The sequence below is a fragment of the Bacillus infantis genome (assembly GCF_008180445.1).
Lineage (GTDB): Bacteria > Bacillota > Bacilli > Bacillales > Cytobacillaceae > Bacillus_AB > Bacillus_AB infantis_B.
The window spans coordinates 1-112,838 of the sequence record NZ_VTER01000003.1; the positions used below are offsets into that span (position 1 = coordinate 1).

Below are 112,838 nucleotides of genomic sequence, written 5' to 3' on the forward strand. Positions count from 1 at the left end.
AAGGAGCCACAACCATATTCGCAGTCAATCTCAAACGAATTATCAAACTTCTTAAAGATAAGAAGTAAGGAAAAAGGAAGGAAATAAGCAACTTTTCGTCTATTTTCCGAAGGAAAGCTGCTTTTTCGCATTTGATCCCCCCTTTTCCGAAATAAGTTTTGCTATTTTTCCTTTGACCATCTTTAGAATGAAAAAAGCATAAGTTTTTCAGTGCCCTCAGCGGCAGCGACGAGGAGGCTTAGCGCCGCCCCGCGGAAAGCGAAGTGCCTGGAACGGAAATCAACAGCCCCATTCAGGAGTAAAAAATATGTACGAAACTAAATGCTAATCGTAATCATGGTCCCTTGAGTTCCCTCAATAAAAAGTCATATAGGGTTTTTCCTTGCGGTAATATTCAAGACGATCCTGCAGGGTTCCGGTGTGATATTCGAATTTATGCCCATCCGGATCCTCAAAATAGATGGACCGGCCGTCTTTTTCATGCCTGCTTCTGCCTGAAAGAATGACAGCCCCGGCTTTTATAAGCCTTTTTTCCAGCTCTGCCAATTCTCCTTCTTCTGCCTGAAATGCAATATGAGTATAAGAATCCTTTATTTCTCCTCTCGGGATATCTTTTTCTTCATTTAAAGCAATCCACAGCCCTTCTAAATCAAAGTAGGCAGTTGTCCTGCCGGAAACAAGCAATTTTGCATGGAATGCTTCCTGATAGAAAGAAATGGATCTTTCAAGATTAGAAACAGAAAAACAAAAATGGTTAATAAGCTGCATTTTTTTCCCCTCATTCTGGTCTATACAGTCAAATTTATCTGCAAAATAAAAAGAATTTTGTCGAAACAATATATTTCGGATTGTGAAAGAACATTTTTTCTTGAAGAATTTGTCTAATATTGCGAATCTATTTACTTTTATAGAAATTCTTGTAATAATGCTTCAAGTGGCCTATTATTCCTTGGTATTCCGCAGATGATATCAAATAGAGAAGGGATGACTGGGGAAATTGCCTCTGTTTTTATTATTATATAAAGAGAGACATAATTAAAGAGGGAAGATAGAATGATCGGATTATAAAAAAAGGAATGGGACACGGATTAGGAGGAAAAGAAAGTTGTGCCAGTCAAATGAATATTTAATGAAAGAAATTCAGGTAAAAAGGGAAGCGATGATTAAGATTGCAGAGAGAGAAGGAATTTCCAGTGCTGCGACGATCCGCTGCAGCCAGGAGCTTGACAAGCTGATTCTGGAGTTTCAGCAAAGCATGAAGAAAGAAAGCAGAAATCATGAAATTGTAAAAGGACCCTATAAAGAGATGATCCTTTGGCCGAGGGAGCTTGCTAAAGTCTAAGCGGCAGATTTGACAGTTGTCAGCTCTAAAAAGGATTATCCGGGTTCCGCCCAAACATTATTGCGTATTTATTACTTCAGCCAAAATACTCGCAAATTACACTTCACAGCTATTCTCCTCATAGAAGAAAACAGCACAGCATCAACATTTGGAAAAGCATAGGTTCTGCGGCGGGATTTCCCGGGGCTGAACAAAATCCGTTGAAGAGGGGCCTGTTTTATAAGGGCCCTTCTTCATTACTATCCTGCCGGTTAAAAAATATTGATCAGAAAAATCATGAAGAGCAAGCCTATGATGAAGGAATAAGTGGCAGTGCGTTCGTTTCCGTCCCCATGGCTCTCAGGGATCAGCTCTTTATAGATAATGAACAGCATGGCGCCTGCGGCGAAAGCAAGGCCATAGGGAACAAGAATGCTGATAAATGATGTGAGATAGAATCCGAGAAGCCCGGTGACGATCTCTATCGCACCTGTCAGGGTAGCAATAATAAATGCCTTGAATTTGTGTATTTTCTGGTTCACCAGAAATAATGCCACAAGGAATCCTTCAGGGGCATTTTGCAATCCAATGGCAAAGGCGATCAAATTGCCTGTATCTTCTGTGCTCGAAGCGTAGCTGACCCCTACTGATAACCCCTCAGGAATATTATGCAGTGTGATGGCTGCGATGATCAGCATTGCCTTTTCATCAAATTCGAGCCCTTTCTTCGAATGCTGAAGATCGATATGAGGGATATTCTTCTCCAGCAGCGTCAAGGAGAGTACACCGAGGAAAACACCAGCAGCCAGCGGCAGAAATCCACCTGCAGCCAGCGCTTCCGGAATAAGCCCCATCATGGAGGCTGCCATCATGATGCCTGCTGTGAAAGCCAATAGGATGTCTCTCCAGCTGTGGGTGATGCTTCCGTGCATAAACAGTATGATCAAAGCCCCAAGTCCTGTTGAAAGGGCAGACAGTACGCTCCCGATAATTACCTCGCTCATGGTATAAAGCTCCCCGCCTTTCCTTTGAAACATGATGAGCACCATGCAATCTGGCCTAACCGTGTTTATGGGCTTAACGCGCAATACTAATATATACAGCAGAAAGAAAAAAGTTCCCCGTAAAATGATTGTGCAGCTGAAAAGAATATAAAAAAGGCTGTCCAAACCGGTACCAGGGTTCGGACAGCCCGCATAAAAGCTGATCTTATATATCTTCGGCCTGCATTTCTGCAAGCTGGCGGTCTGATGGCAGAACAGCCGACAAAAGGCCCAATAGAGGAAGGAAGCCGGTGACAGCCAAAGTCAGGGGAAGGCCGATCATATCTGCGAGCCATCCGAGCGCTACCGATCCGATTGCTCCCATGCCGAAGGCCAGGCCCACTGTGAGACCGGACATGGTGCCGATTTTTCCAGGCACCAGCTCCTGCGCATACACTACAGTTACCGAAAAGCTTGCCATCAGAATAAAGCCGGTTAACAGCAAAAAAATAAAAGCAAGTTCTTTTGGCATATAAGGCAGCAGAATTGAAAATGGTGCAGATGCAGCCATTGAGACAAAAATGATTCTTTTTTTTCCAAAGCGGTCAGATAATGGTCCGCCAAAGAAAGTCCCTGCAGCGCCTGCTGCCAGGAATGCAAATAAAAATACTTGTGCCTGCGTGATCGTGAAGGAATACTCTGATATCGCGTAAAAAGCATAGAAATTGGTGATAGCTGATATATACCAGGAGCGGGCAAAAATCAGGAAAAGGATGACGGCCAGTGAAAGTACTATTTTGTTTTTTAAGGCAGTTTTCCTTTTTTTGCCGGCCCTGGATTTTTTCAGCCCCAGCTGCTTTTCCTCCTTCAGTTTTCCGGAATACCAGAAGGCGATATAAACAAGAAGGCCGGAAGCGAGGGCTGCAGCCAATGTAAAACAGGAAGCTCCTCTTTGCCCGAGGGGCACAAGTATGAGGGCTGTAATGAGCGGTGCAAGCGCCTGTCCTGTATTGCCCCCCACCTGGTAAATCGATTGTGCCAGTCCCCTTTTTGTCCCGGCAGCCATATAGGCGACGCGCGACCCTTCAGGATGGAAAATGGCTGAACCCAGGCCAATCAGCACAACAGATAATACTATTGAAAGAAAATTCCCGGCCAAGGCGAGGCCTAGCACTCCGGCAAGTGAAATGGCCAGCCCGATTGGAAGAGCAAATGGCATCGGCTTACGGTCAGTCAGTATGCCGGTAACCGGCTGCAGGACCGAAGACACGATGTTAAGGGAAAAAGCAATGAAGCCCAGCTCAGTATAAGTCAGCCCCATAGACTTCTCGAGGATGGGAAACATGGCAGGCACTACAGCCTGGATCGTATCGTTCAACAGATGGCAGAGCCCGATGATGAATAAAACTTTATAGGCTGTACCTTCGTTGTATTTTTGCTTTTGGACTGCTGCAGGGTGTCCCATTGATTTCCCTCCTGGTGTTTATTTGCCGATAGAGTTCTTGATTGAAATAACACATAATAAAATAGCATAATATATTTTAGTAGATTTATCCATGATTCATTTACAATGGATCTGGGAGGAAGTCACTTCTGGAGGCAAATATGGAAAAATATATTCAGGAATTGCTGGACGGCAGTTCCATCCTTAAAGACATGAAGAATACTTTTGGACTTGAAGAGGATTGCAGACTTCTGGGCGATTTTGAGAATTTTGTTTATGAAGTAAGAAAGGGTGGAACGCCCTATATTCTCAGGCTGACTCATCAATCGCATCGGTCTTTTCACGATATTGCAGCCGAGATTGATTGGCTCAATCATTTATTCTCTGAGGGGATTCAAGTACCTGAGGTGATTATGGCTTCAGGAGAAAGGATCATAACCGCTGGGTGCAGGGATGGCAGCAGTTTCTACGCCTGTCTGTTTTCGAAAGCTCCGGGCAGGCCAATAAAAGTAACTGACAGAGAGTTTGACAAAGATCTTTTCAGGTCATGGGGCAGGATCATTGCCCAGATGCATGAAGCAACAGCCACTTATAAGGCAAATGCTGAAATTGGAATAAGGCCGGGCTGGGATGAAGAAGATGTCCTTTTCCCTGAAAGGTATGTTCCCGCAGAAGGGCATGCAAGAATCATTGCAAACAGCAGGGAGCTCATCAGCAGGATTAAAGGGCTGCCTGCTGGAAGTGACAGCTTTGGGTTAGTGCATACAGATCTTCATTCAGGCAACTTCTTTTTTGATGGAAAAAAGGTCTATCCGTTTGACTTTGATGACTGTGCCTATCACTGGTTTGCCTCAGATATGGCCATCCCGGTGTATTACTCGGTCCTTTACCGCTTCAAAAACGGAACACAGCAGGAGAAAAATGCTTTTGCAGCAGCATTTCTGAAAGAATTTGCTTCAGGTTATGAGGAAATCAGGCAGCTTCCCCCCGGGTGGCTTGATCAGCTCCCGCTGTTCCTGAAACTCAGGGATGTTGTCCTCTATACTGTCCTCCATAAAAAGATTGCGCCTGAGGACAGAAGCACAGGAATTCTTTCAATGATGGCTGATTTGAAGGGCAGGATCGAGGAGGAACAGCCGATTTTCACCCTTGAATGATTAAAGCAGAGCACCGGATGGTGCTCTGCTTTACACGTGTTGCTAAGTTGGGCCTGGCACCTTACTCTTTTACAGGCAGCAGGATCTCAGCTTTTGTGCCTTCATTCACTCTGCTTGAGATGGTGATGCTGCCACCAAAGGACTCAATGATCCTTTGGCATACAACAAGGCCAAGCCCAGTTCCCATATCCTTTGAAGTGAAAAATGGCGTGAATACCTTCTCAAGGTCTTCCTCACGGATGCCTGAGCCTGTGTCTTCCAGTATGATGCTGTGCCATTTGCCGCCGGTATGCAGGGAGATGGAGAGCCGCCCCCCGTCCGGCATTGCTTCAAAAGCGTTCTTTGCAAGGTTGAGAAGTACCTGCTTCAGCTGATCCTGGGTACCCTCGGCAATTGCCGGGTTATCCGGCAGATGATAGGTGCACTGTACATTTGCCAGGGACGCTTCTGATTCGAAAAGGGGAATCAGGTCAGAAATGATTTCTTTCAGGTTGATTCTCTCCAATTTCAGGGCAGCAGGCTTTCCCAGGATCAGGAACTCACTTACAATTTCATTGATTCTGCTTATCTCTGTGTCAATCACTTTAAAGAAGTACTGATCGTCGGAATGTGTGTATTTTTCACTGAGAAGCTGGACAAGCCCTTTTATTCCGGTCAAAGGATTCCGGATTTCGTGGGCTGTACTTGCTGCAAGGGTGCCGACCAGCTCGAGCTTCTGCAATTCGTTTTTCTTCTTTTCCTCTGCCGCCTGCTTTTTAAGCATGAAATATTTGATAAAAAAGAAGATGATATGGAAGATGATCAGCAGTCTTGCAATAAATCCCGCAGCCTCTTTAAAAATTGCTGCGTTATCTCTGTCAGGGACGGCTGTTTTAATTGTCCAGGGAAGCCTCTCGATCGGGATCATGACTGTCTGCTTATTGCCAAATGAACCGGAACCGGCCATATTAAAGCTCATGATCGGCGCATCCTCCTGGTTGTAGACGACCAGCCTGGCATCCGGCGTCAGCATGGTCAATATATTTTCAATATGGTCTACCCTGATCTGTGCTATGGCAATTCCGGCAATCTCCCGGTTCTCTTTAAGCACCGGCGCTGCCAGGCCAATAACCTTCTGGCCGTTTTCGAGTGTTTCCTGCCTGGAGGAAATGACGATATCCTTAGCGGCCATCGCTTCCTGTATATAATTTTTTTCAAGCATATTTTTGTTGTCAAACAGAGAGTTTGATCCTGCGATGACTTCTCCGCCGGCATTGGCTACATATAATCCCCCATAGCGTGAATCCATCAGATGGATGCGCTGAAGCAGCGGGGAGATTTTAGCAGGATCCTGCATTTCCGCAGAGGCAGCAATAGAAAGGACCTCAAGGGTAGAAACGGTTTCCGAAATAAAGTCATCCCAATGCCGCTGGTGGATGGCTGCCGTCCACCTGGCAGCTTCCTGGCGGTCGCTGATATTCTGATCCAGCAGCTTGTTCATATAAAAGAGGCTGGAAATGACAGCAGGGATCATAACGGCTGCGAGATACAAAATATAGTTCTTTGATTTTTTCATTTGTATGTACCTCAATAAATATTTGTATAATTGAGAAGAGCGCCTCCTATCCGGGCGGGCTCATTTGTTATTATACCACTTATGAACAATTCAAGTTTAACAGCAGCCGAGAATGATAAATAGGTACTAAAGGGAGGAGTTAGATGAAAAATAAAGAGATAGTATCGTTCCTGATTACATCTGATTTGCATGGCAGCATCTATCCTTATGATTACAGCACGGGAAAAGAACAAGAGGCGGGGCTTGCCAAACTGGCGTCTGTGATCAGGCAGGAGAAAGCGAAGACAGAACATACACTCCTTCTTGATAATGGCGACCTCATCCAGGGCACGCCGCTTATGTACCATTATTCCCGGTTCTTAAAGCACCGTGTCAATCCCATGGTCCAGGTCCTGAATAAGCTGGAGTATGACGCTGCTGTAATCGGCAACCATGAATTCAATTATGGCATCGAAATGATCAAGAGTGCAGCCAGCGAATCCAATTTCCCCTGGCTGAGCGCCAATGTGCTGCATCGGACAACGAAGGAGCCGTATTTCGGAGTGCCCTATATGATTAAAGAAATGAATGAGCTTAAGATCGCGGTCCTCGGGATTACAACAAGCCATATCCCGAATTGGGAAAGGCCCGACTATATCCAGGAACTTTTCTTTGATTCTGCAATTGAGACCCTTGCACGCTGGATTCCTTATATAGAAGAAACTGAAAAGCCCGACTTCCTGGCGGTCGCTTATCATGGAGGCTTTGAACGCGATTTGGAAACAGGCGCCAAAGCGGAAGAGGAAACAGGAGAAAATGAGGCTTACAGGATCTGCATGGATTTCCCGGAAATCGACCTGCTGATCACCGGGCATCAGCATAGGAGGCTTTCAGGCAAAAAGGTGAACGGGGTGCCGGTCATCATGCCGGGAGCCCATGGAAGCCATTTGGGCAAAGTAGAAGTGACTTTTGAAAAGATCCGCCATGAATGGACGATCGCCGGCCTCGATTCATCTTTGATCAGCAATGAAGGTGAGTGTGATAAGGAAATCATCCATGATGCAAGCTTTTACGAAAATGAAACGCAAAAGTGGCTTGATGAAGAAATAGGATCTCTGACAGAAAGTATGCTGATCACAGATCCGCTGGAAGCCAGGATCAGGGAGCATCCATTGATTGAACTGGTCAACCGCGTCCAGATGGATGCCTCCGGGGCAAAGATTTCCTGTACAGCACTGTTCAATGAGGGAGCACCGGGATTCAGCAGCACGGTGAACATGAGAGCTATCATGACCAATTATATTTATCCAAACACACTTGCGGTATTGCAGATAACAGGCCAGGACATTAAAGATGCACTGGAAAGGTCTGCTTCCTACTTCAGGGTCCGTGAAGATGGGGGAATTGTGGTCAATCCGTCATTTTCAAAGCCTAAGCCACAGCATTATAATTATGATATGTGGGAAGGGATCGAATATGAACTGAATCTATCCCAGCCAGAAGGAAGCCGTGTCACTGTTTTGGAGCACAGAGGAGAGGCCGTGAAAATGGATGAAGTGTATGAGGTGGTCATGAACCATTACCGTGCAGGTGGAGGAGGCGGCTACTGGATGTTTAAGAACAAACCTGTTATCCGGGAAATCCATAAAGACATGACAGAACTGCTGGCTGAATATATCATGAGGGAACAGCCTGTGAAGGCAGAAGTGAATGAAAATTGGAAGGTTACAGCCAATTCTCCATCATTGCAGCCCAAAAATTGACACAAGAGGCAAGCTTCCTTATAATAATGCTGAATTTGAGATAAAATAATGTGTTAAAGGATCTGTTTAAAAATGGGGAATGAACAGGTAAATCAATCATTAAAGCTTTTTATCGTTTTATCAAGGGCCTGCAGGGCTGTTAATGAGAATGTCAATAAGCTGATTCAGACATACGGATTGAATCCGACTGAATTTGCGGTGCTTGAGCTGCTCTATCACAAAGGAGACCAGCCGCTGCAGCAAATCGGCGGGAAAATCCTTCTCGCAAGCGGCAGTATTACTTATGTTGTGGACAAGCTTGAGGAAAAAGGGTACCTCCGCCGTGTGGCCTGCCCGACAGACCGGCGCGTGACATTTGCCCAGATTACAGAAAAAGGCAAAGCGTTCATTGAGGAGATCTTTCCGTCTCATGAGCAGTTCATCCATGAACTGATGTCAGAGCTCTCTAATGAAGAAAAGCAGACAGCGATCGATCTTTTAAAGAAGCTCGGCTTATCTGTCGGAAGATTTTAAAGCAAAGCACAGTGATCTTGCTGTGTTTTTTGTTTTTTTAGGAGGATTTTCCTGCTGGATGTCGAATCTTTAGTATGGTTTTTGAAAATAAAGCTATTCGGGGGGAAAATAATGAATTTCAGTGAATATACATATGTCCGTCCAGACATGGACGAAGCAGGCAGGAAATTTGAAGCTGCACTGGAGAGGTTCAGGGGGGCAGCAAGTGCCGATGAACAAAATGAAGCGATGAAAGAGTTCAATCAGATTCGCAATGATATCGGGACAATGTTCAACTTATGCTATATCCGCCATTCAATTGACACAAACGACGAATTTTATAAAAACGAACAGGATTATATGGATGAAGTACAGCCGCAGCTGGAAGGGTTTGTAACGGATTATTATAAAGAGCTGGTAGATTCCAAGTTTCGTTCTGAGCTTGAAGAAAAATGGGGAAAGCAGCTTTTTGCACTGGCTGATGCCCAGCTGAAGGTGTTCAAGCCTGAAATCCTTCCCCTCATGCAGAAGGAGAATAAGCTGTCTTCTGAATATACGAAGCTGATGGCCTCCGCCAAGATAGATTTTGAAGGTGAGGAGCGTACGCTGGCCCAAATGGAGCCTTTTACTGAATCAACCGACAGGGAAATGAGAAAAAGAGCACAGGAGGCACGTTTCGGATTTCTTGCTGACAATGAAGAGGAACTTGACCGGATCTATGACGATCTTGTAAAAGTCAGGACAGAAATTGCGCAGAAGCTTGGGTACAATAACTTTGTAGAGCTTGCTTACTACAGAATGTACCGGACTGATTATAATGCAGAAATGGTCGCCAAATTCCGCAGCCAGGTCAAAGAGCATATCGTCCCGATCGCAACAAAGCTAAAGCAGCGCCAGCAGGAAAGGATCGGCCTTGATGAATTGAAATACTATGATGAGCCTTTCCAATATAAGACCGGCAATGCAGTACCTAAGGGAAGCCCTGAGTGGATCATTGAAAACGGCCAGAAAATGTATGACGAACTCTCAAAAGAAACAGGCAGATTCTTTTCTTTTATGAATGAAAATCAGCTGATGGATCTTGTGGCGAAAAAGGGGAAAGCAGGAGGCGGCTACTGCACCTATATTGAGAACCATAAAGCACCGTTCATCTTCTCTAATTTCAATGGAACTTCAGGTGATATCGATGTGCTCACACATGAAGCCGGCCATGCTTTCCAGGTATATTCCAGCAGCCATTTTGAAATTCCTGAATACAACTGGCCGACTTATGAAGCAGCGGAAATCCATTCTATGAGCATGGAGTTCTTCACATGGCCATGGATGGAAAATTTCTTTAAGGAAGATACAGACAAGTACAAGTTTTCCCATCTGAGCTCTGCATTGCTTTTCCTTCCTTATGGCGTAAGCGTAGACGAATTCCAGCATTGGGTATACGAAAACCACACTGCTGCTCCACAGGAACGTAAGCAGGCCTGGAGGGAAATTGAGAGGAAATACCAGCCGCATAAAGACTATGAAGGAAATGAGTATTTGGAGAATGGCGGTTTCTGGCAGCGCCAGGGTCATATCTTTAATTCGCCTTTCTATTATATCGACTATACACTTGCACAGATTTGCGCTTTCCAGTTCTGGAAGCGTTCAAGGGAAAACCAGGAAGAGGCATGGAGTGATTATGTCAAGCTGTGCGGATTGGGCGGAAGCCTTCCTTTCACAGAGCTGGTCAAGGAAGCCAATCTTCTTTCGCCATTTGAGGAAGGCTGTGTAGAATCCGTAATCGGTGAAATTGAAAGCTGGCTGAATTCTGTAGATGACAAAAGCCTGTAAAATAAGAAGAGCCGGGGATTCCCCGGCTCTTTTTTGTGCAGATTATGCTACTTTTCCTGATTGCCGTCCAGCTCTTCTATTAAAAGGGGGAGATGGATTTCGGCTGTTGTGCCTGCCCCTGCCCTGCTGGTAATCGAGAGCCTGCCTTTATGCTGCTGGATAATCTGCTCTGTAATCATCAGCCCTAAGCCAGTGCCTGACTCCTTTGTGGTAAAGAAAGGTTTTTTGATATTTTGCAAAAGTTCCTCGGGCATGCCGCATCCGCTGTCTTGGATTAGAATCCTTGCTTCACCGCTGCTGGTCTGTCTGCATGAGATCTTTACAACACCGCCCTCCGGCATAGAGTCAATGCTGTTTTGAATAAGATTGATGCATGCCTGTTTCAGCTTGCCGGTGTCGCAAAGGACAGTTCCGCATCCGGGAAGAATATCCTTCAAAAGGTGCACATTTTTATAATGTGCCTCAGATTCAAACAGGAGCGCTGTTTCATTTAGCAGCGGTTCCAGCGGCTGAGGCTTCATATTTGGCATGTGCGGTTTGGACAGATACAGAAATTCGTTAATGATTCCGTTCATCCGCTCCAGTTCTGAATGGATGATTGAAATATATTGCTTATAGTCGTTCTCCTTTTCACCAATCATTTGTATAAATCCTGATATGACGGTTAATGGATTTTTAATTTCATGGGCGACGCTCGCTGCCATTTCACCGGTGACCTTCAGTTTTTCAGAATTCCGCAGATACTCTTCCAGCTTTTTCTTCTCAGTAACATCCCTTATGACCATCGATACTGCAAAAATTTTATGCTGAGCATTATAGACAGGGGATACGGTCGCCTCCAGCACGCTCGGCTCATCACTGACACCCGGAAAGGAAAGTTCAGCTCCGGAAATACTGCGGCCAAGAAGTGCCGAATCGAGCATAGCGGAAATTTCACCATTTTCATCCGCTATGATCGTTTCAAGGCAGTCCCCAAGCCCTGGGGCTGCGGAGTGAAACAGCAGGGAGAAACTGTCATTCATTCTTAGAATCCTTTTATCTTCATCTGCGATTACAATGGAATCGCTGGTATTGTCAAAAAAAGCGTCGATATAGGACCTGGTCGATTCAAGGTCTTTCCTTGCAGCCATTTCGCTTCTCTCCGCTCTTTCCCACAGCCTGTTCGCGTGTTTGATCATGAAAAACAGCAGAATGCCTGTGAGCAGGGCAAAAAGGAGGATATAAGGCAGGTCCTCAGGGCCGGACATTTCTGCAATTATATGTCCATTGGCTGCATTCAGGATTATAAGGGCTGCAGCAGCCAGCGAGGTGGAAATGCCAAGCGCAAGATAACTCTGATAAAAGGCTGATAAAATGATCCCGAACACCAGAAAAATATAATTGACCAGATAAGGAAGCTGCAGATTCAGGTAAAACAGATAACTGTATATACTGGCCAGGATTACAATCATCATGAAGTGAGGCTTCGGCTTAAGATAATAGAGGCCGGTGAGCAGCAGGCAAAAGCCAAGGCCGACAGGCGGCCACAGCAAATCATAGCGCTGATCGACCAATGTGTAAAAAGCTGTATCGATTATGTAAAACAGCCAGAGCAGCTGTATCAAAAGCAGATTCCGGCTTTCTATCAGTCTTGTTTTGTTCATGCTTAGGGTGCCTTTCGGTTAGTATATTAACCAATTTTATCACAATTTGTCAGAATTTGTTGAGCGACTTTAATGTCTAACAGAAAAAGACATACAGTAAGCCTGTATTAAGCTTCTGTATGCCTTTCGCAATTGATTTGTATCTTTATTTTCCAGTAACCACAATATTTCCATCCAAAAGGTCTGCATGCAGTTGTGTGCATGATGGATCTTCCAGAATAAAGTCCGCAATTTTGTCTTCCAGCTGCTCCTGGATTGCCCTTCTGAGCGGACGGGCTCCAAACGCCGGATGATAGCCAAGCTTGGCCAGTTTTTCAACTGCTTCATCAGTGAAAGTCAGCAGCATATCCTGTTCTTTGAGTGCTGTATTCAGCTCTTCCAGCATCAGCTGCACAATTTTCAGCAGGCTGTCTTTTTCAAGCTGTTTGAACTCTATGATGCTGTCGAATCTGTTCAGGAACTCAGGCTTGAAGAAACTGCCCAGAGAATCAAGGATGCCTGATTCCTTCACTGCCCCGCTGCTGCCGAAACCGACCTTGATTTCCCTGTGGCCTGCACCGGCGTTGCTTGTCATGATGATAACAGAATCTTTAAAGCTGACGGTCCTGCCCTGGCTGTCTGTCAGGCGGCCGTCTTCAAGAATCTGGAGGAACATATGCTGTACGTCAGGATGGGCTTTTTCTATCTCATCCAGCAGGATGATGCTGTATGGATTTCTCCGCACCTTCTCAGTCAGCTGGCCTGCTTCATCATGGCCGATGTATCCAGGAGGGGAACCGATGATTTTTGATATGCTGTGTTTTTCCATATATTCACTCATATCAAGCCTGATCATGCTGTCTTTAGAGCCGAAGAGCTCTTCAGCAAGCGTTTTTGTCAGTTCGGTTTTACCAACACCGGTTGGACCGACAAATAAGAAAGAGCCGATTGGGCGGTTTTTGGATTTTAATCCAGCCCTGCTTCTGCGTACTGCCTTGGCAACCTTTTTAACAGCTTCTTCCTGGCCGATCACTTTTTCGGAAAGGGATTTTTCCAGGTTCTTCATCTTGGATTGTTCGTCCTGCTGGATTTTGCCGACTGGGATGCCGGTTTTTCTTTCAATGATATCCTGGATATGTCCCGCTTCCACAACCGGCCTCTTTGCCGAATCATTATTCAGTGCTTTTTCAAGTTTGATTTCCTGTTCTCGCAGCTTGGCCGCTTTCTCATAGTCTTCTTTCTTCAAGACTTCTTCTTTGGCTGCTGCTATTTCAGCCAGCCTGCGCTCAATTTCTTCTCCAGGTGTATATTCTGCTGTCAGATTGATTTTTGATCCTGCTTCATCCAGCAGATCTATGGCTTTGTCAGGAAGAAATCTGTCCTGGATATATCTGCTTGATAGAGTGACGCATGCCGACAGCGCCTCTTCCGAATATGTGACTTCATGGAAGTCCTCATATTTGGACTGGAGGCCTTTCAGGATTTCTAAGGCCTGTTCCTGTGTCGGCTCCTGAATGTGAACAGGCTGGAAACGCCTTTCAAGTGCAGGGTCTTTTTCAATCTGGCGATATTCTTTTAAAGTGGTCGCACCGATTACCTGAAGTTCGCCGCGTGCAAGAGCAGGCTTCAGGATGTTGCCTGCGTCCATGGAGCCTTCAGCGGATCCTGCTCCGACAAGAAGATGAATTTCATCAATGAACAGGATAATATTCTTTCTTTCCTGCAGCTCTGTGATAAGCTGTTTCATCCGTTCTTCAAACTGTCCGCGAATGCCGGTATTGGCAACAAGCGAAGCGACATCAAGAAGATAAACTTCTTTATTCAGCAGTTTGCGGGGGGCTTTCTTTTCAGATATTTTCAGTGCCAATCCTTCTGCAATGGCCGTTTTCCCGACACCGGGCTCTCCGATCAGTACTGGATTATTTTTATTTCTCCGATTGAGTATTTCAATGACACGGTCAATTTCTTCATCCCTGCCGATGACAGGATCTATTAAGCCTGCATTGGCTGCATTGCTCAAGTTCTTGCCAAACTGGTCAATAAAGCCGTTTGGCTTTTTGCCTGGCTGCTGTTTCATGCCCTTGCCGGCACCAGCTTCACCGGCGCCCATTTGTTTGAACAGGTCTTCCATGCCGGAAGCCTCGAAGGGATCCTGGTAACCGAAGGAAGCGTTCATTTTTTGCTTTTCGGTCTGATAGCAGCTGCTGCAGAGATGTGATTCTATTCTATTCCCATTTATATTAAACCTTAATTGGATCGTTGCCTGGTTTTGCTGACATTTTTCACAGTTCATCAATCAATGCCTCCTATATGTTGACTTTGACTATCTTTGACTAACTTTGATCATATTATACTTTGACCTTATTTGACTTTCAAGCAATAAGACTTGGCAATTTCAGCCAAAGGAATGAATTGTTTTGAAAAGCTCGTCTTTGTTGGAAAAGCCGGTCATATACATGAAGTGGAGGAGGCGGTTTCGTGAAAAGTTGGACTGGAGCCTTGCAGATTGCCGCTGTCTATGTTGGTACAGTAGTGGGGGCGGGTTTTGCAACAGGCAAGGAAATAGTAGAGTTTTTTACCCGGTTCGGGTTTATCGGGCTGATCGGAATTCTGATGAGCGGATATATATTTATCATGCTGGGAACAAAGCTGATGAGGATCTCAGCCCGGATACATGCAAAGTCATACCAGGAGCTGAATGATTATCTGTTCGGCAGATATTTCGGAAAAGTGATCAATGTACTGACATTAATTATGCTCCTTGGCGTATGTGCGGTCATGCTGTCAGGCGCAGGAGCTGTATTTCAGGAGCAGCTTGGATTGTCCAAGCTCTCAGGGGTGCTTGCAACAATCATTTTATCGGTGGTTGTAATGATTCTCGGCATAAAAGGGCTGTTTGCTGTGAATTTGTTTGTAGTGCCTATGATGATTGCCTTCAGTTTTATCTTAATGTTCATTTCTATAAAGCTCCCGGGCTTTCAGGAGCAGATGCTGTTCATTCCGTTTGCGGAGGATGGGTGGAAAGCTGTGGCAGCGCCATTTTCCTATACCGCCCTCAATCTGGCCCTGGCACAGGCGGTGCTGGTGCCTGTTGCAGCTGAAATAAAGGATGACCGGACCATCAGGATGGGAGGGTATATCGGTGGGGCGGCATTGACCATCATCCTATTATCAAGCCATCTGACTCTTGTAATGCTCCCTAACCTGGAAGTATATGAAATACCCATGGCAGTTATCATGAAAAATCTTGCATCCGGCTTTTACGGCCTGTTTGTTCTGGTCATTTATGGAGAAATATTTACTTCAATAATAGGAAATATTTTCGGGCTGGAGAGGCAGATAAGGCAGTATATTTCGATCCCGGCGATCTGGTCGGTCGGGGGAATTTATCTAATTACCTGTTTGATCAGCATGATAGAATACAGTACACTGCTTTCCTATCTTTATCCGATATTCGGATATGTCAGCATTCTATTTATTGTCCTGCTCTGGATAAAACCTGCAGAAGAAAAAGAAGCATGAAAAAAACAGGCCGATGAGGTGTTTCATCGGCCTGTTTTCCTTATTTCTCTGCTGAAATGGTTTTTGCCATTTGAATAAATGCATCAGTGTGATCTGCATCATTTTTTGTGTAGATGCTCAGCTTAAGGGGCTGTCCACCGTTTTTAATCAGGTATACCGCTGCTTTATCTTCTTCTGAAGCAGCTTCGTAAATGATCGCATCCTGCAGGAATTCATCATCAGAAGCCTCCGCAGATTGCACCTCACTGCTTACCGCTGTCAGCTGGGATTTTGCGTTCTCTTCAGCCATTTCCCAGTCTGTATCTTCCGGCAGCAGCTCAATCCTCATGAATACTTGATCATTTTCTGTCAGATATAGTACATCTTTATTAGGCTCTTCAGCTGTCAGTTCGTATGAAGGAAGGACATACATGGAATAATTCTGGTTGTTGCTTTTTTCAAGGACTGCAGTTTCTTCCATCGTTTCTCCATTCACCTGGTATGACAGGGATTTTTCCTGCTCCATTTCAGAGCTGCCTGTTTCCGCGTTTTCTTCTCCTTCAGACTGATCATCCGTCTGATCATCCGTCTGCTCTATGTCTTCACCGTTTGAATTGTCACCGGTTTCCTGGGTGCCTTCTGTTGTGCCCGCTGTTTCTTCTGTATTGGTTCCATTGTCTTCATTTCCTGTGTCCTCTGCAGTTCCGCACCCGGCAAGTGCGAGTGAAAGGATCCCTGTAGCCAGCAATAGTTTTTGAAGTGTGTTCATTTTGGCATTCCTCCTGTTTGTCATGCAGTTTTATAATAGAGTAGACGATGATTATCGGCAGGAAGTTACAAATTTTGCTGATATCATCAAAATGGCAAGATAATGAAAATCAATAGATCGAATATGAGATGAGAGGCAATGACCAGGGGCAGGCTTTTCTTCCAGGCATACAGATATCCCCAGAACAGCCCGGCTGCAAGTGCTGCAAAGGCAAGGACCGGATAGCCGGAATAGAAATGGACGGAGGCGTAAAGCAAAGCAGCCAAAGGCACTGCCCATCGTTGTTTTATGTAGCTTTGCAGGCGTTTTTGCACAAAACCCCGCCAAAAAATTTCTTCGCCCGGAATGATGACAAGGATCAGGACGATATAATGCCAGATCACTTCCGGGGAAAGCCGGCTGTACAATCTCCCGATCTGGCTTGCGAATGGCAGGTTCAAAATCTCTATCAGGAAATGGCCTGTCCAGAATAATCCATATAGGAGTATCCCGGAAACTGCTCCAAAGAAAAGGTAAGATCGGAAAGAAGCCTCATCCTCCACTTCTTCTGCCATAATTGAATAGCTGATCAGAAACAGCATGGAAGCGGTGAATATATACCAGAATACTGCCCTGTCCTGAAAAGTGAAAAACAGTAACAAGTGGGCAATCATGATCCCCAGGATCAGTTTTATATCAATTGAGCCAATTTTCATTCATGATCTCCTTTCAGCCAGGTGGAAAATATAAATGCGGGTTTACGGTGAAATGCTTCTTATGCTGTATAATCAGTAAGTAAGCTGTTGGCTCGTACAATTTATTGGTGTTCTAACAAACCAATCACTATTTTATCAAAAAATGAAAGGACTCTGCTACTACTTTTGTGCAAACAACTGTTTTGGAAGAGCATTCAGGAGGGAAAAAGATGCGAAAAGCATTAATTTTAGGCGCTACCGGCCTGACAGGGGGCCATCTTTTGGAGCTGCTCCTGGGCAGCGGCCAGTACTCACAAATAAAAGTGATCAGCAGGCGCCCCCTCAGCATGGACCATACTAAACTGACGGTATACATTGGGGGCTTCAGCAGTCTGGAAGAGATGGGGGATGCCTTCAAGGCTGACGATATATTCTGCTGCATTGGCACAACGATTAAGAAGGCGGGAAGTAAAGACGCTTTTCGGGAAATCGATTTAGCGTATCCCTTAAAGGCAGCACATCTTGCACAAGAAGCAGGTGCAGCCAGATTCCTTATCATATCTTCAATGGGGGCGGACCCGGATTCTAAGTTTTTTTATAATAAGGTAAAAGGACTGATGGAAGAACAGCTTAAGACACTGAATGCTTTCAGCCTCCACATTTTCCCGGCCGTCCCTTCTTGTCGGCGATAGGGCGGAGTTCAGGCTGGGGGAAAAGGCCGGCGAGGTTTTCCTGAGGGCTGCAGGGCCGTTTATGAAGGGAAAGCTTCAAAAGTATAAATCCATTCAGGCATTCGATGTGGCAAAAGGGATGGCAACGGCCGCAATCCGTGATAAGGAAGCCAACAAGGCTGCAATGATATATGAATCGGATGAAATAGCCCGCCTTGCAGGCAAGTAAAAAAACCTCCGCCTGACAGCTGAGGTTTTTTACATTTTATTATAGCAGCGCTTACATTTTACGATTAGAATACCGATTCTTTAATGACTTTATAGTTTTTATGGTTAACAACAGTCCTTTGTTCCAACTCAAGATCACGATAGTCATCCATGTATGTAAGATCGACAATCACCGAATTTTCGTTCACTTTTTCAACTATGCCCTTCAGGCCTTCCCTGAATTCAATCACGTTTCCGACTTCTGCTTTCTTCATACATCCTCTCCCTCTCCCGTGTTTGTTTCTTCTCTAAAAGCTTATTAACATTTTGCACTAATTTTTGAATTTCGTAAAGAATTTTGAACATTTTTAACTAAAATTTCCATTTTGCGCATTGAAATTTAAGGGTATGGCATAACTGCGATTCTGCAAGTATTTCCGTGGAAATTCTTATAGTAATTTGGTATACAGTAAGTATGCGAAAAGGAGGTATTGTCTTGGAACAAAACTTGGTGAATGAATTGCTTGATAAGCTTAAAAACGGTGAGCTTGCGGAGTACTATGTAAAAAAGGAAGATTTCCTGGAGTTCCGCAGGGTGCTTGTCAGCCGCCCGGACTTTAAGCATTTCCGCGGCATAGGCCAGCGCGGCGGAGATGCATTGTATCAGTATCTAGCTGAGCCCCGCAGCTGAAGGCTCATTATAAACTCATTATAAATAGGAAGGGAGTCGATGAGGCTTTGAAGTTTAAAGACAAGACAGTATTCATAACCGGTGGTGCAAATGGGATTGGCAAGGGCATTGCCAAGTCATTTGCTGAAGAAGGTGCAAAGGTAGTTATTGCAGATATAGCCGAAAAGGAAGGGGCTGAGCTTCAGGAGAAGCTGGTATCCGAAGGCAGGGAAGCCTTTTTTGTGTATACGGATGTGAGAGATGAAGGAAGCGTTATAACTGCCATGGAAAAGACAGCCGCTCAGTTTGGAACGATAGACATCCTTATCAATAATGCCGGGATTTCAAAGTTCATTTCATTTACGGAAATGACATTGGAGGAATGGGATGAGATCCTCCAGACTAATTTGCGGAGCGTTTTCCTCTGCAGCAGGGAAGCCGTGAAGCTGATGAAAAGTGGAGGCTCAATCGTAAATATGGCTTCGACCCGGGCGTCCATGTCTGAGCCTGACACAGAGGCTTATTCTGCTTCCAAGGGAGGGATCACAAGCATGACCCATGCTTTGGCAAGAACCTTGGCAGGCAAGGGAATCAGGGTTAACTCCATCAGCCCGGGCTGGATTGAAACAAAGCATTATGATGAATTGCGGGAAAAGGACCATAAGCAGCATCTTTCGGGAAGAGTAGGTAAACCGTCTGATATAGCACGATGCTGCCTCTACCTTTGTGATCCGGAAAACGATTTTGTAACGGGCGAAAACATCGTGGTCGATGGGGGAATGACCAGGAAAATGATGTACGAGGAATAGCAGGATTCCTTCTAGTTTTTCCGCAGCAGCAGGATGCTGAAAATGAAAACAGTCCCTACGAAAATCAGGCAGCTTAAGAGATGGGAAAACATATGAAGCCTCCTCAAATGGTTTATTCCATCATATAGGTGATTCATAATGTTTCCGTTGCATGAACGTAAAGTTCCAGTAAAAAAACTCCAGCATAATGCGGCTGGAGTTTTTTATCTTGATTTGTAGGAGCCGGCAGCCTTTCTGGCATACTCTTTAAGCTGCTGGATAATCTCAAGGCTTTTTTCGCTGCCTTCTGCAGATACAAAGCCATAGGTGCTGCTATTCCATTCGTGCTTTTGCCATACCGGTTCACCGGTCATGGTGACAAGAGAATCATTAATGATGAAAGACATTTCCATCAGCAGCTTTTTTTCTCTTACCGGAAGGTCCATGGAAGCCTTGAACCGCAGTCCGTTCGGGCTCAAATCCATAATCTCCGCTGTGCCAGGCCTTGCCTCAACCGGTTTATCGTCCATTTTTATAATCCTGAAGGACCCATGGAGCGGCTTAGGGAATTGAAAACGGAACGGCTCACCCCGTTTATATCTCATATGATCACCTTCATATATTTTTTTGTTAAATCTTGTAAGTTTATTGAATCACCAGACCGCCTTTTTTGCAACCATTTTCTCTGCTGAGGCTATTTCTTTCAATCACTTGCTATGCTTATATAATTTCATGTTATATTAAAAAAGACAAAATATTAGAATAATAGAGGTGCGCAAATGCTTGATCAAATAGAAAAACTGAAAAGAGAAATAGGAAAGGTGATTGTCGGCCGGGATAAAGAAGCAGAATTGCTGGTGATTTCGCTCATCTTCAATGGACATGTGCTTCTTGAGAGTGTGCCTGGAACAGGCAAGACACTTATGGCAAAAACATTTGCTGAAACATTTGGCGGAAAGTTCTCGCGGATTCAATTTACACCGGACGTACTTCCGAGTGATATAACAGGAATCCAATTTTTCAATCCGAAAAACCATGAATTTGAGTTCCGCCCAGGGCCCATCCTTGCCAATATTGTACTTGCTGATGAAATAAACAGAGCTACCCCGCGGACACAGTCAAGCCTGCTTGAGGCCATGGAGGAACGCCAGGTAACAATTGACGGACATACATTCAGGGCGGAAGAACCTTTTATGGTCATCGCGACGCAGAATCCGGCAGAGTCGCAGCAAGGGACCTTCCCGCTGCCGGCTGCGCAGCTTGACCGCTTTTTCATGAGGGTTAAACTGGGCTATCCCAGCCTTGAAGAAGAAAGAATGATTTTAAAGGGAAAAAGGAGGCAGTCAGATCCAGTAACACAGGCTGTAAGCAGTCAGGAACTCGCTGTATTGAGGGAGGCAGCAGCACAGATACATATATCGGAAGAGCTTGAAGGCTATCTGCTCGAAATTGTCAGGCTGACGAGGGAAACCCCTGCCATCGAACTTGGGGTCAGCCCAAGGGGATCGCTTGCCCTGCTGAGGGCTGCAATCGGTGCTGCACTGATAAAAGGCAGAAAATATGCCGTCCCGGAGGATATCAAGGAAATGGCTCCATATGTGCTGGCACATAGAATCTATCTTACCGCCGAAGCATCCCTTACAAGCACAGAGGAAGAAGTGATCAAAAAAATTATAGATTCTGTTGAAGTCCCTGTAGAAGCAGGTGCCCGCTAGAATGGAGTGGAAAAAGTATACGGTCGAAAACAGGTCCTTGCAGATTATGTCTGCACTTGCCCTGCTGCTGGTTTTGCTTAGCCTTTATTTAACCTCGGCAATTTTGTTCCTGATGTCCAGTTTGTTTTTTTGTGTTCTCCTTGCCAATAACTATTATTTGAAGAAAATGGGGGAAGGAGTTGAATTTGAAAATAAAGCTGTCAGGAAACGTATGTTTATTGATGAGCATCATGAATGGGAGCTGGATTTTGTAAATAACGGGCTTCCCATATTGAATGCACGGCTCTATGTATTTTTCAATGATATTGTAATCCCCCTGAAAGGTGCGCATCCTCCGAGATTTTCAAAATACGAGCTGTCCATCCCGTTCACTCTGCCAAGGAAAGGGGAATTTTCAGTCCGGATTCCATTTTCAGCCGGCAGGAGGGGGCTTGCGAAAATCCGCAGCATGGAGCTGCGGATTCCCCATTTCTTCGGTTTTGGCGAGACAGTGCTGGAATACAGGGCAATGATCGCTCAGGAAGCACTCATCTACCCGAAGAGGCTGCCTGTTGAAAACAAGGAAGACTTTGTTTCAGCAAAACCGGGAAATGAAGCTGCCAAACATTCACTTTTTCAGGATGTGATGTCTCCTGCCGGCACCAGAGATTATGTGCCGACTGACAGCTTTAATCAAATACATTGGAAAGCAACTGCAAGGAGCCAGAGAATCCAGACGAAGGTATATGAAACGGTTTCTGAAAAAGGACTGCTGCTTTCTCTGAATCTCTCTGAGGGGTATTCCATAACTCCGAAGCTGGAGGAGCTTCTGAGCTGTTCGGCCGAGCTTGCATACACAGCTGCAAAAGAAGGCATTCCCTTTGCGGTCTGCATGAATATCCGGACAGCTGGACCCGTCCCTTTTCAATATATCCCCGCCGGGACCGGAAAGGCGCATCTGCAGAAGGTGCTGGAAAGCTTTGCGGTTGCAGGCTATCATTCTGTCCTGTATCCATATGACAAGATGGCTGCCCATTATACAAGGCATTTTGCCCTGCAACCTTATATAATCCATGGAGGCTTCAAGCCGCAGGCTGCAAATAAGTATTTTAAAGAATTGGAACAGAAAGGTTTTACAGTGCTGGAATTGCAGCTGCTGGAGCAAAAAGCCTGCATAAAGCCGATGTCGAAACCGATTCAAAAAGAGGTGGTTTAAATGGCGGGAAACAAATGGCAGCCCTATATGACGCTTATTTCGGAGGCAGCTCTTGCAAGCATGCTGCTCTGCCCTGTGTTTATGCCCTCAGGCGATATGCTGCCGGTGGTATATTCGTTTTCTATCCTGGCAGCATCAGCCGTGCTGTATTTCTTCCTGCTCAATGCCGGCAGCAGCAGAGGGAGCCTGCTGTTTTTTGCCGCTGTACTGCCTTTCATCTTCATTGCTGGAACCCTTCTGGGCTTCTCGTGGTTCGCACTGCTATGTTTCGGGGTACTTGTATTCTGGAGAACAGAAGCTGCCTATAAAGACCCTGAGGGGAGTTCTGGCAGCAATCTCTTCCTGCTGGTTTTCTCTGGAGGCTTTGCCGTTATCCTGGCGGCTGTTTTCCTGGATCGCACATGGATTGGCAAGCTGGTTTGGATGGTCGTCCTGCAGGAAGCCTTTATTATCACAGCAGGATTTTTTTCAAGATTGGCCGCCTCCGGAACTTCCCGGAAAAACAAAGGGCTTCTGATTCGTGATTTTGTACTTGCCATGCTGGGGATTTTTGCAATTGGTGCCGCGGCTGTGGCTGCTATTCCCGCTGTCAGCGGGCTGTTCTTTTCTATGATGAGGGGCGTTGCTTACCTTTTTGGCGCAGCTGCATCCCCATTTTTCCAATGGGCTGAAAAACGCGACTGGAGCGTTTCTTTAAATGAAGAGCCTGAAAGCCAGGATCAGCAGCTGGATGCGAGCAGGGAACAGCCCTTAATGGAAGAACAGGGCCAGGGATTTGAAATGGTGCTGGCAGCAGCTGCTGCAGCCGGTCTTATTTTCATCATGTACTATCTATATAAAAAAAGAAAGAAAACTTCCGGTAATGCGATGCAGGATAAGGAGAAATCATATATCACCGCCGAGCGGGAGCCTGGCGGCGATGGAGGCATGGACCGCGGAAAAAAACGGACAGAGGCGCCTTTAGACCCTGTCAGGAGGGAGATATACCAGCTCGAATCATACAGTGGTAAACTGCAGCTCGGCAGAAGGCAGTCCGAAAGTTTTCCGGAGTGGATGAACAGGATCGGCCTGCACGTTGACCCCATTACCAGCAGTATATATGAAAAAGTTAGATACGGAGAAAAGCTGGCTGATGCCGCTGAAGCTGCTGCTTTCCTAAAAGAGATTGCCTTATTGAAAAAGGATCTGAAGCGGGTCCATTTGCATCTTGTTAAGGAAGGGGAACTATCTTCAGGCAGGTTTCTTGGCATTTTCCAAAAAAAGCAGCTGAAAGGACGCAAATCCTAACATCTAAAGAAGCCTCCGGCATATAAATCTAAAAAGCACGGAGGAGGCGGCGGATTGGAATTATCAAAACAAGAACGCCTAAAGAGGATCATGGACCTTTCAGATTCAATACTGGAGCAGCTGGTCGAAGACCGGACTGAATTCAGGGCGAAGGATTTGAAGCAGGCAGCCGAACTGCTTGCAAGATGCGTAAAAGAAATCGCGAAGCTGCAGTCACATGGGTCAGGGAACACCCCATATGAATATGAGGCTGCCATTAATAAGCTGAGAGTAAGTTATAATATCCTCTTTTTGGGTAAAGAAAAGAAAACAATGGCAAATGAAAGCGTTTCATAAAAAAAATACCCCCAAATCCTTAAAAAATAAGGCATTAACGTTGTCTAAGACGGGAGGAAATGCTATTCTTTTTTTTGAGATGTTGGTTGTCTGATGACTTGAAAAAAAGGCGACTAAACTATACTTAATTTCATACATGAATAAACCATAGATGGAAAAAATACTATTGCGTGGATAAATAAATGCAATATGTACTGGCGCTTCTGGCCTGTTCCATTTAGAACGGGATGCGGCTTTTATGGGCGTTTCCGGCAACTGCTTAGTCGTTTTGGCATAAATCGGTTAGATTAAGTTAGTAGGCAACAAACTCATATACATCTTGCTATAATTAATTAATTCTAAAGGAGACTGATCTCAATGGTTGAAAAACAATTCAAAGTAACGGCTGAAACTGGAATCCATGCTCGTCCAGCTACATTATTGGTTCAAACTGCAAGCAAATTCGATTCTGATGTGCATTTAGAATATAAAGAAAAAAAGGTTAACCTAAAGTCAATCATGGGTGTTATGTCTCTTGGTGTCGGCCAGGGCGCTGATATTAAAATCATTGCTGAAGGAAACGACGAAGCTGAGGCTGTAAAAGCACTTGAAGATACTCTAACAAAAGAAGGACTTGCTGAATAATGAGCTTTCTACAGGGAATTGCAGCTTCAAGCGGCATTGCGATTGCTAAAGCATACCGTTTGGTAGAACCTGATCTGTCTTTCAGCAAAAAGACGGTTGAGGATGCAGACAATGAAGTTGGCCGCTTTCAGCAGGCTTTGGCCACTTCCAAATCAGAGCTTGAGGCCATCAGGGAGAAAGCGGAAAAAGACCTGGGCGCAGATAAAGCGGCCATCTTTGATGCACATCTCCTGGTACTCAGCGATCCGGAATTAATATCACCCATCGAAGACAAGATCAAGACAGAAAAAGTGAATGCTGAACAGGCATTGAAGGAAACAGCTGATATGTTCGTCAGCATGTTCGAACAAATGGACAATGAGTATATGAAGGAACGCGCAGCTGACATCCGCGATGTCACCAAGCGTGTGCTTTCCCATTTGCTTGGAGTCCAGGTTGTCAACCCCAGCATGATTGCCGAAGAAGTGATCATCATTGCAGAAGACTTGACGCCATCTGATACTGCGCAGTTGAACAGGCAGTTTGTTAAAGGATTTACAACTGATATCGGCGGAAGGACCTCCCATTCAGCCATCATGGCCCGTTCAATGGAAATACCTGCGGTTGTCGGCACTAAGACAGCTACAGAGGAAATCCAGAATGGCGATATGGTGATTGTTGATGGTCTTACCGGCCAGGTTCATGTAAACCCTACACCTGAAGCGATTGAAAGCTACAAAGAGCAAAACGCTGCCTTTGAAGCACAGAAAGCTGAATGGGCTAAGCTTGTCAACGAAAAGACGGTTTCTGCAGACGGCCATCATGTGGAACTGGCAGCCAATATCGGAACGCCTAAGGACCTTAAAGGAGTCATCAATAATGGCGGTGAGGCTGTAGGCCTCTACCGTACAGAATTCCTTTATATGGGCAGGGACCAGCTTCCGACAGAGGAAGAGCAGTTTGAAGCCTATAAAGCTGTCCTTGAAGGGATGGAAGGAAATCCTGTTGTTGTCCGTACACTGGATATCGGCGGGGATAAAGAGCTTCCTTACCTGAACCTGCCGAAGGAAATGAACCCTTTCCTTGGCTTCCGTGCGATCCGCCTTTGCCTCGAAGAACAGGATATCTTCCGTACGCAGCTTAGAGCCTTGCTGAGAGCGAGCTCTTACGGCAATCTGAAGATCATGTTCCCAATGATCGCCACTCTGGATGAATTCCGCCAGGGAAAAGCAATCCTTGAAGAGGAAAAGCAAAAGCTTTCATCTGAAGGCGTGAAAACAGCTGACAAGATTGAGCTTGGCATCATGGTCGAAATTCCATCGACTGCGGTCCTTGCCGATCAGTTTGCCAAAGAGGTTGACTTCTTCAGCATCGGCACGAACGATCTGATTCAGTATACAATGGCAGCGGACAGGATGAATGAAAGGGTATCTTATTTATACCAGCCATATAATCCGGCTATTCTGCGCCTTGTAAAAATGGTGATCGATGCAGCTCATAAAGAAGGCAAATGGGCTGGCATGTGCGGTGAGATGGCAGGGGACGAGACTGCCATTCCGCTTCTGCTCGGCCTCGGTTTGGACGAGTTCTCCATGAGTGCCACTTCCATACTGAAAGCACGCTCGCAAATTCTTCGCCTGTCAAGGGAAGAAATGAAAGAGCTTGCCGAAAAGGCGCTTCAGATGGGGACTGCAGAGGAAGTAGTGGCGGCTGTTAAGCAGGCCACACAAAAATAAAAACTTTTTTTGAAAAAAGGTTTTAACGAGATAATCACGGGGTATATGCAGAGTAAGCACTTAAGCAAGATGTAAGCTGATCATTCTCATTTTCCCCCCTTACTGACCGACTGGCAATGCCAGTCGGTATTTTTTTGTCCATAAACCTCCGCCATAGGAGGAGAAAGCATTCAGACCAGAGGATGAGAAAAATCCATCCTCTTGATTGTTACTGATCCGTTTCCAGGTTTTTATAATTAAAACATAAGAAACGGAAGGATGCTGATAAAAATGATTAGCATGATCATCAGCTTTTTTATTCAAGATAGATATCGCCAATTGAAAGAAAAACAGAGGAATGAACTGTATATTTCACAAAGCCCTTTTTTAAGCAGGGTCCTCCATTGAGCCGGACAGAGTGCCGGCAGGATGCCTGATGCACCATCTGTGTAATTTGCCTGTATATTCTGTATAATGTTGCTATAACTAAATGTACAGGAGGCTGACTAATGGAATTGAATCTAAAAGGAAAAACGGCGCTTGTCGCTGCTTCCAGCCAGGGGCTGGGAAAGGCAATCGCAGAGGCGCTTCTGCAAGAAGGCGCGAATGTTATGCTGGCAAGCAGGGATGAGGCAAAGCTGAAGGAAGTTAAGTCAGAGCTTGAGAATCTGGGCGGTGAGGTAGAGTTCATACGTGCAGACGTCACTTCTGAAAACGATATAAAGAATATGGTGAAAGCTGCAGCTGAACGTTTTGGAGGAATCGATATCCTGGTTAATAATGCAGGAGGCCCACCTTCCGGCTCTTTTGAAACTCTTTCAGATGAAGAATGGTTTCAATCTTTCGAACTGAACCTCCTCTCATATGTGCGAAATATAAGGGAAGCACTGCCGTACTTGAAGAAGAACGGCGGAAAAATCATCAATATTGCCTCTTCCTCCATTAAAGAGCCGATTCCTGGCCTTGTGCTTTCCAATACATTCAGGACAGGGATAGTCGGGCTTTCCAAGACTTTGGCCCAGGAATTTGCCCCATACGGCATCCTTGTGAATACACTGGCACCGGGCAGGATCGACACGGACAGGGTGAAGCATCTCGATCAGGTGAATGGGGAAAAAGCAGGTGTCTCACCTGAGGAGATGAAGGAGAAATCAGAAAAATCCATCCCGCTCAATCGCTATGGGACACCTGAAGAGTTTGCAAAAGTTGCCGTTTTTCTGGCTTCGGATGCAAATAGCTATATGACAGGAAGTTCCTTTCTTGTGGATGGGGGCATGGTTAAATCAATCTAAAGAAAAGGCCGGGAGAGGATCCCGGCTTTTTCTTTGGTCTGAAATGACGGAATTTCCCTTTTTTTGAAATTTGCGTTTAAGACAGAGGAGTATAGGAAATGGTAATGGCAAGGAGGTGTGTTTATGAAACTATTGATGCCGCTCCTCTTCCTATTGTCTGCGGCCATCTTGCCAGGCTGCATGCCTGCAGACGACAAGGCGATTGTAAACAAGCATGCAGAAGCTTATTTGACGAACCAGAATGAGCTTCAGTTCCGCTTTAAGCTTAACAGCCAGATTTTAAGCGGGGAAGAGCTGTTCAAGGTAAAGGTATTAATACATAACCAAAAGCTTGCAAAGGCGCTCGGTACAAAAGAAATCATTTACGGCTCAGAATCTGTTTATGATGGAGAGTATATGGAAGCCGAAGAAAATGGAGAAGAGAAAATGGTTTATATGGAGCCAATCCCCCTTCAGCAAGATTTGCTCTCCTCGGATATTGAGAGGATGATCTCCATGGATCAGGCTGTATCAGTCGAAGTGTATAATGATCAAAAAGTCATTGCGGAAGCATATCTGACTAACTTTTCAACTCAATTTTAGGGTTTGCTGTCCCGTATAGCGGGTAAAGAGCTTTACGCGCATAAAATTGGGGATAGGCCGGGCAGGAATTGCCCGGTCTTTTGTCATTTAACAGAACAGATTGTGTCAGGGCTTCTGCAAAGCTGATTTTATGCCAATATGCTACAATCTAAATGCAGATATAAGCAGAGAGGGGAATGAAAATGGTGTCACCTGAAAAAACTGCCATCGGCTTCATTGGTACAGGGGTTATGGGGAATAGCATGGCTAAGAACCTGATTGCGGCAGGCTATACACTGGCTGTGTATACCAGAACAAAGTCCAAGGCGGAAGAGCTTTTGGAACTGGGGGCCAAATGGGCAGATTCCCCCCGGAAGATAGCCGAAACGTCTGATATCATCATTACAATGGTCGGTTACCCGAAGGACGTGGAAGAGATTTTTCTTGGGGAAGATGGCTTGATTGCTCATGGGAAAAAACATACATATTTGATTGATATGACAACATCTACACCCACTTTAGCCAAAGAAATCTTTGAAAGAGCCCGTCAGAAGGGGCTGAGAGCCATTGATGCACCTGTATCAGGCGGCGATATCGGCGCGCGGGAAGGCAGGCTGTCCATCATGGCAGGCGGGGAAAAGGATGACTTTGACACTTTGCTTCCTTTGCTGGAGGTGCTTGGAAGCAATATTGTCCACCAGGGACCGGCTGGAGCGGGCCAGCATACGAAGATGTGCAATCAAATTGCCATTGCATCCAATATGATCGGTGTCAGTGAAGCGATTGTCTATGCAGAAAAGGCAGGGCTTGATCCAGAGACAGTGCTGAAAAGCATTTCTGCAGGGGCAGCCGGCAGCTGGTCGTTGTCCAATCTGGCACCAAGAATGATTGCTGGAAACTTCGAGCCGGGATTTTACATAAAGCATTTTCTGAAAGATATGAATATCGCCCTGGAAGAAGCAAGGCAAATGGGCATGGATACTCCCGGACTTGCTCTCTCGGAATCGCTCTACAGGGAGCTTGCTGAAAAAGGGGAAGAAGACAGCGGAACACAGGCCTTGTACAAGCATTGGAACAAATAAAGAAACTTAAGGCCGGGATGGGTCAACAAGGAACCCGCAGTCAAAGGACTGCGGGTTTTCTCGATTTCTACCTGTCCAGCCTGCCAAGATAGGCTTCAAGCCTATCCAGCCCTTCTTTAAGTGTATCCTTCGAATAGGCAAAGGAAAGGCGGAAATAACCTTCTCCTAACTCCGAAAAAGAACTTCCGGGAACGAAAGCGACTCCTGCCTCGTTTACAAGCTTCAGGCAAAAATCAAAAGAAGCAATATTTTTCTCCGGAATTTTGACGAACATGTAGAAGGCGCCGTCCGGTTTGACAACGTCCAGCCCCATGTCTACCAGGCGGCCGTACACATAATCCCTTCTTGACAGATATTCTTCCCTCATGGGAACAGCATCATCGATTCCCTCTGTCAGAGCCTCCAGGGCGGCCATCTGGGAGATGGAAGAAGCACAGGTAACATTATACTGATGCACCTTGAGGATATGCTTTGCTATGGCTTCCGGCGCAAACAGCAGGCCGATTCTCCAGCCTGTCATGGAGTGGGATTTAGAGAGTCCGTTAATGACGATCGTCTGCTCCCGAAGCAGGGAGGAAATTGATGTATGAGGCCTGCCGTAGTTCAGCTCGCTGTATATTTCGTCGGCCAGTATAAAAATGTCCCTGCCTTTTACAAGGTCCGCTATTTCTGCCAATTCTTCATCGGTGAGGCTGACGCCGGTCGGGTTCGAAGGATAAGGCAAAACGATGCAGCGGGTCTTCGGGCTGAGATGCCTGCGGATGACTTCTGCAGTAAACCTGAACCGGCTGTCCCTTATATCGGCGTGTACCGGCACAGCACCGCACAGCCTTATAATCGGTTCGTACCCAGGATAGACCGGCCCGGGAAGGATCACTTCGGCTCCTTCCTCGAGAATGGTTCGGAACGCAATGTCGATCGCTTCGCTGGCGCCCGTTGTCACAATCACTTCATTTTCCGCATTATAATCCATCTTGTATTTTTGCCGGACAAAAGAGGCAGCCGCTTCTCTCAGCCTAATATCACCGGCATTATGGGTATAGGATGTAAAGCCGCTGTCAATCGCTTTTTTTGCAGCATCCCTGACATGGAGAGGGGTAGGGAAATCAGGCTGTCCAATCGTGAGGGAAATCATGTCCTTCGTCCCTGCAACCATATTAAAGAATCTCCTGATCCCTGATATTTCAATTTGCTGCACGTTTTTATTGATCAAATGTTCCAAAATATGTACCTCCTACAGAAAGTGCTGGAGAGAATATTAGCCCAGCTGTGGTATTCAATAGCAATATTTTATCAGATTTAACGAATAGTAACCATGCAAGCTGTTTCAGATATTGAGCTACGGGGTAAAAAGTGGTGGTTCGATATTCCAATTATGGCTTTTTTAAGGAAAAAACAGCTATTGAATATCGGCAGGGAAACCTTTAACATGGAATTGATAATGGTAAGGGAGGTATTTTGGTGGAGGCAGCATTTGAAAAACAAAATCATTCAGAAACAAAGGAGTATGGGGGCTTTTGGCTCAGATTCGGGGCCTACCTGATTGACGGCATCATAGTGGGAATTCCAATCGGCATTATAACAACTATCATCTTTGTCGTCTTACTCGGCACCTCAGATTCAGTCATGTCCTCATTCACTGACCCGGCCTATATGGAATCCGGAGAGATGACAGAGGCAGAGACCATAGACTTTATCAGCCGCTACTTCGGGGCGCTGCTGCTGACATTACTGATCGGCACTGTAATCGCGGTAGCATATTTTGCAGGAATGCACGCATCTAAATGGCAGGCGACTTTAGGGAAGAAGCTTGTCGGCCTGAAAGTAACGGACCTTCAAGGGAACAGGATTACTTTCTGGAGAGCGCTTGGCAGATATATGGCACAAGCCTTTTTATCGCAAATTTTGCTGATTGGCTATATTTTGGCAGCTTTTACGGAAAGAAAGCAGGCTCTGCATGATATGATTGCCGGCACGGTTGTTGTAAGAAACTGAAAAATGATAATGTTGGGGGAAAAGGTGGCGCAAGCAATTGCGGCTGCCTTTTTTTATAGGAAAAAAGGATTTTATGAGTAAACTGATGAATGTATTAACTAGTAAGGGGAGGTGCATCTCAGGTGAAGAAACAAGATTTGATAGAACATAATGAAAGTATTTTAGAATGGGTTCTTTCTCTGGAGGAAGCGGGTGATGAGGCATGGCTTGCACCGGCAGCCGTGGGTAAATGGCCGCCGGCTGCTATTGTCAGCCATATGCTGTTCTGGGATCAATATTCCTTAACTGAAAGGTTTCCGTACTTTGCAGAAGGGGCTAAGCTTCCCGGCTTTCCTGATTTTCAAAAGATCAATGATGAAGCAGAGGCTTACGCCCTGAGCGGGACCGCCAAAGAGGAGATTCTCCGCCGGTTTACCGAAACGAGGGCGAGATTCATTCAATTGCTTGCAGGCCTGGAAGACAGCGACCTGGATAAGGAATTCTTCATTGGCGGCAATAAACTTTCGGCAAGAGAATATTTCATTGATTTTGCTGAACATGATCTGCACCATAAAGAGCAGGTGGAGCAGTTCTTGAATGCCCGGAGCAGCTGAGCCCTCCCAATAGCCAAAGAAGATCAGCCCCTTTGCTAGTGATGAGAGCTCTTCAATCTGAAAAGATAAAGCCCAGCCATGCCGGCCAGCAGTTCTTCCAGTGATTCCTGCTCATAATGATGGACCCAATGAAAAAGGGTTCCGAAGAAAGAGTTCACAATCATCTGCGCAAAGGGGTCCGCATCTATGGAGCTGGAAAACTCGCTGGATTCCTGGCCTTCCTTAATCATGCTGGCCAGGAACTCTTTGAAAAATCCGGTCATTTTGAGCTCAGAATGCTGAAAGTCTTTCTGAACCGTCATTATATGAAAAATAGATAGCAGCAGATTCGGGCCGTATTCTTCATTGACGGCTGCCATTTTGCTGAAGAGCGCCATAAACGCAGCCTCGATGCTTGTACAGGATTCGTATTCCGATTTAAAATCCTTCAGCACAGCTATTTGGTGAGAGCCAATTGCGTGCAGCGCCGCTTCTTTGGATGTGAAATAATTAAAGAATGTCCCCTTGGCAACCCCTGCATGATTGCTGATTTGCTGAACGGTCGTATTTTGAAATCCCTGCTTTTTGAATAATTCGATTGCACTGTCAAATAACAGCTGTTTTGTCTGTTCTTTTTGTTCCTTCCTCCTCATCGTTCCCCACCTTTAAATTAATTCCTGTCATTATACCATATTCGACCTGAATAATTATTGAAAAATTTAAATTAATATGAGCTGAATTACCTTGTAAATTAATTGTAAAAAGAAAGGTATTTTGTACTGAGAGATTGAATATATGATGGGTGGAGAGAGGGGGATAAAAGAGAAAGAGGCTCTGCAGCCTGTTTACCAGCAAGTCAAGAAGGTATACAATGAAACTGGGAAAAGAAAAAGAGAAATTGAAAAAAGAAAAAAGGGGTTGTAAGGATGCCTGCACTGGAAAAGAAGCAGACAGCTAAGGCAGGAAGCGGCTTAAGCCCATGGAAGCTGTATTTCACACTTCCTGTTATATCCTGGGCTTTATACGATTTTGCCAATACGATATTTTCATCCAATATCAATACTATTTTCTTTCCGTTTTATCTGGATGAAGTGGTCGGAACGAGCGAAGTGCTCGATCAGATTGCCAGCACTTTTATCTCTTATTCAAACGCAGTAGCAAGTTTCTTTTTAGTTTTATTTTCACCGCTGTTCGGTGTCATGATCGATAGGACCGGAAGAAAGAAGAAATACATTGTCATATTTACGCTCATTTCCGTGGCGGCCATCATCCTGATGGGGCTTTTTGCAGGAAGCAGCATGGAGAGTACCATATTCGGGCTGCCAATGTCCCTGGCGCTTGTAGTGGTTTCCTTCGTGATAGCCAAGTTCTTCTTCCATTCCAGCCTGGTTTTCTATGATTCTATGATTACGGATATAGGGACCAAGGAGAATATCCCTCTCATTTCCGGCTTTGGGGTTGCTGTCGGCTATATCGGTACACTAGTGGGGCTCACTGTCTATCCTTTCATAGGAGATGACAATTTTCATGAAGCCTTCATTCCTACCGGGATTTTATTCCTTGTATTTTCCCTGCCGCTTTTCTTTTTTGTAAAAGATAATCCGAAGCCTGCGGCAAAATTAAAGAAAGAATCTTTTTTGTCGGGATACAGGGAAATCTATCAGACTTTTAAAGAGATGAAGCTGTATAAACCGGTCTTTACCTTCATGATTGCTTATTTCTTTTTGAATGATGCGATAGCTACAACCATTGCCATGATGGCTATCTATGCAAAGGCAATCATTGGCTTTTCCACCGGCCAATTCATCCTGCTATATCTGGTGTCCACCTTATCAAGCATCATCGGTTCATTTGTTTTCGGGTATATAACGAAAGCAAAGGGAGCGAACAAGGCTGTCAAATATGTCGGCATATTGCTTCTGGCAGCACTTATCATAGCCACTTTTGCTGTCAACGAAGCGATGTTCTGGGCAGCAGGAAGCATGTTTGGCATTTCCCTGGGAGCCATGTGGGTGACAACGAGGACCTATATTGTTGAGCTGACACCCGAGGACAAAAGAGGCCAGTTCTTTGGGCTGTTTGCCTTTTCCGGTAAGGTCTCATCCATCATCGGCCCTTTCCTGTACGGCAGCATCACACTCATTTTCGCGGACTGGGGAGATACTGCCAGCCGTATGGCTCTTGGATCACTCATGATTCTTACTGTCATCGGCCTTATAGTCCATTCAAAGATCCAGCATCCAGATGATATGCAGCAGGGTTGATATCCGGAATGCTAAACTGAGACGGTTTCTTGCCGATATAAAGAATGAGATCAGTTTTTTTGAAGAGGGCAGGAGATTAAAATGGAATCTAACAACGGTATTTTGCTGGAAAGCGGAACAAATGAACTTGAAATCGTCGAGTTTACAGTTGGCGGCAATCAATTCGGAATCAATGTCATCAAGGTGAAGGAAATCATCAATCCTCTTCCTGTTGTGCAAATTCCGCGTTCACACAAAAATGTAGAGGGAATCATTGAGCTGCGCGGAGAGGTGCTGCCAGTCATCAATGTAGCGGAGGCTCTCGGGCTTGCCGCGGGCGGGAGTCCGGAAACCGATAAATATATCGTGGCAGAATTCAACCAGCAGAAGGTTGTATTCCATGTCCAGAATGTTACCCAGATCCATCGGATATCATGGGATAAAATTGAGAAGCCATCAGAGCTGTACCAGGGAGCAGAGAGCCAGATCATTGGGGTCGTTAAGATAAATGGCGGCATGGTATTATTGCTCGACTTTGAAAAAATAGTAGTCGATATCAACCCTGAATCAGGAATCAATGTCCAAATGGTGCAAAAGCTTGGTGAAAGGGAGCGCAGCACGAAGAAGCTTATTGTTGCCGAAGATTCTCCCCTTCTCCGGAAGCTTCTGCATGATACCCTGGCTGAAGCAGGTTTTCAATACGTGGAATTCTTCGAAAATGGGCGGGATGTACTCGAATATCTCCAGAAGCTGGAAAGTGATGGCAAGAATCTGAAAGAAGAAGTCCAGCTGGTCATAACGGATATAGAGATGCCGCAGATGGACGGCCATCATTTAACAAAGCGGATCAAATCAAGCCAGTCTTTCGGGGAGCTGCCTGTGATTATATTCTCTTCGCTGATCACAGATGATCTGCGCCATAAAGGGCAAATGGTAGGGGCAGATGCCCAGGTGAGCAAGCCGGAGATTGCTGAGCTCGTTTTATTGATCGATAAGCATGCATTATGAATGGGAAACAAAAAAGACATCTGCGGATGTCTTTTTTGTTTGCGCGGGACTTCGTGCTTTAGGTCCGTGCATTAATTGAGCGAGGCTTTTCCGCTTTTCTGCATTGTCCAGCTCCGGGCGCTAGCCCCTCGAGTCATAAGCCACTCCAGGATTGAAGGCAAAGAACGCCTTCTATCCTGGAGCGTCTTATGCTTATCGGAGCTGAGCAAGCGCCCTCCGCTTTTCTTAGTAGCTTTCTCCCAGTTTCTTGAATACCGGTTTTTGGTATTTCTTCTTTTTATCATGCTGCTGATTTTCCGATTCTTCCTTTAATCCTGTATAAGAAGACAGGAGTTTTTTTGCTTGTCCTAGGGGAAGCCGGGTTTTTGGATTGCGCACGGCGGAATCAAGCTTCCCGAGGTGGGGAAGGTCCTCGAAATCCTTTTTGGCAGGAGGGATGTGGAAGGTATAGCTCCCGCACTCCACCAGGACGTCTGATTGCTGCTGGCTGTATCTTGGATTGCCGGAATAGTGAAGGCCGATTTTTCGGGCATCTCCGTTTTTAATCAGCTTCAGGATTGCTTCGTGCTTCAGTTTATATAAAAATTTAGGATTTGTCGCTGTTTTCGCATGGCGGTTCACAGTGAAGATGGCTTGAGAGAGGTTTTCAACCGTTGAATGCAGCCGGGGGGTCTGACTCTTGTCCGAATTCAATGTTTTGGCTCCTTTCTAATCTTTAAACATAATAGAAAATATTGTACCAGCTTTTTCCGCAGATTAAAAGTCATGTCTTCCATAAAACTGCCAGAGGAAGAGATATAATTTATTATACCTCTTCCTTCTGGTTTTTGGAAAGATTATGATATATCGCTTTTTACTCAGACGGAGTGGCTGATTGATTTCTCCGGAGCTGACGCTTTAAGCTTCTTAAGAACGTAGAGCAGCACTAGAGCCCCCATTAGGCAAGTGGCGCTCCCGGCACCAGCCATAACATAAGATACACCCCATAATTTGGCCAGAAGGGCACCTGCAGCCGGTGCAATCAGCATTGCGAAGGTCTGAAGGCCCATGGCTGCAGCAGATACCCTGCCCATCATTTTCTGCGGTGTTTCTGACTGCAGCACATAACCATATGGAACAGCTTCTCCTGCTCCGAAGAAGCCGAGCAGGAAGGCACCTGCAAGCCAGACTATCTGGGGGAGATCAAGGATGCCGAAGCTGCCCAATCCGACCAGGATAATAAAGAGTCCGCTGATAAATGCTGAAGCAGACATTAAATGGATCGGACCCTTTTTCCAGAAAGTCCATTTTCCGAGCGCCAGTGACCCGGCAACACTCCCAAGGCCCACAGCACTGATCAGGAAGGTGAAACTTTCTTGCGTGAAGCCGAGATTTTTTGCAACAAAGATAAACAGTCCATCATATAGGAAGATGATGAAAAATGCGGCAGAAGACAGCAGAATAGAAATCTTCAATAAGCGTGTGCCGGCAATATGCCTGATGCCAGCTGCGAAATCTGACCAATAGCCTTGCTCTTTCTCACCGGTCCTTTTTGCAGTTTCAGCATCAGCAGGCAATCCTTTGGATGCCGGCAGCGAGGCCAAAAAGAGGATGCTGACCAGAAAACCAGCCGCTTCAAACAGAAACGGGCTCTTAGTTCCGAATACGGCCATGAGGAGGCCCCCAAGCGCAGGACCGGCAATTTTCATGGTATTTACTGACAGCTGGCTCAGCGTCACAGCCTCAGGCAGCTTATCTTCGGCCACAATTGCCCGGATCATGCTTTGCCTTGCCGGGTCATAAAGAGCAGCCGCAGTCCCTTTTAAAAAGACAAACAGCAGGAGTACATACAAATTAGGCGACCAGAAAAGTCCTGCGACAAATACAATTTTGCAAAACATGCAAACCATCATCAAAGTTTTCTTTGGCAGTCTGTCAACAAACACACTTGCAAACGGCCCGATTAAGACCCAAGGGATACCAAGAGTAATGATAACGGCAGCAATGGCAGATTCGCCAAGCCCCCAATAATAGACAACAATGACCTGCAATGCAACAAAATCAAGCCAATTACCTAAATCAGAAAAGACCTGCGCCCCAAAAAGGGAACGGAAGGCTTTATCTTTCAATGGGGAGAAAATGCCGTTTTTCATTTATTCTTCCTCCGATTTCAGCCCGAGCGATTCCCTGCGCCTGGACAGCAATTTTTTCTCCGCCCCGGTTGGATCCTGGCCTTCCGGCAATTCCCCGGCTTTTAATATTGATATGCTTTCGTCTATCCATTTCAGCTCCGTCTCCAGCCGCATCTCTGCATAGCGGATCGTCAGCATGCCTATACTGCTGACATAGGAAATCCCATTTCTTGGCCATGCTTTCACGAAACCCAGGATATCTTCGGATTCGCGTTTTCTTTTCTCGAGATGGCTGATTAAATGGCGGGTATCCATATCCTTGTGCCAGGTGCTCATTTTCATGAACAGTTCATCTTTGACTGCCGGGTATGCCGGCGGGGTGCACAGCCACTCTTCAAACTCCTGCCACCCTTTTTCCGTCAGTTCATACAATTTTTTATTCCGTCCATTTTCCTCTTTTTCCATTGAATATACATAGCCCTCTTCCTCCAGCTTTTTCAGCTTCGGATAAATGCTTCCATAGCTCATGCCCCAATAAAGGCCTGCAGCTTTATGCTCAAATTCTGATTTAATATCGTAGCCGGAGCTGGGCCAAAAGCTTAGTACTGCAAGTAAGCTGTGTTCAGTTGACAAGATAATCCCTCCATGTATCATATTGATATATCAAAATGATACATCAGATGGAAGAAAATCACAATAGACTTTTTGTTTTTTTTTGCTGTGCTGAAAAGCGGGTGAACAATTTTTCTAATTAAAATAGAAAACCCCATCCTGCAAATCTTTGCAGGATGGGGTTCTTTCAATTTCTAATCATAACCCGTGTTCCATTTGGTACAATTCCGGAAAGTTCCAGTACATCCTGGTTATTCATCCGCACACAGCCTTTGGAGACTGCCTTGCCGATGGAAGCAGGGTTATTGGTGCCATGTATCCCGTAGCCTGCTTTTGATAAAGAAAGCCACATGATGCCAAAAGGACCGCCAGGATTGGGTTCGCGATTAACAATTACATAATCGCCTGGCGGTGTTTGGGTCAGCATCTTCCCGATGCCGACAGGATAGGTTTTCTGCAGGATTCCATTTTTAAGGAGAGACAAGCGGCGGGTGGATAACGTAATACTTATTGAATACGGGATTGCTGAAGGCTCAGGAAGTCCGGGAATCATCACTCTTTGCCCTTGGTAAATCTGATTGGGGTTGCTGATTTGCGGGTTTGCGGCCAATAACTGGGCAATCGGGCGGCGGTAGTCCATTGAGATGCCTGCCAGGGTTTCGCCTAGCCTTACTGTATGGTAGATAAGCAGCCACTCCATTCACAGGTTTATTACAGCATATGCTCCAGCGGCTGTATTTTTCCTCCTGCGTGCAGATGTCTGCTCTCATGAGGAATGGAAGGTGAAAAGTGTCAGCTCAGGCTTGGATAAAAATCTGAATGGAAGCCTTGTAGTGCCGAGCCCTCGATTGACATAAAGAGTCAAAGGGTCCTCGTCACCGATTGTATAAAAGCCTTCATAGTATTTTTGTCCATAAGGCGGGGTGACCAGTGCCCCAAAAAACGGAATCTTAACTTGTCCTCCGTGGCTGTGGCCGCTCAGCTGAAAGTGGAAGGAATTTTCATATGCCTTGTCTGCCAGGTCTGGAGCGTGTGACAGGAGGATGCTGTAGTGTCCTTCCGGAATGCTTCCTGCCGTTTTTTTCAAATCAGGCCTTCCGAGCATGGCATCATCAACTCCCGCTATATAAATGCTGTTCTCTCCAAGCTTCACTTGATGAGACTCATTGAGGAGAAGTCTGAAGCCGCTTTTTTCAATGATTTTTTTATAAATATCGGACCCGTAACCGCCGTGATCGTGGTTGCCGTATACGGCATATTTGCCGAAAGGGGCATTCAGCCTCTTGAGGATTGAGACAATCTGCTCTGCCTGCATGAATTTATTAGGCTCATCCATCAGGTCCCCTGTAAAGAAGATGATATCAGGCTCCAGGCTGTTTATTTTGCCGGCGAGCTTTTCAAGCTGGCCGAGCGTGTACTGGAAGCCTATATGGGTATCGCTGAATTGCACAGCCCTGAAATTATTGAAGGCCTGCGGGATGGATGAATCTATTATCTTATGGACGGCCGTGTCCAGTAACTTCGGTTCAATCTCCCGCGCATAGTAATAGCTTCCGGAGCCTGCCGCCAATGCTGTCAAAAGAGACCCGGCAGCTGTTTTCAGAAATGATCTTCGTGATATTTTTTTAGTCATATATCTACCAGCCTATCTATATATGAATATACGTATTTATACTATCAGACAATAGCAGGGAAAAGAAGGCGGCAATTCGCAGCAAATAGAAGAACAAGATGACAATACAGAAAATAATTGGCATAGATTCTGTCCAAATCTCTTTCTAATAATTTTACATTAAAAATATTAGAAAATTCTCTATTTATGTTAAAATAGAATAATGAACGACTATTCATTTTTTTGAGGAGGATTTTCATGGAAGGCAAAACAGTCATAGTGACCGGCGGATCAAGCGGGATGGGCAAATATATGGCAAAAAGATTCTCGGAAGCTGGAGCAAATGTCATGATTACCGGCCGCAATATGGAAAAGCTGGAGGAAGCTAAAAAGGATATTGAAACGAAGGGATCAGTGCTTCCTTTTCAGATGGACGTCAGGGAGCCTGAGCATGTTAAAGCGATGGCGGAAAAAGCACATGATACTTTTGGCAGCATTGATTTTCTTGTCAATAATGCTGCTGGAAACTTCATTTGCCCGGCAGAGAGCCTGAGCGCCAATGGCTGGAATTCCGTCATAAATATCGTTTTAAATGGCACATTTTACTGCAGCAGCGAAATCGGAAAGTATTGGATTGAAAAGGGCATTAAAGGCAGCATCATCAACATGGTTGCCACTTATGCCTGGGATGCCGGGCCTGGGGTGATTCACTCGGCGGCTGCTAAGGCGGGAGTTCTTTCAATGACAAGGACGCTTGCTGTTGAGTGGGGCAGGAAGTATGGCATCCGTGTTAATGCAATAGCGCCAGGGCCCATTGAAAGGACAGGCGGTGCAGAAAAGCTTTGGGAGTCAGAGGAAGCAGCGAAAAGAACATTGAACAGTGTCCCTTTAGGGCGGCTTGGAAAGCCGGAGGAAATAGCTGAGCTTGCGTTGTTCCTCTTTTCGGATCATGCTGCCTATATTAATGGCGAATGCATTTCGATGGATGGGGGCCAGTGGCTCAACCAGCATCCTTTTTAACTGCTATGAGAACAGCGGCCCATGAGGCCGCTGCTCTTTCTTATTTATAGCTTATTGCCCTGGATTTCAATGCAAGCCATGAGGATTTGAATTTTTCTTTTTCGATGCGCACCTTTTTTTTGCCTGACAGCGGGTCATTTATATAAACAAATCGGGCGTCATAGCCGACAAGGGTTACCGCATGCAAATCGAGCGGCGTTTTAATTAACTCTCCTTCATGCGTCCAGGATTCCCATCGGTCAGGCAGCCTGTAATCACCTGTTGTCCACACTACTGCAGGATAGCCCCGGCTTACGTGGGACAGAATGTCCTCAAAGGATTTCCCCGTCAGATTCACTGCTCTTCCAGGAAGGTACTGCAGGGCCAATTCAAAGATCGGCTTATCAAAGGCTGCATAGCCGGCTTGCTTTCCGGTCATGTCCCCGACAAACCCGTGGGCAGGATTTCCCCATTGAACAATATCCCTGTTTGATTTTATAATTGGATCAGGATCTTTTTTTATTTGGTGATAAAGGTCCATTTTATCAGCCTGGACTCCTGCGTATTGGAGCATCATGGCAAGGCTCGTCACTTCACAGCCATATTTCAGCTCAGGATTCTGCTTTATCAGCGGAACATCCAATATAACCTTCTCCCTGCCGCCAGCATTTTCAGGCTGCCCGGCAGTCTCCTTGCCTGCTGACAGGTTTCCTTGTATCTCACCCGAAGACTGGATCTTCATGGCAGACTCCTGTTTGTCGAGGTGGCTGCTGCAGCCCAGCAGCGGAAGCATTAAGATGATCATATACATATTTTTCAAGGCTGGCCCTTCCTTCTATCCGGCGTTCCGAAAACAGGCCATGCCAGATCAAGAAACGGCTCCAGTTTTATTTTTGTCATGGCTGGCCAAAGTTATTCCGGCGGTATTGAACTTGGCCATATGCCTGCTGAGGGAAGTGCTTTCATCCTGTTGGCAGGCTCCACTATTTTAAATGAAAGGCGGGGAAAATCGATGGATGCATTGGATATATTAACAGAACTTGACTGCGTCATACCGTATTTCCAGGCCATATTCAGTGCTGACGAACATAAGGTTATCGGTTATGAGGTATTGGGGAGATTTAATGCCGGCGGCTCGGCCGAAAGCCTTGGCCCGTTTTTTCTGGATGACAGCATCCCCGAAGAATACAGGCTTGAAGTGGATAACACGGTCCTGATGAAAGCACTCGATCATTTTGCCGGCAGGAAAGGGGAAGAACTCATTTTCATCAACCGGGACGCCGGTCTTCTCATGCACGATTCCGGAGAGCATTTCCTGCAGCTCCTTTTGCAATACCAGGATAAAGGCATCAGCCCCGAAAGAATTGTACTCGAGATTACCGAAAGAAATTACAAGGGAGATCTTGAACACCTCGACCACCTCCTTAATTACTACAGGACGTACGGAATCAAGATAGCCGTTGACAATATGGGGAATGACAGCAGCAGGCTTGACAGAATCGGCCAGCTTTCCCCTGATATCATAAAAGCGGACCTAAAGGGCCTCAGGTCGAATGCGTCAGCTGCATCCTACCGCGATATTTTGTATTCCCTTTCCCTCCTGGCAAGAAGAATCGGGGCGACTCTCCTGTTTGAAAATATTGAAATGGTGTACCAGCTGCAGTTCGCTTGGAAAAATGGCGGAAGATACTACCAGGGGTTTTATTTATCCACACCCAAGGCTGCTACTATCGAGAAAGATTGCCTGAAGGAAAAGCTGAAAACTGAATTCCATCGTTTTATCCTCCATGAAACAAAGAAGCTGGAAAAGATCCATGCAGCTGCAGGAGGATTTCAGACTAAAATCCAGGAGCTTTTGTCCAAATACAAGAAAATTCAGGATTATGAAGAGCTCCTGCTGGCATTGTCCGGGGAAATGGATGGAGTTGCTTTCAGGATGTACGTATGCGATGTAGAAGGGTTCCAGCAGTCCCCCAATATCTTCAAAAAGGGTGAGGACTGGATCATCCAGCATAAATATTACAGGAAGAACTGGAGCTGGCGCCCATACTTCCTTGAAAATATAGTGAGGATGAGAAATGACCAAAAAGGAATTCTGTCTGATCTGTACAGTGATATTGAAACAGGGGAAACCATCAGAACTTTTTCTTTCCCTTTGCATTCAAAGGATTACCTTTTCATAGATATTGCTTATTCTTTTTTGTATGACCAGGAAGGCCTGTTATAAGATTTTTCCTGTATAATCCCTGAAGGTAAGTGGCACATTAGGAATACTACTTTCCCGGGGGGAATTCAAATGAGCGCTTTTATGACCATCCTTCTGATCATTGCTGCGGGCATTCTGCTGACCGGCTTATTTTATACGATGTCCATCGCACGAAATCAGAGAGCGGTAAAGGGAGATATGGATTCAAGCATTTCCCGGCAGGTGCAGGATCATCCTTACATCCGCAATCCTGTCATTCTCACATATGCCATCTGCTTCATTCTTTTAGTCATCTTTATTGCCTACTACACAACTACAGTCAGCTGGTAGCTGATATAAAATGAGGGACTGCTGTTCAGGCAGTCTCTTTTTATTATTTGGCTGTGTTAGTTGCCTTGTTGATTTTGGGCTCATGCGTGTGAAACTCTGTTTCACACGCATGAGCCCAAAATCAACAATCATGTTCAATAAAGCCTATGATTTAAGAAATTACAAAACGTATGTCTTGTGAATGATCTGCAATATTTTATCAACATCCAGCAGCTGCACCGAGATCACAAGCTTTTGTTATTTCCAATAAATGCACAGGTGAAATTCCTTGAAAACTGTTAGTCCTTCCTCAAATCGGGTAATTTCTTTAATAAATATAAGAATTGTTCTAAAAATTGATCATTTTGTTCATTTGCCGGACTATGACAAATAAACCAATGAGGAGGAAGGATTAGTGTATATAAAAAGGATGATCATCATGCCTGCTGCAGCCATTCTGGCGTTTATGCTTCCGCTGGCAGGTGCAGAAGCTGCTGAAGACCAAGCTCTGGAAAACAGGGAAGAGGTGCTGCAGTTCCTGGAAAGTGCTTTTGAAGCGCAGACATCTCTGAGTGAGGAGCCAAGATCACTGGAGGAGATAGAAGCTGTTCTTGACCCTTATTTTACAGACAGCTATGCACGCCTCTTCCTTCAGGAGAACCTGTCAGAGGAAGGGGACGGGAATATTATTTACGGAACTGACTTTGGTTTGTATTATATACCGTTCTTTGAGTTTACGGAGGAGACGAAAGTGGTCATTGATCCTGAAAAAATTCTAGTGTTTGAATATTTTCCAGCAATGAACGAAGGACCAACTGCTTATGCAGGACATTATGAAGGCATCCGGATTGAAGAAACTGATTCAGGCTGGAAAGTGGCAGAATGGCTTTATGATGAGGCGCCCCTGAATATATTATCAAGTGCGACTTCTGATTTAGTATATAAAGGATTCAATGACAGGACCGGATTCTCAAGGGATGCGGATAATCTTAAGCCGATGGCCGGGAGCGTTTTGCCGGTTCCCGGCCTGGCCCTAAGCGCCAGTGATAAATGGCTGCTGCTGATGGAGGCATAAAGAAAAGAGCAGGCTGCAGCCTGCTCTTCTTCCTATTCGATATTCAGCTCCGCTTTTAACTTTTCCAGGTCAAAACCAGTTATGACGGTTTGATCGATCACAAAGGTTGGAGTGGAATAGGAATTATATCTTCCGGTTAATTCGTCCCTGGCTTTTTTATCCGTGCTGATATCCTTCACTTCATATGAAAAGCCGTATTCCTGAAGGAAGCGCTTGGAGATCTCGCATGGAGGGCAGTCTGGCTGAGAATATAGGGTAATTTGCTTCATTTGAATTTGCTCCTTAATTTTCATTGCACATCCAATATACCATATTTTAATGATATGCTCTTTAACGCAGTTTTTCAGTTCTTTTGTCCCTTTTTGCCAAATAATCCGCAAGCCCCATTGCTGACACTTCTAAATCAAGTGACAGCAGGCTGTATATGGGATGGTCCTCCGCAATGCCCTTTTGGCTTAAATGGGCAATGACCCTCTTTTTGAGGCGCGAGGCTATTTGGCCAGGTGCCTCATTTAGTGAAGTGGCGTGAAAGGCTGCTTCTGCTTCTTCAATGAATATTTCAAGCCAGCTCCTGACCTGAAAATATGCTTCTGCAGGATTTCGCGATGTGCCATAGTGCCCGAAGAAAAGGCAGTCAAGTTTTCTTGATTCATACAAAGAGATGGAAGCCAGCATCTTTTCAGGACTGAATTGATTTGGCGAAGTGGAAGGCAAGTAAAATTCAACGCCCTCCCTATAAAGCTGAGGATAGAAGATGCCAGCCGTGTCGCCTGTAAACATTCCGTTCTCAGGGGGATAATAGACACTGAAGTGATGGTTTGCATGACCTGGTGTATCAAAAAAGGCTAATGTACATGTATCGCTAAGCATCAGCTCCCTTCCATCCTCCATTGCTTCCAGCCTGTCTGGCGGGATAGGGAGTATCGGATCAAACAGAGCTTCAAATTGATCGCCGTATACGGCTTTTGCTCCTGCAATCAGGCGGGATGGATCTGCCAGATGTTTTTTGCCCTTTGGATGGACCATCACTTTTGCCTGCGGGCATGATTCGAGCAAAAGTCCAGCTCCCCCGGCATGATCAAGATGAATGTGGGTGAGGATGATATATTTCACTTCTTTGGCAGAGAGGTTTAACGCTTCGAGCCCATCGAGGATTCTTGTGACTGAAGGGCTTGCTGAGGTTTCAATGATGGCAAGGCTGTCTTCAGCCAATATGTAAGTTCCTGTCCGCTCTTCCATATTCAGGTCGTAACCATCGATTAAAAAAAGCTTTTCGGCTAACTTTGCCGGCTTTTGCAAAAAAATCACGTCCTTTTCCGAAGCTTTTGCTTGTACAAAGCATGTCATTATTTTATGCTGTTAATATTGGCATGTAAAGAATTACGGTTCGAATATTCTGATTTTAATTCTTTGGGATAGAAACATGCTGAAAGTGAAACCTAAGAGCAAGATGAGGGTTTGTATGAAGGAAAAGGAACGGAGCTTTCCCGTTTGCAGGTTCGCCGGCTTCAGGATGGAGCAGCTCCGCCGATGCTGCCGATTGGAATTTGGTTTCCAATGTCCTTCATATATAATGGCGGCATATATTTGATTTGGTTTTGTTCGAAAGGAGAGGGAGCATGTCACAGCTTCAAGGTATATTAACACGTCTAAAGAATTTACAGGAACAGTCAAGCAGCGGGGAACCCGCCCAGCGTTTCTTTGAGGTGAATGGCGAAAGAAAATGCCAGGTTACGTATCATCCAAAAACAGAGACATACGAGCTGGAAGTATATAATGACAAAGAAAAGCCAAAAAGATACCAGTTTGACAACATGGATATGATTACAATTGAAATCTTTGATCTCATCCAATAATGCAATTCCTTTAAAGGAACCCTCGAGGTTCCTTTTTTGCGTTTTCCATGACTATGCCTGCCTATGCAATCAGGATAAACTTTGAAAATCAGCCTATCCTAATAGATAAAAAGGGTGAAGCCATGTTTCCGACAGTTGAATGTCCGAAATGCCATGAGGATGAAAGCATGGAACGGGTATTAACGGCACAATCCAACCAGAATGTTATTTATAGATGCCCAAAATGCCGTTTTACCAAAAAAGATATTCCTACCAGCAAAGGGTAAGAAGGCCAGCGCCGAGAAAATATGATAAAATGAAAAAGTAAACACTTTCATTTGAGGAGTTTCGGCTATGATAAGTCTTCACAGTAGTGAGTATCTGGAAATAAGCATCAGGGACCTTATGATCCCTTCTGAAAGGGTCGCGCATGTACAGATTGGCAATACCTTGGAGCATGCCGTACTTGTGCTGACAAAAAGCGGCTATACAGCGATTCCTGTGCTGGATCCAAGCTATAAGCTCCACGGCCTCATAGGCACTCCTTCCATCATGGATTCCATCCTCGGGATCGAAAGGATCGAGTTTGAAAAATTGGAGGAAAAACGCGTGGAGGCATGCATGAATCAAAATATTCCCCGCCTAAAAGCAGATTCGGATATGAAGCTGGCAATTGAGCTTTTGGTTGATCATCCCTTTGTCTGTGTCGAAAATGATGACGGCTTCTTTGAGGGGATATTAACAAGGAGAGCACTCCTTGACCGGCTGAACAAGCATGTGCGCAGATTGAACAGGAAATAATTTCAGCAGCTCCTGAGGGGGCTGTTTTTTGTTTACAAAGAGCTTCGCTGCATCATTGCAGCAGTTTTGCTGACAGCTGGATGATCAGGAGAATGGTGATGCCATAAAGCAGCCTTTTCAGGCAGCGGGGATTGATTTTACCAGCTGCCCTGACAGCCAGATGGGCACCGAGGAGAGATCCTGTAAGCAGACAGAGGGAAGGCTTGAGCTGGAAGTTTCCTGCTGCAAGATAGATTGTGAACGATGCAAAGCAGCTGATGAATGTCTGGAATCGGCTGAAAGCCACTGCCCGGATATAATTGAATCCCTTATTCAAAAAGGTATACATAAGGAGGGTTCCCTGGCCAGGTCCAAAAAGGCCGTCATATGCCCCTATAAGATAGATGGACGGAAATATTCGGGGTGTGATGCCTGGCTCGCCGGCAGTTTCCGCCGGCTTCTTCAGCATTGTGATGACAAGCGCAAAAACCAGCAGGGAAGCTGCAAGCATCGTCATGGCTTTTTCCGGGATGCTGCTGGCCAGGAGAGCACCTGTGGCTCCTCCCGCAAGCCCGAAAGGCAGAGTCTGTAAACAGTCTTTCAAACCAATCTCCCTTTTCCGCAGAAGATAGAAAAAGCTGGAGAAAGAACTGAAGATATTTGAAAATTTAGCCGCCGCAACTGCAGTGTGGACAGGAATGCCGAGCAGGAGCATGGAGGGCATCCCGATAAGTCCGCCGCTCCCGGCAAGTGTTCCGATAAAAGCAGACAAAAAACCTATAAATATTAAAAGAGTATATTCCATTTCATCCCTCCTTCGCTATCATTGTATTCATTTCCTGTTCATAATGAAAATCGGAAATTTTTAAGATATAATATAAGAAAAAGTTATAAAGTGAATAAGGGGAAGATTATATGTCGGCACTTTCTGAATTTCATCTATTATCAGTCCTGGCCCAGGAAATGAATATGAGAAAGGCGGCGGAACGGCTCTTTGTCTCACAGCCTGCCCTGTCGCAAAGGCTGCAGTCGATTGAAAAAGAATGGGAGACCAAATTGTTTGTGCGCTCTCAGAAGGGCCTTACCCTGACCCCTGCCGGAGAGCTGGTGATTCAGTTTGCCAATGAGGTCATTGGAAGAGAAGAAAAGGTAAAAGAATCCATCGGGGCCCTTAACTCAGAGGTGCATGGGACTTTAAAGCTGGCCGTCGCTTCCATTGTCGGGCAGAACTGGCTTCCCCAGGTGCTGAAAAAGTATATCAGCCGGTATCCGCAGGCTAAAATATCCCTTATGACAGGCTGGAGCAGCGAAATTTCCAAATCTCTGTATGAGGATCAGGTACATATCGGCATCATCCGCGGAACTCCGGACTGGAAGGGAGTCAAAATCCATCTGTTCAAGGACAGCCTCTACCTTGTTGACAAGGAGATTACCCGGCCGGAGCAGGTGCTTGAAACAGACCGGCCATTTATCCAGTTCAAAAGCGACTCTAATTATTATCAGGAAATCCAGGACTGGTGGATGAGGCAATTCAAGACCCCGCCTAAAAGGACTGTTGTTGTAGATCAGATTGAAACATGCAAACAAATGGCCTTTAATGGCATCGGCTATGCCATCCTTCCGGCGATCACGCTTAATGGAGCAGAAAAGGATATATTTAAGATTCCTTTATTGGATGAGAACAATGAACCAATAGAGCGGGATACTTGGCTGCTGGGCTATGAGTCTGCCTTCCGTCTGAAGCAGGTAAGAGCTTTTGCGGAATTGATAAGAGAGCATGTAGAAGAGGGGGAAAATTAGGTTTTTTTCTTGTTTTCGGTGCTTTTGTTTGTTAAAGTAATGCTAGTTACATACATAGGAGGCCTGTCACATGAAAATGATGGACGCAAATGAGATTATTTCATTCATACAAAATAGCACAAAATCAACACCGGTTAAATTATACGTAAAGGGCGATTTGCAAGGATTGGATTTCGGTCCGTCTGCTAAAACCTTCTTAACCGGCAATACTGCAGTAGTGTTTGGAGAGTGGGCTGAAATCAGCCAGGCGCTTGAAGCAAATGCTTCACAGATTGAAGACTATGTTGTGGAAAATGACCGCCGCAACTCAGCAATCCCTTTGCTTGATATGAAAAACATCAAGGCAAGGATCGAGCCGGGTGCCATCATCAGGGATCAGGTTGAAATCGGGGACAATGCAGTAATCATGATGGGTGCTTCCATCAATATCGGAGCGGTTGTAGGCGAAGGCACGATGATTGATATGAATGTGGTCCTTGGAGGCCGTGCGACTGTCGGGAAGAATTGCCACATCGGGGCGGGATCTGTTCTTGCAGGCGTCATCGAGCCGCCTTCAGCCAAGCCTGTCATTGTGGAAGATGATGTAGTCATCGGTGCAAATGCCGTTGTTCTTGAGGGCGTAACAGTAGGCAAGGGCGCTGTTGTTGCAGCGGGCGCCATTGTCATCGATGATGTTCCTCCTTACACAGTAGTGGCTGGTACTCCGGCACGCGTCATAAAGGAAATTGATGAAAAGACAAAATCAAAGACTGAAATCAAGCAGGAGCTTCGCCAGCTGTAAAGGCAGGATAGAGGACCGTGCCTTCCAAAAGGGAGGCCGGTCTTTTTTTTATCTTTACAAGCGCACTATTTTCCCCCATAAAGGAGAGAGTTTAATGAATCAGTTCATTCAGATAAGAAGGGATCTGCACCAGATTCCGGAGCTGGGATATAAAGAATACAAAACACAGCAGTATCTGCTTGATTATTTGGGCACACTTGATCAGACCAATATGGAGATCAAAACGTGGAAAACAGGGATTTTTGTGAAACTGAACGGCACAATGCCTGGCAAGCTGATCGGCTATAGAGCTGATATCGACGGCCTTCCGATCACTGAGGAAACGGACTTCGAATTTTCTTCCATCCATGAAGGCAATATGCATGCCTGCGGCCATGATTTCCACATGAGCATTGCCCTTGGCCTTATAGCCCATTTTTCGGAAAACCGTGTAAAAGATGATCTTTTGTTTATCTTCCAGCCTGCAGAGGAGGGACCTGGCGGTGCTGAGCTGATGCTGAAAACGGATATTATGAAAGAATGGCGCCCTGATATGATTGCGGCACTCCATATCGCTCCAGAATACCCGGCAGGGGCGGTTGCCGTTAAAGAAGGGCTGCTCTTTGCGAATACTTCAGAGCTTTTTATTGATTTAAAGGGAAAAGGGGGACATGCCGCCTATCCTCATCAAACAAATGACATGATAGTCGCAGCATGCTCACTTGTCTCACAGCTTCAAACGGTCATAGCAAGAAATGTTGATCCGCTGGACAGTGCGGTCATTACGATTGGAAAAATAACCGGCGGGACGGTCCAGAATATCATTGCCGAGAAAGCAAGGCTTGAAGGGACAATCAGGACCCTTTCTGTGGAATCCATGGCAAGGGTGAAGAAAAGGATAGAGGCTCTGGTCAAAGGCACCGAAGCCGGCTTTGAATGCGAAGCGACGATAGATTATGGTGCCATGTACCATCAGGTCTATAATGACGAAGTGCTCACGAGGGAGTTCATGGATTTTTTGCGCACCGGCACTGACGCAGATGTGATTGAATGCAAGGAAGCGATGACTGGCGAAGATTTTGGCTATATGCTGAGCGAAATTCCTGGGTTCATGTTCTGGCTGGGTGCAGATTCGGAATTCGGCTTGCATCATTCCCGGCTGCAGCCAAAGGAAGAGGCAATAGAAAAAGCAATCTCTTATATGACAGCTTACCTGGAATATAAAGGGAATCAATAAAGCTGAAAGAAAGATAAAAGGATGATCCGGTGAGGATCATCCTTTTATTATAAAAATTTTTGCAGCCCGATGAACATCTGCCCGGCCTTCTTTCATATCAATTACTGCTGTTTTTTTCAATATAAACCTGATGGGGATACGGGATTTCGATGCCGTTGGCGTCGAGCGCTTCTTTCAGCGCTTTACGCAATTCCCGTTCAACGCCCCACTGCTCCATATTCTGCGTTTTGGCTATAATGCGCAGAACCACGTCCGAGGAGCCAAGGGACTGTATGCCAATCACATTCGGTCCGTCCATGATGCTCTCGTTACCCGCTTTCACCTTGTCGCATGCTTCCTGGAGAACCATAATTGCTTTATCGATGTCATCGTCATAGGAAATACCAATATCGACGAGTGCTCTCATGTTTCCGCGGGAATGATTGCTCAGGCTCGTGATCTCCCTGTTGGGCACAAAATGGAGCGTCCCATCAAACCCCCTGATTTGTGTTGTCCTGAGTCCCACCTGCTCGACAATGCCGGAAAAGCTGGCAGCTGTGACATAATCGCCTACATCTATCTGTTTTTCAAGAAGCAGGAAGAAGCCTGTAACCACATCGCTCACAAGGCCCTGGGCGCCGAAGCCGATAGCAAGACCCACAACACCGGCGCCGGCCAGGATAGCAGTTGCCTGGATCCCAAATATCTGCAGGACGGTGACGGTAACAATAAATATCAGTACATAAGAAAAAACATTGCTTGTCAGGCTTTTAAGCGTCTGGGACCGTGCCGAAGAAATATTCTCCCGCTGTTCAAAAGTGTCAAAGCTCTTTGAAATAAGCCTGCCGCCTGCAGCTCTGACAATCAAAAAAATGATGAAGATGGCTGCAAGTTTTAGAATGGCCGCTCCTGCCGAGAAAGCGAGGGCTCCCCAATCAATATTTCCAAAATACTCTTCAGCTTCTCTTAAATTCAAAAAATCAATCCTTTCATATGTATGCATTTTTTCATTCTAACAAACATACAGCGGGCTGAACAACAAATCCCCTTCCCGGCAGAAAAGAAAATCAGATTTTAAATAATCAAAAAAACTGGAAAATTCAGATTGAAAACTATAGATAATTATTTCGATAACCGTTATATTTAGTATTACGGTCTTTTATTTTTCAATTCTTAACAACGAGAGAGGGGGAAATGGAATTGGAAATATTTAAGAAACTTAAGGAATACTACTGGCCCTATAAGAAATATTTTATTTGGTCGATGGTATTCCTGCTGGCTGTGACAGGCATTACGGTGGTTTATCCGATGATTCTGCAGGTGACCATTGATGAGGTGGTGCTGGGAGGGAAATATGAATGGATTCCCTATTTAGCTTTCGGCTTCATCGGCATCATGTTCGTTAAAGGAATTGCAACTTATATTCATCAATATACTGGAGATTTATTTGGCATCACATCCGTATATAAACTGAGAAACTCACTGTATGAAAAACTGCAGTTCCTTCCATTCAAGTATTACGATAATGCAAAAACAGGGGATATCATGTCAAGGCTGACAGCAGATGTCGAGGGGTTCAGGTTTTTCCTGTCCTTCGGATTTTCAGAGCTGATCCGTTTCATCCTGCTTATCGGCATCAGTTTCTCTGTTATGTTTTATTACTCAGTGCCGCTAACCTTAGTGACACTTGCCACCCTGCCGTTTCTTGCTGTGGTAACCTTTAAATTTGATAAAGCTGTCCATCCTGCCTTCAGGGGCATCAGGAAGTCGTTCGGAAAGCTGAATACAAAGGTGCAGGAAAATATCAGCGGCATCAATACGGTGAAATCCCTTTCAAGGGAAGACTTTGAAATAGGGAAGTTCAACCGGTCCAATGAGGACTATAAAGACAATTATTTATTCACTTCTGATATCTGGGCAAAATATTTCCCGCTTATGGAGTTCCTGGGAAATCTCAGTGTCGTTCTCCTGCTTTCTTATGGCGGGTATCTCGTAATAGACGGATCCCTGCAGCCAGGGGAGCTTGTAGCATTCTACAGTCTTGTATGGTATATAATGTGGCCGATTATGAACCTCGGATTTGTCATCAATCTATTCTCCCAGGCCAAGGCTTCGGGCGAGAGGCTGCTGGAGATACTGGAAGCAGAAAATGAAATCAAAGAGACTGACCATGCTGCCGAACCCGACAGGATCCATGGGGAGGTAGACTTCAAGTCTGTATCCCTACAGTACACAAAGGAAGATAAAGAGGCGCTCCATGATGTTTCATTCAAGGCGCATCCTGGCAAGACAATCGGGCTCATCGGTGCAACCGGTTCAGGCAAAACAAGCGTAACCCAGCTGATGACGCGCTTTTACGAAGCATCTTCAGGGGAAGTGCTGATTGATGGAAGAAATGTCAGGGACTATTCACTTGAAGCGCTGAGAAGCGGAATAGGCTTTGTCCTTCAGGAATCTTTCCTGTTTTCTTCTTCCATTAAAGCGAATATTTCTTATGGAAGACCTGAAGCTTCCATAGAAGAAATCATGGATGCTGCCAAACGGGCACAGGCGCATGAGTTCATCATGGAACTGCCTGAAGGGTATGATACCATGCTCGGGGAAAGAGGAATGGGCCTGTCCGGCGGCCAGAAACAGAGGATCGCAATAGCCAGGGCGATCTGCACAGACCCCGGCATCCTTATCCTGGATGATGCTACCTCTGCAGTGGATATGACGACAGAATTCAATATCCAGCAGGCACTAAAGGAAGTCATGAAGGGGAGGACGACCTTCATTATCGCTCACAGGATTTCTTCCTTGAAGCATGCTGATGAAATCCTTGTTTTTAAAGACGGCCGCATTGCTGAAAGGGGCCGGCATGAAGATCTGCTGAAGAATAACGGCCCTTATCAGCGGATTTACGATATTCAATACAAGGACCATCAAAAGGTTCTCCAATCTCAAATAAGCTAAGGAGGGGTGAGCTTGAAGGAGACAGCAAAAGAAACAGTATTGAAAAGATTCCATTATTCAACAGATGATGTCATTGAAAAACCGTTTAACTGGAAGCAGATGTTCCGGCTGTTCAGCTATATGAAGCCGTACCGCAAGAAGCTGCTCCCTTTGTCGATCCTTATGGTACTGATCACGACTGCAGTAAGATTGATCATCCCGATTATGATCGGGGTTTATACACTGGATAAGGCGCTGAAGGACAAAGACACAGGGCTGCTCACTACCCTCGTCATTATCATTGCTGCCTTATATACGAGTTCTTATATAGCTAATATTTTCAGGATCAAATGGATGAATGCCCTTGGCCAGAATGTCATCTATGATTTAAGGAAGCATTTATTCGCCCATGTCCAGACCCTGTCACACCGTTTCTTTGATCAGCGGTCTGCAGGATCCATCCTTGTGAGGATCATGAATGATATCAACTCCCTGCAGGAGCTGTTCACAAACGGTGTCATTAACCTGCTGATGGACCTTATATTGCTTTGCGGCATTTTTGTCATCCTGTTCACGTTAAGCCCGCAGCTGACATTGGCCATCATGGTCATTCTGCCGATCATGTTTTTTATCTCGACGAGCCTGCGCAGGAATATCAGGAGGTCCTGGCAGACGGTAAGGCTGAAGCAGTCAAAGCTCAACTCCCATTTGAATGAGAGTCTGCAGGGGATCAGGGTTACCCAGGCGTTTACACAGGAAAAAGAAAATATGATGTTCTTTGATGGTGTGAACAACGAGAATTTCGAGAGCTGGAGGCAGGCTTCACAAAAAAATGCCATGTTCAGGCCGCTTGTTGAATTGACCAATGCTTTCGGTACTGCAGCACTGATCTGGTATGGAGCCCACTTGATACAGAATGGCAGCATCACCATCGGTGTGTTCGTATCATTTGCCTTCTATCTGGGAATGTTCTGGGAGCCGATTTCAAGGCTGGGCATGGTCTATAACCAGCTTCTGATGGGGATGGCCTCATCTGAGCGGATCTTCGAATTCCTTGATGAAAAACCAATCGTGTCAGAATCTGAAAATGCGATTGTCATGGATGATATGAAGGGCCAGATTCAATTTAAGGATGCAGAGTTCTCCTATGATTCCAAGAGAATCGCATTAAACAAGATCAATCTGGAAATAAAAGCAGGCCAGACTGCTGCCCTGGTCGGCCATACCGGGTCAGGAAAAACAACCATTGCGAATCTGATCAGCCGTTTCTATGATCCTACCGAAGGAGCTGTCCTGATTGACGGGCATAATTTAAGAGATGTTTCTTTAAAGAGCCTGCGGGCCAAAATCAGCGTAGTGCTGCAGGATACATTTATTTTTTCCGGTACAATTGCTGAGAATATCCGCTTCGGCAGGCCGGATGCCTCTGAGGAAGAAGTAATCCGTGCGGCCGAGGCAGTCGGAGCAGCTGATTTCATCCGCAATCTCCCTAAAGGCTATGAGACAGAAGTTGAGGAAAGGGGAAATATTCTTTCAGTCGGAGAAAGGCAGCTTCTATCCTTTGCAAGGGCACTGCTCGCCGATCCGCGCATCCTGATTCTTGATGAAGCCACTGCCAGCATTGATACCGAAACGGAAATGAGGATACAGGAAGCCCTTAAAACCCTGCTAAAGGGAAGGACAGCCATCATCATTGCCCATAGATTGTCAACCATACGCGACGCCGACAAAATCTTCGTACTGGACCATGGCAGCATCCTTGAAGAAGGAAGCCACGAAGAACTCATGGACAAAAAAGGCCAATACTTCCAGCTGGTAAAAGCACAATTTACAATGCTGGATGCTATATAGAAAAGCGGAGGCGGCTTGCCCAGAGCCGACAAGCATAAGACGCGGCAGAATAAAAGGCGTACTTTGCCTTTAATTCTGGCGTGGCTTATGACTCGAGGCTCTAGCCGCCGTAGCTGGACAGAAAGAAAAGCGGAAAAGCCTCGATCACTAAGGAACGCAGACTAAGAACGCCACGTCCTGTGGCAGTGCCTGCATAATTCGCTATATTTATTTGAAAAAAAGTCACCATCTGGTGGCTTTTTCTTTTACTTGTAATAATCTTCATGAAATTGTAACTTTTCTGCAATCTTTGCGTCTGCTAATAAAAGAGCCGATTTTAAGGGGGATATGTTATGAAGTGGAAAGTGGCGCTATTTATATGTTTAAGCTCGATGATTCTCTTCGGCTGCAGCAGCGGAGAAAGCAAAAGTGAACAAGCTTCCGATTCAGCTGGCAAATCTGAGAGTTCATATGAAAAAGCTGAGTCTGCCGCTGAGTCAGCTGAACAGGATGCTGAGTCAGAGATAAGCAGCGGCGGGAACGAAGCAAAGGGGACGGATCAGAGTACAGCGGCTGATAGGATGGTTATTTACAACGCAGAATTGGATCTTAGGGTAAAGGACTTCATGAAAGCACAAACAGCACTCGAGTCAAAAGCGGCCCAATACGGCGGGTTTATTGTGGAATCAAGCAGTTATCGGGATGATGAGAGACAGCTTAGCGGTACACTGGTGATCAGAATCCCCCAGAAGAACTTTAATCAATTCTTGAATGATGCTGAAGGCACAGCCTCAAAAGTGGATAACAGACATGTAAGCGGCCAGGACGTGACAGAAGAATATGTGGATTTGGAGTCCCGCCTGCGGTCCAAAAGAGTTGTTGAAGAGCGGCTGATCTCTTTTATGGAAAAAGCTGAAAAAACTGAAGATCTGCTTAAGATTTCACAGGACCTTGCCGGAATTCAGGAGGAAATCGAACAGCTGGCCGGAAGAATCAACTATTTGAAGAACCAGACTGATTTTTCGACTGTAACGGTCAGCCTCTATGAGGATCGGGCGCCTTCAATCGATAAAACCGATTTGAATACGTGGGAGAGAACGAAAGAGCAGTTTACAGAAAGTCTTAGCTTCCTGCTTTCTGCATTTTCCGGGCTGTTTGTGTTCTTAGCCGGGAACCTTCCTGTGCTAATGCTCCTTGGAGTTATTGGAGTCATTTGCTATATAGCTTACAGGAAATATAGACAGAAAAAGGATTCATGAACCGAAAGACGCCGGAATGGGGGACATTCCGGCTTTTTCTTTTGAATTTGCACTAAGCATCTGGGAAATTTTCAGGCTTTCTTTACATTTGAATAAGATTGCATCCATATGAATTAGGGTAAAAGACAGTCTGAAGCAGCTCATGATAATGGACATACATACGGAATGAAAATGCTCTTATGGAGCCAAAGAAGCAAAAAATGAAAATATAGATGTCTGGAGGCTGGAAGATGGAATTGGATAGTGTCACATTGAGCAGGATGCTCACTTCTTTAACTCTTGCTTTTCATATTATTTTTGCCACCATCGGCGTTGGTGTGCCTGTGCTGATATCAGCAGCTGAATTCATTGGGATCAGGAAAAAGGATGATCATTATATCCTCCTGGCACGCAGATGGGCAAGGGGCTTCACCATCACAGTGGCGGTCGGGGTAGTAACCGGGACCTGCATCGGCTTACAGCTTTCTCTTTTATGGCCGAGCTTTATGCAGATTGCAGGACATGTAATCAGCCTGCCGCTCTTCATGGAAACTTTTGCTTTCTTTTTTGAAGCCATTTTCCTGGGCATCTACCTTTATACATGGGACCGGTTCAAAAAGCCGCTCCATCATTGGCTGCTTTCAATACCCGTCATAATCGGCTCTTCTGCTTCTGCATTTTTCATTACTACGGTTAATGCATTTATGAATACTCCGCAAGGATTCAAGCTTGAAGGCAGGACCATCACGGAGATTGACCCGCTCGCTGCTATGTTCAATCCGGCAACCCCGTCAAAGGTGCTGCATGTCCTTACATCGTCTTATATGACAGCTGCTTTCATACTGGCGAGCCTCGCTGCCTTTGCCATTCTGAGGGGCAGGGGGTCTGAATATCACCGGAAAGCTCTGAAGCTTACAATGATTTGCGGTCTGCTTTTTTCTCTGGCAACAGCCATTGCAGGTGATATTTCAGCAAAATTCCTTGCAAAAGAGCAGCCGGAAAAATTGGCTGCAGCTGAATGGCATTTCGAAACAGAAAAAGGCGCTGATTTGATCGTCTTTGGGACGATTGATGAAAACAATGAAATAAGGAATGAAATCCGTATACCAAATGCACTGAGCTTTCTTGCAGGCAGCTCCTTTGATACAGAAGTGATTGGCCTGAATGAATTTCCGGAAGATGAGCGGCCACCGCTTTGGATCCACTATCTGTTTGATTCGATGGTTTCAATCGGCTTCTTTGCTCTCGGCATCTCTGCGCTGTTTGTCTTTCTGTCATATTGGAAAAAGGCTAACCCTTTGAAAAAGTGGCTGCTGTTCCTCATTGTCTGCTCAGGGCCTCTATCCATGCTCGCAATTGAATTCGGCTGGATTTATGCCGAGGTCGGCAGGCAGCCTTGGATATTAAGAGGCTATATGAAGGTGGCGGAGGGGGCTACACAGGCAGATAATGTGGGCGTGACCTTCTTGATGTTTTTAGCTCTGTACATTGTATTGGGGATCATCACAGTCACTGTGCTGCTTAAAATGTTCAGAAATAAGCCGGCTCAAGCCGAATTTAATGACCGTTTCCCGGACTCTCCGGGCATAAGCCAATAAACTGGGAAAGGGGTGGAAGACATGAGCATTGAGATCCTGGGCATAACGGTTCTCTGGGTGTTTCTCTATGGATATGTTATTGTGGCATCAATCGATTTTGGAGCCGGTTTTTTTGCTTATTATGGACGGGTCACAGGAAAGGAGCATGTGATCAGCCACATTATCAGCAGATATCTATCTCCTGTATGGGAAGTGACCAATGTCTTTTTTGTTTTCTTCTTTGTCGGGCTGGTCGGCTTTTTTCCGGATGCAGCCTATTACTATGGAACAGCTTTACTGATACCCGGAAGCATTGCCCTGATCCTCCTTGCCATTAGAGGATCATTCTATGCATTCGGCAATTATGGCTCAAAGGACAATTCGTTTTATTTATTTCTCTATGGCGCAACGGGCCTGCTGATACCCGCAGCACTGTCGACAGCATTGACGATTTCTGAAGGGGGATTTATTGAAGAACAGGGAAATAAGGTCATTTTCCTTGCCGGAGAGCTTGTAAGCTCCCCTTATTCCTGGTCTGTCGTCATCCTTGCCATTGTATCGGTGCTCTTTATCAGTGCTGTATTTCTTACTTATTATGCAGACAGGGCCGGAGATACTCCGGCAAGGGAGCTGCTGAGGACGTTTGCCCTGTTCTGGAGTCCGCCGACCATCCTTGCCAGCTTCCTTGTCTTTGCTTCTTTAAGGGAGCATAATGAGCGCCATTTCAATAATGCTTTAGAGATTTGGTGGATGTTTGGCTTATCGCTTCTCTGTTTTCTGGCAGCTGTGCTGCTGGTTTATAAGAAAAAGAGATTTGGGACCAGTTTTATCCTGGTGATGCTTCAATTCTTTTTCGCCTTTTTCGGATATGGCGCTTCCCATCTCCCTTACATCCTTGACCCGTTCATAACGATCTATTCAGGCTATACAAATCCTGAAATGGGGATGGCGCTGGTTGCGGCATTTATAGCAGGGCTGCTGCTCCTCATCCCGTCACTGATCCTTTTGATGAGGCTGTTCCTGTTTAATGCCGATTATGTTAAGGGTGAAAAGTGAATGCTACTAAGAGTTAAGCTATGATAAAATAGAGACGAACTTTGAAACTGCTGGAGGAATATCCGTGAAAAAAGAATTTGCCGTAATAGGTTTAGGACGGTTTGGAGGAAGTATTTGCAGGGCGCTCGCAGAAGAGGGCATGGAGGTAATGGCCATCGACAATGATGAAGACAGGGTGAACGAATTTGCACTGATTGCATCTCATGCCGTTGTCGGGGATACCACCGATGAAAATGTTCTGAAAAGTCTGGGCATCAGGAATTTCGATCATGTCATTGTCGCCATTGGCGACAATATTCAGGCCAGCATCCTTACAACGTTGATTCTGAAGGAAATCGGTGTGAACAAGATTACTGTAAAAGCGCAAAATGATTATCATGAGAAAGTCCTGCGCAAAATTGGAGCAGACCATGTTGTCCATCCTGAAAGGGATATGGGCAGAAGAATAGCCCATAATATTGTCTCCAACAATGTACTGGATTATCTTGAACTTTCAGATGAACACAGCATCGTGGAGATTGTGGCCAGCGATAAGCTTGGCGGAAATTCGATTATCGATTTGGATGTCCGTGCCAATTATGGCATCAATATTGTTGCGATAAAAAGAAAAAATGAAATCATCGTATCCCCGCAGGCAAATGAAGTGATACGTGAAGATGATATCCTCATCGTTATTGGAGCAGATGTTGATATCAACCGCTTTGAGAAGAAGCTGATGGCTTAAGCCCCGGCAGGACCTGCAAAAACGGCAGATGTCCATGGACTGCTTGTAAAATGGAAAAAGCACTCACGAATATTTGTGAGTGCTTTTTAATATGATTTATTATACTTCCATAATGATCGGAAGGATCATTGGACGGCGCTTTGTTTTTTCATAAAGGAAAGGTGATAGTGTGTCAGTAATTTCATTTTTAATTTCAGACCACTGTGTCGTTTTTCTTTCCATGACCTTGTTCAGATGCTTAGAGATCAAGGATTGGGCATCGCTGATCAAGTCGCCTGATTCACGCATATACACGAAGCCGCGGGAAATGATATCAGGACCTGCGGAAATCTTAAAGTCTTTCATGTTGATGCTGACTACGACAACGACCAGACCTTCCTCAGAAAGGATCCTGCGGTCTCTGAGGACGATATTTCCGATGTCACCCACACCGCTTCCGTCGATATAAACAGAACCTGAAGGAATCTTTCCTGCCACCTGAGCGGTATCCTCGCTCAGGGCCAGAACTTCTCCGTTGTCCATTATAAAGCAGTTTTCTTCAGGAATGCCGCAATCTATCGCAAGTTTAGAGTGCATTTTCTGCATTCTGTACTCGCCGTGGATCGGCATGAAGAATTTTGGCTTGATCAGACGGAGCATCAATTTTTGCTCCTGCTGGCCGCCATGCCCGGAAGTATGGATGTCGTTCAGCGGACCGTGGATAACTTCTGCACCTGCACGGGACAGCATGTTGATTGTTCTGCTGACACTGATCGTATTTCCCGGAATAGGAGAAGATGAGAACACTACTGTATCACCTGGGTGGATCTGGATCTGGCGGTGTGTTCCATTGGCAATCCGTGATAGGGCTGCCATTGGCTCTCCCTGGCTTCCTGTGCAAAGGATGGTAACCTGGTTGGCTGGGAGCCTGTTGATCTGCTGTGCGTCTATGAATACATCCTTAGGAGCGCTTATATAGCCAAGCTCCCGCCCGATGTTGATCGCAGCTTCCATGCTCCGGCCAAAAACAGCCACTTTTCTGCCATTGGTCACAGCAGCCTCGATAACCTGCTGAAGGCGGTGGATATTAGAAGCGAATGTCGCAAAAATAATCCGTCCATCCACTTTGCGGAAAATGTCATGAATGCTTTCTCCGACACGGCGTTCAGACATAGTGAAATTAGGAATTTCACTGTTGGTGCTGTCAGAAAGGAGGCATAGGACACCATCCTTGCCGATCTCTGCCATTTTTGTAAGGTTCGCAGGCTCCCCGACAGGAGTGAAGTCGAACTTGAAATCTCCGGTATGGACTACCTGCCCCGGCGGAGTTTTCACTACGACCCCATATGAATCAGGGATGCTGTGTGTAGTCCGGAAGAAAGTGACAGAAGTTTTTCGGAATTTGATAATATCATCTTCCTTGATTTCAATCATTCTTGTCTTTCTCAAGAGGCCATGCTCTTCCAGCTTATTGCGAAGAAGGCCAAGGGCAAGCTTACCGCCGTACACAGGAATATTCACCTGTCTTAAAAGATAAGGAATGCCGCCGATATGGTCTTCATGTCCGTGCGTAATGAAGAGGCCTTTGATTTTGTCTTCGTTTTTAACTAAATACGTATAATCAGGAATTACATAATCTATTCCCAGAAGCTCATCCTCAGGGAATTTAATGCCAGCATCGATCAGGATGATTTCATCCTGGAACTGGACTGCATAAGTGTTTTTGCCGATTTCCCCAAGTCCTCCAAGGGCAAATACAGCTGTTTGATCGTTCTTGACAAATTTCATAAATTATCAGTTCTCCAATACTTTAAAGTCTTCGTTTCTTTTTTCATATTCCAGGTAATCGCCTTCAACCGGGACTACGATTTCAATGTTATAATGTTTGTCCGCCAGCTTTGTACGTACATCTTTCGGGGAATCTCCATCAACATAAACGGTTTTCGTTTTTTCCCTCACTGGGACTTCTTTAATGGATTCCTGGTAATAAACTTTAAAAATCATCATAAATCGCTCCTTAATCCGATATAACTTTTTCTATTATATAAAAAAATAACATGTTTTTCATGTTTTTTCTTTTAAAAGAACATAAAGCACAGTTTTTCCTTATATTTCCAGGGGATAACGAACGCCCCAAAAAGGAATTTTCAGTTTGTTGATTTACACTGTCCACTGCCCTGGCGTGTTATCTTCAGAGGTCGGTGGAGAGGCTTTTCCGCATTTCTCATTGTCCAGCTCCGGCTCCTAGGTGCTCGAGTCATAAGTCACTTTGGAACCGAAGGCAAAGAACGCCTTCAATTCCAAAGCGCCTTATGCTTGTCGCACCTGAACAGTCGCCTCCGCTTTTCTCATTGTCCAGCTCCAGTGGCTAGAGCCTCGAGTCATAAGCCACCCAAGAATTAAAGGCAAAGAACGCCTTTTATTCTTGCGCGTCTTATGCTGGGCCCACAGGATGTGGGTCATGCAGGCGTTGCCACAGGACGTGGCGTATTTAGCCTGCGTTCCTTTACCTGAGCAAGCCACTTCCGCATTTCTCATTGTCCAGCTCCAAAGCCTAGCCCCTCGAGTCATAAGCCAATCAGGCCAGAAGGTTAAAGAACAACCTTCCGTCCTGCTCGTCTTATGCTTGAGGCCCGCAGGACGCGGGTCATGCAGACGTTGCCACAGGACGTGGCGTTCTTAGTCTGCGTTCCTTTGTGACCAAGGCTTTTCCGCTTTTCTCGTTGTCCAGCTCCGGCGGCTAGAGCCTCGAGTCATAAGCCACTTCAGGATTGAAGGCAAAGAACGCCTTCTATCCTGAAGCGTCTTATGCCTGTCGGCTCTGAGCAAGCCACTTCCGCATTTCTATGTAACCTTTATACAATTTACCTTAAAGAAGGAGCCCTTCGCAAGTTTGAAGGGCTCGGGGGTTATGCGATCGATTTTTTGCGAAGCATGTCTTTCCACTGTTTCAGGAGCTTTTTGCGCAGCTTCTTTAACATAGTGGATCATCTCCTTACTTCCTATTTTAACCCAACCTTGTCCAATGTAAAGGATTACAATCACTGCTGCCGAACACAACCGTTTTTTGGGGGCTTTAAGAAAGCCGCCTTTTCTTCTATTATATGATGAAAAGGCCAAAAATCTCATGGATAATGATGGAATAATGTTAAATATGCTGGATTGACATTTAGCATTTCAAGGGTTAGTTTTTAACAGAGTGAAAGTTATCTTGGAAAGAAGAGTGGATAAATGGGTAAGCTTTATAGTGCACTGATCGCTCTAAGTCTGATTTGGGGCACATCATTCCTTTTTATTAAAATTCTGCTCCATGATCTGGGCCCGGAGGCGGTTGTCTTCGGCAGATGCCTGTTTGGTGCAGCAGCATTGTGGGGGATCAGCTTTTTTAAAAGAGAAAAGATTCAGTGGAAACGCCTGCCTTTCAGGATGCTGTTCCTGGTCGGGCTCATCAATAATGCACTTCCCTGGTATTTTATTTCTAAAAGTGAGACGGCCATTTCATCGAGTATGGCCTCCGTCATTAATGCCACTACACCGATCTGGACGATTATCATTGGGTGGCTTTTCTTCGGTTCAAAGCTCCGGAAAAGCCAATGGGCCGGAATATTGATCGGATTTTTCGGCATTTTTATTCTCAGCGGTTTCCGCACTGGTGATTTGGCAGAGGGAAACACGGCAGGAATTGTATTCATGTCTATGGCAGCATTCTGCTATGGATTAGGGACCCATCTGTCCAAAAAACATCTTGAGGGTGTTTCCGTCCTTCAGATTTCCCTTTTTACGCTTACATCAGCCGCCCTGGCAAGCGGCCTGTATACCGGGATTGCATCTCCTTCCAGCATCCCGCTTCTTTTTGCGCCGGAAAGACTCGGTTCTCTGATTATACTCGGAGCCCTGGGCTCGGGGGCTGCCTATCTGCTATACTATTTCCTTGTACAGAAGGGAAGCCCGGAGTTTGCCTCCCTCGTCACCTATATCGTCCCCGTATCGGCAATCGCATGGGGGTACTTTCTCCTTAGTGAGCATATCAAGCCAGGGATGGCTGTTGGCCTGGCTGTCATCTTTCTGGGAATATATATTTCCTCCTATAAAGTCAAGCGGGAAAAGAAACAAGATCTGGCTGCTTAGGAATGCAGTCCATGCAAATGGAAAGGAAGTAAAAAATGAAGAAAATAGTTTTTTTTGATATTGATGGAACACTGCTGGACCACGGCAAAAACCTGCCGGTAAAAACGAAGGAAGCAATCAGGCACCTTCAGGAAAAGGGGGTATTTACGGCAATCGCGACCGGCCGTGCTCCTTTTATGTATGAAAGTCTCCGGGAGGAGCTGGGCATTGATTCTTATGTCAGCTTTAATGGCCAGTACGTGGTGTTCGAGAATGAACCGATCTATGCCAATCCTTTGGACACAAAAGAGCTGGAAAGGCTTTTAGAACATGGAAAAAGGAATGGGCATCCGCTCGTTTTTATGAACGAATCAACCATGAAATCAAGTGTGCCGCACCATCCCCATATTGAGGAAAGCCTTGGCACACTTAAGTTCCCGCATCCTGAGAAAGATGAAAGCTTTTATAATGGGCGGGAAATCTACCAGTCCCTTATTTTTATGGATGACAGTCTCGAACAGGAGTATCGCGAAGGATACGGGAAATTCCATTTCATCAGATGGCATCCCCATTCCGTCGATGTCCTTCCTGCCGGGGGCTCAAAAGCGGAGGGCATAAAGAAAATGATCAGCCGTCTCGGCTTTGCAATTGAGGATGTATATGCTTTTGGAGACGGATTGAATGACATTGAAATGCTCCAGGCGGTCGGCACGGGGGTCGCCATGGGCAATGCTGATGAAGAAGTGAAGCGCCATGCGGACCATATCACCTCAGATGTCGGGGAAGATGGAATCTGGAACGGTTTGAAAAAGCTTGGTTTGATATAAAAGAAAAAAGAAGCAGGCAAAGGGGCCTGCTTCTCCTTTAGGATTACCTTTCAATCGGGAGGGCACCCTTCATAATTTCAAACGGGTTTTCCTTATTGATGTGGTCATAGAACATGACTCCGTTCAAATGATCGATTTCATGCTGAAAAACGATTGCCGGGAGGCCTCTCAGCCTCAGTTTCACTTCTCTGCCGTCTATATCAAAGGCTTTGAGGGTTATCCTTGCATAGCGAGGAACAAACCCGGGAAAAGGCTCATCGACTGAGAGACATCCTTCACCGGACGTTAAAAAGGCTTTCTCGACCGAATGGCTGATGATTTTCGGGTTGAAAAGTGCAAAGCTGTACAGCTTCCCATCTGTATCAGTCACATGGGCTGCAATCATTCTCTTCAGGCAGTCAATCTGCGGGGCGGCAAGGCCGATTCCTGGCCTCAGCCCATACTTTTCAGCAAGGGCAGGATTTTGGCTGTTCCTTACATATTCCATCATTTCGGAAAGAGTCTGCTTATCTTCGGCAGAAGGGGGCATAGGCACCTCTTCGGCCGTTTTCCTGAGGGATGGGTGGCCATCCCGGATAATATCCGCCACTGTTATCATTAAAAATCCACTCCTGTGCATGCCTTTTTCGGCAGAAATTTATTATAATATGTTTAACCGCTGTGCTGGCGGGTAAGTGATTAAAGTTCAGGGAGCTGTATGTACGTCAATAGTCTAACAGACATAAAGAAAAAAGTTAATAAAGAAAAGGTGCTCTGTCGAAGCACCTTTTCGGCTTGTATTAGAATTTCCAGCAGGAACAGCCTACAATAATAAGAAGAATGAAGAGAACGACAATTAAAGCAAATCCTCTTCCGTAGCCAGCTCCGCCTACAGGGTAGCCGCAGCCGTAACCGTATCCACCATAACCATACATAAGGATAACCTCCCTGAAATAAAGTATCGTCCCCTACATATTTATAAGTTTTATGGACGATTTACTCTAGCCTATGAAAGAAGGAAAAAATGGTGTAGGCCGCTGCCCAGTCATAAATGAAAAGAATGAAGAATATGTATCTTTATGGCATTATCCTGCTGAATTCTAATTAAATGGCTGGACAAGCTTTTTCATAATATTAATGAAAATCCTGGACCATGCCTATATGCAGCTTATATGCAACAGCTATTTCCATTTAGGGGGTTTAATGATGTCCATTATCAGAAAGAAAAAAGTACTGGCTGTATTATTTTTAAGTTTGTTTGTGCTCGGGGGATGCATGAACAAGGAGACACCAGGTGAAAAAGCCTACAGCATTCTGGAAAAAACTGCAGAAGCAGAAGACGGGTTTGAAAAGCAGCAGGACCCGCTTGTGAAACTGGAAAAGCAGGAAAAAGAACTTTATGATCAGATCATTGCGCTGGGCATGAAGGAATTTGACCAAATTAAAAAGCTGTCAGATGAAGCCCTTGAAGCCGTGGGGAAGAGGGAAGAGCTCATGAATAAAGAGCAGGAGAGCATTGAAGCCTCCAAAGAAGAATTTGCACCTCTTGATGATATCATCCCTGACATTGAAGATAAGCAGGCAAAAGAAAGTGCTGAGGAACTGTACAAAGTGATGATGGACCGCTACAGCGTCCATGATGAACTTTACAGTGAATATAAGGCCGGCCTTGAACTGGACAAAGAGCTGTATTCGCTGTTCAAGAAGGAAGACCTGACAATGGAGCAGCTGGAAGCTCAGATTGAAAAAATCAATCAATCTTATGAGCAGCTGACGGTCCATAATAAAGAATTTAATGAGCTGACAAAAAAATATAATGAAATAAAATTATCCTTTTATAAGCAGGCTGGTGTAGAGGTTGCTGCTGAGTAAACATAAGTTTAGAGGCACCGCCTGGTAAAAGGGATATATTCGAAAAGTCTTTCGGTCAGATGATGCCGAAAGACTTTTTGTGCTGGACACAAAGTACTTTTTTAAAATAATTCTTCCTAAATAATTCTTCTCTTGTTATAACACATCCTGTTAAAAAGCTGCTTTTTTATAGTACAGTTAATAAGGACTTATTAATACAGTTTTTTAAAATACTCGAAATAATTTTTGAAAAATAGGTTTAAATAATTGACTGTAACGGATTTCTTATAATAAAATGAGTAAGGTGATTTCATTGCTTGTATCAGTGAGACATACAAAATTCAATGATACAGAAAATGATTGTAAAGAAATATCAGAATAGACGTTTTTTCCGGAGGCATCTGTGGAAAACTAAGTAAAACTATGTTTTGCAGCTGTCAAAGGATGAGCCGGACAGTTTTTTTGCATGTACGGCTAAATTTAATAGGGAAAAAACAAAAGCAGATTTCTAAGATGAATTCATTTTGGGTATTCTAAGCTTTGTGTATTTATCTCTTAAAATAATGTCTTTTTAATGAAAGGAAAGGGTGACAAAGATGGCTTCTAAAACGAAGAAAGCACAATTGGATGCTACTAAAGCGCTTGAGGCGGTAGAAGAGCAGTTTGAAATGTTTCAAATATTGAATGAAGAAGGCGAAGTCGTAAATGAAGCGGCAATGCCTGAATTAAGCGATGAGCAGCTTCAGGAATTGATGCGCCGCATGGTATACACTCGTATTCTTGATCAGCGTTCCATCTCTCTAAACAGACAGGGGCGCCTTGGATTCTATGCGCCGACAGCAGGACAGGAAGCTTCCCAGCTTGCTTCACAATTTGCTCTTGAAAAGGAAGACTTCATCCTTCCTGGATACCGCGATGTGCCTCAAATGATCTGGCATGGCCTGCCGCTGTATCAGGCATTCTTGTTCTCACGCGGACATTTCCACGGCAACCAGATGCCAGAAGGTGTGAACACAATCTCACCTCAAATCATCATCGGCGCTCAGATCATCCAGGCTGCAGGTGTGGCTCTTGGGATGAAAAAGCGCGGTGCCGGTTCAGTAGCTATTACATACACTGGCGACGGCGGAGCTTCACAAGGTGATTTCTACGAAGGTCTTAACTTTGCAGGGGCATTTAAGGCTCCAGCGATCTTTGTTGTGCAGAACAACCGCTTTGCGATTTCCACTCCGGTAGAAAAGCAATCAGCGGCTAAGACTGTAGCTCAAAAAGCAGTCGCGGCAGGTATCCCTGGGATTCAGGTAGACGGAATGGATCCGCTTGCTGTATATGCAGCAGTCAGCGATGCCCGCAAGCGAGCAGTAAACGGCGAAGGCCCGACTCTGATTGAAACGATGACATACCGCTATGGCCCGCATACAATGGCTGGCGATGATCCGACTCGTTACCGTACAACGGACCTTGACAACGAATGGGAAAAGAAGGATCCTTTAGTCCGTTTCCGCAAATTCCTTGAAAACAAGGGCATCTGGAACGAAGAAAAGGAAAACGAAGTGATCGACCAGGCTAAAGAAGATATCAAAGAAGCAATCAAGAAAGCTGACGGTTATCCGAAGCAGAAAGTAACAGACTTCATGGAGAACATGTATGAAGAAATGCCTCGTAACCTTAAAGAACAATATGAAATTTACCAAGCAAAGGAGTCGAAGTAAGCGATGGCGCAAATGACAATGATCCAGGCAATCACCGATGCGTTGCGCACAGAAATGCGCAATGATCCGAACGTACTTGTGTTCGGTGAAGACGTAGGCGTTAACGGCGGTGTATTCCGTGCTACGGAAGGTCTTCAGAAAGAGTTCGGCGAAGACCGCGTATTCGATACTCCACTTGCTGAATCTGGAATTGGCGGTTTAGCAATTGGTCTTGGCCTTCAAGGCTTCCGTCCAGTGCCGGAAATCCAATTCTTCGGATTTGTGTTTGAAGTAATGGATTCAATCGCTGGCCAAATGGCGCGTATGCGCTACCGTTCAGGCGGCAGATACAATTCTCCTGTCACTGTGCGTTCTCCTTTCGGGGGCGGAGTACATACTCCGGAACTTCACTCTGACAGCCTTGAAGGGCTGATGACTCAATCACCAGGTTTAAAGGTTGTTGTGCCTTCAACTCCTTACGATGCAAAAGGACTTCTTATTTCATCTATCCGTGACAATGATCCGGTTATTTTCCTTGAGCATCTTAAGCTCTACCGTGCATTCCGTGAAGAAGTGCCTGAAGAAGAATACACAATTCCTCTTGGCAAGGCTGATGTGAAGCGCGAAGGTTCAGACCTTTCCATCATCACATACGGAGCAATGGTTCATGAATCATTAAAAGCAGCAGAAGAACTTGAAAAAGAAGGCTATTCTGTAGAAGTAGTAGACCTTCGTACAATCGCACCGCTGGACCTTGAAACAATCATTGCCTCTGTAGAGAAAACAGGCCGTGCCATTGTGGTCCAGGAAGCACAGAAGCAGGCAGGCGTAGCTGCTCAGGTTGTTGCTGAAATCAATGAAAGAGCGATTCTCAGCCTGGAAGCTCCAGTTCTCCGCGTAGCAGCACCTGATACTGTCTATGCTTTCTCTCAAGCAGAAACAATCTGGCTGCCAAACTACAAAGATGTACTGGAAACAGCTAAAAAAGTACTTACTTTCTAATAGAACAATTTTTTAATGGGAGAGGGCAGTTTTTCTCCCTTTCCTGCATCATCACTCAATTTACTAACAGGAAGGTGAACCCATTGTCATTCCAATTCAGATTGCCTGATATCGGTGAAGGTATCCACGAAGGTGAAATCGTAAAATGGTTTATTAAACCAGGCGATAAAGTTCAAGAAGATGACGTATTGTGCGAAGTGCAGAACGATAAATCAGTAGTAGAAATTCCATCCCCAGTTGAAGGGACTGTTGAAGAGGTCCACATCGGCGAAGGAACAGTTGCTACTGTCGGACAAGTGCTCGTATCTTTTGACGCACCGGGGTATGAGGATTTACAATTTAAAGGTGAACACGGTGATGAAGCGCCGGCAGAAAAAACGGAAGCACAGGTTCAATCAACAATGGAAGCTGGCCAGGATGTGAAGAAGGAAGAAGCTCCTGGACAGGAAGACTCCGGTAAAGGCACAGTTATTTCCCAGCCCGATGTTGATCCTGACCGCAGAATTATCGCTATGCCATCAGTGCGCAAGTTCGCACGCGACAAAGGCGTTGACATCCGCCAGGTAGCAGGCAGCGGTAAAAACGGACGTGTGCTGAAGGAAGATATTGAATCATTCTTGAACGGAGGCTCTCAAGCACCTGCTCAGGAAGCACCACAGGCAGAGGCAGCTAAGGAAGAAGCAGCAGCACCAGCGGCAGCGGCAGCAGCTCCTCAAGGCCAATATCCGGAAACCCGCGAGAAAATGAGCGGAATCCGCAAAGCGATTGCAAAAGCTATGGTTAACTCCAAGCAGACTGCACCGCATGTTACATTAATGGATGAAATCGATGTAACAAAACTGGTAGCACACCGTAAGAAATTCAAGGAAGTTGCAGCAAACAAAGGCATCAAGCTTACATTCCTGCCTTATGTGGTGAAGGCATTGACTAGTGCATTGCGTGAATTCCCGGCGCTCAACACGTCAATTGACGATGCTGCTGGCGAAATCATCCACAAGCATTACTACAACATCGGAATTGCTGCTGATACAGAGAAAGGCCTGCTTGTTCCTGTTGTTAAGGATGCAGACCGCAAATCTACATTTGCCATCTCTGATGAAATCAACAGCCTGGCAGGCAAAGCCCGTGACGGCAAGCTTGCTGCGGATGAAATGAAAGGCGCTTCTTGCACAATTACCAATATCGGCTCTGCGGGCGGACAATGGTTTACACCTGTCATCAATCATCCTGAAGTAGCGATCCTGGGAATCGGCCGCATCGCTGAAAAGCCTGTAGTGAAAGATGGAGAAATCGTTGCAGCACCAGTTCTTGCACTTTCTTTAAGCTTTGACCACAGAATCATCGATGGCGCAACAGCACAAAATGCATTAAATCACATCAAGCGTTTACTCAACGATCCAGAACTATTGTTAATGGAGGCGTAATTAAATGGTAGTTGGAGATTTCCCTATTGAAACAGATACTATAGTAATCGGTGCAGGTCCTGGAGGCTATGTTGCCGCTATCCGCGCAGCACAGCTTGGACAAAAAGTAACAATCGTTGAAAGAGGAACTCTTGGAGGCGTCTGCCTGAATGTCGGCTGTATCCCTTCAAAGGCTTTGATTTCAGCTGGACACCGCTATGAACATGCCAAGCATTCAGAAGACATGGGCATTTCAGCGGAAAATGTGAAAGTAGATTTCACTAAAGTACAGGAATGGAAAGCCGGAGTTGTCAAGAAGCTTACAGGCGGTGTTGAAGGTCTTCTAAAAGGAAACAAGGTAGAGATTGCACGCGGAGAAGCTTTCTTCGTTGACTCAAATACTTTAAAAGTAATGGATGAGAAGTCTTCCCAGACTTACACATTCAAGAATGCAATCGTCGCATCGGGTTCACGCCCAATCGAACTGCCTGCATTCAAATATTCAAAGCGTGTGCTTGATTCTACAGGGGCACTTGCTCTTGAAGAAGTTCCTGAGAAGATCGTTGTCATCGGCGGCGGATACATCGGTACTGAGCTTGGCGGTGCTTACGCTAATTTCGGTACTGAAGTAACAATCCTTGAAGGAACTGATGAAATCCTGAACGGATTTGAGAAGCAAATGTCTTCATTGGTTAAAAAGAACCTGAAGAAAAAAGGCGCCAACATCATCACTAATGCACTTGCAAAAGGTGTTGAAGAAACTGACAGCGGCGTAACAGTCAAGTACGAAGTAAAAGGCGAAGAAAAATCTGTTGAAGCTGATTATGTCTTCGTTATGGTTGGACGCCGTCCAAATACTGACGAGCTTGGCCTTGAGCAGGCTGGCGTTGAAATGTCAGACCGCGGCATCATCAAGATCGACAAGCAGTGCCGCACAAGCGTAAGCAATATCTACGCTATCGGCGACATCGTTGAAGGACCTCCATTGGCTCACAAAGCTTCTTATGAAGGTAAAATCGCAGCTGAAGCAATCGCTGGCCACAATTCTGAGATCGACTATCTTGGAATTCCTGCAGTTGTTTTCTCTGATCCTGAACTGGCTTCAGTGGGTTACACTGAGCAGCAGGCTAAAGAAGAAGGAATTGCAGTCAATGCTGCGAAATTCCCGTTTGCAGCAAATGGCCGTGCCCTTGCTTTAAACAGCACTGACGGTTTCGTGAAGCTGATCACACGCAAAGAAGATGACCTTGTCATCGGTGCGCAAATTGCTGGTGCCAATGCATCTGACATGATTGCTGAACTTGGCCTTGCCATTGAAGCAGGCATGACAGCTGAAGATTTGGCTATGACAATCCATGCTCACCCAACACTTGGCGAGATCACTATGGAAGCAGCTGAAGTTGCACTTGGAAGCCCAATTCACATCATTAAGTAAATAGTATTGCTTGCAGGACTTATAAAGAGAAAAGACCTTTCCTCACAAAAGAGGGAAGGTCTTTTTTATGTGCCGTTGCTAAGTGCTTTAGACAGCGGTTCAATGATTTTATCTTTTGATGCATCGCCATTCACTTTTGCTGTAATCCTGTTCTGGTGCAAAACCAAAATGGCCGGGCATCCTTTAATGTCAAAAGTATGATAATACTTTTTCGCCTTGGCAGCAGTTATGACTTTCATTTTCTTCATTTCATCCGGATATTCCTTTTTCAATTCTATGATCGCATCATAATATGGTGCTTCATTTTGGTAATCAGATTCATCTGTAAAGAAAATCACCTGCTTCTGCGAGCTATCAAGCATTAAATCATCGGCAGCTTTCGTCTTGCTGCAGGAAACGGTCAAAATCATAAAAGAAGCTAACAGCAAAAAACGGAATCTCTTCATTTATGCTCACCTTTTCTTCTCTCAATGTGTTAAAAGCTGTAAATAATTTCGTCATAATAGCCCATATTTTAACATAATAAATAGTAATATCTCCGCTTGTCACCCAATTGTTACGAAATTGAAAAATACACGGCCGGAGTGGTACATATAATACATATAAGCCTGGATTACAAGCAAACATAGGAAGGGAATATATATTGCAATTGGCGGTGTTTATATGAAGACTTATTCGGTGATTATGATCCAGCTGATCATATGGAGCGGCTATACTTTTCTGGAGTGGCTTTCTAAGCATGACCATCCAGTTTATAATGTTCTTATGTTTTTTGTATTTTTTTATCTTGCTGTTATTTTAGGTAATTTCATCATAAAATCACCGAAGAGAACTTTTATGGTCACTATGCTGTCTTTGGGGCTGTATGGTTCCTTTCAGGCGGCTCTGGCATTTATTCATTATTGAGAGTACCTGGAGACAGTTGGACGAAATTTATAAGGCAGCCTGCAGACTTTTGCTTCTCAGGTCAAATGAAGCGAGTGAGGACCATCCGAAGGCATAAGGTGACGGCAGCATGGGCAGCTGAGACCACTATTTCTTGTGAAAGAAAAAATAGCGGTTCCAGTGGGGTGAGCTAGAACCACTATTCTTGGGAAAAGAAAAAATAGCGGTTCCAGTGGGGTGAGCTAGAACCGCTATTCTTGGGAAAAGAAAAAATAGCGGTTCCAGTGGGGTGAGCTAGAACCGCTATTCTTGGAAAAAGAAAAAATAGCGGTTCCAGCCAGGTGAGCTAGGACCACTATTCTTGGGAAAAGGAAAAATAGCGGTCCCAGTGGGGTGAGCTAGAACCACTATTCTTGGGAAAAGAAAAAATAGCGGTCCCAGCCAGGTGAACTAGAACCACTATTCTTGGGAAAAGGAAAAATAGCGGTCCCAGCCAGGTGAGCTAGGACCACTATTCTTAGGAAAAGGAAAAATAGCGGTCCCAGCCAGGTGAGCTAGGACCACTATTCTTAGGAAAAGGAAAAATAGCGGTCCCAGCCAGGTGAGCTAGGACCACTATTCTTGGGAAAAGGAAAAATAGCGGTCCCAGAAGATAACCTGTAGCCGCACTTTTGAAAAATCACAACCGCAGCAGGATTAACAATGCTATATAAAAATGCACCAACCAAAAAAGCTTCGGGATAGATCATCCCGAAGCTTTTTTATTATGCAGATTTTTGTTGTTTTTCTTTTGTGCCGCTCACATTTTCTTCTTTTAAAGCTTTCATCAGTGAAACTACAATCAGGAGCATAATAACTGTAAATGGCAGGGCGGCAATAATAGATGCACGCTGCAGTGCTTCAAGGCCGCCTGTCCACAGCAGTATGGCTGCAGAAGCAGATTGTATGATGCCCCATACAAATTTAACTTTATTTGGCGGGTTCAGGCTTCCGTTCGTCGTTTGCATGCCGAGCACGAAGGTTGCCGAGTCCGCTGAAGTGATGAAAAAGGTGCTGATAAGGAAGATGGCAAGCAAGGACAGCACTATTGAAAACGGGAAGTGTTCAAAGACAGCAAATAAAGCGATCTCCATTCCATTCTCGTTCATCGTATCCATGATTGGCGTATTTTCAAAGAACTCGAGGAAAATACCGGTTCCTCCGAATACTGAAAACCATAGCGCACCGAATAATGTTGGTACAGCAAGGACACCGATGACAAACTCCCTGATGGTCCTGCCTTTTGAAATCCGTGCAATGAAAGTTCCGACAAAAGGAGCCCAGGCAATCCACCATGCCCAATAGAAAATGGTCCAATCCTGGAACCATGTCAGCTCCTGGTCAAACGGGCTGAGCCTGAAGCTCATGGAAGGCAGGTTCTGCAAGTAAGAACCGATGGTAGTCGTGAATAGATCCATAATAAAATTGGTCGGGCCAACAAAGAGCATGAACAGCAGCAGAAGAATGGCCAGTATGATATTGAGATTACTTAAGTATTTAATGCCTTTGTTAAGGCCTGTCTGGGCAGAGATCATAAATAAAACCGTGACAACGGCTATAATGATCATCTGTGTCCCGATGCCGTTGCTGATGCCGCTGAACACATGTGACAGGCCTCCGCTGATTTGAATGGCGCCCAGCCCCAGTGAAGTGGCTACACCGAAGACCGTTGCAAATACTGCGATGAAATTGATCAGGATACCAAGGAAACCGTCGACTTTATCCCCAAAGATGGGACGAAGCACGGAGCTGATGACTCCTGGAGCGCCTTTCCTGAACTGGAAGTAAGCCAAAGCGAGGGCTATCACTGCATAGATGGCCCAAGGATGGAGTCCCCAGTGAAAAAAGGAATATCTCATGGCTGCTCTGGCTGAATCCGGCGTTTCTCCGTCGCCGAATGGCGGATCGAAATAATGATACATAGGCTCTGCAGATCCCCAGAATACAAGGCCTATCCCCATTCCTGCACTGAACAGCATCGCAAACCAGGTTAAATAACCGAATTCGGGCTGCTCATTATCTTTCCCTAAACGAATGTTTCCATACTTTGTGAAAATAAGTACAATAGCAAAAAGTAAAAAGACAGAGGCTGACAGCATATAGAACCAGCCGAATTTCTCAAGGATGAATCCTTGAACATTTTGTGTAACAACGTCTAAATTTGCATGAGGCAATATCCTTTTTGGAATAAGCCCCCAGATAATAAATAATACAGTTACGATAACTGATACCCAAAAAACTGGTGTCAGTTTCTTCATCCAATCCCTCCAAATCAAATCGTACATATGTGCAGGCTCTGCCATTCCTGAGGAATGGGCTGCAGTTTTATGTTTAGAAAATAGTATTGTGTGGAAACAGTGGTTTAGGGAAAACAGCAGATAGAAATACTTTACGGATAAAAAGGGGGAGTTATTTCGATTGTCTCTACCAGTTACAAACCGTTTTCTATCTTAACATTTTATAAGTATAATAAAAAGCATAACGCTTATTGGAGGGGTAATGATGTATAAAAAAACTGCCGCCTTGGCGCTGTCTGCCATGCTGCTTTCTGCGTGCGGTGCAGTTGGAGAAGCAGGCGAAGATAAGGGAGAAGAGACGAAAAATGCCGTGGAAACGGCTGAAGAGCAGGCAAGCAGCGATGCGGAAGAAGCCGTTGAAAGCGGAGAGGCAAGCGGTACAGATATTGAGGAGACCGGATCCCAGGAGGAACAGCCGGCTGAAACGGAGGATAAAGAGCCTTTATACCGCATTAATGAAAACAACTGGACCATTGAGCCGCTGGCAGATGCAAATAAAAAGGTGGTGCTCCTTACCATTGACGATGCACCTGATAAACATGCTGTAGAGATGGCCAAAACATTGAAACGGCTGGGTGTTAACGCTATATTCTTTGTTAACGGGCATTTTCTGGATACCCCGGAGGAAGAAGAAAAATTAAAAGAGATACATAGTCTTGGTTTTCCAATTGGGAACCATACATACAGCCACAGTAATTTAAAGGAAATTTCTCCGGCACAGCAAAAAGAAGAGGTGCTGAAATTAAATAAACGTGTAGAAGAAATCATCGGGGAAAAGCCTCGGTTTTTCAGGGCTCCTTTTGGGATCAATACCGATGCAAGCAGGGAGGCTGCTGCAGCGGAAGGTATGGAGCTCATGAACTGGACATATGGATATGATTGGGAAAAGGACTATCAAAACAAAGAGGCTTTGACGGATATCATGGTCAATTCCCCATATCTGACCGACGGAGCCAATCTCCTGATGCATGACAGAGATTGGACGAATGCAGCGCTGGAAGGGATTGTAAAGGGCCTGCAGGCAAAAGGGTATGAAATTGTGGATCCTGACAGGATCCAAACAGCTTTATAAAGCAGAAAAAGAGCGGCAATCGAGTGCCGCTCTTTCTTCTTACCTTCTAACATTCCCTTTGAATAATCTGGCTATTATAGTAGTGACTGCGAAAAAGAATAGAAAATAGCTCAGCTCTGTCAACACGAGGGGCGTAAGCTTGTAATTCGTTTCTTTTTCCAGCGGAGATTCAAATTGTATAACCACCGGATATGAATCCTCCTGCTCTGGCAGATAGCTGGTCTGCTCGGCAAAAGGGAAAGGGCCACCGAAAAGAAGATTCTGTGTTAATGAATCCGGCTTGTCTTCCAGCCTTGCGTCAAAGATGAAAGGGGACACCAATGTAAAAGCCAGACTGACTATTATGATGATTAGGACTCTTTTCTTCAAAGTGACAACTCCTTAATACCTGAAACTTATTTCAACGAATCTATATTATCATACCTTATTATTTTCGCCCGTTAAAGTACATAATTCTGCCGTTGAACAGCTGCAGTTCAGCATGGAGTTTCTTGGCTAAAAATTTGCAGAACTCATTCGCTTTGCTTTTGTCGCCCATTGCTGCATTTTCCGGCAGGGTAAGCTGTATATAGGATTGGATCCGCTCTGTGCTGTCAGAATCTTGTATCGGTTCTGTTCCTACTCCTATCAGTATCGTATTATAACGGTCATCCAAAGATTGCAGCCATAGCCGTTTTCCGTCCCCTTGTGTATATTCCTTTATTTCATAAGGAAAGGCTGCTTTGCTGTAACCCCAATCAACCTGATCGCCGGTTTTTGCGGTTATAGATTTATAATATTCCAGTAAATTTTTTACCTCCTGAATTGTAATCGTTTCCTGGCTTGATGTTTTGACCAGTTTTATGTAAGCGCTGCTCGACATGAAGAAACCTCCTCTTAAAAAACAGAATATTTTGATTTAATTTTACCATTCTTGCGTGTTGCTGTAACCTTATAGAAGTTATTGAAAGGGAATGACTCTTCGTCCATGGAAAAAAAGAATAAAAAATAAGCGGTACAACGCAAAATGTGTCATACAATTTAGGCTTGATATTTTAATAATGTTATAATATTATTAATTTAGAGTAAATAAAACGCTTTCAAAACCAAATTCAGCGAAAAGGGGATTGAACAGATGGGCACAATTGTATGTCAGGATTGCAATTCAACAATCGATCACTTTGAAGATGAAAAGGTAACGGTTCTGTATGCGAAATGCAATTGCAGAAAAGGCGGACAAAAAGAGAAAAGCAATTAGAATCAGCATTAAGAATGATTTTATAGAAGAAAGCATGCAAAAATTGCATGCTTTCTTTTTTATATATTCTTACCTGATCGCTTTATGCTCTTTAATCACACGCAGGAATTTGAAATCGTAGTCCTCAGGTCCCTGGACAGGCAGTCCTGCCTCCATATTTGTTTTAATATAGACAAGATTATCCTTTGTGATGATTTCCCCTGGAATGAATATTGGGATTCCTGGAGGGTAGACCATGATGAATTCTGCAATGATGCGCCCTTCAGATTCGTCAAAAGGGACAAGTTCAGTTTCTGCATAAAAAGCATCCCGCGGCGTTAACGAAAGCACCGGTATATTAGGCAGCATCACTTTTGCATCCTTGCGTTCGGTTTCTTGAAGGCCGCCTGCAGATAATTCCCTGAGTGCCGCAAGCAGGGCATCTGCCTCCTGTTTCGTATCTCCTGGAGTAATGATGCAGAGGATATTATATAAATCGGATAGCTCGACCTCGATATTAAACTTCTCGCGGAGCCATTTTTCTACATCATATCCTGTTACATTTAACTCCTTCACAGAGATAATCAGTTTGGTCGGATCATAATCATAAGCCGCCTTGGTTTCAAGAATCTCTTCACCGACACAGTAGAGGCGGTCAACCTCATTGATTTCTCTCCTCATATACTGTGCCAGGTCTATTGTCCGCTCAATCAGCTCTTTCCCCTCTGTAGCGAGCCTTCTTCTTGCAACATCAAGGGACGCAAGCAGCAGATAGGAGGTAGAGGTCGTAGTCAGCATGCTTAGGATCGACTGAACGCGCTTAGGGGAAACAAGATTTCCTTTAACATTCAGGATGGAACTTTGCGTCATTGATCCGCCCAGTTTATGGACGCTGGTAGCGGCCATATCGGCGCCAGCCTGCATCGCAGACATCGGCAGGTCTTCATGGAAATGAATATGAACACCATGTGCTTCATCCACAAGGACAGGCACTTCATAGGAATGAGCGATTTCAACAATCTCCTTCAGGTTTGCTGATATTCCAAAATAGGTAGGATTGATGACCAGCACACCTTTAGCGTCGGGATGCTGGCTAAGTGCCTTTTCCACTGAATCTGTAGTGATTCCATGTGAAATTCCCAGCTTTTCATCAACCTCCGGGTGAATGAAAATAGGGGTCGCACCTGAGAAGACAATGGCTGACATCACCGATTTATGAACATTTCTTGGTACGATGATTTTGTCCCCAGGCCCGCAGACTGCCATGACCATCGTCATGATCGCTCCGCTGGTTCCCTGAACTGAAAAGAATGTATGATCTGCACCAAATGCTTCTGCAGCCAGGTCCTGCGCCTGCTTGATGATTCCTTTTGGCTGATGGAGATCATCAAGGGGGCCAATGTTAATCAAATCAATTGACAGGGCATTATCTCCGATAAATTCACGGAACTCCGGGTCAATTCCCGCCCCTTTTTTATGGCCGGGTATATGAAATTGAATAGGGTTCTTTTTTGCATGTGCCAGTAAACCGCTGAATAACGGTGTTTCAGATTGTAGCAACTATTCCCACACCTCTTTAATCAATGTCGTTAATATACTTATAAAACAAATGAATTATAGCATTAAAGCATATGGATGCAAAGCGATTCTAGCCGGCCGGAGCAGTCAAATTTCCAGAGCGGCTGAACATATGCCTTTTCTGTAGCATTCGATGAAAACCTGCTGGCTATTCGCCGGCAGTTCAAACAGTACATCTCCAGTTTCCTGCCTGTTAAAAAAGGAATTTTCAGCAGCTGTCCCGAAGTATTCGAAGTAGAATCGAGAAGGAAAAGGAGAGACGAAGATGAAATGGCAGACTAGAGTAACGGAACTATTGGACATAGAGTACCCGATCATACAGGGAGGCCTTGCCCATCTTGCATATTCTGAGCTTGCAGGAGCGGTTTCCAATGCAGGCGGGCTGGGCCAGATAACGGCCATGTCGCTGCCTTCGCCGGAGGAGCTCAAAGAGGAAATCAGAAAGGTCAAAAAAATAACGGAAAAGCCTTTTGGCGTTAATTTTGCCATCGGGCAGCACGGCCGGCCATTCGAAGATTTCATAGAAGCTGCGCTTCAGGAGGGTGTCCCGGTCATTTCCATGACGGGCGGTAATCCTGCCCCGATCTTTGAGATGCTGAAGGGGACCGATGTCAAGAAGCTAGTGCTTGTGGCGGCAAGAAGGCAGGCTGTTAAAGCAGAAGAACTCGGCGCGGATGCAGTAATGGTTGTCGGCCAGGAGGGGGGAGGGCATCTTGGAAGGACGGATACCGGGACGATGGTGCTTGTTCCCCAGGTGTCAGATGCTGTGTCAATTCCAGTGATCGCCTCTGGCGGGATCGGCGACGGAAGGGGCCTGATGGCCGCCTTGAGCCTTGGTGCGGAAGGAATTGAAATGGGCACTAGGTTTGTGGCAACAGAGGAATGCGTGCATGCTTCAAAGCTGTATAAAGAAAAGCTTGTCGGGGGCTCGGAAAACGACACCCTCGTCATTAAACGTTCGATCGGGGCACCGGCGAGGGTCATTGCCAATTCATGGGCAAATAGAATTTTGGAAATTGAAAAGAATAATGGCAGTTATGAAGAACTGAAGGATTATATAAGCGGGCAGGCAAACAAGCGCTATATCCATAATGGCAACGAAGATGAAGGATTTGCTTGGGCAGGGCAGGTAATGGGCATGATCAAGGATATTCCTTCAGCCGGGGATCTTGTGAGCAGGATGATTAAAGAAGCAGAAGATATCCGGCGCTCATGGGCAGACTAGGACAAGAATTGCAAAATTTTCTTGGACTGGTTAAAATCAGCTAAGATGCTTGAAGAGGAGTGAACATCTTTGGAATATCAATATCCAATCGACCCGGATTGGTCGACAGAAGAAATTGTAGACGTGATAAAGTTCTTTGAGAGCGTTGAAGCCGCTTATGAAAAAGGGGTCGACAGGGAAATCCTTATGGATTCGTACCGCCGTTTTAAAGAAATTGTACCAGGCAAGGCACAGGAAAAGACAGTCTGCAGCGAATTTGAAGAAACAAGCGGGTATTCGCCATACCGTTCCGTAAAAGCAGCCAAAGAGGCAAAAGCCGGGGACAAAGTAAAAATGAAGTAAACAAAAGAACCTGCATCGATCTTATGCAGGTTCTTTTGGCAGTTTGGGCGTCTGGCCCCGTTTATGCCATTTTGTATAGGGGTAATAGATTTTTAAATACAGAATCAGCTCTCTGCAGGAATTCCTCAGCGCTGAGCTTGATGGCTTCTTCACGCGGTATGTTGACACCGCAGAGGATTTCCGCCTTTTTAACATTTTCGAGGCGGTCGAACATTGCCCCAAGTTCTGCCTTATCAAGGGAACTGTGAGAAACGGCGCCAGGCTTTGTGTGATCTCCTGACCATACATAGCTGCCGGGGATGCTGCTGTAGATTTCGCTTAAGTTTTTCTTTAATGCAGCCCCGAATTCCTTTTTATTAGGTGCTTCGTAAATGGTGGCAAACCAAATGAACACATGGCTTTCCCATAATCCGATCTGAAAATGGGGGAGCATTTTATAACCTCTTGGATTAGCCGCAAAGGCAACCCAGGTATCATTTGGCGGATTGATTGTCCTTCTGGCATGCTTGGCAACATGGGGATGCATTTCATCTCCTGTAAGAGCTGATAAGCCCGGCGCAAAATAGCTGCCCAGCTCCTCAAGCTTTGGACGGATATTTTCTTTCAAGCTATCCATTCTTTCTTCTAGTCCATCTATTTTAAAAACATCGAAGTCTGCATTGGAAAAGCCGCTGAATGGCATATGTATAACCTCCTGCTGATTTTGGCAACATTGTAGCACAGCGCAGGAAAAAGGGGAAATGAACAGCTTCTGACCTCTTTATTTACAGGCAATGGGTATCAGCACAATTTTGTTGCAACTGCTTTGAGGACTTCATATTATAATAAAAAAAGATATCTGAAAATTCAACCAAAACCGGAAGGGGTGCAAGATCATGAAACAATTGATGAATTCTGTAAAGAAAAAAGCCGGTGAAAAGGAAAGAACCGCCGTACTGAGGCTTGAAATGGATTATGAACTGGCGACACTTTTCGAAGCAATGGGCGACAATAATGAGAATGTCAAAAGAAGAACAAAACAAAAGCTCGAAAAGATACGTGAAGAGCTGGTCAGGCTTAAAGCGCTGTAAGAGAAAGGCTCTTGCATTTATTTAAATATATAAAGGTTCATTAAAAAGGAGAAAAAATGTCACAATGGTCAGCTGAAAACTTCTATAGAAAATAAAAACGGGCTCCGGGAACATGGCTGGAGTCCGTTTATTATTTTTACTGAAGGGAAAAAAGAATGATATTGCTTAATAGAGTGATGCGGAGGGACACTATGCTTGAGAAGTTCCTGCATTTCCGATAATCTTATCATTAATATATGGCCGGCCCCAGGGCGTTGGCAGCTGGAGCCCGGCCTTTACGGAGGAAAGAGAAATGACGAACTGGGATCATATTGATGAAAAAGCAAAAGGATGGGTAAAAGAAGCCGGAAGACGGATCAAGGATTCTTTCAAAAAAACGCTGACTATTGAAACGAAATCCAACCGGAATGATCTTGTGACTGACATTGACCAGGCGACCGAGCAGTATTTTATCAGCAAAATCAATGAAACATATCCTGAACACCGCATATTTGGCGAAGAAGGATTTGGCGACAAAATAGAGGATCTGGATGGAGTTGTCTGGATCATCGACCCAATTGATGGAACAATGAACTTTGTTCATCAGCAAAGGAATTTCGCCATATCGATCGGGATATATGAAGATGGGGTTGGAAAGATCGGCCTTATTTACGATGTGGTCCATGATGAGCTTTATCATGCTTTCCAGGGTAAAGGCGCTTATCTGGACGATATGCAAATACCGAAACTGGAAGAAGCAAGTGTCCAGGATGCAATCATAGGGCTTAATGCCACCTGGGTCACTGAAAACAAAAGGATCGACCCAAGCCTGCTGGCCCCGCTTGTCAGGGATGTCAGAGGCACCAGGTCATACGGATCTGCCGCTATTGAAATGGCCTATGTTGCGACAGGCCGCATCGATGCATATATATCACTGAGACTGGCCCCGTGGGACTTTGCTGGAGGGAATATCCTTATAACTGAATTGGGGGGCAAAGCGACTACCCTGAAAGGGGAAGATCTGAACCTGTTAGAGCAAAGCTCAGTTTTCATCTGCAAGCCTGGCCTGCATGAAAAGATCCTCAGGGACTATTTGCAGAATGGCAGCTGGTAAGATCACCTCAAGGAGCCTTTCAGCCGGAGATTATGCTTTTTTTCAATATTTGGCTGACCATTCAGGAGAATGGCTTGTGCATGAGGCACAGGGGAGGGGCATTGAGGAATATATAGGTGCGTATACGGAACTCGATGGAGAGTGGAGAGTGTGGGAGAAGGATGGTGAAAGGGCGGGTGTTACCTTCCATGTAAGAAGAGCGCCTTCTAACCAGAAGCCTTGGCTCGGGACTATCCTTGTTGATCCGGACAGAAGAGGGACAGGCCTTGGCCGCGGGATTCTCTTGGCACTGGGGGAAGAATTGGCTGCAGAGAATAAGGCGGTATTTGCCGCTGTTCCTGCAAGTGAATCCGGCTGGCTGGAGTTTTTTTCGAAAAGCGGCTTTGAGCAGTATAAATCCGAAAAAGATGATGGAGGCAAAGAGCACCTCCTTTTGCTGAAGCCTATTCAGCCATGAACAGCAACAGACTATAAAAAGAAGCCGGACCCCCAATGGGCCGGCTTCTTCGCTGGTTCTATAGTTATAATAATCCATTTTCGCGCATTTTCTTCTTGGTTTTAAATCCGAAGCCCATCACAAGCACAAGGGCTGCAATGCAGGCAATTACGCCGAATATACTTTTCTCGGCAATCGATATGCCGACACCCATGATGCAGGCTGCTGCTGCCACGGCAAAGAATATTAAAGGCCACTTAATGTTTTTCAAAATAATCCCCCTCCCTAAAGTTTAACCGGAACCAGGCACCTGAAGATTCACTTAAATCTAAAGCAAGTCCAGGATTGAAGCATTGAAAATGTATATCAAGCCCAGTCTTTAGGTATAGTGTAGATATGTGTTCTTTTCTTTAAAATATATTTTACACAAAAAACTTTTAGTTTACCACTGTCATTATGGTATAATGTTTTAGTTGTGATTGTTTATAAAGCTTTAAAATAAATTAGCTTAAAATATAGCTAGGAGTGAATTTTTTGAAAATCAGAGAAGATCTTCGCAATATCGCGATTATTGCCCACGTTGACCACGGAAAAACGACACTTGTTGACCAGCTGCTGAAACAGTCAGGAACTTTCCGGACTAATGAGCATGTGGAAGAACGTGCGATGGATTCCAATGACCTTGAAAGAGAGCGCGGAATTACCATCCTGGCTAAAAATACAGCCGTCCAGTACAAAGATACAAGAATCAATATCCTAGATACCCCGGGCCACGCTGACTTTGGCGGCGAGGTTGAGCGTATCATGAAAATGGTTGACGGTGTTCTGCTTGTTGTCGACGCATATGAAGGCTGTATGCCGCAGACGCGCTTTGTACTGAAAAAAGCGCTTGAACAGAACCTGACGCCAATTGTTGTTGTCAACAAAATCGACCGTGACTTTGCGCGTCCTGCAGAAGTCATCGATGAAGTCATTGACCTGTTCATCGAGCTTGATGCCAATGAAGAACAGCTTGAGTTCCCTGTCATTTATGCTTCTGCCATCAATGGAACAGCAAGCACTGATCCTGAAAAGCAGGATGAGAACATGCAGTCCCTTTATGATGCGATTGTCGACCATATCCCTGCACCAGTTGATAACAGTGAAGAGCATCTTCAATTCCAGGTTGCCCTTCTTGACTATAATGACTATGTAGGAAGAATCGGGATTGGCCGTGTGTTCCGCGGAACCATGCAGGTCGGCCAGCAGGTCGCACTCATGAAGCTTGACGGAAGTGTCAAACAATTCCGTGTAAGCAAGATATTTGGCTTCTTTGGCCTGAAGCGCCAGGAAATCCAGGAAGCGAAGGCAGGGGACCTGATCGCCGTTTCCGGAATGGAAGATATCAATGTCGGCGAAACCGTTACACCTGTTGAGCATCAGGAAGCCCTTCCTGTACTCCGCATCGACGAGCCTACACTGCAGATGACATTCCTTGTCAATAACAGCCCATTCGCCGGCCGGGAAGGCAAGTACGTTACATCAAGGAAAATTGAAGAAAGGCTTCGTGCCCAGCTTCAGACAGATGTTAGCCTTCGCGTTGAGAACACAGATTCACCGGATGCATGGGTCGTTTCAGGACGCGGTGAGCTTCACCTTTCCATCCTGATTGAAAATATGAGGCGTGAAGGCTATGAGCTTCAAGTATCAAAGCCGGAAGTCATTGTAAAAGTAATTGATGGCGTAAGATGCGAGCCTGTTGAGCGCGTGCAGATCGATGTTCCTGAAGAGCATACTGGTTCTATCATGGAATCAATCGGTGCCCGCAAAGGCGAAATGCTTGATATGATCAATAACGGCAGCGGCCAGGTCCGCCTGATCTTTAACGTTCCTGCGCGGGGCCTGATCGGATATACAACTGAATTCCTGACGCTTACACGCGGATATGGAATCATCAACCATTCCTTTGACAGCTATCAGCCAATGGCACAGGGCCAGGTTGGCGGAAGACGCCAGGGTGTTCTTGTGTCCATGGAAAGCGGAAAAGCTTCTACCTATGGAATCATGCAGGTTGAAGACAGAGGGATCATCTTCCTGGAAGCCGGCACAGAAATCTATGAAGGCATGATCGTTGGAGAGCACACTCGTGAAAATGACATCACTGTCAATATCACGAAAGTAAAACAGGCTACCAATATCCGTTCTGCCAATAAAGACCAGACGGCTACTATGAAGAAGCCGCGCATCATGACGCTTGAAGAAGCGCTTGAGTACCTGAATGATGATGAGTATTGCGAAGTGACTCCGGAATCCATCCGCCTCCGCAAGAAAATCCTGGATAAGAACGAACGTGAACGGATCGCTAAAAAGAAGAAATACGCAGAAACGAACTAAAGACTTAAAAAGGAGGAGAGCAATATGATTGCTGAACGCCTGTCTTTTTTCGCCGCGTTATATAAAGTGGACGAGAATCCTGAATCAGGAATGTGGATGCTCTATATAACCATCATTCTTTTATGTGTAGTCGTATTCAAGCTCGGATTCGCCAAAAAGCTCCCCCTGGCAAAGTCGGCTGTCATTTATTTGTTTTTAATCCTGGGCTGCACGGTCCTGACCTTTTTGGGAGTCTTTCTCCCAATTGGGGAGGGCCTGGTGGTTGCCGCCCTTATCCTGATCATCTATAAAATCAGGCTGCACCAGCAGAAAAAACAGGAAGCAGGCATGTAGCAGCCGGGGAGGCAGGTCGATATGATGAAATCTCTGCAGGATTCAATCTACAATTGGCTTACAATCAAGGTTGTTTGCGATGCACGGCCGGAGGACACTGCAGCTGCAGAAACGGAAGAAATGTTCAAAGCGATTCTGACTGAGGACTTGAAGCTTTCAGAGATTGAGGCTGTTAAAGAAGCGGATTTTTACACTGTTTTTTTTACAGATAAAAATGAAAGAAGAAGCTTCCGTTTTCCGGCTGAGCTGATCGATGTCATGCTGGATCAAATCAATGAAGAGCCGGAGAAATATCCGAACTTCCCATTATAAGAAAAACCCGCTTCCCATCAGGGCAAGCGGGTTTTTCTTATTCCCAGCCAAAAGGAGCTGGCGAGGACTGTGCTGTAGAGAATATGTCCTGCTGTCCATAAACCGAATGCCATCATGTCACCCGGGAGCGGTACCTGCCGCTCTGCCAGAAGGGAGAGTGGAAAGTAGAGCAGGAGGGCAGGAAAAGTGATGGCAAACGACCATATAAAGCATCCCCGCAGTGTCTGGCATTTTCCGGCCTGCAGAATAAGCATCAGGCAAAAGCTTAACAGCAGCGAAAATAGGAGATGAAAAAAGAATTCAAATGCCTCGCTCCAGCGGATATCTCCCAGCACGGGAATAAAATCGATATTCAGAAGCAGCACATACACTTTCTTGCTGGTCAATGTTTCAGCGGCCTTCAGGAATAATCCCAAAAATATGCCTGCTCCAGCCCCGGAGGCAAGGGCGGTTTTTACCATTCCTCTTCTTCCGTGCGGCTCCGGTATAGCTTAAAGTTGCCTGTGGCAGCCCTTTGGTTGGTTTTTTCCGTTATTCTTTCTTCGCATGGCTTGCACATATACGTATGGATAGGCCGGTTACGCAGGCGTTTTGCCTGAAATGATTCATTTTCAATCGATTCTATCTTATCGCAAAGCACACATTTTACTCTCATAATGACACCCCGATTTAATAATAGTAGTTGAATGATCAGAAGTATGAAGCACTGGTCATCGTTGCCAGCCCTCAGCCTATTTTTCAGCCGGAGGGACAGCCCGTCAGAAAAGCTGCTTATCTATATTGCTTATTTATATTATAGTACAGTTTGGCAAGAGTTTCGAATTAGATTGCACCGGGGGCAGAGCATCTGGGAACGGGTTCTTGAAAGTTGGGGGAAGTCATACTATTATAGGACTAAGAGGAGGGGAAAGTAATGGCAAATCAAGTTGAGCCGAGGCTGATCAAGCCCTTATTCGATGAGCTTCAGCAGGAGCGGTTTGTTACTCTCGCAACAGTGGACCATGAAACAGGCGGCCCGAACGTGAATGCTATATCATGGGTCCTGGCAAAGGATGAAGAAACAATCTGCTTTGCTATTGACAGCAGATCGAGGATTATTGAAAATATTAAACATAACAGGCATGTTGTCATCAATATCATTGCCAACGAATCTACATACTCCATCCAGGGAGAAGCGGCAGTGAAGCTGGAAAAAATGGAATCTGTACCCCTCAAGCTGTCACTTGCAGAACTAAAGATCAGTGAGGTAAGGGATGTTATGTTTTATGGATCTAAAATGACAGCTGATCCCCAATATGACAAAACATATGATAAAAAAGCAGCAGAGAGGCTCGATCAGCAGGTGATGGAGGCCATGAAAAAAGCTTAGTCGCGGACTAAGCTTTTTTTGTGCAGAATCGTATAAATTTAATCTTTATGGTAATTCGATTGCTTTTGCTGCTTATCCTCCAGCTCAGAACGTTCTGATGAATCAAGTTTGTTTTTTGGCTCCTCGGTCGCATCCTTCGGCTGGGGCTCAGTGATATCCCCGGGAACTTCCGGCATAATCCTTCCTGTGATATCTGCAAGTTCATTCAGTACGCCCTGGATGGGACGCCCGTTTTGTATATCCTGGCCGACTTCCCTGATCCTCGCATTCAAGTCCGGGTCTGCTACTACAAGCGCCCTTGCCCCATGAGGGTCGTTGCGCAGGCTTTCTGTAACAGAATATTTAATGGAGCCCACTTCAGATCTGTCTATATCTTTATCCACATCAATCCCTACAATGGCATATCCGGCGAAAACAACAGCCGCCGCATCTTTGACATTTGGCACCCTCTCTGCCAGATCAACAAGATGCTTTGAAATCTCTTGTTCTGATTCCCTGCTGTTATTCGTTATGGTGCTGTTTTTAACATTCACCAGATTCCGGCTGCCGTCATCTGCTGATTGGCTGTTCGCTGCACAGCCTGCCAGCATTGAAACAGCGGCTATATAACCAAGCCATCTCTTCAATTTAAGCACCTCCATTTATTCTTTTTCCAGATGTTTTCCAGATGCTGAAAGGCTGCATGACAGGAAAGTTCTTCGTAAGGATTATTCTGCAAAAATTCGTCTATCTTTATGCAGGAAAACATATAGTTTACCAAGGCTTGTTTCTTAAAGCTTATGATTGCTTCTTCAAGCCAGGCAAAATGCAGGCTCCGGACAGCGAAATATAAGCCTTAGAAGAAACATTCATTTTGACCTACAAGGAGCAGGAGGCATCATATTGACGAAAATATATGTATTGGATACCAATGTCCTGCTGCAGGACCCGCATTCTATCTTTTCTTTTGAAGACAATGAAGTAGTCATTCCGGCAGTTGTCCTGGAAGAGGTTGACTCTAAGAAACGATATATGGACGAGGTCGGAAGAAATGCAAGGCAGGTTTCGAGGCTGATTGATAATCTGAGGGAAACCGGCAAGCTGCATGAAAGGATTCAGCTTGAAAATGGCGGGGGACTCAGAATTGAGCTGAATCACCGATCTTTTCATGAATTGCAGGAGATATTCATTGAAAAAACAAATGACAACCGGATCCTTGCAGTCGCAAAGAATCTGTCACTGGAAGAAGAGACTAAGGAAAACGGGCGCCCGGTCATACTTGTCAGCAAAGATGCATTAGTGAGGGTGAAGGCGGATGCAATCGGGCTTCAGACAGAAGATTTTCTGAGTGACAGGGTGGTTGAAAATGACCATATTTATACGGGATATCTTGAGGTGTATGTAAGCGTCGATCTTTTGGGAAGATTTTATGATAAAGGGGAGGTGCCGCTCGCTGATATTGCCAATCACCCTTTTTATCCTAACCAATTCATCATTATGAAAGATGCACTGGGCTCTTCTTCTTCTGCGATAGGCATAGTGGACCAGTCGGGAAAGAAAGCCAGAAAGCTTGTGTTTGACGGGGACCATATCTGGGGGATCCGCCCGCGCAATGTACAGCAGACAATGGCCGCAGAGCTCCTTCTCCGCAAAGATGTGCCGCTTGTGACGCTGGTTGGGAAAGCGGGGACAGGGAAGACACTGCTTGCGCTGGCAGCAGGCCTGATGCAGACTGAGGATTTCGGAGAATACAAAAAGCTGCTGGTGGCCAGGCCGATTGTTCCTGTAGGCAAGGATATCGGCTATCTCCCGGGGGAGAAAGAAGAAAAATTAAGGCCGTGGATGCAGCCGATTTACGATAATCTGGAATATCTATTCAATGCCAAAAAACCGGGCGAGCTTGATGCCATCCTTGCAGGGATGGGGTCGATCGAGGTCGAGGCGCTCACATATATAAGGGGAAGAAGCGTGCCGGATCAGTATATCATCATTGATGAAGCTCAAAACCTTACCAAGCACGAAGTAAAGACCATCCTTACCCGGGTGGGAGAAGGAAGCAAGATTGTCCTGATGGGAGATCCGGAACAGATCGACCATCCGTATCTTGATGCCTTCAATAATGGACTTACCTATGTAGTGGAAAGATTTAAGGACCAAAAGATCTCAGGCCATACTAAGCTTATTAAAGGGGAAAGGTCAGGTCTGGCACAGCTGGCAGCTGATCTTTTATAAAAGGCATATATGACGGGCTGAAGCTTGATGTAGCAATTTCATGTTATCCGTGTGGGGCACGAAAAGGGGAGCTTGAGCAGCTGTACAATATGAAGAGGGAATAGCTGCCTTTATGGAACTTATTTCTGTATCAAAAGCTGTCTACTCCCTGGAGAATATTTATCTAATGCCCATAATGAAAGAGGGCGGAGCATTCCGGCTCCCCCCTCCTGCAAGATAATCAGCGAACGATGAATTGCTTTATATGCCTGATCGGATTATCCTTATTGCTTCCGTCTCCGTAATAGACGTGCACAGGGCCGTCCTCTTTCAGCGGCTTGCCGTTCAGAGAGTAGCCGAGGATCAGATCTTCAGCCGTTTCCAGCGGCATTTCCACCTCGCCGTCACCGGCAGAGATGACAAAGGAAGAGGCATCTTCAGCAGGTTCGGCATTTTTAAGGAAAGGCTTCAAGGGAATGCCGAAAGTCCCGTTAAGCACTTTTTCTTTCTCGAATTTTTTTTCGGTCTTTAATGTCGGAGGATGGACAGCACCCTCCATGATCTCTCTGTCCCAGTGCTTTGAAACTGATTTTGTATACTCTTCGAGCTCATCCTTTTTGATGATATCAGCGTGAAAGAATTCGTTCAGGTCCACCCTTCGGTCATCAAAAATCCATACACCGGGATCAAGTGTGATCTCAAATTTCACTTTGCCTTTTATCAATATGATATTGTCCATAACTAGCTACCTCCTGTATGTACCTTCTTAAATTATACCTATTTTTGTCTGTGAAAGATACTATGGGACCCTCACACAGGAAGCCTCTCCTGGCGGGGTGCTGGTATTTATCCCCGCATGTGCAGCTTTCCCCTTATATGTCTTGCATTTTTGCCTTCTTAAGTATAAAATTTATAGATAGATAATCGCTCGGAAACGGGGGGATCCATGTTGGCGTCAGAACTGATAGTCGATCATCAAGAAAAAGCCAATGCCTTGCTTAAGGCGGACGCTGATAAAATATTAAAGCTTATTAAAGTGCAGATGGATAATCTGACAATGCCCCAGTGCCCTTTGTATGAGGAAGTGCTTGACACGCAGATGTTCGGTTTATCCCGTGAAATAGATTTTGCCGTCCGGCTCGGGCTCATCGAGGAAAAGACAGGCAAAGCCATCCTGGGAGAGCTTGAAAAAGAACTCTCCATCCTGCATGAAGCTTCATTAAGAAAATAAATGTAAAAAACTCAAACTTTCTTTTAACACAAAAGGTTTGAGTTTTTTTGTACATGCTATGGTAAAGAAAAAGAAGTGCAGCATATTTTTAAATAGTATGACATAATTCTTATGTTTGATGAATTAATATGTTACATTAAAATTAACATTTCTTTACTTCAATGCAGGAATCTCCTTTCTATAGTAGAATAGGTAATACAACGCAGAAGATGAGGAAGAGGTTGGATGTTCAAAAAAATATTAAAATCATACGATTACACATTGATTGCTGTCGTCGTTATGCTGGCATTATTCGGTCTCATTATGATTTACAGTGCAAGTATGGTAACAGCCTACAATTTTGAGAGCGATCATTTTTATCAAAGGCAAAAGATATTTTTAGTTGGGGCAGCTTTTGTATTTATTTTTACGGCTCTTTTCCCCTATAAGGCACTAAAGAGTAATAAAATACTTGTACCAATGGTATTTGGTTCGTTGATTGTCCTTGGCGCTTTATTTATTTTCGGACATGTTGCCGGAAACGCACAAAGCTGGTTTAAGTTAGGATCTTTAAGCCTTCAGCCTTCAGAGTTTGTTAAAATCTTTGTTATTGTCTACCTTTCAGCGGTTTATGCAAAGAAGCAAAGCTACATCAACGAGTTCAATAAAGGGGTTGTACCTCCGCTCGTGTATTTGGTCCTAGTCTGTATACTTATTGCTATACAGCCGGACTTTGGAACAGCGGCGATAATTTTTGCCATAGCGGCAACAATTATCCTCAGTTCAGGTATGAGCTATAAAAACATCTTAAAATTATGTATTATTCCAGCCAGCATTGCCCTTCCGTTAATATTAATCATGAGTGATAAGATCTTCTCGGATATTCAAATGGCAAGGATTGAGGTGCTTAGAGATCCTTTTGCGGATGCGCAGAATAGCGGGTATCATCTCGTGAATTCCTTCTTGGCTCTTGGAGCTGGGGGCGTAAAGGGGCTCGGTCTCGGGCATGGTATCCAGAAGCTTGGCTATCTGCCAGAACCGCACACAGATTTCATCATGGCTGTCATAGCAGAAGAACTGGGGGCATTCGGTGTTTGTTTCGTTTTGCTCTCACTTGGGTATATCGTTCTGAGGGGACTGTACATAGGGATGAAATGCAAGGATCCATTCGGAAGCCTGCTTGCCATCGGCATTTCAGGTATGATAGGCATCCAGTCATTTATCAACCTGGGAGGAATCTCGGGCATCATTCCTTTGACAGGGGTCCCGCTTCCGTTCGTAAGCTACGGCGGATCTTCACTTCTGCAGCTTTCAATTGCGATGGGGATTCTTGTAAACGTATCAATGTTTGTAAACTATGAATCTAAATATAAAAATAGAGCCAGCGAAAAACAGGCAGAACAAAACCAGAAAGTTTCCGGGGGAGCCTATTTTTATAAAAAATAAGCGCAGGGGACGTGTTTTTTCCTTGCGTTTTTTTACACATTCACTCTTAATGCAGGAACGCTTTAAAGCTGCAGGCACTTAAATCAGGGCTGCGGGCTTTGGCCGCTTTGCTGCAGAATCTCTGCTGCAAAGCGGCCGAAGCCTTTACATATAGCAATACAAATTAGCCAAGCCTTTCTGCAAGTTCCGGAAAGGCATCTAAAAGACAATGGATGGGGTGGAATTTGTGAGCAGACAAATTAATAAGGTACTGGTTGCCAATAGAGGAGAAATCGCAATCCGGGTTTTTCGGGCATGCACTGAGCTGAATATCCGGACCGTGGCTGTTTATTCTAAGGAAGATTCAGGCTCCTACCACCGGTATAAAGCAGATGAGGCGTACCTCGTCGGAGAAGGCAAAAAGCCGATTGATGCTTATCTGGATATAGAGGGAATCATCGGGATTGCAAAGGCAAGAAATGTTGATGCCATACATCCCGGCTATGGTTTTTTGTCAGAAAATATTGAATTTGCTAAAAGATGTGAAGAGGAAGGCATCATTTTTATTGGACCAACTTCCCGCCACCTGGATATGTTCGGGGACAAAGTAAAGGCAAAAGATCAGGCGATGCGTGCGGAAATCCCTGTCATTCCGGGGAGCGACGGGCCCGTTAAAAGCCTTGAAGAAGTGATTTTATTCGGGAAGGACCATGGGTTCCCTATCATCATCAAAGCCTCGCTTGGCGGCGGAGGCAGAGGGATGAGGATCGTCAGAAGCCTTGATGATGTGAAAGAGGCATACGAAAGGGCAAAATCGGAAGCGAAAGCTGCTTTCGGGAATGACGAGGTTTATGTTGAAAAATTCATCGAAAACCCTAAGCATATCGAAGTTCAGATCATCGGTGACAAAAGCGGTAACATCGTCCATCTGTTTGAAAGGGACTGCTCAGTGCAGCGGCGCCATCAAAAAGTGGTCGAGGTTGCACCGTGCGTCTCTCTCTCTGAAGAATTCCGCGGGAGAATCTGCGATGCTGCTGTAAGGCTGATGAAAAATGTCGACTATGTGAATGCCGGAACAGTGGAATTCCTTACCTCCGGGGACGAGTTTTTCTTCATTGAGGTAAATCCCCGCGTACAGGTTGAGCACACGATCACTGAAATGGTGACAGGGGTGGATATTGTCCAGACGCAGATAATGGTGGCGGAAGGATTCGCGCTCCATGGCGGAGAGATAGGCATTCCTGCACAGGAGGACATCAAGATTAATGGTTATGCCATCCAGTCCCGGGTTACCACAGAAGATCCTCTGAATAACTTTATGCCTGATACAGGGAAGCTTATGACTTACCGGTCCGGAGGAGGATTCGGGGTGAGGCTCGATGCCGGAAATGGCTTTCAGGGTGCTGTCATAACCCCATATTATGATTCCCTGCTCGTCAAACTGTCCACATGGGCTCTGACCTTTGACCAGGCTGCTTCCAAAATGGTCAGGAACCTGCAGGAATTCAGGATTCGCGGAATCAAGACAAATATCCCGTTCCTGGAAAATGTCGTCAAGCACGAGAAGTTTATTACAGGGGAATATGATACGTCTTTCATCGACAAATCGCCTGAGCTGTTTTTATTCCCAAAACGAAAAGACCGGGGCACAAAGATGCTTGCCTATATCGGCAATGTAACAGTCAACGGCTTCCCTGGGGTAGAAAAAAAGAAGCGGCCGGTTTTCGAGAAGCCGAGGGTTCCGAAGCTCCGCTATAACCAGGAATACCAGGACGGGACAAAGCAGATCCTGGACAGCCAGGGTCCGGAAGGTCTGGTTAAATGGATCAAGGAGCAGGATAAGGTCCTATTGACTGACACCACCTTCCGTGATGCCCATCAGTCCCTCCTGGCCACGCGTGTACGTACGACCGACATCGCGCATATTGCAGAACCGACAGCAAAGCTTCTGCCGGAAATGTTCTCTTATGAAATGTGGGGAGGGGCAACCTTTGATGTTGCATACCGTTTCTTAAAAGAGGATCCTTGGGAAAGGCTTCTCAAGCTTAGGGAAAAAATGCCGAATGTCCTTTTCCAGATGCTTTTGAGGGCTTCCAATGCTGTAGGCTACAAAAACTATCCTGATAATGTGATCAGGGAGTTTGTTCAAAAGTCTGCTTATGCAGGCATCGATGTTTTCCGTATTTTTGACAGCCTGAACTGGGTCAAAGGAATGGAAGTGGCGATAGAGGCGGTGCGTGATACCGGCAAAATAGCAGAAGCAGCCATCTGCTACACCGGCGACATTTCGGACAGCGCGAGGACCAAGTATAATCTGGAATATTACAAATCAATGGCAAAGGAGCTTGAAAACCAGGGAGCGCATATTCTGGCAATCAAAGATATGGCCGGCCTGCTCAAGCCGAAATCAGCGTATGAACTGATTTCCGAGCTGAAAGAAACAGTTGATATTCCAATCCATCTTCATATGCATGATACGAGCGGGAACGGCGTCATGACCTACAGCAAGGCTATTGAGGCCGGTGTGGATATTGTGGATGTTGCACTCAGCACGATGGCCGGCCTGACTTCACAGCCAAGCGCAAGCTCCCTGTATTATGCCCTTTCAGGAGAGGAACGCCAGCCTGAAGTGAATGTTGAAGCACTGGAGCAGCTGTCCCACTATTGGGAAGATGTCCGGAAATACTACCAGGATTTTGAGTCCGGAATGAAGTCTCCGCATACGGAGATCTATAAGCATGAAATGCCTGGAGGGCAATACAGCAACCTGCAGCAGCAGGCAAAAGCGGTAGGCCTTGGGGAAAAATGGGACCTGGTCAAGGAAATGTATTCCCGGGTCAACCACATGTTCGGCGATATCATAAAAGTCACTCCTTCATCAAAGGTTGTCGGCGATATGGCTTTGTATATGGTCCAAAATGAATTGACAGAAGAAGATGTCATCACACGCGGACACTCGCTCGATTTCCCTGATTCTGTAGTTGAACTGTTTGAAGGGTCTCTCGGCCAGCCTTATGGCGGCTTCCCGAAAGAGCTTCAGGAAGTTATATTAAAGGGCAAAGAACCAATTACTGTAAGACCGGGAGAGCTTCTGGAGGACGTGGATTTCGATAAGCTTAAAGAGAAGCTTTTCCACGAGCTCGGAAGGCCGGTGACAAGCTTTGAAGCGATTGCCTATGCACTCTATCCGAAAGTATTCATGGAATACTGCAGCACTGTCGAGCAGTTTGGCGATGTTTCCGTTCTGGATACGCCGACCTACCTGTACGGCCTGAGGCTGGGAGAAGAAATAGAAGTGGAAATTGAAACTGGAAAAACGCTGATTGTGAAGCTTGTCTCCATCGGACAGCCCCAAGCGGACGGCACCAGGATCGTTTACTTTGAATTGAACGGGCAGCCCCGCGAGGTTTCCATCAAGGATGAAAGCATTAAAATTGCTGCTTCTGCAAAGATGAAGGCTGACCCTAAAAATGAGAAGCATATAGCAGCATCCATGCCAGGTACAGTTATTAAGGTTATTGTTGAAAAAGGGGAAAAAGTCGAAAAGGGCGACCATCTGATGATCACAGAAGCGATGAAGATGGAAACGACCGTCCAGGCCCCTTATTCCGGTACGGTCGGTGATATCCATGTTGCAAATGGGGAAGCGATCCAGACTGGAGACCTTTTGATCGAGCTTTCGAAATAGAGGAAATCAGGAGCGAAAGAAAAAATATAGCAAAAGAGGATGGGCAGCCGGTGAGCTGCCCATCCTCTTTTTTTATGAATGAAGTAGTTTTTTATAGCCGGTTTCGTGTTTCTTATTGAACAGGAACAGACCGGTGTGCCGCATTGTTTTCTTTTTCAGATGCAGGCGGCACGCTTGCAAGTGCTGCGGCGTTTTTCTTGCTCCTTGCAGTAAGGAGAATAAAATAGCTGAAAACACCGAACAGGCATGAGATGAAGAAGGCATGTCCAAGTGCAATGAACAAGTTGAGGCGGGATATAACTACCATCGCTCCAAAAGCAACCTGAAGGGACACAAGGATAAAGGATATAATCCATCCCCAGAACACGACCTTCTGGTGGCGGTAATGCCTGACGGCCAATATGGTGATATAGCCTACCCAAAGAAAAATAATTCCGGCAGCAGCCCTGTGGCCCATCTGTATCCATTCATACATATTGCCCGGCAGCATAATGCTGTCATTCAGGCAGAAAGGCCAATCGCGGCAAACAAGGCTGGCATTGGTATGCCTGACGAGGGCACCGCTGTACACGACCGCATAAGAATAAATCGTAATGCCGATGATATGCTTTTGCATCCGTTTATCCAGGACAAGCTTTTCCGCCTGGAACTTTTTATCGACCTCAAAAATCAGAAGTGTGAGGAGCAGGACTGAAGCAAAAGATATCAGGGATATCCCGAAATGAAGGGCCAGTACAAAATCTGACTGCCCCCATTTAACGGCAGCTGCGCCGATCAGTCCCTGCAGAACGAGAAAGAAGAAAGAGACAAGAGCAAGGAATTTTGTTTCTCTTACATGGCCCAGCGCTTTCCAGGACCAGACCGAGAGCACCAGGACCAGTATGCCGACCCCGCCGGATACAACCCGGTGGGCAAGTTCGATGATCAGCTCCGGCGTTATATTGCTCGGGATGAGCTCTCCGTGGCAGAGCGGCCAGGATCTTCCGCATCCCATCCCGGATTCAGTTTTTGTCACAAGAGCCCCTCCAAGGAGCACCATCAGCATTCCAACCGTTGTCAGCACTGCAAACCATTTAAGCAAACGCTGCAATCATGTCACCTTCTTTTAAATTAATTTCATAAATTGCCATAATAGACTTAATCTGTATAATAATAGGGTATAATAGTTCAGGTGAGGCAGCTGGCGCACTCATTTCACGAAAACGCCGACTGTTCGATACTACACAATTATGGAGGATTTTACAACTCCCCGGCAGCATATTCCGGCTATAATCTATTATTCATTCAAGTCAGTTGTACTAATAGGTAAGATCTCCGTAAGCTTCAATTATATATTATGCTGAAAAAGTAACCAGTTACAATGTTTGTCATCTACTCGACACAAATTAGTCATAATTAATTCGAAAAAAATTCACAAAAAAACGCCAAAGTATGATTTAATATACAGAGGCATAGTTATTTTTCTACACAAACTTTTGACATTTTTTTATGACATTTGAATAGTAATAACTGCTATTTCGATTAGCATTCCCTCGTTTTCTGTTGCAAATATAGCATCGTATTACTTATAGTAGTTGTAGTGTAGAAAAGCTTTATTTGTGATAAGGGTTAAAGGAGGAGAAGTTATGGCAAACACAAGGGCTTTCAGTGAAGCTGCTTTAGAAAACAGTGAACGAAGCCTTCAAGCCAATATACCGGAGACAACTGCATGGAAGGATTTCCTGGCGCTTATCAAGGTAGGTATAATCAATTCAAACATGATCACTACCTTCACTGGTTTGTGGCTGGCCCTTCATTTTACAGATCAGCATTTTTTCAACAATCTTGATATTGTTTTTTATACACTGGTCGGATCTTCACTGATCATTGCGGGTTCCTGTGCATACAACAATTACTATGACCGCGATATCGACCATTTGATGGAAAGGACAAAAGACAGGCCTACAGTTACAGGGAAGGTCAGCCCGGGCAGGGTGGCACTGCTTAGCATATCCACCATCGCATTGGGAACCTTGCTGCTGCTCCTTGCATCACCTGCAGCTGCTGTAATTGGATTGATAGGCGTCTTTAGTTATGTAGTCCTCTATACAATCTGGACAAAGCGCAAGTATGTTTCCAATACTATCGTAGGAAGCATTTCCGGAGCAGTGCCGCCGCTCATCGGCTGGGCTGCAGTTGACGGAAACCTGGACATGATAGCCTGGGCGCTGTTCCTTGTTATGTTTGCCTGGCAGCCTCCTCATTTCTACGCACTTGCCATGAGGCGTGCAGAGGAATACAGGGCAGCAGGCATACCGATGCTTCCGGTTGTAAAAGGGTTCCGCACTACGAAAAAACATATTTTTGCATGGCTGGCAGTGCTTTTGCCTCTGCCGCTGATGCTTACATCTCTCGGCCTTCCATTCCTGATCCTTGCTACGGCATTGAATGTCGGCTGGATAGTCCTTGGGATCTATGCCAACAAATTCAAGGATGATATTAAGTGGGCTAAGGCAATGTTCATTTACTCGCTTCAATATCTGACGATTATGTTTGTGGCAATGGTAATCGTTACACTTATTTAACCTACGTTAGGAGATTCCCTTCCGCGCACTGGCGGGGGAGGGGATTTATCCATATTTTTTTTGATCAAACAACAAAAGAAATTTTTTACGAAAGAGGGGTTTGATTAAGCATGAAAAGGCTTGCAAAATGGCGTCTTGCATCACTGTTTGCGATTTTGACGCTCATTCTTTCCGGGTGCGGCGAACCGTTTTTGTCCACGCTTCAGCCTTCCGGGGAAGTTGCGAAAACGCAATATGACTTAATGCTGCTGAGCACGGCTATTATGGTGGGAGTAATTGTCGTTGTCACGGTGCTTTTCCTGGTTGTTATTTTTAAGTTTCGCCGCAAAGACGAAAGAATTCCAAAACAGGTTGAAGGAAGTCACAAATTAGAAATCATCTGGACAGTTATTCCTATTCTTCTGCTTCTTGTTCTGACCGTTCCTACAGTAGCACAGACTTTCAAGCTTGCGGATGTTTCTCCAATGGAGAAAAAGAACGAAGAAGGGAAAACGGATGCATTGGTTGTCAATGTCCGTGCAAATCTTTACTGGTGGGAATTTGAGTATCCAAACCAGGAGATCATCACTGGGCAGGAACTTGTCGTTCCAACTGGTGAAAAGGTTTACTTTAATCTGAAGGCATCTGATGTTAAGCATTCATTCTGGGTCCCTGCAGTCGGGGGCAAGATGGATACGAACACTGATAATGTCAATAAGTTTTATCTGAAGTTCGATAAAGAGAGCTCTGATGTTGCAGGCGATCTTTTTTACGGAAAATGTGCGGAGCTTTGCGGACCTTCACATGCTCTGATGGACTTCAAAGTGAAAGCAATTTCCGGCGAAGAGTTTGATCAGTGGGTTGCGGATATGCAGAATGCAGAAGAGCCTCAGCCTCAGTCAGAAGTTGCACAGCAGGGTCAGGACATCTTTAACAACAGCTGTATCGGCTGTCACGCTGTAACTCCTGTGGATGGAAGGCCGGAGCAGGCAAGGCAGGCTCCAAACCTTGCAAACTTTGGCGAGCGCGACCGTGTTGCCGGTATCCTGGATCACAATGAAAAAGAATTGAAGAACTGGCTGAAGGATCCTGAAGCTTATAAGCCGGGGAATAAAATGACTGGTACATATGGCCAGCTTTCAGATGAGGAGCTTAACGCTCTGACAGAATATCTGATGGGCCTTAAAGTTCAGGAGTAACGAGTTCGAAAGGGAGGTAAAACTTGTGAGTACCTACGCTCAGAAGAAAGGATTCGGCGCCACTTTATGGGACTATCTAACAACAGTGGACCATAAGAAAATCGCGATCCTTTATCTAATTGCCGGCGGTTTCTTCTTTATACTGGGTGGACTTGAAGCGATGTTCATCCGTATTCAGCTGGCAGTTCCAAACAATGATTTCTTAAGTGCCGGCTTGTACAATGAGATATTGACAATGCATGGTACAACCATGATATTCCTGGCTGCTATGCCATTGATCTTTGCATTTATGAACGCAGTCGTTCCCCTTCAGATCGGTGCGCGGGATGTAGCGTTCCCGTTCCTTAACTCACTTGGGTTCTGGCTGTTCTTCTTTGGAGGAATCTTCTTAAACTTATCATGGTTTTTAGACGGTGCTCCTGATGCAGGATGGACGTCTTACGCATCCTTATCGATGGCATCTGAAGGCCACGGGATCGACTTCTATGCACTCGGGCTTCAGATTTCCGGGGCAGGTACCCTTATCGGGGGTATCAACTTTCTTGTAACAATCGTCAATATGCGTGCCCCCGGCATGACATATATGCGTATGCCATTGTTCACATGGTCTACATTTGTAGTATCTGCACTCATTCTGTTTGCATTCCCGGCACTGACTGTTGGTCTTTTCCTATTGATCTTTGACCGCATGTTCGGCTCAAATTTCTTTGATGTTGCCAACGGCGGAAACACAGTTATCTGGGAGCATTTATTCTGGATTTTCGGACACCCTGAAGTATATATCCTGATTCTGCCTGCTTTCGGTATTTTCTCTGAGATCTTTGCAACTTTCTCAAGAAAAAGGCTGTTCGGATATTCATCCATGGTATTTGCAACTGTATTGATCGGTTTCCTTGGCTTCATGGTATGGGCCCACCATATGTTCACAACAGGACTCGGGCCAATTGCCAACGCTATCTTTGCTGTAGCGACAATGGCTATCGCCGTTCCTACAGGAATCAAGATTTTCAACTGGCTCTTCACAATGTGGGGGGGAAGCATCAAATTTACAACACCGATGCTTTATGCAGTAGCCTTCATTCCTTCCTTTGTTGCCGGCGGGGTAACAGGGGTAATGAACGCAGCTGCTCCAGCCGATTACCAGTTCCATGACAGCTACTTTGTTGTAGCCCACTTCCACTATGTAATCGTTGGCGGTGTTGTTCTTGGACTATTGGCAGGCCTTCATTTCTACTGGCCAAAAATGTTTGGAACCATGCTGAGCGAAAAGCTTGGAAAAATCACTTTCTGGCTGTTCCTGATCGGGTTCCATCTGACATTCTTCATCCAGCACTTCCTGGGCTTGATGGGTATGCCTCGCCGCGTATTCACTTTCCTGCCTGGACAGGGGCTTGAAACAGGAAATATGATCAGTACAATCGGTGCGTTCTTCATGGCAATTGCTGTGCTGATCCTGCTTATCAATATCATTATGACAAGTGTTAAAAATGTTAGAGTCGGGAATGACCCTTGGGGAGACGGGCGCACACTGGAGTGGGCGATTCCTTCACCGCCGCCATTCTACAACTTTAAGCAGACTCCGCTTGTCCGCGGTTTGGACGCATACTGGCTTGAAAAGATGGAAGGCAAGAACGCTTTGACGCCTGCAGAGCCGATCGGCGATATCCATATGCCTAATTCATCTTTCATTCCATTCATGATTTCGTTTGGATTATTCGTAGCTGCCTTTGGTGCAATGTACCATGGCGACGAAGGCAACAGCTGGGGCATCCCGGTCCTGATCCTCGGCATGGCCATTACTTTAGGCTCCATGTTTGTGAGATCTGTCAAGGATGACCACGGCTTCCATATCCATAAAGAAGATTTACTCAAAGAAGATGATGACAAGGGGGTAAAGGCATAATGCATACAGAAGAAAAAATGACTGTAGAAACATGGCCTGCATCACCTGAAAAACAAACCCTCGAAGCAAAGAATAAATTTCTCGGCTTCTGGTTCTTCCTTGGCGGAGAGACGGTGCTTTTCGCATCTCTCTTCGCAACCTATCTTGCTTTAAAAGATAAGGTTCCTGGAACAGAACATGCCCTGGCTAAGGACCTGTTTGAATTGCCGCTCGTATTTGCAGCTACTATGCTTCTATTGACGAGCTCACTGACAAGCGTTTACGCCATGTACCATATGAAAAATTTCAACTTCAAGAAGATGCAGCTCTGGATGTGGATCACCGTTGCCCTTGGCGCTGCGTTCCTTGGACTGGAAATTTACGAATTCAATCACTATGTGCATGAGTACCACCATACTTTCACAAGCAGTGCTTTCGGTTCAGCCTTCTATACATTGGTAGGCTTCCACGGAGGCCACGTTGCATTCGGCCTCTTGTGGATCACAACACTGCTGATCCGCAACTCAAGACGGGGATTGAGCCTGTACAACGCTCCAAAATTCTATGTCGCAAGCTTATATTGGCATTTTATTGACGTTGTTTGGGTATTTATCTTTACAGTAGTATACTTAATGGGAATGGTGGGATAAACTGATGGCGAATCAACAACCGAACTCAGGTAACCCAAGAGTAGACATTGAATACCGTCGCAAGAAGAGTGCAGAGGAAATGAGAATGCAGGTCATTACTTTTGCCCTGATGATCTTCCTTACGCTTGTAGCGTTTGTAGCTGTTGGCTATGAAGAATTTTCGGCATGGTTCATCGTGCCGTTCATCCTGATCCTTGCAGTCGTGCAGGTAATCTTTCAGCTATACTATTTCATGCATATGAGCCATAAAGGCCATGAAGCTCCTGCACTGTTCCTGTATTCCGGCTTGCTCGTGGGTGCAATAACAGTATTGGCTTTCATGACTATTATCTGGTGGTAAAAAAGAAATCGGCTTTTAGCCGATTTTCTTTTTTTTGTATGAATAAGGAGATTCTATGAACTTTGTACTTGGCTTGGCTGGAGAAAGCTGTGTATTATTGAGTTTCATCTTCAGCAGCGGTATAATGACCTTGTACGTGCATTTAACAGCGCATGGGACAATATTACATTAAGAGGTGGCAAGCGATGCTTACACTAGACATATTCGGTTTCAGAGCACTTTGGAGTCCTTATTTCTTTATAGTCATGCTGGCAATCCTTGCAGTTTATTTCCTGCTGACAGTGAAATACCGGCAGCGATTCAGCGGGAGCACCCCGCTCACAGTAAAACAAGCAGTCCTGTTTACGGCAGCTATCATTCTTGTGTATGCAGTTAAAGGCTCGCCGGTAGACCTGATGAGCCATATCACCTTCTATGCGCATATGATTCAGATGTCTATACTATATCTGATTGTACCGCCGCTTTTGATTACAGGGATCCCGGAATGGCTATGGCGAAAGATACTGGCACCCGCAAGTATTCAAAAAGTTTTCAGGTTCTTAACAAAGCCCCTGATAGCCCTGATTTTGTTCAATGGGATTTTTTCCATTTACCATATTCCATTGATCTTTGATGCAGTCAAGACGAATATGTGGCTTCATGGCGGCTATTCTATACTTCTGTTCATCCTTGCCGGTCTGATGTGGTGGCCGCTTGTGAATAAACTTGAAGAATACGAATCCTTGAATGGGCTGAAGAAGGTCGGTTATATTTTTGCAGACGGCATTCTTCTTACACCTGCTTGTGCGCTGATTATTTTTGCAGACACACCTATTTACGCGACCTTCTCAGATCCGCGTGCCTGGGCTGATGCCATGCATCTATGTGTTCCTTCAGCCACGCTGGCTTCACTCAATTTGAGCGGTCCTGAGATGTTCAACAGCATGTCTGCCCTCAATGACCAGCAGCTTGGCGGCGTTCTTATGAAGGTATTCCAGGAAGTTGTATACGGGGTCGTCCTTGCTCAGGTCTTCTTCCAATGGTACAAGAAGGAACAGCAGGAAACTGAAGCAGAACTTAAGGCTTCCAGATCGCTTGATCCGCAGATTGCCGAGTAGGAAAAAATCTCCCGAGACGGGAGATTTTTTCTGTTAGATGGTATCTGGATTTATGAACAATTAGGGAACATTGCTGAAAGAAGCGGATTGTTTATTGAAAAATCGCCGCTGTTTTAATAGAATTGATTTTGTAAAACATGAGTCCAGAGAGGAAGTTATTATGAACTATTCATTGCCTGTTTTGCCTACAATCAGCACCACGTTCATTGTATTGAGCGCTGTTACAGTAGCGATCGGCTGGTATCAGATCCGCCAGCGGAAAATAGAAGCGCATAAAAAGACAATGCTGCTGGCGGCAGTATTTGCTATCATTTTCTTCATTATTTATGCGAGCAGGACGGTTTTTATCGGCAATACTGCCTTTGGAGGGCCGGATGATATAAAAATTTATTATACCTTATTTCTAATTTTCCATATTACATTGGCTACCACAGGAGCAGTGTTCGGCATTGTTACACTGCTGACCGGCTATACGAATAAATTGGAAAAGCACCGAAAACTTGGTCCGATAACAAGCATCATCTGGTTTTTTACGGCGATAACAGGAGTAGCTGTTTATCTGCTGTTATATGTGTTCTATCATGGCGGGGAAACCACATCAGTCATTAAAGCAATTTTAGGATTCTGATTAAACTCACTAGTACGCTGCTATACAAAAGGGAGGCCCCGCTTGGCGGTGCCTCCCTTTTACTGTCTTATGATTCTGAATGAAGGAAATTCAAGCCGATCTATAGAATAGATAAAGTAGAATGGAGGCAATGACAGTGGATATAAAATTAATGCAAGAGGATTCATTTGATGAAGCCATCAGGCTTTCGAGTTATGCTTTTCAATATCATGTACCGGAAAGTGATTATCCGAAAAGAAAAGAAACAATGAGGAAACATAAGATATATGGAGCCTATGAAAATGGAAAACTGGCTGCCAAGCTCCACTTACTGGACTTAAAAGTTAAAATCCAGGACAAAGAATGGAAAATGGGCGGAATAGCAGGAGTGGCCACCTTTCCTGAGTACAGAAGAAGGGGCTATGTATCAGGACTAATGCGCCAGGCTCTGTCGGCTATGAAGGAAAATGGGCAGATCATATCCTTTCTCCATCCCTTCAATATCCATTTTTACAGGAAATATGGATGGGAACTGGTTTCTGACCAAAAAAGAGTAGAAATTAATAAAATAGATTTACATATGATCGGCCAGCTGTCCGGAAGCATCACAAGGTTTAACAAAGATAACCATGATGCTGCAGCAGAAGAGATTTACGACCGCTTCACCAGCAAGTTTTCCGGCATGCTTGTCAGAGACAGGGACTGGTGGCTCCAAAGTGTATATTCCGACTATCAAATAGCGGTTTGGCATAATGATGGAGGCAGGCCGGAAGGTTATATTCTTTACAAGATTGAAAACAGCATACTGGATATTCAAGAATCAGCTGCTTTAACTGCTGAAGCGCGGATTGGATTGTGGAACTTCATCTGCCAGCATGATTCTATGGTTGATAAAGTGAAGGTGCTTACATCGGTCCACGATCCTTTCCCGTACTATCTCAAGCAGCCAAAGCAGCATATGGAGGTCACCCCTTATTTTATGGCACGGATTGTCGATCTTCCAATGGCATTGGGCGCCTACCAATTTAATGGAATTCCGGAACAATCATTGTTCCTGCATGTTGCAGACGAATTAGCTCCCTGGAACACAGGGACCTATCAGCTGTCAGCCAATGGTGTCCAATGCTTTCCGCCAAAAGAGGGGGCCAGCTGCGCCCATCCGCCAAAGAGAGGGCTGCAATTGAGCATCAATGCACTGACGGCTGTTATCACCGGATACAAGCGGCCGATTGAGCTGTATGAACTTGGAGAGATCAAGGGATCTGCAGAAGATGCTGACATATTTGAAAGAATGGTTCCCCGCCACAAAGCGTTTTTCTATGATTTTTTCTAACAATGATTTTGAGCAGCTTGAGTTTGGTGAAGCTGCCGAATCTCTTGACTGCCAGTAAAAAAACAAGCAGGGATCTTTTATTTAAGATCCCTGCTTGTTTTTTTGAAGCTGTTTAAACTTTGAAATCCATCTTAATCAGCCCTGCTTCTTTTGCAGAATTGAAAGCAATCAAAATAAGCGGCCCGATGATGAAGCCAAGAATGCCGAGCAGCTTAAGCCCGAGATACATGGCTATCAAGGTGGAAAGAGGGGAGAGCCCGATGTGGGTTCCCATTACTTTTGGCTCTACGGTTCTTCTGATGATGAGCAGGACAGCTGCCAGGACGGCAAGCTTCGTGCCCAGAACCACATCTCCTGTCAAAAGGTGAAACAGCGCCCACGGCCCGAGTATAACAATTGAGCCTATGATTGGAATGAAATCGATGATCCACAGGACGAGCGCCATGACCAGTGCTATATCCGGCGCTATGATAAGAAGCCCGACAAGACTCACAAAAAAGATGATCAGGCTTACGAGGAACTGTGCCTTGAAAAAGCCCAATACAACATAAGAGAGACGGGATGTCATGAAAGAGACCTTATCTGCTGTCTTTTCTGTCAAGTGGTTGTAGGCACCCCGCCGGAGCCTCGGAAGATCGATCAGGAAAAGGAATAATGCAATTAAATAAACAAGGAAGCTGACAAGATAATTCGGGATATTGGTCAGCAGCGCCTTCACATTATCGATGCTCACATAGGCAACCAGTTCAGTTTTCGTTTTATTCAGGAATGTCTGTACCTGGTTGCTGATTTCATCCACCACGTCTTTTGGAAGATCTTCTGCAGCACGGGTGAACTTTTCCTCTGCATCAAGCCAAGCATTGTTTATTTCATTCACATATTCCGGAGCATTTTCAACCAGCTTAATGGCTTCGGTAATCACTTTTGTCGTAATAAAATAGCCGGACAGTCCAATAAACAGGACAAAAACAATGAAAACGATCATGACGGAAATTCTTCTTTTGATGTTAAGTTTTCCCTGCAGAAGCTTTACGAGCGGTTCAAGCATGAGTGCTGTTATAAAAGCAACAATCAGCGGGACGGAAACAGGGAGGATGAAATAGAAAAGCGTGCCTATTAAGATTAGGCCAATAAGCCAGATGAAAAAACGTTTTGTAAAAAAACCGGACAAGGTGAAACTCCTTTCCAAATCACTGAGGGTTAGCTTCAGATATTGATTCTTTAAACTGAGATATATTATTATATTATATTACGCAGAACTGCTGGCCTACAACTGATTTTGTCCGCTTTTTTATTTGGAAAAAAAGACGCATGGTTCCATGCGTCTTTTACAGTGCTTCCCATTGTAATGCGGTTCCTGCAGCTTACAGTGCAAACCCTTTAACTTTGCTCTGGATGTCTGCAAGGGTCTTTTCGCATTGGCTGACCAGGGTCTTAGGGAAGCTTTCTCCTTCTCCATACTCAATTCCATGGGGATAATAATGCTTTCCTAACAAAGGAGTCATCAGCTGGATAACGGCTTTATGGGAGCCGATATCCCCTTCCGCTGCGTAACCGAAGACACGCAGATAGAAAACGCCTTCTTTTAATTCAAACTTGCGGTCGTATGTAACTCTTTCATAATCCCATTGGCCTTCACGGACCAATCCATGTTCAAGCATCACCTCATCAAGACGTGTAAGGTCTGCTTTCAGTTCTTCCAAACCAGTATTTTCGAACTTCATCTTTGTCCCTCCTGAAAAACAATGCCGTCCTTTTGGACAGCAATTCTGTAAGTAAAGGCAACCAGCGGCCAAGCCTTTCAAAAAAGGCATCCCGGGACTATAAGCAATGAAATCGGGACCCTTTTATCTCAAATTTAATAATAGTAGAAAAATGTCAAAGTTGCAACGAATAGATGAAGAAAACTTAAAACAGTCACATTTATGCCGGTCTTTATGCTTGTTCTTATTTTGCCGCTGCAGTACATAATTATCCCTTGACTGGAAAACCTATCTTTTAGCGAATCTGTCTGCGCCTCTGAATGAGGCTGCAGGCAGGAATCAAATAAGGAGGGCTTATAATGAAGAAAATTGGCGATATAATGACAAGAGATGTAGATTGCTGCACTCTTCTGGACAATATGTATGAGGTAGCTTTGAAAATGAAGGAGCAGGATGTCGGCGCCATCCCGATTGTGGATGCTGACAGGCTTGTAGGGATGATTACAGACCGGGACATCGTGGTAAGAGGGGTGGCTGAGAAGCATCCGGGATCTACAAAAGTGGAGGATATCATGAGCAGTGATCTTGTTACAGTCTCGCCTGATGCCAATATCAGCGAAGCATCAAGGATCATGGCTGAGCATCAGATCAGGAGGCTTCCTGTCGTAGAAAACGGCAAACTGGCCGGCATCATATCCCTCGGCGACCTTGCCGTCAGCAGCCGCACCAACGCCCAGGCCGGAATGGCCCTCACAGACATCTCTGAACACGAAAATGAAGCAACACAATAAACTGCTTAGTATATTTTTTATTTGGATTAAAACCTAGTAGCAGGTCAGAAATCTAATCAATTGCGATTGATTTTCAAGATTAGTTTAATTTTGTTAATGGGGCTGATGATTTCCGCTCCAGACACTTCGCTTTCCGCGGGGCGGAGTTGAGCCTCCTCGCGCTTACGCGCTGCGGGGTCTCAACATTTCCGCTGCTTTCCCGCAGGAGTCTACGTGTCTTCCTCTACAATCATCAGGGGTTTCAAAATTTAATTGCTGCCCGGGCTTAACCAAATAATAATTTACTTTAAGACTGCTTAGGCAGTCTTTTTTTGTTTTTTTTACATTTTAATAACATACACTGCAATTTCATCATTCAATTCTATTAAAAAGAAAGTTGAAAATGATATAATAATCTATATACTGCGGCATATAATGATAGAAAAGATAGAAAAGACGGCAGGGAGGGGGCTGGAGTCTGCTAAAATTAATCCGTATATTAATTATTGTATCCATTTTTTTGGTCATTAGTTTTTATTTCAATATATCATCAGAACCTAAAGACGAACTCCTGATCAGTGATGAGGAAACGAAACCCCAGAAAGACGATTCTCTCAGCGAGCAAAATATGATAGACGAATCTTCCTTAAAGCTTCCGGGGGAGGGCCTGTCATCGCTTATTGGAAAAAATGCCTCTGATCTGCAGGCCTTGCTTGGTGACCCGGAACGTAAAGACCCATCAGAATATGGCTATGAATGGTGGATTTATAAGAAAGGCACCAGCCAGTATGTTCAGGCGGGTGTATTGGATGGAAAGATTGTCACGCTGTTTGCCACAGGGCCCGATGCTGACGTGAGTCCGTTTCATATAGGTCAGCCGGTCAGCGAAATTTACTCTTCTGTATTTATTGATACTAATATTAATTTTCAATACAAAGGCAGCTCATACCGGTTTGAGCTCTCTGAAGACGATCTGAATACCAGGCCGCTCATCAAGGCGGGAAATATTTATGCGCAGCTGTATATCGACCGTTTCACAGGCGAGCTGTCGAGCATCAGGTATATGGATGCCCCGACGCTTGTAAAGCTTCGGCCTTATGAATTGGTATACAGGGGGGACCTGATAGAAGCCGAGCCTTCAGAGCAGGCAGAAAAGAGGCTGATTGAAGAAGGCAATGAAAAACAGATATTCGACATCAGCAATTTTATCAGGGCAAGGCATGAATTGAATGTGCTTGAATGGGACGAAGCTACTGCAAAAGTAGCTTATGAGCATAGCAGGGATATGTTTGAAAGCAAACAGTTTTCCCATACCTCGGAAAAATACGGCGAGCTGTCGGACAGGCTTGAGGCTGGGGAGGTTTTTTATCAGATGGCTGGCGAGAATATTGCTGCTCACTATGTGGATGCTCCTGCGGTAGTTGAAGGCTGGCTGAATAGCAAAGGCCACAGGGAGAGCCTGCTTAACCCGGATTTCACCCACCTTGGCGTCGGCGTGTACGACAGGCATTATACTCAGAATTTCATACAGAAATGGCAAGAGTGAAGATAGTAAAAGAGGCCTCCGGACTGCCGGGAGCCTCTTTTATTTTTTAGTCTGTTTTCAGGACTTCCTGGAGCCTTGAACGGTTTACAATGAAAATATCTTTCTGCCATTTCCCGAAAAGGATAACATAGCCGCCCTCTTTGATATCGGAATTCCTGAAGCCCTGATCTGCTGCCTGGAGCTTTCTGGCTATGATTGTCTTTGATGCAGCCTGAATTCGCATTTCCAGCACCCAGACATGAAGATGGTGATAATAGCGCTGTTTTTCAAGGGAGAGTGCTGTGACTTTCCCTTCAATCACAGCTTCTTCAGGGACTGTCCCGATGCTTCTCCATTCCGCCTCGGATTTCCGCCTTTCCTTCCTCGTGACCCAGAAGAAGTATAGGCATATGATAGGGATGACAATGGCAGTGACCATAGCGCCCTCCTTATTTTTTTTCTATAACAAAAAAGCTGCCGGTAGCCTGCGCGATTTTCCGTCCGTCAGCCCTGTATACATCAGCAGATAGAACCATGGTCTTCGTGCCTTTGTGGCTGAGGGCGGCGGTACATATAATATTTTCGCCTTTACCGACAGCCAGATAGTGGATATTCAGCTGTGTGGTGACTGCCCCGTATCCCTCAGGCAGGAGGGAGTTGGCAAGGGTGCCCATTGCTGAATCGACAGCAGTGGCCGTGATCCCGCCATGCACAATGCCGAGTGTATTATGCAGGAGGGGGGAGACGGGCATTGTAATTCTGCATTCCTGTGCTGTAATGGTCCGGTCCATATGCAGGATGCCGCCTATATAGGAGCTGTTTATGTTATCCTGCTTCTTCTTCACTCCGGCAAGAAGTGTGTGCAAAACCTTCCTGTCGTCATCAGTGGCCTGTTCAAGGCAGGCTTCAAATAAATCCCTTAGCTGCTCATCCATAAAATCACCTTTCACATGCTTTCTGCTTCATATCTTAACATTTATTTGGCATTTTTTGCATCCGGGAAGACAGCTTTCACATTTCATTCAGTTTTTTCATATGGTAATGTAGGCGAATGCATCAGATGAGGTGATTGAATTATGACTGTTAAGAAACTTCATCCTTCCGTTGCGCAATTCAAGGACTTCGTAAAATCCAGGCCGCATATCATCAAAGAAGTAAGAGATGGAAAGTCGACGTGGCAGGATTTATATGAAGATTGGTACCTTCTCGGTGAGGAGGATGCCAGATGGGGGGAAGCGGCTCCTGGGGCAGAAGTGAAGGAAGAGGAGAAAAAAAGCGACTGGATGTCCACAGTGATGGGGACCGTAAAAAAAATGGATCCCGGCCAGGTGCAAGGATATATTAATAATCTCAGCCAGGCCCTGTCTGCGGTCCAGGGCGTAATCTCCCAATTCCAGACAGGAAGCCAGACGCCAGGCTCACAAAGCCCGGTCCAGGCAAAACCGCCAAATCCTTTTTCATTCCGAAAAGATTGATTCAAGGCAGGTGTGAGATGAGAAGAGATATCCTTGACTATTTAGAGCAGAAAAAAGAACTGAAGCAATTTATTAGAGAACAGCCCCAATGGTACCGCACTTTGTCCAGGAATCCCCAGGAAATACAAGCGCTGGAGGTTGCCGCACTGCATTATTATAAAAGAACGATCCCGCATCATGTAGAGAAGTTCACCAATGGCGTCCAGATGGCTTCCATGATGATGAGCATGTTTCAGGCAATGAACTCACAATCTTCATAGTAAGCTCTTCTCCCGGGAGAAGAGCTTTTTTCATTGTATTTAAAAAAGGGTCGCTCTCTATTTGAAAATTTCTGCTCATAAACAGCCGCCTTCCAAGAAAGACTAGTAATAGCCTGAAGGCAAAGGAGGAACAAGAAATGAAAAAAGTAATCGCCTTGTTCATTGGAATCGGAGCAGTGCTGGCTGCCGGATGCGGCAAAGATTTGCCGGAGCCGGAGGCAAAGCTTTTTGAAACAGGGGATATTGGGGCTAAGAACATTTCAGCAGCAGGGCTGGAGGAAAAGGAGAGCCCGCTATTTGTTAAATATACCATCCATGGCAGTGACCTATACATAGACTGTATTGTTACAGGAGTTTCTTTCCGTGAAGGTGCAGGGGAACAGCAAGGAAAAATCCTTCTGTATGCTGACGGAAAGAAAGTGCGGGAAGTCCATGCTGCTTCCTTTTCGGTCAAAGGGCTCGCAAGCGGACTTCATAACATAAAGGTGAAGGTAGTTTCCAAAGGAAGTCCTTTGGGGGCAGAAAAGGAATTTACTGTAAAAATACCTTAAGCACATACTTCGCAAATTAACATATTCATGATAGAATATGAATCGGAGGTGGGCTTTTCATGCTTGCAACAACCGAAAGAGTCGAATTGCTTGAGAGAGCTGACCAATTATCGGCCATGATTCTTACATCAGAAGCGGCGGAGCAGTACCGCGCTTGTTTATATAAAGTGAAAAACAGCAGGGAGACACAAAGGAAAATTAAAGCCTTTGTAAAAATGAAGGAGCAGTACGAAGAAGTGCAGCGCTTCGGAAGATATCATCCTGATTATAAAACAGTGATGATGAGCATCAGGGAAGTGAAAAGGGAGATGGACATGGACATTCATCTGGCTGAGTTCAAAAAGGCTGAAACAGATTTGCAAAGCCTGCTTGACGAAGTCAGTCTCATCATTGGCAAGTCTGTCTCGGAAAGTGTAAAGGTGCCGACTGGCAACCCGTTCTTTGACTCCAGCTGCGGAGGCGGCTGCGGATCAGGCGGAAGCTGCAGCTGTTCCGCATAAATCAACATGGCCCGGGAGCTTGTACTCCCGGGCTTTTTGCATTCCGCACCGGCACATAAGTCTATAAGCTTTTCTTGATATATGCCTTTTTGTTTGCTAGACTATAAAAAACTGCCAAATTGAAGGGGAAAACTATATGCTAGGTCAGCGACAGGGAATCATTGTTTGGCTTTATTCTCTTAAGCAGGCAAAAATGCTGAGACGGTTTGGAAATGTCCATTATGTTTCCAAAAAGCTGAAGTATGCGGTCATTTACTGCGATATAGAGGATACTG

The 112,838-nt window shown here is 45.3% G+C and carries 120 protein-coding genes (1 of these 120 running past the window's edge); 77 read left to right on the top strand and 43 right to left on the bottom strand.

What is annotated here, in order from left to right; translation table 11 throughout:
* Positions 1 to 354 precede the first annotated feature (354 nt).
* Positions 355 to 768 (bottom strand): metallothiol transferase FosB, encoded by a 414-nt coding sequence (gene fosB, locus FZD51_RS04675; RefSeq protein WP_148973710.1) that lies wholly within the window; start codon positions 766 to 768, stop codon positions 355 to 357.
* Positions 769 to 1,105: 337 nt separating this feature from the next.
* Between fosB and FZD51_RS04680 the strand changes: the two genes are divergently transcribed.
* Positions 1,106 to 1,342, top strand: a complete 237-nt coding sequence (locus FZD51_RS04680; RefSeq protein ID WP_262380700.1) for an aspartyl-phosphate phosphatase Spo0E family protein — start codon at positions 1,106 to 1,108, stop codon at positions 1,340 to 1,342.
* 251 nt (positions 1,343 to 1,593) lie between these two features.
* On the opposite strand, the gene FZD51_RS04685 is transcribed toward FZD51_RS04680, so the two are convergent.
* Positions 1,594 to 2,325 carry a ZIP family metal transporter gene (locus FZD51_RS04685; protein WP_148973711.1) on the bottom strand — a complete coding sequence of 244 codons (732 nt, stop codon included), beginning with the start codon at positions 2,323 to 2,325 and terminating at the stop codon, positions 1,594 to 1,596.
* A 205-nt stretch (positions 2,326 to 2,530) separates the two neighbouring features.
* A complete protein-coding gene (locus FZD51_RS04690) occupies positions 2,531 to 3,769 on the bottom strand; it encodes an MFS transporter (protein ID WP_148973712.1) in 1,239 nt (412 codons plus the stop codon).
* A gap of 140 nt (positions 3,770 to 3,909) precedes the next feature.
* Here FZD51_RS04690 and FZD51_RS04695 point away from each other — a divergent pair, with 140 nt between their 5' ends.
* Complete coding sequence (locus tag FZD51_RS04695) at positions 3,910 to 4,905, top strand: phosphotransferase enzyme family protein (protein WP_148973713.1); 996 nt, start codon at positions 3,910 to 3,912, stop codon at positions 4,903 to 4,905.
* Positions 4,906 to 4,966: 61 nt separating this feature from the next.
* Here FZD51_RS04695 and FZD51_RS04700 read toward each other — a convergent pair whose 3' ends face one another.
* Positions 4,967 to 6,460, bottom strand: coding sequence for an ATP-binding protein (locus FZD51_RS04700; protein ID WP_148973714.1), 1,494 nt, complete (start codon positions 6,458 to 6,460; stop codon positions 4,967 to 4,969).
* A 143-nt stretch (positions 6,461 to 6,603) separates the two neighbouring features.
* On the opposite strand from FZD51_RS04700, the gene FZD51_RS04705 reads away from it, so the two are divergent.
* From FZD51_RS04705 to FZD51_RS04715, 3 genes are all read left to right on the top strand, one after another.
* Positions 6,604 to 8,202, top strand: coding sequence for a bifunctional metallophosphatase/5'-nucleotidase (locus tag FZD51_RS04705; RefSeq protein ID WP_148973715.1), 1,599 nt, complete (start codon positions 6,604 to 6,606; stop codon positions 8,200 to 8,202).
* A gap of 72 nt (positions 8,203 to 8,274) precedes the next feature.
* On the top strand, positions 8,275 to 8,715 hold the full coding sequence (locus FZD51_RS04710; RefSeq protein ID WP_009794271.1) for a MarR family winged helix-turn-helix transcriptional regulator: 441 nt from the start codon (positions 8,275 to 8,277) through the stop codon (positions 8,713 to 8,715).
* A 111-nt stretch (positions 8,716 to 8,826) separates the two neighbouring features.
* The gene (locus FZD51_RS04715) at positions 8,827 to 10,521 is read left to right on the top strand and encodes a M3 family oligoendopeptidase (RefSeq protein WP_148973716.1); all 1,695 of its coding nucleotides are present in this window, start codon (positions 8,827 to 8,829) and stop codon (positions 10,519 to 10,521) included.
* Between the two features lie 47 nt (positions 10,522 to 10,568).
* Here FZD51_RS04715 and FZD51_RS04720 read toward each other — a convergent pair whose 3' ends face one another.
* Positions 10,569 to 12,164 (bottom strand): ATP-binding protein, encoded by a 1,596-nt coding sequence (locus FZD51_RS04720; protein WP_148973717.1) that lies wholly within the window; start codon positions 12,162 to 12,164, stop codon positions 10,569 to 10,571.
* Positions 12,165 to 12,309: 145 nt separating this feature from the next.
* Positions 12,310 to 14,436 (bottom strand): ATP-dependent Clp protease ATP-binding subunit, encoded by a 2,127-nt coding sequence (locus FZD51_RS04725; protein ID WP_148973718.1) that lies wholly within the window; start codon positions 14,434 to 14,436, stop codon positions 12,310 to 12,312.
* A gap of 185 nt (positions 14,437 to 14,621) precedes the next feature.
* Between FZD51_RS04725 and FZD51_RS04730 the strand changes: the two genes are divergently transcribed.
* On the top strand, positions 14,622 to 15,665 hold the full coding sequence (locus FZD51_RS04730; protein ID WP_148973719.1) for a YkvI family membrane protein: 1,044 nt from the start codon (positions 14,622 to 14,624) through the stop codon (positions 15,663 to 15,665).
* Between the two features lie 40 nt (positions 15,666 to 15,705).
* Here FZD51_RS04730 and FZD51_RS04735 read toward each other — a convergent pair whose 3' ends face one another.
* Positions 15,706 to 16,413 carry an ICP22 family protein gene (locus tag FZD51_RS04735; protein WP_148973720.1) on the bottom strand — a complete coding sequence of 236 codons (708 nt, stop codon included), beginning with the start codon at positions 16,411 to 16,413 and terminating at the stop codon, positions 15,706 to 15,708.
* Between the two features lie 86 nt (positions 16,414 to 16,499).
* The gene (locus FZD51_RS04740; RefSeq protein WP_148973721.1) at positions 16,500 to 17,108 is read right to left on the bottom strand and encodes a CPBP family intramembrane glutamic endopeptidase; all 609 of its coding nucleotides are present in this window, start codon (positions 17,106 to 17,108) and stop codon (positions 16,500 to 16,502) included.
* 209 nt (positions 17,109 to 17,317) lie between these two features.
* Here FZD51_RS04740 and FZD51_RS04745 point away from each other — a divergent pair, with 209 nt between their 5' ends.
* Positions 17,318 to 17,779 carry an NAD(P)H-binding protein gene (locus FZD51_RS04745; RefSeq protein ID WP_222928609.1) on the top strand — a complete coding sequence of 154 codons (462 nt, stop codon included), beginning with the start codon at positions 17,318 to 17,320 and terminating at the stop codon, positions 17,777 to 17,779.
* A gap of 61 nt (positions 17,780 to 17,840) precedes the next feature.
* Positions 17,841 to 17,987, top strand: coding sequence for a hypothetical protein (locus tag FZD51_RS26375; protein WP_222928610.1), 147 nt, complete (start codon positions 17,841 to 17,843; stop codon positions 17,985 to 17,987).
* A gap of 64 nt (positions 17,988 to 18,051) precedes the next feature.
* Here the strand turns inward: FZD51_RS26375 and FZD51_RS04750 are convergent, their stop codons facing one another.
* Positions 18,052 to 18,240: a YkvS family protein gene (locus FZD51_RS04750; RefSeq protein ID WP_009794279.1), complete on the bottom strand. Its 189-nt coding sequence runs from the start codon at positions 18,238 to 18,240 to the stop codon at positions 18,052 to 18,054.
* Positions 18,241 to 18,440: 200 nt separating this feature from the next.
* Here FZD51_RS04750 and FZD51_RS04755 point away from each other — a divergent pair, with 200 nt between their 5' ends.
* Both FZD51_RS04755 and FZD51_RS04760 read left to right on the top strand, forming a co-directional pair.
* Positions 18,441 to 18,656 carry a hypothetical protein gene (locus FZD51_RS04755; protein WP_148973722.1) on the top strand — a complete coding sequence of 72 codons (216 nt, stop codon included), beginning with the start codon at positions 18,441 to 18,443 and terminating at the stop codon, positions 18,654 to 18,656.
* A gap of 47 nt (positions 18,657 to 18,703) precedes the next feature.
* The gene (locus FZD51_RS04760) at positions 18,704 to 19,444 is read left to right on the top strand and encodes an SDR family NAD(P)-dependent oxidoreductase (protein WP_148973723.1); all 741 of its coding nucleotides are present in this window, start codon (positions 18,704 to 18,706) and stop codon (positions 19,442 to 19,444) included.
* A gap of 203 nt (positions 19,445 to 19,647) precedes the next feature.
* Here FZD51_RS04760 and FZD51_RS04765 read toward each other — a convergent pair whose 3' ends face one another.
* Positions 19,648 to 20,028, bottom strand: coding sequence for a PilZ domain-containing protein (locus tag FZD51_RS04765; protein ID WP_148973724.1), 381 nt, complete (start codon positions 20,026 to 20,028; stop codon positions 19,648 to 19,650).
* A gap of 174 nt (positions 20,029 to 20,202) precedes the next feature.
* Here FZD51_RS04765 and FZD51_RS04770 point away from each other — a divergent pair, with 174 nt between their 5' ends.
* The 6 genes from FZD51_RS04770 to ptsP all read left to right on the top strand — a co-directional run bounded on the left by FZD51_RS04770 (position 20,203) and on the right by ptsP (position 26,295).
* Positions 20,203 to 21,138 (top strand): AAA family ATPase, encoded by a 936-nt coding sequence (locus FZD51_RS04770; protein ID WP_148973725.1) that lies wholly within the window; start codon positions 20,203 to 20,205, stop codon positions 21,136 to 21,138.
* A gap of 1 nt (position 21,139) precedes the next feature.
* Positions 21,140 to 22,333: a DUF58 domain-containing protein gene (locus tag FZD51_RS04775; RefSeq protein ID WP_148973726.1), complete on the top strand. Its 1,194-nt coding sequence runs from the start codon at positions 21,140 to 21,142 to the stop codon at positions 22,331 to 22,333.
* A complete protein-coding gene (locus FZD51_RS04780; RefSeq protein WP_148973727.1) occupies positions 22,334 to 23,620 on the top strand; it encodes a hypothetical protein in 1,287 nt (428 codons plus the stop codon).
* Between the two features lie 54 nt (positions 23,621 to 23,674).
* Positions 23,675 to 23,956 (top strand): hypothetical protein, encoded by a 282-nt coding sequence (locus tag FZD51_RS04785; RefSeq protein ID WP_148973728.1) that lies wholly within the window; start codon positions 23,675 to 23,677, stop codon positions 23,954 to 23,956.
* 357 nt (positions 23,957 to 24,313) lie between these two features.
* Positions 24,314 to 24,580 (top strand): phosphocarrier protein HPr, encoded by a 267-nt coding sequence (locus FZD51_RS04790; protein ID WP_009794289.1) that lies wholly within the window; start codon positions 24,314 to 24,316, stop codon positions 24,578 to 24,580.
* On the top strand, positions 24,580 to 26,295 hold the full coding sequence (gene ptsP / locus FZD51_RS04795; protein WP_148973729.1) for a phosphoenolpyruvate--protein phosphotransferase: 1,716 nt from the start codon (positions 24,580 to 24,582) through the stop codon (positions 26,293 to 26,295). The genes FZD51_RS04790 and ptsP overlap by 1 nt, the downstream gene beginning before the upstream one ends.
* A gap of 99 nt (positions 26,296 to 26,394) precedes the next feature.
* Here the strand turns inward: ptsP and FZD51_RS04800 are convergent, their stop codons facing one another.
* Positions 26,395 to 26,598, bottom strand: coding sequence for a hypothetical protein (locus FZD51_RS04800; RefSeq protein ID WP_148973730.1), 204 nt, complete (start codon positions 26,596 to 26,598; stop codon positions 26,395 to 26,397).
* 185 nt (positions 26,599 to 26,783) lie between these two features.
* Between FZD51_RS04800 and FZD51_RS04805 the strand changes: the two genes are divergently transcribed.
* The 3 genes from FZD51_RS04805 (at position 26,784) to FZD51_RS04815 (ending at position 29,209) form a co-directional block, all read left to right on the top strand.
* Complete coding sequence (locus tag FZD51_RS04805; protein ID WP_148973731.1) at positions 26,784 to 27,566, top strand: SDR family oxidoreductase; 783 nt, start codon at positions 26,784 to 26,786, stop codon at positions 27,564 to 27,566.
* Between the two features lie 123 nt (positions 27,567 to 27,689).
* Positions 27,690 to 28,148 carry a hypothetical protein gene (locus FZD51_RS04810; RefSeq protein WP_262380705.1) on the top strand — a complete coding sequence of 153 codons (459 nt, stop codon included), beginning with the start codon at positions 27,690 to 27,692 and terminating at the stop codon, positions 28,146 to 28,148.
* Positions 28,149 to 28,330: 182 nt separating this feature from the next.
* Positions 28,331 to 29,209 (top strand): NAD(P)-dependent oxidoreductase, encoded by an 879-nt coding sequence (locus FZD51_RS04815; RefSeq protein ID WP_148974231.1) that lies wholly within the window; start codon positions 28,331 to 28,333, stop codon positions 29,207 to 29,209.
* 67 nt (positions 29,210 to 29,276) lie between these two features.
* Here FZD51_RS04815 and FZD51_RS04820 read toward each other — a convergent pair whose 3' ends face one another.
* Positions 29,277 to 30,431 carry an aminotransferase A gene (locus FZD51_RS04820; protein ID WP_148973732.1) on the bottom strand — a complete coding sequence of 385 codons (1,155 nt, stop codon included), beginning with the start codon at positions 30,429 to 30,431 and terminating at the stop codon, positions 29,277 to 29,279.
* 239 nt (positions 30,432 to 30,670) lie between these two features.
* Between FZD51_RS04820 and FZD51_RS04825 the strand changes: the two genes are divergently transcribed.
* A complete protein-coding gene (locus tag FZD51_RS04825; RefSeq protein ID WP_148973733.1) occupies positions 30,671 to 31,204 on the top strand; it encodes an RDD family protein in 534 nt (177 codons plus the stop codon).
* Positions 31,205 to 31,326: 122 nt separating this feature from the next.
* Positions 31,327 to 31,797, top strand: coding sequence for a DinB family protein (locus FZD51_RS04830; RefSeq protein ID WP_148973734.1), 471 nt, complete (start codon positions 31,327 to 31,329; stop codon positions 31,795 to 31,797).
* Between the two features lie 35 nt (positions 31,798 to 31,832).
* Here the strand turns inward: FZD51_RS04830 and FZD51_RS04835 are convergent, their stop codons facing one another.
* A complete protein-coding gene (locus FZD51_RS04835) occupies positions 31,833 to 32,429 on the bottom strand; it encodes a TetR/AcrR family transcriptional regulator (protein WP_148973735.1) in 597 nt (198 codons plus the stop codon).
* A 142-nt stretch (positions 32,430 to 32,571) separates the two neighbouring features.
* Here FZD51_RS04835 and FZD51_RS26515 point away from each other — a divergent pair, with 142 nt between their 5' ends.
* The 3 genes from FZD51_RS26515 (at position 32,572) to FZD51_RS04845 (ending at position 35,027) form a co-directional block, all read left to right on the top strand.
* Positions 32,572 to 32,700: a hypothetical protein gene (locus FZD51_RS26515; RefSeq protein ID WP_262380706.1), complete on the top strand. Its 129-nt coding sequence runs from the start codon at positions 32,572 to 32,574 to the stop codon at positions 32,698 to 32,700.
* A gap of 2 nt (positions 32,701 to 32,702) precedes the next feature.
* Positions 32,703 to 34,040: an MFS transporter gene (locus tag FZD51_RS04840; protein ID WP_148973736.1), complete on the top strand. Its 1,338-nt coding sequence runs from the start codon at positions 32,703 to 32,705 to the stop codon at positions 34,038 to 34,040.
* A gap of 81 nt (positions 34,041 to 34,121) precedes the next feature.
* Positions 34,122 to 35,027: a chemotaxis protein gene (locus FZD51_RS04845; protein ID WP_009794301.1), complete on the top strand. Its 906-nt coding sequence runs from the start codon at positions 34,122 to 34,124 to the stop codon at positions 35,025 to 35,027.
* Positions 35,028 to 35,252: 225 nt separating this feature from the next.
* On the opposite strand, the gene FZD51_RS04850 is transcribed toward FZD51_RS04845, so the two are convergent.
* From FZD51_RS04850 to FZD51_RS04870, 5 genes are all read right to left on the bottom strand, one after another.
* Positions 35,253 to 35,720, bottom strand: a complete 468-nt coding sequence (locus FZD51_RS04850) for a YkyB family protein (protein WP_009794302.1) — start codon at positions 35,718 to 35,720, stop codon at positions 35,253 to 35,255.
* Between the two features lie 164 nt (positions 35,721 to 35,884).
* A complete protein-coding gene (locus FZD51_RS04855; protein WP_148973737.1) occupies positions 35,885 to 37,159 on the bottom strand; it encodes an MFS transporter in 1,275 nt (424 codons plus the stop codon).
* Entirely contained in the window at positions 37,160 to 37,771 is a 612-nt protein-coding gene (locus tag FZD51_RS04860; protein ID WP_148973738.1) for a PadR family transcriptional regulator, read from the bottom strand. It abuts the gene before it with no gap.
* Positions 37,772 to 37,937: 166 nt separating this feature from the next.
* On the bottom strand, positions 37,938 to 38,450 hold the full coding sequence (locus tag FZD51_RS04865; RefSeq protein ID WP_187445633.1) for a L,D-transpeptidase family protein: 513 nt from the start codon (positions 38,448 to 38,450) through the stop codon (positions 37,938 to 37,940).
* A 66-nt stretch (positions 38,451 to 38,516) separates the two neighbouring features.
* Positions 38,517 to 39,383 carry a metallophosphoesterase gene (locus FZD51_RS04870; RefSeq protein WP_148973739.1) on the bottom strand — a complete coding sequence of 289 codons (867 nt, stop codon included), beginning with the start codon at positions 39,381 to 39,383 and terminating at the stop codon, positions 38,517 to 38,519.
* Between the two features lie 237 nt (positions 39,384 to 39,620).
* Between FZD51_RS04870 and fadH the strand changes: the two genes are divergently transcribed.
* Entirely contained in the window at positions 39,621 to 40,382 is a 762-nt protein-coding gene (gene fadH / locus FZD51_RS04875; RefSeq protein WP_148973740.1) for a 2,4-dienoyl-CoA reductase, read from the top strand.
* Between the two features lie 40 nt (positions 40,383 to 40,422).
* On the opposite strand, the gene FZD51_RS04880 is transcribed toward fadH, so the two are convergent.
* Positions 40,423 to 41,181: a C39 family peptidase gene (locus tag FZD51_RS04880; protein WP_148973741.1), complete on the bottom strand. Its 759-nt coding sequence runs from the start codon at positions 41,179 to 41,181 to the stop codon at positions 40,423 to 40,425.
* A 192-nt stretch (positions 41,182 to 41,373) separates the two neighbouring features.
* On the opposite strand from FZD51_RS04880, the gene FZD51_RS04885 reads away from it, so the two are divergent.
* From FZD51_RS04885 to FZD51_RS04895, 3 genes are all read left to right on the top strand, one after another.
* Positions 41,374 to 42,588, top strand: a complete 1,215-nt coding sequence (locus FZD51_RS04885) for an EAL domain-containing protein (RefSeq protein WP_148973742.1) — start codon at positions 41,374 to 41,376, stop codon at positions 42,586 to 42,588.
* Between the two features lie 69 nt (positions 42,589 to 42,657).
* A complete protein-coding gene (locus FZD51_RS04890; RefSeq protein WP_148973743.1) occupies positions 42,658 to 42,897 on the top strand; it encodes a hypothetical protein in 240 nt (79 codons plus the stop codon).
* A 394-nt stretch (positions 42,898 to 43,291) separates the two neighbouring features.
* A complete protein-coding gene (locus tag FZD51_RS04895; protein WP_148973744.1) occupies positions 43,292 to 43,951 on the top strand; it encodes a DUF3993 domain-containing protein in 660 nt (219 codons plus the stop codon).
* 32 nt (positions 43,952 to 43,983) lie between these two features.
* Here FZD51_RS04895 and FZD51_RS04900 read toward each other — a convergent pair whose 3' ends face one another.
* Together FZD51_RS04900 and FZD51_RS04905 are read right to left on the bottom strand one after the other, a co-directional pair.
* Positions 43,984 to 44,220 carry a glutaredoxin family protein gene (locus tag FZD51_RS04900; RefSeq protein WP_148973745.1) on the bottom strand — a complete coding sequence of 79 codons (237 nt, stop codon included), beginning with the start codon at positions 44,218 to 44,220 and terminating at the stop codon, positions 43,984 to 43,986.
* 61 nt (positions 44,221 to 44,281) lie between these two features.
* Positions 44,282 to 45,250 (bottom strand): MBL fold metallo-hydrolase, encoded by a 969-nt coding sequence (locus FZD51_RS04905; RefSeq protein ID WP_148973746.1) that lies wholly within the window; start codon positions 45,248 to 45,250, stop codon positions 44,282 to 44,284.
* Positions 45,251 to 45,570: 320 nt separating this feature from the next.
* On the opposite strand from FZD51_RS04905, the gene FZD51_RS04910 reads away from it, so the two are divergent.
* Both FZD51_RS04910 and cbpB read left to right on the top strand, forming a co-directional pair.
* On the top strand, positions 45,571 to 45,807 hold the full coding sequence (locus FZD51_RS04910) for a YkuJ family protein (protein WP_094768870.1): 237 nt from the start codon (positions 45,571 to 45,573) through the stop codon (positions 45,805 to 45,807).
* 333 nt (positions 45,808 to 46,140) lie between these two features.
* Positions 46,141 to 46,587 (top strand): cyclic-di-AMP-binding protein CbpB, encoded by a 447-nt coding sequence (gene cbpB, locus FZD51_RS04915; protein ID WP_148973747.1) that lies wholly within the window; start codon positions 46,141 to 46,143, stop codon positions 46,585 to 46,587.
* Between the two features lie 52 nt (positions 46,588 to 46,639).
* On the opposite strand, the gene FZD51_RS04920 is transcribed toward cbpB, so the two are convergent.
* Positions 46,640 to 47,371, bottom strand: a complete 732-nt coding sequence (locus tag FZD51_RS04920; RefSeq protein WP_148973748.1) for a sulfite exporter TauE/SafE family protein — start codon at positions 47,369 to 47,371, stop codon at positions 46,640 to 46,642.
* Positions 47,372 to 47,481: 110 nt separating this feature from the next.
* Here FZD51_RS04920 and FZD51_RS04925 point away from each other — a divergent pair, with 110 nt between their 5' ends.
* From FZD51_RS04925 to FZD51_RS04935, 3 genes are all read left to right on the top strand, one after another.
* Positions 47,482 to 48,366, top strand: coding sequence for a LysR family transcriptional regulator (locus FZD51_RS04925; RefSeq protein ID WP_148973749.1), 885 nt, complete (start codon positions 47,482 to 47,484; stop codon positions 48,364 to 48,366).
* A gap of 70 nt (positions 48,367 to 48,436) precedes the next feature.
* Complete coding sequence (dapD, locus tag FZD51_RS04930) at positions 48,437 to 49,147, top strand: 2,3,4,5-tetrahydropyridine-2,6-dicarboxylate N-acetyltransferase (RefSeq protein ID WP_148973750.1); 711 nt, start codon at positions 48,437 to 48,439, stop codon at positions 49,145 to 49,147.
* Positions 49,148 to 49,241: 94 nt separating this feature from the next.
* Entirely contained in the window at positions 49,242 to 50,363 is a 1,122-nt protein-coding gene (locus FZD51_RS04935; RefSeq protein WP_148973751.1) for an N-acetyldiaminopimelate deacetylase, read from the top strand.
* A 97-nt stretch (positions 50,364 to 50,460) separates the two neighbouring features.
* On the opposite strand, the gene FZD51_RS04940 is transcribed toward FZD51_RS04935, so the two are convergent.
* On the bottom strand, positions 50,461 to 51,345 hold the full coding sequence (locus FZD51_RS04940) for a mechanosensitive ion channel family protein (protein WP_148973752.1): 885 nt from the start codon (positions 51,343 to 51,345) through the stop codon (positions 50,461 to 50,463).
* Between the two features lie 197 nt (positions 51,346 to 51,542).
* Between FZD51_RS04940 and FZD51_RS04945 the strand changes: the two genes are divergently transcribed.
* The 6 genes from FZD51_RS04945 to FZD51_RS04970 all read left to right on the top strand — a co-directional run bounded on the left by FZD51_RS04945 (position 51,543) and on the right by FZD51_RS04970 (position 59,701).
* Positions 51,543 to 53,297 (top strand): ABC transporter ATP-binding protein, encoded by a 1,755-nt coding sequence (locus FZD51_RS04945; RefSeq protein ID WP_148973753.1) that lies wholly within the window; start codon positions 51,543 to 51,545, stop codon positions 53,295 to 53,297.
* 12 nt (positions 53,298 to 53,309) lie between these two features.
* On the top strand, positions 53,310 to 55,127 hold the full coding sequence (locus FZD51_RS04950) for an ABC transporter ATP-binding protein (RefSeq protein ID WP_187445635.1): 1,818 nt from the start codon (positions 53,310 to 53,312) through the stop codon (positions 55,125 to 55,127).
* Positions 55,128 to 55,459: 332 nt separating this feature from the next.
* The gene (locus FZD51_RS04955; protein ID WP_262380707.1) at positions 55,460 to 56,365 is read left to right on the top strand and encodes a DUF4349 domain-containing protein; all 906 of its coding nucleotides are present in this window, start codon (positions 55,460 to 55,462) and stop codon (positions 56,363 to 56,365) included.
* Between the two features lie 230 nt (positions 56,366 to 56,595).
* The gene (locus tag FZD51_RS04960) at positions 56,596 to 57,942 is read left to right on the top strand and encodes a cytochrome ubiquinol oxidase subunit I (RefSeq protein ID WP_148973755.1); all 1,347 of its coding nucleotides are present in this window, start codon (positions 56,596 to 56,598) and stop codon (positions 57,940 to 57,942) included.
* Between the two features lie 21 nt (positions 57,943 to 57,963).
* Positions 57,964 to 58,977 (top strand): cytochrome d ubiquinol oxidase subunit II, encoded by a 1,014-nt coding sequence (locus FZD51_RS04965; RefSeq protein ID WP_148973756.1) that lies wholly within the window; start codon positions 57,964 to 57,966, stop codon positions 58,975 to 58,977.
* 64 nt (positions 58,978 to 59,041) lie between these two features.
* Positions 59,042 to 59,701, top strand: a complete 660-nt coding sequence (locus FZD51_RS04970) for a potassium channel family protein (RefSeq protein ID WP_022543668.1) — start codon at positions 59,042 to 59,044, stop codon at positions 59,699 to 59,701.
* A 99-nt stretch (positions 59,702 to 59,800) separates the two neighbouring features.
* Here the strand turns inward: FZD51_RS04970 and rnjA are convergent, their stop codons facing one another.
* Complete coding sequence (gene rnjA / locus FZD51_RS04975; protein ID WP_148973757.1) at positions 59,801 to 61,468, bottom strand: ribonuclease J1; 1,668 nt, start codon at positions 61,466 to 61,468, stop codon at positions 59,801 to 59,803.
* 6 nt (positions 61,469 to 61,474) lie between these two features.
* On the bottom strand, positions 61,475 to 61,684 hold the full coding sequence (locus tag FZD51_RS04980; RefSeq protein ID WP_148974234.1) for a DNA-dependent RNA polymerase subunit epsilon: 210 nt from the start codon (positions 61,682 to 61,684) through the stop codon (positions 61,475 to 61,477).
* Between the two features lie 1,227 nt (positions 61,685 to 62,911).
* Here FZD51_RS04980 and FZD51_RS04985 point away from each other — a divergent pair.
* Both FZD51_RS04985 and FZD51_RS04990 read left to right on the top strand, forming a co-directional pair.
* Positions 62,912 to 63,808, top strand: a complete 897-nt coding sequence (locus FZD51_RS04985) for a DMT family transporter (protein WP_148973758.1) — start codon at positions 62,912 to 62,914, stop codon at positions 63,806 to 63,808.
* A gap of 35 nt (positions 63,809 to 63,843) precedes the next feature.
* The gene (locus FZD51_RS04990) at positions 63,844 to 64,614 is read left to right on the top strand and encodes a Cof-type HAD-IIB family hydrolase (protein ID WP_148973759.1); all 771 of its coding nucleotides are present in this window, start codon (positions 63,844 to 63,846) and stop codon (positions 64,612 to 64,614) included.
* A gap of 43 nt (positions 64,615 to 64,657) precedes the next feature.
* Here the strand turns inward: FZD51_RS04990 and def are convergent, their stop codons facing one another.
* On the bottom strand, positions 64,658 to 65,212 hold the full coding sequence (gene def / locus FZD51_RS04995) for a peptide deformylase (protein WP_148973760.1): 555 nt from the start codon (positions 65,210 to 65,212) through the stop codon (positions 64,658 to 64,660).
* A 181-nt stretch (positions 65,213 to 65,393) separates the two neighbouring features.
* On the bottom strand, positions 65,394 to 65,528 hold the full coding sequence (locus tag FZD51_RS05000) for a YjcZ family sporulation protein (RefSeq protein WP_009791087.1): 135 nt from the start codon (positions 65,526 to 65,528) through the stop codon (positions 65,394 to 65,396).
* A 268-nt stretch (positions 65,529 to 65,796) separates the two neighbouring features.
* On the opposite strand from FZD51_RS05000, the gene FZD51_RS05005 reads away from it, so the two are divergent.
* The 5 genes from FZD51_RS05005 (at position 65,797) to lpdA (ending at position 71,975) form a co-directional block, all read left to right on the top strand.
* Positions 65,797 to 66,465 carry a YkyA family protein gene (locus tag FZD51_RS05005; RefSeq protein ID WP_262380709.1) on the top strand — a complete coding sequence of 223 codons (669 nt, stop codon included), beginning with the start codon at positions 65,797 to 65,799 and terminating at the stop codon, positions 66,463 to 66,465.
* A 575-nt stretch (positions 66,466 to 67,040) separates the two neighbouring features.
* On the top strand, positions 67,041 to 68,156 hold the full coding sequence (gene pdhA / locus FZD51_RS05010) for a pyruvate dehydrogenase (acetyl-transferring) E1 component subunit alpha (protein WP_148973761.1): 1,116 nt from the start codon (positions 67,041 to 67,043) through the stop codon (positions 68,154 to 68,156).
* 3 nt (positions 68,157 to 68,159) lie between these two features.
* Positions 68,160 to 69,137: an alpha-ketoacid dehydrogenase subunit beta gene (locus FZD51_RS05015; protein WP_148973762.1), complete on the top strand. Its 978-nt coding sequence runs from the start codon at positions 68,160 to 68,162 to the stop codon at positions 69,135 to 69,137.
* Positions 69,138 to 69,220: 83 nt separating this feature from the next.
* A complete protein-coding gene (locus FZD51_RS05020) occupies positions 69,221 to 70,561 on the top strand; it encodes a dihydrolipoamide acetyltransferase family protein (protein ID WP_148973763.1) in 1,341 nt (446 codons plus the stop codon).
* A gap of 4 nt (positions 70,562 to 70,565) precedes the next feature.
* A complete protein-coding gene (lpdA, locus tag FZD51_RS05025; protein WP_148973764.1) occupies positions 70,566 to 71,975 on the top strand; it encodes a dihydrolipoyl dehydrogenase in 1,410 nt (469 codons plus the stop codon).
* Positions 71,976 to 72,040: 65 nt separating this feature from the next.
* On the opposite strand, the gene FZD51_RS05030 is transcribed toward lpdA, so the two are convergent.
* Positions 72,041 to 72,421 (bottom strand): small peptidoglycan-associated lipoprotein, encoded by a 381-nt coding sequence (locus FZD51_RS05030; protein ID WP_262380710.1) that lies wholly within the window; start codon positions 72,419 to 72,421, stop codon positions 72,041 to 72,043.
* Positions 72,422 to 72,638: 217 nt separating this feature from the next.
* Between FZD51_RS05030 and FZD51_RS05035 the strand changes: the two genes are divergently transcribed.
* Positions 72,639 to 72,881: a hypothetical protein gene (locus FZD51_RS05035; RefSeq protein WP_094768895.1), complete on the top strand. Its 243-nt coding sequence runs from the start codon at positions 72,639 to 72,641 to the stop codon at positions 72,879 to 72,881.
* Between the two features lie 743 nt (positions 72,882 to 73,624).
* Here the strand turns inward: FZD51_RS05035 and FZD51_RS05040 are convergent.
* Positions 73,625 to 75,157, bottom strand: a complete 1,533-nt coding sequence (locus FZD51_RS05040) for a glycine betaine uptake BCCT transporter (RefSeq protein ID WP_148973765.1) — start codon at positions 75,155 to 75,157, stop codon at positions 73,625 to 73,627.
* A 241-nt stretch (positions 75,158 to 75,398) separates the two neighbouring features.
* On the opposite strand from FZD51_RS05040, the gene FZD51_RS05045 reads away from it, so the two are divergent.
* Entirely contained in the window at positions 75,399 to 76,268 is an 870-nt protein-coding gene (locus FZD51_RS05045) for a polysaccharide deacetylase family protein (protein ID WP_148973766.1), read from the top strand.
* A 39-nt stretch (positions 76,269 to 76,307) separates the two neighbouring features.
* Here the strand turns inward: FZD51_RS05045 and FZD51_RS05050 are convergent, their stop codons facing one another.
* Both FZD51_RS05050 and FZD51_RS05055 read right to left on the bottom strand, forming a co-directional pair.
* Entirely contained in the window at positions 76,308 to 76,637 is a 330-nt protein-coding gene (locus FZD51_RS05050; protein WP_148973767.1) for a hypothetical protein, read from the bottom strand.
* Between the two features lie 58 nt (positions 76,638 to 76,695).
* Positions 76,696 to 77,130, bottom strand: coding sequence for a DUF1885 family protein (locus FZD51_RS05055; protein WP_148973768.1), 435 nt, complete (start codon positions 77,128 to 77,130; stop codon positions 76,696 to 76,698).
* Between the two features lie 252 nt (positions 77,131 to 77,382).
* Here FZD51_RS05055 and FZD51_RS05060 point away from each other — a divergent pair, with 252 nt between their 5' ends.
* Positions 77,383 to 77,505, top strand: coding sequence for a GapA-binding peptide SR1P (locus tag FZD51_RS05060; RefSeq protein ID WP_083783061.1), 123 nt, complete (start codon positions 77,383 to 77,385; stop codon positions 77,503 to 77,505).
* A 69-nt stretch (positions 77,506 to 77,574) separates the two neighbouring features.
* On the opposite strand, the gene FZD51_RS05065 is transcribed toward FZD51_RS05060, so the two are convergent.
* Entirely contained in the window at positions 77,575 to 79,044 is a 1,470-nt protein-coding gene (locus FZD51_RS05065; protein WP_148973769.1) for an aminotransferase class I/II-fold pyridoxal phosphate-dependent enzyme, read from the bottom strand.
* Between the two features lie 283 nt (positions 79,045 to 79,327).
* On the opposite strand from FZD51_RS05065, the gene FZD51_RS05070 reads away from it, so the two are divergent.
* Both FZD51_RS05070 and FZD51_RS05075 read left to right on the top strand, forming a co-directional pair.
* Complete coding sequence (locus tag FZD51_RS05070; protein WP_148973770.1) at positions 79,328 to 80,287, top strand: NAD(P)H-dependent flavin oxidoreductase; 960 nt, start codon at positions 79,328 to 79,330, stop codon at positions 80,285 to 80,287.
* A gap of 69 nt (positions 80,288 to 80,356) precedes the next feature.
* Complete coding sequence (locus tag FZD51_RS05075) at positions 80,357 to 80,629, top strand: UPF0223 family protein (protein ID WP_009791105.1); 273 nt, start codon at positions 80,357 to 80,359, stop codon at positions 80,627 to 80,629.
* Positions 80,630 to 80,690: 61 nt separating this feature from the next.
* On the opposite strand, the gene FZD51_RS05080 is transcribed toward FZD51_RS05075, so the two are convergent.
* A complete protein-coding gene (locus FZD51_RS05080) occupies positions 80,691 to 81,311 on the bottom strand; it encodes a YktB family protein (protein WP_148973771.1) in 621 nt (206 codons plus the stop codon).
* 193 nt (positions 81,312 to 81,504) lie between these two features.
* On the opposite strand from FZD51_RS05080, the gene FZD51_RS05085 reads away from it, so the two are divergent.
* From FZD51_RS05085 to FZD51_RS05095, 3 genes are all read left to right on the top strand, one after another.
* Positions 81,505 to 81,699, top strand: coding sequence for a hypothetical protein (locus tag FZD51_RS05085; protein ID WP_148973772.1), 195 nt, complete (start codon positions 81,505 to 81,507; stop codon positions 81,697 to 81,699).
* A 292-nt stretch (positions 81,700 to 81,991) separates the two neighbouring features.
* Complete coding sequence (locus FZD51_RS05090; RefSeq protein WP_148973773.1) at positions 81,992 to 82,792, top strand: inositol monophosphatase family protein; 801 nt, start codon at positions 81,992 to 81,994, stop codon at positions 82,790 to 82,792.
* Complete coding sequence (locus tag FZD51_RS05095; protein ID WP_187445636.1) at positions 82,779 to 83,249, top strand: GNAT family N-acetyltransferase; 471 nt, start codon at positions 82,779 to 82,781, stop codon at positions 83,247 to 83,249. The genes FZD51_RS05090 and FZD51_RS05095 overlap by 14 nt, the downstream gene beginning before the upstream one ends.
* Positions 83,250 to 83,313: 64 nt before the next feature.
* Here the strand turns inward: FZD51_RS05095 and FZD51_RS05100 are convergent, their stop codons facing one another.
* Positions 83,314 to 83,499 carry a YlaF family protein gene (locus tag FZD51_RS05100; RefSeq protein ID WP_148973775.1) on the bottom strand — a complete coding sequence of 62 codons (186 nt, stop codon included), beginning with the start codon at positions 83,497 to 83,499 and terminating at the stop codon, positions 83,314 to 83,316.
* A gap of 263 nt (positions 83,500 to 83,762) precedes the next feature.
* On the opposite strand from FZD51_RS05100, the gene typA reads away from it, so the two are divergent.
* The 3 genes from typA to FZD51_RS05115 are packed head-to-tail and all read left to right on the top strand — an operon-like array spanning position 83,763 to position 86,246.
* Entirely contained in the window at positions 83,763 to 85,601 is a 1,839-nt protein-coding gene (gene typA / locus FZD51_RS05105; RefSeq protein WP_148973776.1) for a translational GTPase TypA, read from the top strand.
* Positions 85,602 to 85,625: 24 nt separating this feature from the next.
* On the top strand, positions 85,626 to 85,934 hold the full coding sequence (locus FZD51_RS05110) for a YlaH-like family protein (RefSeq protein WP_148973777.1): 309 nt from the start codon (positions 85,626 to 85,628) through the stop codon (positions 85,932 to 85,934).
* A gap of 24 nt (positions 85,935 to 85,958) precedes the next feature.
* The gene (locus tag FZD51_RS05115; RefSeq protein WP_035401075.1) at positions 85,959 to 86,246 is read left to right on the top strand and encodes a hypothetical protein; all 288 of its coding nucleotides are present in this window, start codon (positions 85,959 to 85,961) and stop codon (positions 86,244 to 86,246) included.
* 17 nt (positions 86,247 to 86,263) lie between these two features.
* Here FZD51_RS05115 and FZD51_RS05120 read toward each other — a convergent pair whose 3' ends face one another.
* Positions 86,264 to 86,707, bottom strand: coding sequence for a hypothetical protein (locus FZD51_RS05120; protein WP_148973779.1), 444 nt, complete (start codon positions 86,705 to 86,707; stop codon positions 86,264 to 86,266).
* Entirely contained in the window at positions 86,701 to 86,901 is a 201-nt protein-coding gene (locus FZD51_RS05125) for a YlaI family protein (protein ID WP_009791115.1), read from the bottom strand. Before FZD51_RS05125 ends, FZD51_RS05120 begins: the two co-directional genes overlap by 7 nt.
* 258 nt (positions 86,902 to 87,159) lie before the next feature.
* Between FZD51_RS05125 and FZD51_RS05130 the strand changes: the two genes are divergently transcribed.
* Positions 87,160 to 87,615, top strand: coding sequence for a pyridoxamine 5'-phosphate oxidase family protein (locus FZD51_RS05130; protein ID WP_148973780.1), 456 nt, complete (start codon positions 87,160 to 87,162; stop codon positions 87,613 to 87,615).
* Between the two features lie 38 nt (positions 87,616 to 87,653).
* On the opposite strand, the gene FZD51_RS05135 is transcribed toward FZD51_RS05130, so the two are convergent.
* A complete protein-coding gene (locus FZD51_RS05135; RefSeq protein WP_420886213.1) occupies positions 87,654 to 88,241 on the bottom strand; it encodes a YhcN/YlaJ family sporulation lipoprotein in 588 nt (195 codons plus the stop codon).
* Between the two features lie 256 nt (positions 88,242 to 88,497).
* On the opposite strand from FZD51_RS05135, the gene FZD51_RS05140 reads away from it, so the two are divergent.
* Positions 88,498 to 89,826: a PhoH family protein gene (locus tag FZD51_RS05140; protein ID WP_148973784.1), complete on the top strand. Its 1,329-nt coding sequence runs from the start codon at positions 88,498 to 88,500 to the stop codon at positions 89,824 to 89,826.
* A 220-nt stretch (positions 89,827 to 90,046) separates the two neighbouring features.
* On the opposite strand, the gene FZD51_RS05145 is transcribed toward FZD51_RS05140, so the two are convergent.
* Complete coding sequence (locus FZD51_RS05145; protein ID WP_148973786.1) at positions 90,047 to 90,544, bottom strand: molybdopterin-binding protein; 498 nt, start codon at positions 90,542 to 90,544, stop codon at positions 90,047 to 90,049.
* Positions 90,545 to 90,754: 210 nt separating this feature from the next.
* Between FZD51_RS05145 and FZD51_RS05150 the strand changes: the two genes are divergently transcribed.
* The 3 genes from FZD51_RS05150 to pyc all read left to right on the top strand — a co-directional run bounded on the left by FZD51_RS05150 (position 90,755) and on the right by pyc (position 96,128).
* Complete coding sequence (locus tag FZD51_RS05150) at positions 90,755 to 91,036, top strand: Fpa/YlaN family protein (protein ID WP_094768883.1); 282 nt, start codon at positions 90,755 to 90,757, stop codon at positions 91,034 to 91,036.
* Positions 91,037 to 91,261: 225 nt separating this feature from the next.
* Positions 91,262 to 92,461, top strand: coding sequence for an FtsW/RodA/SpoVE family cell cycle protein (locus FZD51_RS05155; protein WP_148973787.1), 1,200 nt, complete (start codon positions 91,262 to 91,264; stop codon positions 92,459 to 92,461).
* Between the two features lie 226 nt (positions 92,462 to 92,687).
* Positions 92,688 to 96,128, top strand: a complete 3,441-nt coding sequence (pyc, locus tag FZD51_RS05160) for a pyruvate carboxylase (RefSeq protein WP_187445637.1) — start codon at positions 92,688 to 92,690, stop codon at positions 96,126 to 96,128.
* Positions 96,129 to 96,240: 112 nt separating this feature from the next.
* On the opposite strand, the gene FZD51_RS05165 is transcribed toward pyc, so the two are convergent.
* A complete protein-coding gene (locus FZD51_RS05165) occupies positions 96,241 to 97,218 on the bottom strand; it encodes a COX15/CtaA family protein (protein ID WP_148973789.1) in 978 nt (325 codons plus the stop codon).
* Between the two features lie 535 nt (positions 97,219 to 97,753).
* Here FZD51_RS05165 and cyoE point away from each other — a divergent pair.
* From cyoE to FZD51_RS05205, 8 genes are all read left to right on the top strand, one after another.
* On the top strand, positions 97,754 to 98,692 hold the full coding sequence (gene cyoE / locus FZD51_RS05170; protein WP_148973791.1) for a heme o synthase: 939 nt from the start codon (positions 97,754 to 97,756) through the stop codon (positions 98,690 to 98,692).
* Positions 98,693 to 98,802: 110 nt separating this feature from the next.
* Complete coding sequence (gene coxB, locus FZD51_RS05175; protein WP_148973792.1) at positions 98,803 to 99,870, top strand: cytochrome c oxidase subunit II; 1,068 nt, start codon at positions 98,803 to 98,805, stop codon at positions 99,868 to 99,870.
* 25 nt (positions 99,871 to 99,895) lie between these two features.
* Positions 99,896 to 101,773: a cytochrome c oxidase subunit I gene (gene ctaD, locus FZD51_RS05180; RefSeq protein ID WP_148973794.1), complete on the top strand. Its 1,878-nt coding sequence runs from the start codon at positions 99,896 to 99,898 to the stop codon at positions 101,771 to 101,773.
* Positions 101,773 to 102,402, top strand: coding sequence for a cytochrome (ubi)quinol oxidase subunit III (locus tag FZD51_RS05185; RefSeq protein ID WP_009791129.1), 630 nt, complete (start codon positions 101,773 to 101,775; stop codon positions 102,400 to 102,402). The genes ctaD and FZD51_RS05185 overlap by 1 nt, the downstream gene beginning before the upstream one ends.
* A gap of 4 nt (positions 102,403 to 102,406) precedes the next feature.
* Positions 102,407 to 102,742 (top strand): cytochrome c oxidase subunit IVB, encoded by a 336-nt coding sequence (gene ctaF, locus FZD51_RS05190; protein ID WP_035401058.1) that lies wholly within the window; start codon positions 102,407 to 102,409, stop codon positions 102,740 to 102,742.
* A 185-nt stretch (positions 102,743 to 102,927) separates the two neighbouring features.
* The gene (gene ctaG / locus FZD51_RS05195; RefSeq protein WP_148973796.1) at positions 102,928 to 103,839 is read left to right on the top strand and encodes a cytochrome c oxidase assembly factor CtaG; all 912 of its coding nucleotides are present in this window, start codon (positions 102,928 to 102,930) and stop codon (positions 103,837 to 103,839) included.
* Between the two features lie 160 nt (positions 103,840 to 103,999).
* Entirely contained in the window at positions 104,000 to 104,467 is a 468-nt protein-coding gene (locus tag FZD51_RS05200) for a DUF420 domain-containing protein (RefSeq protein ID WP_148973798.1), read from the top strand.
* Between the two features lie 130 nt (positions 104,468 to 104,597).
* A complete protein-coding gene (locus FZD51_RS05205; protein ID WP_262380711.1) occupies positions 104,598 to 105,779 on the top strand; it encodes a GNAT family N-acetyltransferase in 1,182 nt (393 codons plus the stop codon).
* Between the two features lie 112 nt (positions 105,780 to 105,891).
* Here FZD51_RS05205 and ytvI read toward each other — a convergent pair whose 3' ends face one another.
* Positions 105,892 to 106,950: a sporulation integral membrane protein YtvI gene (gene ytvI / locus FZD51_RS05210; protein ID WP_148973801.1), complete on the bottom strand. Its 1,059-nt coding sequence runs from the start codon at positions 106,948 to 106,950 to the stop codon at positions 105,892 to 105,894.
* 193 nt (positions 106,951 to 107,143) lie between these two features.
* Positions 107,144 to 107,503, bottom strand: a complete 360-nt coding sequence (locus tag FZD51_RS05215) for a YugN family protein (protein WP_009791136.1) — start codon at positions 107,501 to 107,503, stop codon at positions 107,144 to 107,146.
* A gap of 338 nt (positions 107,504 to 107,841) precedes the next feature.
* Here FZD51_RS05215 and FZD51_RS05220 point away from each other — a divergent pair, with 338 nt between their 5' ends.
* Positions 107,842 to 108,273: a CBS domain-containing protein gene (locus FZD51_RS05220; protein WP_009791138.1), complete on the top strand. Its 432-nt coding sequence runs from the start codon at positions 107,842 to 107,844 to the stop codon at positions 108,271 to 108,273.
* A 499-nt stretch (positions 108,274 to 108,772) separates the two neighbouring features.
* Positions 108,773 to 109,798, top strand: a complete 1,026-nt coding sequence (locus FZD51_RS05225) for a CAP domain-containing protein (RefSeq protein WP_148973802.1) — start codon at positions 108,773 to 108,775, stop codon at positions 109,796 to 109,798.
* A 46-nt stretch (positions 109,799 to 109,844) separates the two neighbouring features.
* Here FZD51_RS05225 and FZD51_RS05230 read toward each other — a convergent pair whose 3' ends face one another.
* Positions 109,845 to 110,216 (bottom strand): hypothetical protein, encoded by a 372-nt coding sequence (locus FZD51_RS05230; protein WP_148973803.1) that lies wholly within the window; start codon positions 110,214 to 110,216, stop codon positions 109,845 to 109,847.
* A 10-nt stretch (positions 110,217 to 110,226) separates the two neighbouring features.
* Positions 110,227 to 110,727 carry a PaaI family thioesterase gene (locus tag FZD51_RS05235; RefSeq protein WP_262380715.1) on the bottom strand — a complete coding sequence of 167 codons (501 nt, stop codon included), beginning with the start codon at positions 110,725 to 110,727 and terminating at the stop codon, positions 110,227 to 110,229.
* 126 nt (positions 110,728 to 110,853) lie between these two features.
* Here FZD51_RS05235 and FZD51_RS05240 point away from each other — a divergent pair, with 126 nt between their 5' ends.
* From FZD51_RS05240 to FZD51_RS05260, 5 genes are all read left to right on the top strand, one after another.
* On the top strand, positions 110,854 to 111,252 hold the full coding sequence (locus FZD51_RS05240) for a YlbD family protein (RefSeq protein WP_148973805.1): 399 nt from the start codon (positions 110,854 to 110,856) through the stop codon (positions 111,250 to 111,252).
* A gap of 17 nt (positions 111,253 to 111,269) precedes the next feature.
* Complete coding sequence (locus tag FZD51_RS05245) at positions 111,270 to 111,512, top strand: YlbE-like family protein (RefSeq protein WP_009791144.1); 243 nt, start codon at positions 111,270 to 111,272, stop codon at positions 111,510 to 111,512.
* Positions 111,513 to 111,649: 137 nt separating this feature from the next.
* Positions 111,650 to 112,063: a hypothetical protein gene (locus FZD51_RS05250; protein ID WP_148973807.1), complete on the top strand. Its 414-nt coding sequence runs from the start codon at positions 111,650 to 111,652 to the stop codon at positions 112,061 to 112,063.
* Between the two features lie 59 nt (positions 112,064 to 112,122).
* Positions 112,123 to 112,563: a YlbF/YmcA family competence regulator gene (locus tag FZD51_RS05255; protein WP_148973809.1), complete on the top strand. Its 441-nt coding sequence runs from the start codon at positions 112,123 to 112,125 to the stop codon at positions 112,561 to 112,563.
* A 136-nt stretch (positions 112,564 to 112,699) separates the two neighbouring features.
* Positions 112,700 to 112,838, top strand: the 5' portion of a protein-coding gene (locus FZD51_RS05260; protein ID WP_009791147.1) for a YlbG family protein. Its footprint extends 137 nt past the window's final position; 139 of the gene's 276 nt are visible here — the first part of the coding sequence; its start codon is at positions 112,700 to 112,702; its stop codon lies beyond the right edge, outside the window.

Excerpts from the sequence above, each read along its gene's own strand:
- FZD51_RS04845 (WP_009794301.1), top strand. The coding sequence starts at position 34,122 with ATGGAATCTAACAACGGTATTTTGCTGGAAAGCGGAACAAATGAACTT.
- FZD51_RS04900 (WP_148973745.1), bottom strand. The coding sequence starts at position 44,220 with ATGAAGCAAATTACCCTATATTCTCAGCCAGACTGCCCTCCATGCGAG.
- FZD51_RS04750 (WP_009794279.1), bottom strand. The coding sequence starts at position 18,240 with ATGAAGAAAGCAGAAGTCGGAAACGTGATTGAATTCAGGGAAGGCCTG.
- FZD51_RS05255 (WP_148973809.1), top strand. The coding sequence starts at position 112,123 with ATGCTTGCAACAACCGAAAGAGTCGAATTGCTTGAGAGAGCTGACCAA.
- FZD51_RS05085 (WP_148973772.1), top strand. The coding sequence starts at position 81,505 with ATGAAACAATTGATGAATTCTGTAAAGAAAAAAGCCGGTGAAAAGGAA.
- FZD51_RS04790 (WP_009794289.1), top strand. The coding sequence starts at position 24,314 with ATGGTTGAAAAACAATTCAAAGTAACGGCTGAAACTGGAATCCATGCT.
- FZD51_RS04920 (WP_148973748.1), bottom strand. The coding sequence starts at position 47,371 with ATGGAATATACTCTTTTAATATTTATAGGTTTTTTGTCTGCTTTTATC.
- FZD51_RS04685 (WP_148973711.1), bottom strand. The coding sequence starts at position 2,325 with ATGAGCGAGGTAATTATCGGGAGCGTACTGTCTGCCCTTTCAACAGGA.
- rnjA (WP_148973757.1), bottom strand. The coding sequence starts at position 61,468 with ATGAAATTTGTCAAGAACGATCAAACAGCTGTATTTGCCCTTGGAGGA.
- ptsP (WP_148973729.1), top strand. The coding sequence starts at position 24,580 with ATGAGCTTTCTACAGGGAATTGCAGCTTCAAGCGGCATTGCGATTGCT.
- FZD51_RS04940 (WP_148973752.1), bottom strand. The coding sequence starts at position 51,345 with ATGCATACATATGAAAGGATTGATTTTTTGAATTTAAGAGAAGCTGAA.
- FZD51_RS04835 (WP_148973735.1), bottom strand. The coding sequence starts at position 32,429 with ATGAGGAGGAAGGAACAAAAAGAACAGACAAAACAGCTGTTATTTGAC.
- FZD51_RS04720 (WP_148973717.1), bottom strand. The coding sequence starts at position 12,164 with ATGAACAAAACAAGACTGATAGAAAGCCGGAATCTGCTTTTGATACAG.
- FZD51_RS05080 (WP_148973771.1), bottom strand. The coding sequence starts at position 81,311 with ATGCCATTCAGCGGCTTTTCCAATGCAGACTTCGATGTTTTTAAAATA.
- FZD51_RS05030 (WP_262380710.1), bottom strand. The coding sequence starts at position 72,421 with ATGAAGAGATTCCGTTTTTTGCTGTTAGCTTCTTTTATGATTTTGACC.
- FZD51_RS04805 (WP_148973731.1), top strand. The coding sequence starts at position 26,784 with ATGGAATTGAATCTAAAAGGAAAAACGGCGCTTGTCGCTGCTTCCAGC.
- FZD51_RS04700 (WP_148973714.1), bottom strand. The coding sequence starts at position 6,460 with ATGAAAAAATCAAAGAACTATATTTTGTATCTCGCAGCCGTTATGATC.
- FZD51_RS05200 (WP_148973798.1), top strand. The coding sequence starts at position 104,000 with ATGAACTATTCATTGCCTGTTTTGCCTACAATCAGCACCACGTTCATT.
- FZD51_RS26515 (WP_262380706.1), top strand. The coding sequence starts at position 32,572 with ATGATGGGTGGAGAGAGGGGGATAAAAGAGAAAGAGGCTCTGCAGCCT.
- FZD51_RS04715 (WP_148973716.1), top strand. The coding sequence starts at position 8,827 with ATGAATTTCAGTGAATATACATATGTCCGTCCAGACATGGACGAAGCA.
- def (WP_148973760.1), bottom strand. The coding sequence starts at position 65,212 with ATGATAACAGTGGCGGATATTATCCGGGATGGCCACCCATCCCTCAGG.
- FZD51_RS05215 (WP_009791136.1), bottom strand. The coding sequence starts at position 107,503 with ATGAAGTTCGAAAATACTGGTTTGGAAGAACTGAAAGCAGACCTTACA.
- FZD51_RS04985 (WP_148973758.1), top strand. The coding sequence starts at position 62,912 with ATGGGTAAGCTTTATAGTGCACTGATCGCTCTAAGTCTGATTTGGGGC.
- FZD51_RS04870 (WP_148973739.1), bottom strand. The coding sequence starts at position 39,383 with ATGACTAAAAAAATATCACGAAGATCATTTCTGAAAACAGCTGCCGGG.
- FZD51_RS05230 (WP_148973803.1), bottom strand. The coding sequence starts at position 110,216 with ATGGTCACTGCCATTGTCATCCCTATCATATGCCTATACTTCTTCTGG.
- FZD51_RS04740 (WP_148973721.1), bottom strand. The coding sequence starts at position 17,108 with ATGAAAATTGGCTCAATTGATATAAAACTGATCCTGGGGATCATGATT.
- FZD51_RS04855 (WP_148973737.1), bottom strand. The coding sequence starts at position 37,159 with ATGAAAAACGGCATTTTCTCCCCATTGAAAGATAAAGCCTTCCGTTCC.
- FZD51_RS04910 (WP_094768870.1), top strand. The coding sequence starts at position 45,571 with ATGTCACAGCTTCAAGGTATATTAACACGTCTAAAGAATTTACAGGAA.
- FZD51_RS04780 (WP_148973727.1), top strand. The coding sequence starts at position 22,334 with ATGGCGGGAAACAAATGGCAGCCCTATATGACGCTTATTTCGGAGGCA.
- FZD51_RS05240 (WP_148973805.1), top strand. The coding sequence starts at position 110,854 with ATGACTGTTAAGAAACTTCATCCTTCCGTTGCGCAATTCAAGGACTTC.
- FZD51_RS04755 (WP_148973722.1), top strand. The coding sequence starts at position 18,441 with ATGCGAAAAGGAGGTATTGTCTTGGAACAAAACTTGGTGAATGAATTG.
- FZD51_RS04725 (WP_148973718.1), bottom strand. The coding sequence starts at position 14,436 with ATGAACTGTGAAAAATGTCAGCAAAACCAGGCAACGATCCAATTAAGG.
- FZD51_RS05220 (WP_009791138.1), top strand. The coding sequence starts at position 107,842 with ATGAAGAAAATTGGCGATATAATGACAAGAGATGTAGATTGCTGCACT.
- FZD51_RS05110 (WP_148973777.1), top strand. The coding sequence starts at position 85,626 with ATGATTGCTGAACGCCTGTCTTTTTTCGCCGCGTTATATAAAGTGGAC.
- FZD51_RS26375 (WP_222928610.1), top strand. The coding sequence starts at position 17,841 with ATGAAGGGAAAGCTTCAAAAGTATAAATCCATTCAGGCATTCGATGTG.
- FZD51_RS04840 (WP_148973736.1), top strand. The coding sequence starts at position 32,703 with ATGCCTGCACTGGAAAAGAAGCAGACAGCTAAGGCAGGAAGCGGCTTA.
- FZD51_RS05130 (WP_148973780.1), top strand. The coding sequence starts at position 87,160 with ATGGCAAATCAAGTTGAGCCGAGGCTGATCAAGCCCTTATTCGATGAG.
- ctaG (WP_148973796.1), top strand. The coding sequence starts at position 102,928 with ATGCTTACACTAGACATATTCGGTTTCAGAGCACTTTGGAGTCCTTAT.
- FZD51_RS05245 (WP_009791144.1), top strand. The coding sequence starts at position 111,270 with ATGAGAAGAGATATCCTTGACTATTTAGAGCAGAAAAAAGAACTGAAG.
- cbpB (WP_148973747.1), top strand. The coding sequence starts at position 46,141 with ATGATAAGTCTTCACAGTAGTGAGTATCTGGAAATAAGCATCAGGGAC.
- FZD51_RS04990 (WP_148973759.1), top strand. The coding sequence starts at position 63,844 with ATGAAGAAAATAGTTTTTTTTGATATTGATGGAACACTGCTGGACCAC.
- FZD51_RS05070 (WP_148973770.1), top strand. The coding sequence starts at position 79,328 with ATGAAATGGCAGACTAGAGTAACGGAACTATTGGACATAGAGTACCCG.
- FZD51_RS04955 (WP_262380707.1), top strand. The coding sequence starts at position 55,460 with ATGAAGTGGAAAGTGGCGCTATTTATATGTTTAAGCTCGATGATTCTC.
- FZD51_RS05035 (WP_094768895.1), top strand. The coding sequence starts at position 72,639 with ATGAAGACTTATTCGGTGATTATGATCCAGCTGATCATATGGAGCGGC.
- FZD51_RS04710 (WP_009794271.1), top strand. The coding sequence starts at position 8,275 with ATGGGGAATGAACAGGTAAATCAATCATTAAAGCTTTTTATCGTTTTA.
- FZD51_RS05155 (WP_148973787.1), top strand. The coding sequence starts at position 91,262 with ATGTTCAAAAAAATATTAAAATCATACGATTACACATTGATTGCTGTC.
- lpdA (WP_148973764.1), top strand. The coding sequence starts at position 70,566 with ATGGTAGTTGGAGATTTCCCTATTGAAACAGATACTATAGTAATCGGT.
- FZD51_RS04765 (WP_148973724.1), bottom strand. The coding sequence starts at position 20,028 with ATGAGATATAAACGGGGTGAGCCGTTCCGTTTTCAATTCCCTAAGCCG.
- FZD51_RS04745 (WP_222928609.1), top strand. The coding sequence starts at position 17,318 with ATGCGAAAAGCATTAATTTTAGGCGCTACCGGCCTGACAGGGGGCCAT.
- FZD51_RS04980 (WP_148974234.1), bottom strand. The coding sequence starts at position 61,684 with ATGATTTTTAAAGTTTATTACCAGGAATCCATTAAAGAAGTCCCAGTG.
- FZD51_RS04735 (WP_148973720.1), bottom strand. The coding sequence starts at position 16,413 with ATGAACACACTTCAAAAACTATTGCTGGCTACAGGGATCCTTTCACTC.
- FZD51_RS05185 (WP_009791129.1), top strand. The coding sequence starts at position 101,773 with ATGCATACAGAAGAAAAAATGACTGTAGAAACATGGCCTGCATCACCT.
- FZD51_RS04775 (WP_148973726.1), top strand. The coding sequence starts at position 21,140 with ATGGAGTGGAAAAAGTATACGGTCGAAAACAGGTCCTTGCAGATTATG.
- pdhA (WP_148973761.1), top strand. The coding sequence starts at position 67,041 with ATGGCTTCTAAAACGAAGAAAGCACAATTGGATGCTACTAAAGCGCTT.
- FZD51_RS04960 (WP_148973755.1), top strand. The coding sequence starts at position 56,596 with ATGGAATTGGATAGTGTCACATTGAGCAGGATGCTCACTTCTTTAACT.
- FZD51_RS05115 (WP_035401075.1), top strand. The coding sequence starts at position 85,959 with ATGAAATCTCTGCAGGATTCAATCTACAATTGGCTTACAATCAAGGTT.
- FZD51_RS05040 (WP_148973765.1), bottom strand. The coding sequence starts at position 75,157 with ATGAAGAAACTGACACCAGTTTTTTGGGTATCAGTTATCGTAACTGTA.
- FZD51_RS04810 (WP_262380705.1), top strand. The coding sequence starts at position 27,690 with ATGAAACTATTGATGCCGCTCCTCTTCCTATTGTCTGCGGCCATCTTG.
- FZD51_RS05055 (WP_148973768.1), bottom strand. The coding sequence starts at position 77,130 with ATGTCGAGCAGCGCTTACATAAAACTGGTCAAAACATCAAGCCAGGAA.
- FZD51_RS05015 (WP_148973762.1), top strand. The coding sequence starts at position 68,160 with ATGGCGCAAATGACAATGATCCAGGCAATCACCGATGCGTTGCGCACA.
- FZD51_RS04890 (WP_148973743.1), top strand. The coding sequence starts at position 42,658 with ATGAGCGCTTTTATGACCATCCTTCTGATCATTGCTGCGGGCATTCTG.
- FZD51_RS05120 (WP_148973779.1), bottom strand. The coding sequence starts at position 86,707 with ATGGTAAAAACCGCCCTTGCCTCCGGGGCTGGAGCAGGCATATTTTTG.
- cyoE (WP_148973791.1), top strand. The coding sequence starts at position 97,754 with ATGGCAAACACAAGGGCTTTCAGTGAAGCTGCTTTAGAAAACAGTGAA.
- dapD (WP_148973750.1), top strand. The coding sequence starts at position 48,437 with ATGAAAATGATGGACGCAAATGAGATTATTTCATTCATACAAAATAGC.
- FZD51_RS04925 (WP_148973749.1), top strand. The coding sequence starts at position 47,482 with ATGTCGGCACTTTCTGAATTTCATCTATTATCAGTCCTGGCCCAGGAA.
- FZD51_RS05000 (WP_009791087.1), bottom strand. The coding sequence starts at position 65,528 with ATGTATGGTTATGGTGGATACGGTTACGGCTGCGGCTACCCTGTAGGC.
- FZD51_RS04865 (WP_187445633.1), bottom strand. The coding sequence starts at position 38,450 with ATGGAGTGGCTGCTTATCTACCATACAGTAAGGCTAGGCGAAACCCTG.
- FZD51_RS05095 (WP_187445636.1), top strand. The coding sequence starts at position 82,779 with ATGGCAGCTGGTAAGATCACCTCAAGGAGCCTTTCAGCCGGAGATTAT.
- FZD51_RS05045 (WP_148973766.1), top strand. The coding sequence starts at position 75,399 with ATGATGTATAAAAAAACTGCCGCCTTGGCGCTGTCTGCCATGCTGCTT.
- coxB (WP_148973792.1), top strand. The coding sequence starts at position 98,803 with ATGAAAAGGCTTGCAAAATGGCGTCTTGCATCACTGTTTGCGATTTTG.
- FZD51_RS05090 (WP_148973773.1), top strand. The coding sequence starts at position 81,992 with ATGACGAACTGGGATCATATTGATGAAAAAGCAAAAGGATGGGTAAAA.
- FZD51_RS04705 (WP_148973715.1), top strand. The coding sequence starts at position 6,604 with ATGAAAAATAAAGAGATAGTATCGTTCCTGATTACATCTGATTTGCAT.
- FZD51_RS05005 (WP_262380709.1), top strand. The coding sequence starts at position 65,797 with ATGATGTCCATTATCAGAAAGAAAAAAGTACTGGCTGTATTATTTTTA.
- fadH (WP_148973740.1), top strand. The coding sequence starts at position 39,621 with ATGGAAGGCAAAACAGTCATAGTGACCGGCGGATCAAGCGGGATGGGC.
- FZD51_RS04935 (WP_148973751.1), top strand. The coding sequence starts at position 49,242 with ATGAATCAGTTCATTCAGATAAGAAGGGATCTGCACCAGATTCCGGAG.
- FZD51_RS04770 (WP_148973725.1), top strand. The coding sequence starts at position 20,203 with ATGCTTGATCAAATAGAAAAACTGAAAAGAGAAATAGGAAAGGTGATT.
- FZD51_RS05125 (WP_009791115.1), bottom strand. The coding sequence starts at position 86,901 with ATGAGAGTAAAATGTGTGCTTTGCGATAAGATAGAATCGATTGAAAAT.
- FZD51_RS05060 (WP_083783061.1), top strand. The coding sequence starts at position 77,383 with ATGGGCACAATTGTATGTCAGGATTGCAATTCAACAATCGATCACTTT.
- FZD51_RS04695 (WP_148973713.1), top strand. The coding sequence starts at position 3,910 with ATGGAAAAATATATTCAGGAATTGCTGGACGGCAGTTCCATCCTTAAA.
- FZD51_RS04690 (WP_148973712.1), bottom strand. The coding sequence starts at position 3,769 with ATGGGACACCCTGCAGCAGTCCAAAAGCAAAAATACAACGAAGGTACA.
- FZD51_RS04965 (WP_148973756.1), top strand. The coding sequence starts at position 57,964 with ATGAGCATTGAGATCCTGGGCATAACGGTTCTCTGGGTGTTTCTCTAT.
- FZD51_RS05205 (WP_262380711.1), top strand. The coding sequence starts at position 104,598 with ATGACAGTGGATATAAAATTAATGCAAGAGGATTCATTTGATGAAGCC.
- fosB (WP_148973710.1), bottom strand. The coding sequence starts at position 768 with ATGCAGCTTATTAACCATTTTTGTTTTTCTGTTTCTAATCTTGAAAGA.
- ctaF (WP_035401058.1), top strand. The coding sequence starts at position 102,407 with ATGGCGAATCAACAACCGAACTCAGGTAACCCAAGAGTAGACATTGAA.
- FZD51_RS05250 (WP_148973807.1), top strand. The coding sequence starts at position 111,650 with ATGAAAAAAGTAATCGCCTTGTTCATTGGAATCGGAGCAGTGCTGGCT.
- FZD51_RS05145 (WP_148973786.1), bottom strand. The coding sequence starts at position 90,544 with ATGGACAATATCATATTGATAAAAGGCAAAGTGAAATTTGAGATCACA.
- FZD51_RS04885 (WP_148973742.1), top strand. The coding sequence starts at position 41,374 with ATGGATGCATTGGATATATTAACAGAACTTGACTGCGTCATACCGTAT.
- FZD51_RS04815 (WP_148974231.1), top strand. The coding sequence starts at position 28,331 with ATGGTGTCACCTGAAAAAACTGCCATCGGCTTCATTGGTACAGGGGTT.